The organism is Vibrio sp. B1FIG11 (assembly GCF_905175335.1).
Classification (GTDB): Bacteria; Pseudomonadota; Gammaproteobacteria; order Enterobacterales; family Vibrionaceae; genus Vibrio; species Vibrio campbellii.
Genome location: NZ_HG992751.1, coordinates 1,958,650 through 2,073,992 on the forward strand (window position 1 = coordinate 1,958,650; position 115,343 = coordinate 2,073,992).

At 44.6% G+C, this 115,343-nt stretch carries 87 protein-coding genes and 2 pseudogenes (2 of these 89 only partly in view); 45 read left to right on the top strand and 44 right to left on the bottom strand.

Annotation, left to right across the window (positions count from 1 at the left end; genetic code table 11):
• Nucleotides 1-793, bottom strand: the 5' portion of a protein-coding gene (locus KHO06_RS09315) for a Cof-type HAD-IIB family hydrolase (protein WP_212581413.1). 14 nt of this gene lie to the left of the window's left edge; only the first 793 of its 807 coding nucleotides appear in the window; the start codon lies at nt 791-793; its stop codon lies beyond the left edge, outside the window.
• A 164-nt stretch (nt 794-957) separates the two neighbouring features.
• Between KHO06_RS09315 and queE the strand changes: the two genes are divergently transcribed.
• Both queE and queC read left to right on the top strand, forming a co-directional pair.
• Nucleotides 958-1,608, top strand: a complete 651-nt coding sequence (gene queE, locus KHO06_RS09320; RefSeq protein ID WP_212581414.1) for a 7-carboxy-7-deazaguanine synthase QueE — start codon at nt 958-960, stop codon at nt 1,606-1,608.
• Between the two features lie 14 nt (nt 1,609-1,622).
• Nucleotides 1,623-2,321: a 7-cyano-7-deazaguanine synthase QueC gene (queC, locus tag KHO06_RS09325; RefSeq protein WP_045367251.1), complete on the top strand. Its 699-nt coding sequence runs from the start codon at nt 1,623-1,625 to the stop codon at nt 2,319-2,321.
• Here the strand turns inward: queC and KHO06_RS09330 are convergent.
• The 4 genes from KHO06_RS09330 to KHO06_RS09345 form a co-directional block, all read right to left on the bottom strand.
• Nucleotides 2,278-4,245 carry a GGDEF domain-containing protein gene (locus tag KHO06_RS09330; RefSeq protein WP_212581415.1) on the bottom strand — a complete coding sequence of 656 codons (1,968 nt, stop codon included), beginning with the start codon at nt 4,243-4,245 and terminating at the stop codon, nt 2,278-2,280. The genes queC and KHO06_RS09330 overlap by 44 nt on opposite strands.
• A gap of 189 nt (nt 4,246-4,434) precedes the next feature.
• Nucleotides 4,435-4,788: a DUF2750 domain-containing protein gene (locus KHO06_RS09335; RefSeq protein ID WP_005426565.1), complete on the bottom strand. Its 354-nt coding sequence runs from the start codon at nt 4,786-4,788 to the stop codon at nt 4,435-4,437.
• Nucleotides 4,789-4,900: 112 nt separating this feature from the next.
• Nucleotides 4,901-5,515, bottom strand: a complete 615-nt coding sequence (locus tag KHO06_RS09340) for an OmpA family protein (protein WP_045401571.1) — start codon at nt 5,513-5,515, stop codon at nt 4,901-4,903.
• A 3-nt stretch (nt 5,516-5,518) separates the two neighbouring features.
• Entirely contained in the window at nt 5,519-6,829 is a 1,311-nt protein-coding gene (locus KHO06_RS09345) for a TolC family outer membrane protein (RefSeq protein WP_212581416.1), read from the bottom strand.
• Between the two features lie 401 nt (nt 6,830-7,230).
• On the opposite strand from KHO06_RS09345, the gene KHO06_RS09350 reads away from it, so the two are divergent.
• Nucleotides 7,231-17,793: an Ig-like domain-containing protein gene (locus KHO06_RS09350; protein ID WP_212581417.1), complete on the top strand. Its 10,563-nt coding sequence runs from the start codon at nt 7,231-7,233 to the stop codon at nt 17,791-17,793.
• A 117-nt stretch (nt 17,794-17,910) separates the two neighbouring features.
• Here the strand turns inward: KHO06_RS09350 and KHO06_RS09355 are convergent, their stop codons facing one another.
• Nucleotides 17,911-18,525 (bottom strand): OmpA family protein, encoded by a 615-nt coding sequence (locus KHO06_RS09355; protein ID WP_212581418.1) that lies wholly within the window; start codon nt 18,523-18,525, stop codon nt 17,911-17,913.
• A gap of 1 nt (nt 18,526) precedes the next feature.
• Entirely contained in the window at nt 18,527-19,843 is a 1,317-nt protein-coding gene (locus KHO06_RS09360) for a TolC family outer membrane protein (protein WP_005426598.1), read from the bottom strand.
• A 402-nt stretch (nt 19,844-20,245) separates the two neighbouring features.
• On the opposite strand from KHO06_RS09360, the gene KHO06_RS09365 reads away from it, so the two are divergent.
• Nucleotides 20,246-27,199 (top strand): Calx-beta domain-containing protein, encoded by a 6,954-nt coding sequence (locus KHO06_RS09365; RefSeq protein WP_212581419.1) that lies wholly within the window; start codon nt 20,246-20,248, stop codon nt 27,197-27,199.
• Nucleotides 27,200-27,250: 51 nt separating this feature from the next.
• On the opposite strand, the gene KHO06_RS09370 is transcribed toward KHO06_RS09365, so the two are convergent.
• Both KHO06_RS09370 and KHO06_RS09375 read right to left on the bottom strand, forming a co-directional pair.
• Nucleotides 27,251-28,444, bottom strand: a complete 1,194-nt coding sequence (locus KHO06_RS09370; RefSeq protein ID WP_212581420.1) for a class I SAM-dependent methyltransferase — start codon at nt 28,442-28,444, stop codon at nt 27,251-27,253.
• 219 nt (nt 28,445-28,663) lie between these two features.
• The gene (locus KHO06_RS09375; RefSeq protein ID WP_050910322.1) at nt 28,664-30,067 is read right to left on the bottom strand and encodes a methyl-accepting chemotaxis protein; all 1,404 of its coding nucleotides are present in this window, start codon (nt 30,065-30,067) and stop codon (nt 28,664-28,666) included.
• Nucleotides 30,068-30,157: 90 nt separating this feature from the next.
• Here KHO06_RS09375 and yccX point away from each other — a divergent pair, with 90 nt between their 5' ends.
• Nucleotides 30,158-30,430 (top strand): acylphosphatase, encoded by a 273-nt coding sequence (gene yccX / locus KHO06_RS09380; protein ID WP_134976976.1) that lies wholly within the window; start codon nt 30,158-30,160, stop codon nt 30,428-30,430.
• A gap of 47 nt (nt 30,431-30,477) precedes the next feature.
• On the opposite strand, the gene KHO06_RS09385 is transcribed toward yccX, so the two are convergent.
• The gene (locus KHO06_RS09385; RefSeq protein WP_005446773.1) at nt 30,478-30,807 is read right to left on the bottom strand and encodes a TusE/DsrC/DsvC family sulfur relay protein; all 330 of its coding nucleotides are present in this window, start codon (nt 30,805-30,807) and stop codon (nt 30,478-30,480) included.
• Between the two features lie 409 nt (nt 30,808-31,216).
• Here KHO06_RS09385 and KHO06_RS09390 point away from each other — a divergent pair, with 409 nt between their 5' ends.
• On the top strand, nt 31,217-31,573 hold the full coding sequence (locus tag KHO06_RS09390) for an antibiotic biosynthesis monooxygenase (protein WP_038890279.1): 357 nt from the start codon (nt 31,217-31,219) through the stop codon (nt 31,571-31,573).
• 76 nt (nt 31,574-31,649) lie between these two features.
• On the opposite strand, the gene KHO06_RS09395 is transcribed toward KHO06_RS09390, so the two are convergent.
• The 5 genes from KHO06_RS09395 to KHO06_RS09415 all read right to left on the bottom strand — a co-directional run bounded on the left by KHO06_RS09395 (nt 31,650) and on the right by KHO06_RS09415 (nt 36,865).
• Nucleotides 31,650-32,312 (bottom strand): Bax inhibitor-1/YccA family protein, encoded by a 663-nt coding sequence (locus KHO06_RS09395; protein ID WP_005532392.1) that lies wholly within the window; start codon nt 32,310-32,312, stop codon nt 31,650-31,652.
• Nucleotides 32,313-32,678: 366 nt separating this feature from the next.
• Nucleotides 32,679-33,428, bottom strand: coding sequence for an amino acid ABC transporter ATP-binding protein (locus KHO06_RS09400; protein ID WP_005430960.1), 750 nt, complete (start codon nt 33,426-33,428; stop codon nt 32,679-32,681).
• 23 nt (nt 33,429-33,451) lie between these two features.
• Nucleotides 33,452-34,549, bottom strand: a complete 1,098-nt coding sequence (locus KHO06_RS09405) for an amino acid ABC transporter permease (RefSeq protein ID WP_212581421.1) — start codon at nt 34,547-34,549, stop codon at nt 33,452-33,454.
• Between the two features lies 1 nt (nt 34,550).
• Nucleotides 34,551-35,756, bottom strand: coding sequence for an amino acid ABC transporter permease (locus KHO06_RS09410; RefSeq protein WP_212581422.1), 1,206 nt, complete (start codon nt 35,754-35,756; stop codon nt 34,551-34,553).
• Nucleotides 35,757-35,836: 80 nt separating this feature from the next.
• On the bottom strand, nt 35,837-36,865 hold the full coding sequence (locus KHO06_RS09415) for an amino acid ABC transporter substrate-binding protein (protein ID WP_005430967.1): 1,029 nt from the start codon (nt 36,863-36,865) through the stop codon (nt 35,837-35,839).
• A gap of 460 nt (nt 36,866-37,325) precedes the next feature.
• Between KHO06_RS09415 and KHO06_RS09420 the strand changes: the two genes are divergently transcribed.
• Nucleotides 37,326-38,246, top strand: coding sequence for a bifunctional precorrin-2 dehydrogenase/sirohydrochlorin ferrochelatase (locus KHO06_RS09420; RefSeq protein ID WP_045380553.1), 921 nt, complete (start codon nt 37,326-37,328; stop codon nt 38,244-38,246).
• A gap of 110 nt (nt 38,247-38,356) precedes the next feature.
• Here KHO06_RS09420 and KHO06_RS09425 read toward each other — a convergent pair whose 3' ends face one another.
• Together KHO06_RS09425 and KHO06_RS09430 are read right to left on the bottom strand one after the other, a co-directional pair.
• Nucleotides 38,357-38,839 carry a YajQ family cyclic di-GMP-binding protein gene (locus KHO06_RS09425; RefSeq protein ID WP_005430971.1) on the bottom strand — a complete coding sequence of 161 codons (483 nt, stop codon included), beginning with the start codon at nt 38,837-38,839 and terminating at the stop codon, nt 38,357-38,359.
• A gap of 32 nt (nt 38,840-38,871) precedes the next feature.
• Nucleotides 38,872-39,924 (bottom strand): 3-deoxy-7-phosphoheptulonate synthase, encoded by a 1,053-nt coding sequence (locus KHO06_RS09430; protein ID WP_005430973.1) that lies wholly within the window; start codon nt 39,922-39,924, stop codon nt 38,872-38,874.
• 396 nt (nt 39,925-40,320) lie between these two features.
• Between KHO06_RS09430 and KHO06_RS09435 the strand changes: the two genes are divergently transcribed.
• Complete coding sequence (locus tag KHO06_RS09435; RefSeq protein WP_005430975.1) at nt 40,321-40,812, top strand: DUF4442 domain-containing protein; 492 nt, start codon at nt 40,321-40,323, stop codon at nt 40,810-40,812.
• Between the two features lie 22 nt (nt 40,813-40,834).
• On the opposite strand, the gene KHO06_RS09440 is transcribed toward KHO06_RS09435, so the two are convergent.
• Nucleotides 40,835-42,187 (bottom strand): hypothetical protein, encoded by a 1,353-nt coding sequence (locus KHO06_RS09440; RefSeq protein ID WP_038890275.1) that lies wholly within the window; start codon nt 42,185-42,187, stop codon nt 40,835-40,837.
• A gap of 183 nt (nt 42,188-42,370) precedes the next feature.
• On the opposite strand from KHO06_RS09440, the gene KHO06_RS09445 reads away from it, so the two are divergent.
• Nucleotides 42,371-43,204, top strand: a complete 834-nt coding sequence (locus tag KHO06_RS09445; RefSeq protein WP_005430978.1) for a S1-like domain-containing RNA-binding protein — start codon at nt 42,371-42,373, stop codon at nt 43,202-43,204.
• 348 nt (nt 43,205-43,552) lie between these two features.
• On the opposite strand, the gene rsmF is transcribed toward KHO06_RS09445, so the two are convergent.
• From rsmF to KHO06_RS09465, 4 genes are all read right to left on the bottom strand, one after another.
• Nucleotides 43,553-44,989 carry a 16S rRNA (cytosine(1407)-C(5))-methyltransferase RsmF gene (gene rsmF / locus KHO06_RS09450; protein ID WP_212581423.1) on the bottom strand — a complete coding sequence of 479 codons (1,437 nt, stop codon included), beginning with the start codon at nt 44,987-44,989 and terminating at the stop codon, nt 43,553-43,555.
• Between the two features lie 134 nt (nt 44,990-45,123).
• A complete protein-coding gene (locus tag KHO06_RS09455; RefSeq protein ID WP_212581424.1) occupies nt 45,124-47,778 on the bottom strand; it encodes an MlaD family protein in 2,655 nt (884 codons plus the stop codon).
• Nucleotides 47,771-49,018: a paraquat-inducible protein A gene (locus tag KHO06_RS09460; RefSeq protein ID WP_212581425.1), complete on the bottom strand. Its 1,248-nt coding sequence runs from the start codon at nt 49,016-49,018 to the stop codon at nt 47,771-47,773. The genes KHO06_RS09455 and KHO06_RS09460 overlap by 8 nt, the downstream gene beginning before the upstream one ends.
• 24 nt (nt 49,019-49,042) lie before the next feature.
• A complete protein-coding gene (locus tag KHO06_RS09465; RefSeq protein ID WP_212581426.1) occupies nt 49,043-50,839 on the bottom strand; it encodes an ABC transporter ATP-binding protein in 1,797 nt (598 codons plus the stop codon).
• 92 nt (nt 50,840-50,931) lie between these two features.
• On the opposite strand from KHO06_RS09465, the gene KHO06_RS09470 reads away from it, so the two are divergent.
• The 14 genes from KHO06_RS09470 to rmf all read left to right on the top strand — a co-directional run bounded on the left by KHO06_RS09470 (nt 50,932) and on the right by rmf (nt 72,094).
• Nucleotides 50,932-51,405, top strand: coding sequence for a GAF domain-containing protein (locus tag KHO06_RS09470; RefSeq protein WP_038890269.1), 474 nt, complete (start codon nt 50,932-50,934; stop codon nt 51,403-51,405).
• Nucleotides 51,406-51,503: 98 nt separating this feature from the next.
• Nucleotides 51,504-52,130 (top strand): RNA chaperone ProQ, encoded by a 627-nt coding sequence (gene proQ, locus KHO06_RS09475; protein WP_005446802.1) that lies wholly within the window; start codon nt 51,504-51,506, stop codon nt 52,128-52,130.
• 17 nt (nt 52,131-52,147) lie between these two features.
• Nucleotides 52,148-54,142, top strand: a complete 1,995-nt coding sequence (prc, locus tag KHO06_RS09480; RefSeq protein ID WP_212581427.1) for a carboxy terminal-processing peptidase — start codon at nt 52,148-52,150, stop codon at nt 54,140-54,142.
• Between the two features lie 210 nt (nt 54,143-54,352).
• Nucleotides 54,353-55,018 (top strand): hypothetical protein, encoded by a 666-nt coding sequence (locus KHO06_RS09485; protein WP_005426672.1) that lies wholly within the window; start codon nt 54,353-54,355, stop codon nt 55,016-55,018.
• A 232-nt stretch (nt 55,019-55,250) separates the two neighbouring features.
• Nucleotides 55,251-57,857, top strand: coding sequence for an aminopeptidase N (gene pepN / locus KHO06_RS09490; RefSeq protein WP_212581428.1), 2,607 nt, complete (start codon nt 55,251-55,253; stop codon nt 57,855-57,857).
• Between the two features lie 66 nt (nt 57,858-57,923).
• Nucleotides 57,924-58,142, top strand: coding sequence for a DUF2835 domain-containing protein (locus tag KHO06_RS09495; protein ID WP_005532375.1), 219 nt, complete (start codon nt 57,924-57,926; stop codon nt 58,140-58,142).
• A 199-nt stretch (nt 58,143-58,341) separates the two neighbouring features.
• Nucleotides 58,342-63,183 carry an NAD-glutamate dehydrogenase gene (locus KHO06_RS09500; RefSeq protein ID WP_045380541.1) on the top strand — a complete coding sequence of 1,614 codons (4,842 nt, stop codon included), beginning with the start codon at nt 58,342-58,344 and terminating at the stop codon, nt 63,181-63,183.
• Nucleotides 63,184-63,487: 304 nt separating this feature from the next.
• Nucleotides 63,488-64,498, top strand: coding sequence for a quinone-dependent dihydroorotate dehydrogenase (gene pyrD, locus KHO06_RS09505; protein WP_045452335.1), 1,011 nt, complete (start codon nt 63,488-63,490; stop codon nt 64,496-64,498).
• A gap of 164 nt (nt 64,499-64,662) precedes the next feature.
• Complete coding sequence (locus KHO06_RS09510) at nt 64,663-65,205, top strand: cell division protein ZapC (RefSeq protein WP_005426674.1); 543 nt, start codon at nt 64,663-64,665, stop codon at nt 65,203-65,205.
• Between the two features lie 512 nt (nt 65,206-65,717).
• Nucleotides 65,718-67,841 (top strand): bifunctional 23S rRNA (guanine(2069)-N(7))-methyltransferase RlmK/23S rRNA (guanine(2445)-N(2))-methyltransferase RlmL, encoded by a 2,124-nt coding sequence (gene rlmKL / locus KHO06_RS09515; protein WP_038890262.1) that lies wholly within the window; start codon nt 65,718-65,720, stop codon nt 67,839-67,841.
• A gap of 18 nt (nt 67,842-67,859) precedes the next feature.
• On the top strand, nt 67,860-68,111 hold the full coding sequence (locus tag KHO06_RS09520) for a glutaredoxin family protein (RefSeq protein WP_212581429.1): 252 nt from the start codon (nt 67,860-67,862) through the stop codon (nt 68,109-68,111).
• A complete protein-coding gene (locus KHO06_RS09525) occupies nt 68,089-70,008 on the top strand; it encodes an ABC transporter ATP-binding protein (protein WP_143692478.1) in 1,920 nt (639 codons plus the stop codon). Before KHO06_RS09520 ends, KHO06_RS09525 begins: the two co-directional genes overlap by 23 nt.
• A 7-nt stretch (nt 70,009-70,015) precedes the next feature.
• Nucleotides 70,016-71,749 carry a DUF3466 family protein gene (locus KHO06_RS09530; RefSeq protein WP_212581430.1) on the top strand — a complete coding sequence of 578 codons (1,734 nt, stop codon included), beginning with the start codon at nt 70,016-70,018 and terminating at the stop codon, nt 71,747-71,749.
• Nucleotides 71,750-71,920: 171 nt separating this feature from the next.
• On the top strand, nt 71,921-72,094 hold the full coding sequence (gene rmf / locus KHO06_RS09535) for a ribosome modulation factor (protein ID WP_005532367.1): 174 nt from the start codon (nt 71,921-71,923) through the stop codon (nt 72,092-72,094).
• 394 nt (nt 72,095-72,488) lie between these two features.
• On the opposite strand, the gene fabA is transcribed toward rmf, so the two are convergent.
• Both fabA and KHO06_RS09545 read right to left on the bottom strand, forming a co-directional pair.
• Nucleotides 72,489-73,004, bottom strand: a complete 516-nt coding sequence (fabA, locus tag KHO06_RS09540) for a bifunctional 3-hydroxydecanoyl-ACP dehydratase/trans-2-decenoyl-ACP isomerase (protein ID WP_010647877.1) — start codon at nt 73,002-73,004, stop codon at nt 72,489-72,491.
• A gap of 70 nt (nt 73,005-73,074) precedes the next feature.
• The gene (locus KHO06_RS09545) at nt 73,075-74,715 is read right to left on the bottom strand and encodes a Lon protease family protein (RefSeq protein WP_047479524.1); all 1,641 of its coding nucleotides are present in this window, start codon (nt 74,713-74,715) and stop codon (nt 73,075-73,077) included.
• A gap of 211 nt (nt 74,716-74,926) precedes the next feature.
• Here KHO06_RS09545 and matP point away from each other — a divergent pair, with 211 nt between their 5' ends.
• The 4 genes from matP to KHO06_RS09565 all read left to right on the top strand — a co-directional run bounded on the left by matP (nt 74,927) and on the right by KHO06_RS09565 (nt 77,482).
• Nucleotides 74,927-75,376, top strand: coding sequence for a macrodomain Ter protein MatP (matP, locus tag KHO06_RS09550; protein WP_005429851.1), 450 nt, complete (start codon nt 74,927-74,929; stop codon nt 75,374-75,376).
• A 10-nt stretch (nt 75,377-75,386) separates the two neighbouring features.
• Nucleotides 75,387-75,698: a DUF3634 family protein gene (locus KHO06_RS09555; RefSeq protein WP_005429845.1), complete on the top strand. Its 312-nt coding sequence runs from the start codon at nt 75,387-75,389 to the stop codon at nt 75,696-75,698.
• 116 nt (nt 75,699-75,814) lie between these two features.
• A complete protein-coding gene (locus KHO06_RS09560) occupies nt 75,815-76,138 on the top strand; it encodes a hypothetical protein (RefSeq protein WP_038890259.1) in 324 nt (107 codons plus the stop codon).
• 129 nt (nt 76,139-76,267) lie between these two features.
• Complete coding sequence (locus KHO06_RS09565) at nt 76,268-77,482, top strand: HDOD domain-containing protein (protein WP_212581431.1); 1,215 nt, start codon at nt 76,268-76,270, stop codon at nt 77,480-77,482.
• A 158-nt stretch (nt 77,483-77,640) separates the two neighbouring features.
• Here KHO06_RS09565 and KHO06_RS09570 read toward each other — a convergent pair.
• The 4 genes and pseudogenes from KHO06_RS09570 to KHO06_RS09585 form a co-directional block, all read right to left on the bottom strand.
• Nucleotides 77,641-78,078, bottom strand: a pseudogene (locus KHO06_RS09570) (helix-turn-helix domain-containing protein); the annotation flags it as partial.
• A 288-nt stretch (nt 78,079-78,366) separates the two neighbouring features.
• Nucleotides 78,367-80,112, bottom strand: a complete 1,746-nt coding sequence (locus tag KHO06_RS09575) for a response regulator (RefSeq protein ID WP_212581432.1) — start codon at nt 80,110-80,112, stop codon at nt 78,367-78,369.
• Complete coding sequence (locus KHO06_RS09580) at nt 80,102-81,289, bottom strand: FIST N-terminal domain-containing protein (protein WP_045418781.1); 1,188 nt, start codon at nt 81,287-81,289, stop codon at nt 80,102-80,104. Before KHO06_RS09580 ends, KHO06_RS09575 begins: the two co-directional genes overlap by 11 nt.
• Nucleotides 81,290-81,401: 112 nt before the next feature.
• The gene (locus KHO06_RS09585; RefSeq protein WP_212581433.1) at nt 81,402-81,758 is read right to left on the bottom strand and encodes a hypothetical protein; all 357 of its coding nucleotides are present in this window, start codon (nt 81,756-81,758) and stop codon (nt 81,402-81,404) included.
• A 256-nt stretch (nt 81,759-82,014) separates the two neighbouring features.
• Between KHO06_RS09585 and ccoN the strand changes: the two genes are divergently transcribed.
• From ccoN to uspE, 10 genes are all read left to right on the top strand, one after another.
• Nucleotides 82,015-83,442, top strand: a complete 1,428-nt coding sequence (gene ccoN, locus KHO06_RS09590) for a cytochrome-c oxidase, cbb3-type subunit I (protein ID WP_212581434.1) — start codon at nt 82,015-82,017, stop codon at nt 83,440-83,442.
• Nucleotides 83,443-83,454: 12 nt separating this feature from the next.
• Entirely contained in the window at nt 83,455-84,075 is a 621-nt protein-coding gene (ccoO, locus tag KHO06_RS09595; RefSeq protein ID WP_005429861.1) for a cytochrome-c oxidase, cbb3-type subunit II, read from the top strand.
• A gap of 9 nt (nt 84,076-84,084) precedes the next feature.
• Entirely contained in the window at nt 84,085-84,258 is a 174-nt protein-coding gene (locus KHO06_RS09600) for a CcoQ/FixQ family Cbb3-type cytochrome c oxidase assembly chaperone (protein WP_005429887.1), read from the top strand.
• Nucleotides 84,258-85,232, top strand: a complete 975-nt coding sequence (gene ccoP, locus KHO06_RS09605) for a cytochrome-c oxidase, cbb3-type subunit III (protein WP_005429865.1) — start codon at nt 84,258-84,260, stop codon at nt 85,230-85,232. Before KHO06_RS09600 ends, ccoP begins: the two co-directional genes overlap by 1 nt.
• 89 nt (nt 85,233-85,321) lie before the next feature.
• Nucleotides 85,322-85,798 carry a FixH family protein gene (locus KHO06_RS09610; RefSeq protein WP_045374067.1) on the top strand — a complete coding sequence of 159 codons (477 nt, stop codon included), beginning with the start codon at nt 85,322-85,324 and terminating at the stop codon, nt 85,796-85,798.
• A 4-nt stretch (nt 85,799-85,802) separates the two neighbouring features.
• Nucleotides 85,803-88,166, top strand: coding sequence for a heavy metal translocating P-type ATPase metal-binding domain-containing protein (locus KHO06_RS09615; RefSeq protein WP_050909222.1), 2,364 nt, complete (start codon nt 85,803-85,805; stop codon nt 88,164-88,166).
• A gap of 14 nt (nt 88,167-88,180) precedes the next feature.
• Complete coding sequence (ccoS, locus tag KHO06_RS09620) at nt 88,181-88,345, top strand: cbb3-type cytochrome oxidase assembly protein CcoS (protein WP_005429857.1); 165 nt, start codon at nt 88,181-88,183, stop codon at nt 88,343-88,345.
• Nucleotides 88,346-88,354: 9 nt separating this feature from the next.
• A complete protein-coding gene (locus KHO06_RS09625; protein ID WP_212581435.1) occupies nt 88,355-89,032 on the top strand; it encodes a sulfite exporter TauE/SafE family protein in 678 nt (225 codons plus the stop codon).
• 90 nt (nt 89,033-89,122) lie between these two features.
• Complete coding sequence (locus KHO06_RS09630) at nt 89,123-89,869, top strand: FNR family transcription factor (RefSeq protein ID WP_005429849.1); 747 nt, start codon at nt 89,123-89,125, stop codon at nt 89,867-89,869.
• Nucleotides 89,870-90,050: 181 nt separating this feature from the next.
• Nucleotides 90,051-90,998, top strand: a complete 948-nt coding sequence (uspE, locus tag KHO06_RS09635) for a universal stress protein UspE (RefSeq protein WP_212581436.1) — start codon at nt 90,051-90,053, stop codon at nt 90,996-90,998.
• A 127-nt stretch (nt 90,999-91,125) separates the two neighbouring features.
• Here uspE and ttcA read toward each other — a convergent pair whose 3' ends face one another.
• The 4 genes from ttcA to KHO06_RS09655 all read right to left on the bottom strand — a co-directional run bounded on the left by ttcA (nt 91,126) and on the right by KHO06_RS09655 (nt 94,524).
• On the bottom strand, nt 91,126-92,019 hold the full coding sequence (gene ttcA, locus KHO06_RS09640; RefSeq protein ID WP_005441601.1) for a tRNA 2-thiocytidine(32) synthetase TtcA: 894 nt from the start codon (nt 92,017-92,019) through the stop codon (nt 91,126-91,128).
• Nucleotides 92,020-92,217: 198 nt separating this feature from the next.
• A complete protein-coding gene (locus KHO06_RS09645; protein WP_212581437.1) occupies nt 92,218-92,880 on the bottom strand; it encodes a DUF2987 domain-containing protein in 663 nt (220 codons plus the stop codon).
• A 17-nt stretch (nt 92,881-92,897) separates the two neighbouring features.
• A complete protein-coding gene (locus KHO06_RS09650; RefSeq protein WP_212581438.1) occupies nt 92,898-93,734 on the bottom strand; it encodes a glucosaminidase domain-containing protein in 837 nt (278 codons plus the stop codon).
• Nucleotides 93,727-94,524 (bottom strand): hypothetical protein, encoded by a 798-nt coding sequence (locus tag KHO06_RS09655; RefSeq protein WP_005528450.1) that lies wholly within the window; start codon nt 94,522-94,524, stop codon nt 93,727-93,729. The genes KHO06_RS09650 and KHO06_RS09655 overlap by 8 nt, the downstream gene beginning before the upstream one ends.
• A 323-nt stretch (nt 94,525-94,847) precedes the next feature.
• Here KHO06_RS09655 and potA point away from each other — a divergent pair, with 323 nt between their 5' ends.
• The 5 genes from potA (at nt 94,848) to KHO06_RS09680 (ending at nt 100,069) form a co-directional block, all read left to right on the top strand.
• Nucleotides 94,848-96,041 carry a spermidine/putrescine ABC transporter ATP-binding protein PotA gene (gene potA, locus KHO06_RS09660; RefSeq protein WP_244858404.1) on the top strand — a complete coding sequence of 398 codons (1,194 nt, stop codon included), beginning with the start codon at nt 94,848-94,850 and terminating at the stop codon, nt 96,039-96,041.
• Nucleotides 96,022-96,882: a spermidine/putrescine ABC transporter permease PotB gene (gene potB / locus KHO06_RS09665; protein WP_038890247.1), complete on the top strand. Its 861-nt coding sequence runs from the start codon at nt 96,022-96,024 to the stop codon at nt 96,880-96,882. Before potA ends, potB begins: the two co-directional genes overlap by 20 nt.
• The gene (gene potC / locus KHO06_RS09670) at nt 96,882-97,652 is read left to right on the top strand and encodes a spermidine/putrescine ABC transporter permease PotC (protein ID WP_005389180.1); all 771 of its coding nucleotides are present in this window, start codon (nt 96,882-96,884) and stop codon (nt 97,650-97,652) included. The genes potB and potC overlap by 1 nt, the downstream gene beginning before the upstream one ends.
• Before the next feature lie 102 nt (nt 97,653-97,754).
• Nucleotides 97,755-98,786, top strand: coding sequence for an extracellular solute-binding protein (locus KHO06_RS09675; RefSeq protein WP_009706099.1), 1,032 nt, complete (start codon nt 97,755-97,757; stop codon nt 98,784-98,786).
• A 245-nt stretch (nt 98,787-99,031) separates the two neighbouring features.
• Nucleotides 99,032-100,069, top strand: a complete 1,038-nt coding sequence (locus KHO06_RS09680) for an extracellular solute-binding protein (protein ID WP_038890245.1) — start codon at nt 99,032-99,034, stop codon at nt 100,067-100,069.
• A 196-nt stretch (nt 100,070-100,265) separates the two neighbouring features.
• Here the strand turns inward: KHO06_RS09680 and cobB are convergent, their stop codons facing one another.
• Complete coding sequence (gene cobB / locus KHO06_RS09685) at nt 100,266-100,997, bottom strand: Sir2 family NAD+-dependent deacetylase (protein WP_038890244.1); 732 nt, start codon at nt 100,995-100,997, stop codon at nt 100,266-100,268.
• 120 nt (nt 100,998-101,117) lie between these two features.
• On the opposite strand from cobB, the gene KHO06_RS09690 reads away from it, so the two are divergent.
• Nucleotides 101,118-101,297 (top strand): hypothetical protein, encoded by a 180-nt coding sequence (locus KHO06_RS09690; RefSeq protein WP_045374047.1) that lies wholly within the window; start codon nt 101,118-101,120, stop codon nt 101,295-101,297.
• A 103-nt stretch (nt 101,298-101,400) separates the two neighbouring features.
• Here KHO06_RS09690 and KHO06_RS09695 read toward each other — a convergent pair whose 3' ends face one another.
• From KHO06_RS09695 to KHO06_RS09735, 9 genes and pseudogenes are all read right to left on the bottom strand, one after another.
• Nucleotides 101,401-101,817, bottom strand: coding sequence for a membrane protein (locus tag KHO06_RS09695; RefSeq protein WP_005427687.1), 417 nt, complete (start codon nt 101,815-101,817; stop codon nt 101,401-101,403).
• Nucleotides 101,818-101,878: 61 nt separating this feature from the next.
• Nucleotides 101,879-102,853, bottom strand: a pseudogene (locus tag KHO06_RS09700) (formate dehydrogenase subunit gamma); the annotation flags it as partial.
• A gap of 13 nt (nt 102,854-102,866) precedes the next feature.
• A complete protein-coding gene (gene fdh3B, locus KHO06_RS09705; RefSeq protein WP_005427693.1) occupies nt 102,867-103,475 on the bottom strand; it encodes a formate dehydrogenase FDH3 subunit beta in 609 nt (202 codons plus the stop codon).
• An 11-nt stretch (nt 103,476-103,486) separates the two neighbouring features.
• Nucleotides 103,487-106,342, bottom strand: coding sequence for a formate dehydrogenase subunit alpha (locus KHO06_RS09710; protein ID WP_045452372.1), 2,856 nt, complete (start codon nt 106,340-106,342; stop codon nt 103,487-103,489).
• Nucleotides 106,343-106,352: 10 nt separating this feature from the next.
• Complete coding sequence (locus tag KHO06_RS09715) at nt 106,353-106,553, bottom strand: twin-arginine translocation signal domain-containing protein (protein WP_212582467.1); 201 nt, start codon at nt 106,551-106,553, stop codon at nt 106,353-106,355.
• A 73-nt stretch (nt 106,554-106,626) separates the two neighbouring features.
• Nucleotides 106,627-107,259 carry a molecular chaperone gene (locus tag KHO06_RS09720; protein WP_005441574.1) on the bottom strand — a complete coding sequence of 211 codons (633 nt, stop codon included), beginning with the start codon at nt 107,257-107,259 and terminating at the stop codon, nt 106,627-106,629.
• 9 nt (nt 107,260-107,268) lie between these two features.
• Nucleotides 107,269-108,930 (bottom strand): 4Fe-4S dicluster domain-containing protein, encoded by a 1,662-nt coding sequence (locus KHO06_RS09725; RefSeq protein WP_005427682.1) that lies wholly within the window; start codon nt 108,928-108,930, stop codon nt 107,269-107,271.
• Nucleotides 108,931-109,241: 311 nt separating this feature from the next.
• Nucleotides 109,242-109,865 carry a DUF3306 domain-containing protein gene (locus KHO06_RS09730; RefSeq protein WP_212581439.1) on the bottom strand — a complete coding sequence of 208 codons (624 nt, stop codon included), beginning with the start codon at nt 109,863-109,865 and terminating at the stop codon, nt 109,242-109,244.
• Nucleotides 109,855-110,307, bottom strand: coding sequence for a DUF3305 domain-containing protein (locus tag KHO06_RS09735; protein ID WP_212581440.1), 453 nt, complete (start codon nt 110,305-110,307; stop codon nt 109,855-109,857). The genes KHO06_RS09730 and KHO06_RS09735 overlap by 11 nt, the downstream gene beginning before the upstream one ends.
• Nucleotides 110,308-110,635: 328 nt before the next feature.
• Here KHO06_RS09735 and KHO06_RS09740 point away from each other — a divergent pair, with 328 nt between their 5' ends.
• Nucleotides 110,636-111,460, top strand: coding sequence for a formate dehydrogenase accessory sulfurtransferase FdhD (locus KHO06_RS09740; protein ID WP_212581441.1), 825 nt, complete (start codon nt 110,636-110,638; stop codon nt 111,458-111,460).
• A gap of 387 nt (nt 111,461-111,847) precedes the next feature.
• The gene (locus tag KHO06_RS09745; protein ID WP_212581442.1) at nt 111,848-113,455 is read left to right on the top strand and encodes a methyl-accepting chemotaxis protein; all 1,608 of its coding nucleotides are present in this window, start codon (nt 111,848-111,850) and stop codon (nt 113,453-113,455) included.
• A 42-nt stretch (nt 113,456-113,497) separates the two neighbouring features.
• Here the strand turns inward: KHO06_RS09745 and KHO06_RS09750 are convergent, their stop codons facing one another.
• Nucleotides 113,498-115,111, bottom strand: coding sequence for a sulfatase-like hydrolase/transferase (locus KHO06_RS09750; RefSeq protein WP_212581443.1), 1,614 nt, complete (start codon nt 115,109-115,111; stop codon nt 113,498-113,500).
• Nucleotides 115,108-115,343: the final stretch of a glycerophosphodiester phosphodiesterase family protein gene (locus KHO06_RS09755; RefSeq protein ID WP_212581444.1), read on the bottom strand. The gene runs 565 nt beyond the window's last position; only the last 236 of its 801 coding nucleotides appear in the window; its start codon lies off the right edge, out of view — the gene reads right to left on this strand; the stop codon is at nt 115,108-115,110. The genes KHO06_RS09750 and KHO06_RS09755 overlap by 4 nt, the downstream gene beginning before the upstream one ends.

The following is a 115,343-nucleotide window of genomic DNA, read 5'->3' on the forward strand; positions in this document are numbered from 1 at the left end:
ACCTCTGAATTGATTTAGCGACACCGTGGTCATCATTACTTTCGGCAATATAGTTTGCGATGCGTTTGGTCTCTTCCATCGCATTCGCCATAGCAATACCGAGGCCTGCGTATTCAAGCATATGGTGATCGTTTTCTGCATCACCCATGCAAATCACTTCTTCAGCTTCGATACCCAAGTACTCAACGATCGCAGAAACACCGATACCTTTGTTGCTTGACGGGTTTAAAAATTCTAAGAAGAAAGGCGCGCTTTGCACTACCGTAAACTCTTCTTTTAATTCCGCAGGTAACGCCGCGATAACTTCAGTCAGTTTGCTTGGCTCTGCAACCATCATCGCTTTAATGATCCCGTGATCATCTTCTAGAGCGTCGAAGTTCATTTCGGTAATTTCAAGACCGTTGATTTTCGCTTCAATGTCTGTGTAAGGGTTGTTTTCTTCTGTGATTAGGCCGTGCTCTTGGCTGAATGCGTGAACATAAGCGCCAAGTTCTCGTGCTTTACGAGCGATCTTCTTCGCCGCTTTGCCATCGATGATTTGCTGGTGGATGATTTCGTTCGTACCAATATTCTTCACCATTGAGCCGTTATAGTACAGAACGAAGTCTTTGTCTGAGTCGATGTTCAACTCGTCTAGCTTGTCTTGCATTCCTTCCAGAGGGCGGCCTGAGGCAAGGACTACAGTAACACCCGCTTCGCGAGCTTTAGCAATCGCTTGTTTGTTCTCTTCAGAAATGACTTTCTCGCTATTTAACAGCGTACCGTCCATGTCTAGGGCGATCAGTTTGTACATCTTTACTTACCTTAAAAATTGGGAACCTGCGTATGAAACTACAAAACAACCTATTTTAACAATTTATTTTTGGTTTAAATTGACCTGAGTGCGCCTCTCCATTAAGGTCTTCGCCTCGAAGTATAATGAGTTGAGTGAGTTCTACGTTGTATAAGCTAAATGAGATGTTTGAAACCATCCAAGGGGAAGGGGTTTTCACTGGTGTGCCAGCGGTTTTTGTACGTTTGCAGGAATGTCCGGTTGGGTGCTCTTGGTGCGATACGAAACAGACTTGGTACGCAGAAGAGAAAGACCAGCGCCAAATCGGTGATATCTTGGTGAAAACAGAAGATTCTCCAACCTGGTGTTTCGCCTCGGCGGAAGACATCGTAGCTGAATACAAAAAGCAGGGCTTCAATGCTAAGCATATTGTGATCACTGGTGGTGAACCATGCATTTATGATTTACGTGCGTTGACGGCTGCTTTTGAAGAAATGGGTTGCCAATGCCAAATTGAAACCAGTGGTACTTCAGAGGTAGTGACTTCAGAAAGTACGTGGGTGACAGTGTCACCGAAGGTCGCAATGAAAGGGAAACTGCCAGTACTTAAAAGTGCATTAGAACGCGCAAATGAAATCAAGCACCCAGTTGGCACCCAAAAAGACATCGATCAACTGGATGTGTTATTGGCGTCTGCAGAGATCGGTGAGAAGGCAGTGATCGCACTTCAGCCTATCAGTCAAAAGCCTCGTGCGACCCAACTGTGTATTGATACCTGTGTTGCTCGCAACTGGCGTCTGTCGGTTCAAACTCATAAATACCTAAGTATTGCTTAAGCTCGGAGAGAAAGATGAAAAAAGCAGTGGTTGTTTTCAGTGGTGGACAGGACTCTACAACATGTCTGGTTCAAGCGTTAAAAGAGTTTGACGAAGTACATGCCATTACATTTGACTACGGTCAGCGTCATAAGCTGGAGATTGAAGTGGCAGAGAAAGTCGCAAAAGATCTTGGTGTCGCTGCACATAAAGTGATGGATGTTGGTCTACTGAATGAACTTGCTATCAGCTCTCTGACACGTGATGACATTCCAGTTTCACATGAGCTACAAGAAAACGGTTTACCGAACTCTTTCGTTCCTGGCCGCAACATCTTGTTCCTGACTCTTGCTGGTATCTACGCGTACCAAATTGGCGCAGAAACGGTAATTACGGGTGTTTGTGAAACAGATTTTAGTGGTTACCCAGATTGCCGTGATGACTTTGTAAGAGCGATGAATAGCGCGTTGGTTAAAGGCATGGATCGTCAGTTTGAAATCAAAACGCCATTGATGTGGTTGAACAAAGCAGAAACGTGGGCGTTGGCCGATCAATATGACGCGTTGCAACTTGTCCGCGAAAACACGTTAACTTGTTACAACGGCATCATCGGTGATGGTTGTGGTGATTGTCCGTCTTGCGACCTGCGCAAAGCGGGCTTAGATGATTACTTGAACAACAAAGATGCCGTTATGCAGTCGTTGATTCAAAAACAGAAGTCGGAAGATCAATAGGCTCGTTATAAGCATCAATCACTGCGTTATGCCCGTTTCTTTTTGATTGATACAAAGCTTGGTCTAATATCGAATACAGTTCATCAAAGTTACTCAAAGGCTTTGAGGTGGAAAGATAGGCCAAGCTTGCTGTCACACTCAGTGAATCGCCTTGTTCACTCTTAATATGTTTTTCTGAAATGGTTTTATGCAAACTTTGAATACGGAATGGCACATCAATCTCATCAACATTCTTGAGTAACAAGATAAACTCTTCTCCTCCTAAACGCCCAATATACTCACCTTTGTTTAGTTTAGCTTGAATGGCTTTGCAGACGTGTTTTAACACCAAGTCGCCAGTAGGGTGACCGTGTTGATCGTTAATCAACTTAAAGTGATCCAAATCTATCAATGCCAACACATATCGCATGTCTTCTGGAGCACTGACAGTTTGAGCTCTTATTTTCTCAATAATGGTGCTGCGGTTTAATGAACCAGTTAGGCGGTCTAAACGAGATTTTATCTTTGTTTTACGCAGCACAAACAGTACGACGAGTAACACAGTAAGTAAGCAGAAAATAATGAAGTTGTACGCACGTTGCTGTTCACTAAGCTTTTCAATTTCGAGTAGTTTTAAGTTTCTCTCGTTATCGATCTTAACGAGTTGCAAGTCATATTCGTACTCACTCTTGGTTAAATCCAACGCTTCAATTGCTTTAACATTGCTGTCATCACGGTTCGCCAACTCTAATTTAGCGTACTCTTGGTAATGAGAAAGGGCAGCGGAATTATCATCTAGTTTCTGATATGCCTGAGACAAGAGTAACTGAGCTTTCGCTTGTAGCGCGGTCGTTGCGTTTTTATTCGCGAGTGCCAAAGCAAGTTCGCCATGTTGAAGCGCTTTGTCTAAAACGTTGTGCTTTAAGTAAGCAAAGCCTGCTGCAAGATGACTTTCGGTTTGTAATCTTTCGTTGTCATACTCTTCGCCTAATTCTAGCGCCTTCTTAATATGCGGAACTGCGCTTTTTAGGTCTCCAGAATTTACATAAGCAGACCCGAGACCAAGATAGGTAAGGCCTTTACCATATGGATAATCCATCTCAGCAAGTAAAGTGAGTGCATTTTTGTAATGGCTGATTGCTTTTGCGTAGTCAGAAGAACGACTGTACATTGATGCCAAGCTGTGTTCGACCTGTGCCACTTGTAAAGGTGGAGCATCTAACTGACGAGCTAATAGGGCTTGTATTAGATATTGTTCAGACTGTTCGTATTGGCCTAGCTCACTCAGTAAATTTCCTACATCGTTGTATACACCTGTAGGATCGCTTTGAGGAGGCATTTCCGTTAATAAACGGCGGTATAAACGTAAAGCGACCTCATACTCACCACGAAAATCAAAGTTGTTAGCGATCACGCGTAACGCTAGATCGGCAGGAATGCTCTCTTGATGGTCGTGATTTAGGTGCTTGTTCAATGAAGAGCAAAAGAAGTTCGCCTTGTGGTATTGTCCTTGCTGGTTCAAGGTGTAGCACAGTTGATAGTTCATTAGTGCTTTCGTTTCTTCATCTTTATGTTGCCTTGCGTTTTGCAAAAGTGAGGTAAAGATGTCTACGGAAGTGTCGTAGTCGCCACTTTTTCTTTCTGAAAGCGCAAGGATGTATTTCGACTCTAGCTTGGCAAAGTGATTTTCTAAGATTTGACTGCTGCCGTAGTAGGGCTGGTCGATGTTTGACATGTACTCATAGATCAATCCACTGACGTAAAGCTTTTCGCTATTGGAGTCTGCCGTATGATATCGATCCTGAAGCATACTAAGCGCAGACTTTGAATTCGTTTTCATCGTTGCTTGATAGACAGCATGCCATTGCGTGATATTTTGAGTGTCACTTGCGTTTGCTTGGCTGCCTAGAAATAGGGATGCAAGCAAAGAAAGCAGCGTACGCATAGTGATGTAACCTTATGTTATTTTTATATTCTTTGTTCAGTATGATATACCAATTGGGAGCGAGTCATTGTGACAAAAACCGAAGGGTATAGATATTGGGATGAAGAAAAATATGCGCTCGGTCGAGCTTTACATAGAAAAGGTAAGTAATGAAGAAAGACCTCAGCGCGGTGCTGAGGTCTTGGAGAATTAGCCTACGTACAGTTTCGCTAGGTCTTGAGGTTCAACCTCTTTGCCTTCCAACTGTGCGTTCCAGTTTGTACCAACAAGAACGCCATCTTCAGCAAGAGTTAGAAGCCAATCTTCAACAAAGATATCTAGAGGAATTTCTAGTACTTCGAAATCTGCCCATTCTTCAACGTTATGCGCTTGTGCGTCTTCTTTCGCTGACCAAAAAGGCATGACTTCGCTGTTTTCGAACTCAGTTGAATCGCAAGATAGCCAACCTTCTTCATTGCGTAGACCCCAAACCAGTTGGTTTTCTTTCGTTTCTGCAACGAAAAGGTCAAGGTTTGCTTGGATATCTGTTGTAAGTTTGCTCATTTCAAAACTCTCATTGTTATGACGCGGCTAGATTAACACTAAAGCGCCGATTCCTAAAGCATAATACGGTTTCCAGAGAGTGAAAAAAGAAAAGGAGCCAAAGCTCCTTAAATTAACTTTTTGGTAGGGCGGTGAATATCGTCCATTCTTTCTTTATCTCACCCTTATAACCGATTACAGATGCAGTCACTCGTCGGTTGAGCGCATGGCTCACTTCGTCTGTACCTTGTTCGGCGAGGTGTGTATCACCAAATCCGACAATGCGGACTCTATCTGACTCAATACCATATCCAAGTAGCGCGGCACGAACGTTGTTTGCTCTGCGCTTTGATAAGTCTAAGTTGTGCTCTGCACCACCTACTTTGCTTGCATAGCCTTGCAATTCAATGGATGTGCTAGGGTATTCTTTCAGGAATTCAGACAACTCACGAATTTGACGACGGAATACGGGGTCAATTTCGTCCGAATCATTCGCGAAGAGTACGCGCACTTCCATCTTTTCAGACGACTTTATGTACTCACCACAGCCATCATTGTCGATCTCCGATGTTGCCGGTGTACCTGGGCACAGATCACGAGCGTTGATTACACCGTCATTATCATCATCTTGAAGGTCTGCAATTTGCTCGGCTTTCGGAGTCTCTGTGTACTCGTATTCATCTTCAGCGGTTACATGATGAGTAGTTAACATAACGCCTAATGCTAACAGAATCTTTGTTGCTTTCATGTTCTAGTACTCCACCTTATGATTCCACTCGGTTGGGACATCAACACGTAACGCGTTGAGTAACTGACCTGTCGCGTTCATGACTCGATACTTGGCGTATTGCTCGGCGTATTTTGCATCTAAATAGTCTTTACGAGCTTCAAACAGTTCGTTTTCGGTGTTTAACAAGTCGAGTAGGGTACGCTTGCCGATACGGTATTGTTTTTCATACGCGATAACGGTTTGAGATGCAGAATCAACGTGATCAGACAAGAACTGCTTCTGTTGTTGAGTAAGGTCCAAAGCACTCCAAGATAGTCTCAAACCTTCTTCAACATTGCGATAAGCACGTTCGCGCAGATCTTTCGCTTTATTTAACTGGTAAGCAAAGCTCTCGGCGTTGGCTGCGTCACTGCCACCATTAAATAGGTTGTAGCGCATACGGAGCATGGCTGTCGTTTCATCACCACGACCTTCAATACCTCCAGCATCATCTCGCCACGTTTGTGCAGCTTCAACAGACAGTGTTGGGAAGTAAGTACCTTTCGATTGCTTATATTGGAACTTCGCAGAATCCACATCTGCCATTGAAATTTGAATGACAGGGTGAGTTTGAAATGCCAAGTCGATCGCATCATCTATTGTGTAAGGGATGAAGTTTTGATCTGCACGAGGAAATATCAAGCCTTGGGGTGTTTGACCAACAATGCGAGTAAACATAGTGTGGCTGTCGAACAGGTTATTTTGCGCAGCGGCTAGGTTTCCGTGCGCTTTAGCTAAACGTGCCTCTACTTGCGTTAAGTCTGCTGTTGAGCCAATACCAGAATCAACTCGTTTTTTGATGTCTTGGTAGATTTTTTTATGCACTTTCAGGTTGTTCTCCGAAAGCGTTAGAATTTCGTATGCTTTCACCGCATCTAAATATACTTTAGAAACTTCAAGTGCAGTGTCTTGAGCGTCTGCAAGCAACTGAAATCGCACAGATTCAGCATCTGCAGCCGTTCTATCAATATCGTTTAGTGTCGCAGAGCCATCCCAAATCAACTGAGTGAGCGTAACGGTAGCCTCTTTTCGAGTCAGATCGGTTGACTCTCTACCAGATTCTGCTGGGTCAATACCTTCGTACCCAATTCCGGCATCAAGATCTACCGAAGGGAGGTAAGCGCCGCTCGAGGCTTCATTCACATACTGCTTACTCACGAATTCATTAAACGCACTTTTAATGTCAGGGTTTGTCTTAAGCGCATTTTCTACTGCTTGCTCTAAAGTTTGCCCAAAAACAGGGCTAGTCGCGAGCACACCTAAGCAAAAGGCGTTGGCACGAGTCCACTTCACTGTGATTCTCCTAATTAAGTAATATCAGAGGTGAGAAATTATTCTTATGAATTGATTGACCTCTATAAGCGTCAATAATTTAACGCACAAAGGCATTAACAATCAACTATGTAACTGGTTGCTATTGTGATGCATATGTAAATAGATATGAATTTTAAAGATAATCACCATTGAAAATTTGACTGGATATCACACTTATCAGTCATTTAAATGGTGTTGGGTTCTGTATGGTGGTGATGCGTATTCCAAATGTAATTATCAGTATCTGCATGCATTTTATGTGATGTATAAGTTGTAATTAAGTGTTAATACTCTGTTATTGATCAATATATTAGGGCAAGATATAACAAATAAGTATCATTAGTCAAAATGTTGACGGTAATTTTAGGTCAGGGGTTTATATGGATCGTACATCCTTAGTGTCATTTGGTGGGCAATTAGTCGTAGTAGGTTTGGATGGAAAGCTGCGTACACTTATTGAAAATGAACAACCATTACAAGGTGAAGTGATTGTCGCGCGTAATGATGCCGAGCCAATTGGTTTAAATGTCCAACTCGTAAAAGATAACGGTGTACAAGACGTATCGGATGATGTCGCTCAAATTCTTGGCGCGTTAGAGGCTGGACAAGATCCTACCCAACTTGGCGATGAGTTTGCCTCGGCAGCAGGTCAAAGCGATGGCTCAAGCTTGCAGACGAGTGGGACTGTCGACCGCATTGGCGCCGAATTATTGGCAGACACGGGATTTGAAACCATCGGGCTTGAGTCCTTAGGTTTTTCACAAACGCAAATCCTTTCTTTAAATGAGCTATACCTGAACACTTTACGTGGGAATGAAACATCTCCGGCAGTTGAGCCTGCTGCTCCTGTCGCTGGTGATGATATTGTTCAAACTGATGAAGATAGCGCAATTATTATTGATGTTCTTGCTAACGATGAAGATGCTGACAGTGAGAACTTATTTATTGAATCAGCAACGGTTCCAGAAGAGCAAGGGACCGTTGAAATCGAAGATGGAAAACTGATTTTCACTCCCGCGGAAGATTTTAACGGGGACGCTGACATTACCTACGTCGTGTCCGACGGCGAGTTAGAGGATGAGGCATCAGTTACTGTTACGGTTAATCCTTTAAACGATGCGCCAGTTGCAAATGACGATAGCGCTGCGATCGACGAAGACACGCCTGTCACTATTGATGTACTTCCGAATGACACCGACATTGATGGCGACACGCTGACCATAGTGAATGCATCAGTTCCTGCTGAACAGGGCACGGTCGAAATTGTAGATGGAAAGCTGATATTCACACCGGCTGAAAACTTCAATGGCGAAGCCACCATCAGCTACACGGTTTCTGATGGTGAACTAGAAGACAGTGCGGAAGTCTCGATAACAGTCAATCCGATCAATGACGCGCCTGTTGCTAATGACGATAACACTGTGACTGACGAAGACACGCCAGTCACTATTGATGTCCTGCCGAACGACACCGATGTTGACGGCGACACGCTGACCATTGTGAATGCATCTGTTCCAGCTGATCAGGGCACGGTTGAAATTGTAGATGGAAAACTGGTGTTTACACCGGCTGAAAACTTCAACGGCGAAGCCACCATCAGCTACACGGTTTCTGACGGCGCACTGGAAGACAGTGCTGAAGTCTCGGTAACGGTAAACCCGGTCAATGATGCGCCTGTTGCAAATGACGATAGCGCTGTGACTGACGAAGACACGCCAGTCACTATTGATGTCCTGCCGAACGACACCGATGTTGACGGCGATACGCTGAGCATCGTGAATGCATCTGTTCCAGCTGATCAGGGCACGGTTGAAATTGTAGATGGAAAACTGGTATTTACACTGGCTGACAACTTCAACGGTGAAGCCACCATCAGCTATACAGTTTCCGATGGTGCACAGGAAGACAGCGCGGAAGTCTCGGTAACGGTAAACCCGGTAAATGATGCGCCAGTTGCTAATAACGATAGCGCTGCGACTGACGAAGACACACCAGTCACGATTAATGTCCTGCCGAATGACACCGATGTTGACGGCGACACGCTGAGCATCGTAAATGCATCTGTTCCAGTTGATCAGGGCACGGTTGAAATTGTAGATGGAAAACTGGTATTTACACCGGCTGACAACTTCAATGGCGTAGCTACCATCAGCTACACAGTTTCTGATGGTGAACTGGAAGATGAAGCTCAAGTCTCGGTAACAGTAAATCCAATCAATGATGCGCCAGTTGCTAATAACGATAGCGCTGCGACTGACGAAGACACACCAGTCACGATTAATGTCCTGCCGAATGACACTGATGTGGACGGCGACACGCTGAGCATCGTAAATGCATCTGTTCCAGTTGATCAGGGCACGGTTGAAATTGTAGATGGAAAACTGGTATTTACACCGGCTGACAACTTCAATGGCGTAGCTACCATCAGCTACACAGTTTCTGATGGTGAACTGGAAGATGAAGCTCAAGTCTCGGTAACAGTAAATCCAATCAATGATGCGCCAGTTGCTAATAACGATAGCGCTGCGACTGACGAAGACACACCAGTCACGATTAATGTCCTGCCGAATGACACTGATGTGGACGGCGATACGCTGACCATAGTGAATGCATCTGTTCCAGCTGAGCAGGGCACGGTTGAAATTGTAGATGGAAAACTGGTGTTTACACCGGCTGACAACTTCAATGGTGAAGCTACCATCAGCTACACGGTTTCAGATGGTGAACTGGAAGATGATGCTCAAGTCTCGGTAACGGTAAATCCTTTAAATGACGCGCCTGTTGCAAACGATGATAGCGCTGCGACTGACGAAGACACACCAGTCACGATTAATGTCCTGCCGAATGACACTGATGTGGACGGCGATACGCTGACCATAGTGAATGCATCTGTTCCAGCTGAGCAGGGCACGGTTGAAATTGTAGATGGAAAACTGGTGTTTACACCGGCTGACAACTTCAACGGTGAAGCCAATATCAACTACACGGTTTCTGATGGTGAACTGGAAGATAGTACGGAAGTCACGGTAACAGTAAATCCAATCAATGATGCGCCTGTTGCAAATGACGATAACGTTGTGACTGATGAAGACACACCAGTCACTATTGATGTCTTGCCGAACGATACCGACGTTGACGGCGACACGCTGACCATAGTAAATGCATCTGTTCCAGTTGATCAGGGCACAGTTGAAATTGTAGATGGAAAGGTGATATTCACACCGGCTGACGACTTCAACGGCGAAGCCACTATCAGCTACACGGTTTCTGATGGTGAACTGGAAGACAGCGCGGAAGTCTCGGTAACGGTAAACCCGGTAAATGATGCGCCAGTTGCTAATAACGATAGCGCTGCGACTGACGAAGACACACCAGTCACGATTAATGTCCTGCCGAATGACACTGATGTGGACGGCGATACGCTGACCATAGTGAATGCATCTGTTCCAGCTGATCAGGGCACGGTTGAAATTGTAGATGGAAAACTGGTGTTTACACCGGCTGACAACTTCAATGGTGAAGCTACCATCAGCTACACGGTTTCTGATGGTGAACTGGAAGATGATGCTCAAGTCTCGGTAACGGTAAATCCTTTAAATGACGCGCCTGTTGCAAACGACGATAACGCTGTGACTGACGAAGACACGCCAGTCACTATTGATGTCCTGCCGAACGACACCGATGTGGACGGCGATACGCTGAGCATCGTGAATGCATCAGTTCCTGCGGACCAGGGCACAGTTGAAATTGTAGATGGAAAACTGGTGTTTACTCCGGCTGACGACTTCAACGGCGAAGCCACTATCAGCTACACGGTTTCTGATGGTGCACTGGAAGACAGCGCGGAAGTCTCGGTAACGGTAAACCCGGTAAATGATGCGCCAGTTGCAAATGATGATAGCGCTGTGACTGACGAAGACACACCAGTCACTATTGATGTCTTGCCGAACGATACCGACGTTGACGGCGACACGCTGACCATAGTAAATGCATCTGTTCCAGTTGATCAGGGCGCAGTTGAAATTGTAGATGGGAAACTGGTGTTTACACCGGCTGAAAACTTCAACGGCGAAGCCACCATCAGCTACACAGTTTCTGATGGTGAACTGGAAGATGAAGCTCAAGTCTCGGTAACAGTAAATCCAATCAATGATGCGCCAACCGTAGAAAACACCATTGCGGATCAGTCTCTTGAAGAAGACTTCACGCCTTACACTATCGACTTGAATGATGCATTCAGCGATGTCGATAATGCAGACGGTGAGCTGACATTTAGTGTCTCTGGTAACAGCAATATTCAAGTATCGATTGTGGATGGCATTGCGACGATCACGCCAACAGCAGACTGGAATGGTTCTGAAGAGTTAACGTTTACCGCTGAAGACCCAAGTGGTGAAACAGTAAGTCAAGTTGTCGACTTTACCGTAGCCGCAGTGGCAGATATTGTGTCTGATAGCGCTGATATTGTTGAAGATACGCCAACAAAACTTGATGTGCTGGGTAACGATAACTTCGAAGGTGATGCGCCTGTTGTAACGGTAGAAGCGGGCCATGAGCCAACCAATGGCACAGTAGTTGTGAACGATGACGGCACAATCACTTACACACCGAACCAAGATTACAATGGTCCTGATCTATTCACATATACAGTGAGTTCGGGCGGTGTTACTGAAACCACAACGGTTACCCTAAACGTAACGCCAGTCAACGATAAACCGCTAAACGAAGATTTTGACCATAGTGCAAATGAACTCATTACAAATGTGATCTTTGATACGGATGATAAACCGCTGGATGAAGGGGTGGATAGTGATCATATCTCTGATCTTGAAGATGACTTGAGTGGTGATGAACTTCAGATTCGCATCACAGAGTTGCCGACATCTGGCACTTTGTACTTCAAAGATGAGGATGGAGATCTCCAAGAAATTACATCAGCCGACGGTACATTGTATGACAAAGATAGCATCTACTATGAGGCGGATAATGTAGGTTTCTTACTGGGCATTAAGGACAGACCAGACACTCCTGACGGTGCTGAATCCACCACCGATTTCTACAACTGGGGTTTGAGTGCCGATGGTGGTGAATCGCATTCAAGGACAGAGTACTTGGTCAATGGCGCTTCGATTGATATCTCATCTGACAGCGGTGTACTTGCTCAGTACAATCAAAAGGTTTCGCACATCGGCCATGGTATTGCGGATAATGATGGTCAAGGTATCCAGCCAGGTGAAACGATAAGTATTGATTTGTCTGAGAACCCGGTAGGTAGCGTTAACCTTGGTCTCGATGGTCTAGGAGGGTTGTTCGAGCATGCTAGCAATAACGCGGCCTTAATTACTGTTACTTATCAAGATGCTAACGGAGCAGAACATACGCAGGTTATTGAATTCTTGAAGCCTGAAGGAAATAGCATGCTTTTCCAAGAGACCAGCATCGGTTACGGAAAAGATTATGGATTACCAGAAGGGTCTGTGATTACACAGCTCGATTTCTCGACTAAAACATCTGGGAATTGGGAATTGCGTTATGTGGAAGGCTTTCCGCCAGAGGATAGTTTTGACTACGTGGCTGTTGATTCAGGAAATGCAGAAAGTGACCCTGCAACTGTTACCATTACTAATGAAGTTCTTGATGGTAACGTTTCTGAAGATGGGCCGAGCTTAACCCTTATAGGTAATTCCGTGGTTGAAGGTGAAGACATAACGTTTTCCGTTGCTCTGGACGAAGTAACCGAAACCACAGTCAAATACCCAATTGATATGCTTGCTCAAGGTTCATCTGCTGATAACGCTGATGTAAACCTTTCCAATGTGAGTTTTACTAATGGCGTAACCTTCGCCGGAGGTTTCTTAATTGTTCCAGCTGGTGTGAGTGCTTTTGAAGTCATTGTGCCGTCGATTGATGATCTTGCTTTAGAAAACGCTGAAGACATGGTACTCGAGATTGGTGGTGAGTCTGGGATTGCGACAATACAAGACAATGACAGTACAACTCTTTCAGTAAGTCAGGTTGGTGACGTTAATGAAGGCTCTGATGCTGTATTCACGGTTTCTTTGTCTAATGAGGCTCAAGACCCATTTGTTGTCAATCTTAAACCGACGACCGATGGTAGCTATACCGCTGAAGATGCCGATCTTGGTCAGATGGTCGTAACTTATATTGACAGTCAAGGCAAAACCCAAACATTAAATGTTACACCGGATGGCGACGTTACTATCCCCGCCGGTATTACGTCTATCACCGTTACTATTCCGACAAAGACGGATGGCGTTTATGAAAATACAGAGAGTTTTGGTCTTACTGTTACCGATAACGGTGGAGTAACGAGCAATGGCGCTGCGACAGGTGACGCGAACATTATTGATGCAGAGAGTGCGCCAAAAGTCAGCATTGTTTCAGAACAAGCATCGGTTATAGAAGGTGGTGACGCGAACTTTACCGTTAGTATCGACCAAAAATCCGATGAGGATGTCGTGGTGAGCTTTACCATTGGTGGCGATGTTGATGACAAAGATTACCAAGCGCCGACCATTTACACGGTTACCATTCCAGCAGGGCAAACCTCTGTTGCTCTGGATGTCACAACGTTAGACGATGGTATCTACGAAGGAACTGAAAACTTAACGATCACGTTGACCGATACCACTGGTGCAGATTCAACTCTGGACGCAGATACAAAAGAGGCGACAGTTTCCATTATTGATGCTCAATCAGCACCAGAAGTGAGCATCAGTGCTGACCAGAACAATGTAAACGAAGGTCAAACGGCAGGCTTTACTGTAACGCTTAGCCAAGCCTCAGATGAAACTGTAACAGTTAAGTTCGAGTACACCGGTGTAGCTGAAGACGGTAAAGACTTCACTGGTATCGCAAGTATTGAAATCCCAGCGGGACAATCTTCAGCTGATCTTGATATCGCCACGCTAACGGATGGGACTTATGAAGGAGCTGAATCCTTCACGGTGACCATCAAAGATGTTGAGGGTGCGGATGCAGCCATTGGTGCGAATGACAATGCAAGCGTAGTTATTAACGATGCTCAGCAAGTACCAACAGTCAGCATTGCTGCAGACCAAGCATCGGTTACAGAAGGTGGTGACGCGAACTTTACCGTTAGTATTGACCAAAAATCCGATGAAGATGTTGTGGTGAGCTTCACCATTGGTGGCGATGTCGATGACAAAGATTACCAAGCGCCGACCATTTACACGGTTACCATTCCAGCAGGGCAAACCTCTGTCGCTCTGGACATCACAACATTAGATGATGGTATCTACGAAGGAACTGAAAACTTAACGATCACTTTGACCGATACCACTGGTGCAGATTCAACTCTGGACGCAGATACGAAAGAAGCGACAGTTTCCATTACTGATGCTCAATCAGCACCAGAAGTGAGCATCAGTGCTGACCAGAATAGCGTGAACGAAGGCCAAACGGCAGGCTTTACTGTAACGCTTAGCCAAGTCTCAGATGAAGCTGTAACAGTTCAGTTCGAGTACACCGGTGTAGCTGAAGACGGTAAAGACTTCACTGGTATCGCAAGTATTGAAATCCCAGCGGGACAGTCTTCAGCTGATCTTGATATCGCTACGCTAACGGATGGGACTTATGAAGGAGCTGAATCCTTCAAGGTGACCATCAAAGGTGTTGATGGTGCGGATGCAGCCATTGGTGCGAATGACAATGCAAGCGTAGTTATTAACGATGCTCAGCAAGTACCAACAGTCAGCATTGCTGCAGACCAAGCATCGGTTATAGAAGGTGGTGACGCGAACTTTACCGTTAGTATTGACCAAAAACCTGATGAGGATGTTGTGGTGAGCTTCACCATTGGTGGCGATGTCGATGACAAAGATTATCAAGCGCCGACCATTTACACGGTTACCATTCCAGCAGGGCAAACCTCTGTTGCTCTGGATGTCACAACGTTAGACGATGGTATCTACGAAGGAACTGAAAACTTAACGATCACTTTGACCGATACCACTGGTGCAGATTCAACTCTGGACGCAGATACGAAAGAAGCGACAGTTTCCATTATTGATGCTCAATCAGCACCAGAAGTGAGCATCAGTGCTGACCAGAACAACGTGAACGAAGGTCAAACGGCAGGCTTTACTGTAACGCTTAGCCAAGTCTCAGATGAAACCGTGACAGTTAAGTTCGAGTACACCGGTGTAGCTGAAGACGGTAAAGACTTCACTGGTATCGCAAGTATCGAAATCCCAGCGGGACAATCTTCAGCTGATCTTGATATCGCCACGCTAACGGATGGGGCTTATGAAGGTGCCGAATCCTTCACGGTGACCATCAAAGATGTTGAGGGTGCGGATGCAGCCATTGGTGCGAATGACAATGCAAGCGTGGTTATTAACGATGCTCAGCAAGCGCCAACAGTCAGTATTGTTGCAGACCAAGCATCGGTTACAGAAGGTGGTGACGCGAGCTTTACCGTTAGTATTGACCAAAAATCCGATGAGGATGTCGTGGTGAGCTTCACCATTAGTGGCGATGTCGATGACAAAGATTACCAAGCGCCGACCATCTACACGGTCACCATTCCAGCAGGGCAAACCTCTGTCGCTCTGGACATCACAACGTTAGACGATGGTATCTACGAAGGGACTGAAAACTTAACGATCACGTTGGCCGATACCACCGGTGCAGATTCAACTCTGGACGCAGGTGCGAAAGAGGCGACGGTTTCTATTATTGACGCGCAAAAAGAGGTGCTTTCATTGCAAAATGTTGTTGGCCTCGAGGATCAGTTCATCGAGCTTGGCATTGTTGTAAATGACGGCGATACCTCAGTCCAAACCGTCGAGTTAAATGGAATCCCGCAAGGCTCTATTATTGAAATTGATGGGCAAGCTTCCATCGTTGGCAGTGTTGACGCAATAGTCGTTAGTATTGATGACATTAGCTCTGTAAAAGTCAAAGCACCAGAGCATAGTGACGTTAATTTTGATATCGCAGTTATTGCAAGAGACGATAGTGACACAATCGTTGAGACAGGCAGCATATATGTTGATGTTCATCCTGATGCGGATAAGCCGATATTAAATATTGGTGGTTTTGAACAAGTCGCGGCGATTGACTTTGAAGATGTCACTATTAAGTCAGGTTCGTGGGATAGTGATATTGAAATTAACAAAGTGGAAGGCGCGGGGACGGTAGGACAATGGTTTACCTCAAATCCTGGCCAACACATTGAAGTTGGAACTGAGGGCACATACCTGCCAGGCAATTCAACAAATCAAGTAATGGAGATTGAAGGCGAAGTTGGGGACAAGGTCTTATACACCGATATGGATCTTGTTGCCGGACGTTTTTACAACTTTGAATTTGATATTGCTGCCAGAACGAATAAGGCACACACATCTGATATGTCGGTGACCCTTATTAAAGTGGATGATCACGGTAATCCAATTGATGGCAGTGAAGTTGTGTTGTATGACTTCGACCCGACAACTCATGGTTGGCATAAAGGTGAATCTATTACACTTCCAGTTGAGGAGTCAGGTAAGTATCGCTTGTTATTTGAAGCTGATGAAGCCGACTCTACAGGCGCCATTATGGATAATATTAAGTTCACTGCAGTTGATAATTTGGGCTACGAAGACTCTTTTATTAAGCTCAGTGAAATAGACGCATCACTTCAAGATAGCTTGGACCAATCCGAGAGTTTGACAGTCGAATTAACAGGAATACCTGTCGGCTCGGTACTTAGAGATGGTGAGGGTGATAGTGCAAATACCTACGTAGTTACACAAGAGAACAAAGACGATCGCATAGATGTTACTGATTGGGATTTGTCTAACCTGCAAGTCAAAACTCAAGATGCTGGTATATTTGCGATTACTGTGATTGCGACTTCAACAGAGCGTGATACCAACAAAGACGATGAACACGGCGATCATATTGATGTGGGTGGCAGTTTAACGGCTGAGAGTACAGCTAGTATAAATGTTGAGGTAATTGACAAGCCTACATCTGGTGGTGATAACAATGAACGTCCTGAACCAGACTACACCGCTGGTGAGGACATGATTGACTCTGTAGCTTATCGAACGGGGTTTAACGACTTTAATTGGCAACAGAGTGCAGCTTATGTGAATGCTGGCAATCCAGAGCAAAACGGCTTATACGATTACGACCCGAGCTCCGGTGTGAGTATTGATGTTGGTACTGGTAACGATAAAGTACTAATGGGCGGCGGTGACGATATAATTTACCTAGGCGAAAGCCACGTACAAGTTCAGGACGGAGATATCTCTGATGATAAGTTTAGTTCTGTACTAGCTGACTTTGCTGCAACGGAACTGAACGCCTTAACAGATACCTTTGGCGAACAGGACCAACATTTGAAGATTGAGTCGCAAAGTAAACCCGGTTTGGATATTGGTCATGGGGGGGCTGGAGATGATGTAATCTTTGGTGAAAAAGGCTCTGACATTGTATTTGGAGGAACAGGGCACGACACCTTAGATGGCGGAGATGGATCCGATGCTGTACGAGGCGGATCCGGCAATGACGTTCTTATTGGAGGCTCGGGTGATGATATTCTAATCGGAGATGATGGCGAGGATATCTTCAAGTTTGTTGATGACGGCTCTGGTATTCGTGATGGGGAAGTAGATACGATAAAAGACTTCACGAAAGGTGAAGATAAGATTGATATCTCTGACTTGCTTCATACGGATGACTTTGATTCTGTCGACTCTTTATTGGCTAATAACGAGATTGGTCTTGAAGCCGATGGTGATAACCTGATTCTAACGATTTCTGAATCAGATGGTTCGTCGAGCCAAAAAGTCGTGATTGAGGGGGGCTCTAATCAATACAGTGAGCTCTTAATCGACGGTTCTTTATCTCCAGCAGATGGTTCTGCCATCCTCAACGACCTGCTAAAAATCAATAACGACATCACGTAGTTATTATTCACCAAACGGAAGGCGAGAAAGTACAGCTTCCGATTGCCTTAAATCCAACTAAACAAAAAGGTCTAGCAGAGTGCTAGACCTTTGTCTTTAGCATTTAAACTAACAACACTAACTCTTAGGCAGCGTTGTGAAAATCGTCCACTCTTTCTCAATTTCACCTTTATAACCAACTACGGTAGCGGTTACCCGGCGGTTAAGTGCGTGGCTGGTTTCGTCCGTGCCTTGAGATGCAAGATTGGTCTCTCCAAATCCGACGATACGTAAACGCTCAGGAGAGATACCGTTATTAATTAATTCTTGCCTCACACTTTCGGCTCGTCGTTTTGAAAGTGCAAGGTTATATTCGTCTGTACCAGTGATACTTGTATAACCTTGTAGTTCGATTGATGTAGTAGGGTATTCTTTTAGGAAGTCGGAAAGGTCGCTTATTTGATTTACGAAGACAGGATCAATTGCAGAGGAGTCGTTAGCAAATAAGACGCGGATCTGCATTTGCTGAGATGACTTCGCATATCTACCGCATCCATCATTATCAATTTCTGAGCCTTCCGCAGTGCCCGGACAGAGATCTCGTGCATTGATAACACCATCACTGTCATCATCGATCAAATCGGCGATCTGATCTGCATTGGGAGTCTCTATGTATTCATATTCGTCGCCCGAGTTAGAGCCGCTGCATGCTGAAGTCAAACAAACCATGAACAAAATAGGTATTATCTTCATATTAATACTCCACTTTCTCTAGCCACTCTTGCGGGATGTCGATACGCAATGAGTTAAGCAGTTGTCCAGTTGCGTTCATTACGCGGTATTTTGCGTACTGCTCAGCGTACTTCGCATCTAAATAATCTTTACGTGCTTCGAAGAGCTCGTTTTCCGTGTTGAGTAAGTCTAATAATGTTCGCTTGCCAATACGATATTGTTTCTCGTAGGCAATAACCGTTTTGGCTGCAGAGTCAACATGGTCAGACAAGAACTCTTTTTGTTGTAAAGTTAAGTCCAACGCGCTCCAGGAAAGCCTTAATCCTTCTTCCACATTTTGATAGGCGCCTTCACGTAAGTCTTTTGCTTTATTCAGTTGGTAGGCAAAGTTTTCGGAGTTGGCTGCATCACTGCCGCCATTATATAAGTTGTAACGGAGCCTAAGCATAGCGAGTGTCTCGTCGCTTCTGCCTTTCAATCCATCGGCATCATCACGCCAAGTTTGAGATGCCTCAATTGAAAGTGTAGGGTAGTTGACCCCTTTAGATTGCTTGTACTGGAATTTGGCTGAGTCTACATCAGCAAGCGCCACTTGAATCACAGGATGTACCTCGAAGGCTAAGCCAATAGCATCATCGATTGTGTACGGAAGAAAGTTCTCATCAGCTCTCGGGAATATCAAGCCTTGAGGGCTCTGTCCAACAAGTCGTGTGAACATAGTGTGGGAATCGAAGAGGTTATTTTGTGCAGCGGCTAAATTACCGTGTGCTTTTGCTAAACGCGCTTCCACCTGAGTCAAATCCGCCGTCGAGCCAATCCCTGAATTAACGCGTTTTTGAATGTCTGTATAGATTTTCTTGTGTACTGCTAAATTGTTCTCAGACAGGGTGAGAATTTCATAGGCTTTAACCGCATCTAAATAAACGCTCGTTACTTCAAGTGCAGTATCAGACGCGTCTGCTAAGAGTTGAAACCTTACAGATTCAGCGTCTGCAGCCGTTCGGTCGATATCGTTGAGTGTCGCGCTCCCATCCCAAATTAGCTGGGTCAAAGTCACCGATGCCTCTTTCCTTGTATAATCAGTATCCCCTCGACCGCCTTCATCAGATGGGTCCAAGCCTTCATAGCCAATTCCAGCATCAAGATCGATTGAAGGCAGGTATGCACCGGATGCCGCCTCATTAATATACTTACGACTATTGAATTCGTTAAAAGCGCTTTTTATGTCCGGGTTGTTTTTGAGTGTGAGTGCGACCGCTTGTTCTAAAGTTTGACCGAAAACGGATGGAGATAACATCAAACTACAGCAACAAGCGATTTTTAGTCGATTCCATTTCACGGTGGTTCTCCTAGAAAATTGGTATTGCTTTTTGATATTTCATCTCATTAGTGAGACGAAATGACACAAATATCAGCTATTTGTTGGTTAAATTATCAACGTCCTGCTAACCCTAGGCTTTTATTCAGAAAATCCAGTGACTCGCCTTATAAAACCTTAGCACATATGAGAGATGTTGCTCATTTGTTCGCAGGTTCCTTTTTGAAGAAAAGTCAGAATTCTTAATACCATAGCGTCCTTCTCCGTATTTTGACGTTCATGTCAAGCAAACCCCGCCCCTTGGGTTTCTCTATACTTTGACGCCCTTACGTACAACGGAAAAGAAATGATTTTGACTAAACTATAGTCGTATTTGTTGGGGTGACAAATTTGTGACGATTAGGGAATTTTGGTGAGGTAGCTATGGATCGTGTAGCCTTTAGCTCTTTAATGAGCAATATCGTTGTGATTGGGAATAACGGTGAAATCAAGACACTGGAGCCGGGACAGCTTCCTGCACCAGGGGAACTGGTGATTACCGAAATATCGGACACGTCAGAGCTTGTTTTTGAGCAAATCACACCACAGGGCAGTTCTATTAATGTCACGGATGATATCACCGCTCTGATTGAAGCTATCGCAGCAGGGGAAGACCCAGCGCAAGTAGAAGGGGACTTTGAAACAGCGGCTGGTGAATCTTCGGGTTCCAGTCCTCAAACCACTGGGGCAGTTGATCGTATAGGTGCAGAATCATTAGCGAGCACTGATTTCGAAACAGTGGGCACATCTATCGCATTGTCTGAGACTCAAGAGCTTTCTCTTCTGGATTTTCTTCGAGAGCAAACCATTGTCCAAGAGATATCGAGCCCAACGATAAGTGAAGGACAACAAGCCACGTTCGACGTAACACTTGATCAACCGCTACTAGAAGATACAAATGTTGTTCTTACACTTAATGAGGGGACAGCTGAGGGCGGAACAGACTATGACGATAATATCGTCACTATTGTGTTCGAAGACGGCACTTCAGAGGACGTAAGCGTTGACGAAAATGGCGCGTTTACCGTTACGATTCCCGCTGGAGAGCAGTCTTTTAGTGTCTCCGTAAATACCACTGATGATGATCTATTTGAAGGAAACGAGATCTTTACCCTAAACGGTGGAACTGAGGGGCAATCAGAGCCTGCAACCGGTGTTGCTACGATAATTGACGATGGGTCTGGTCCTGGCCCAACCCCAGATGATGATCGGCCTACTGTCGTATCCATCACTGACACCACTGTAAACGAAGGTGATGCTGCCACCTTGGACGTGACACTCTCAAACCCAAGTTCAATAGATACGACGGTAATCATGAACCTGGTAGACGGTACTGCAGAAGGTGGCATTGATTACACAAACACATCGGTGACAATCACTTTCGAAGATAACAGTTCGCAGGTGATAGCTGTAAACCCTGACGGTAATTTTGAAGTTTCCGTTCCTGCAAATGACACCTCTTACAGCGTGACAATCAATACAACGGACGATGACATTTTCGAGGGGGCAGAGACCTTTGAATTGTCTGGTTCTACACCCAATCAAAACGGAACACAAAGCGGTACTGTTACGATAGTGGATGACGGTACAGGCCCAGGCTCTGACCCGGACGACGACCGTCCAACCGTATCCATCAGTGATGTCGGCACGATTAACGAAGGTGACACGGCGAGCTTCGTTGTATCGCTGACTAATGCCTCCGAAGACGATGTTCAGGTAGAACTTGGTCTTAATCTTGGTGATACAGAATCTGGTGACCTTGGAACCCTTGAATACAACAAAGGCTCAGGTTGGATAGCTGTACCAAACGATGGTGTGGTAACCGTGCCAGCTGGACTGACAGAATTTGATGTCCGTATCGCGTCGATTGACGATGAAGTGTTTGAAGGTCCAGAGAACTTTACAGTAGATGTAACCGGTCTTGGTGTAGTTCAAGGTGCAGACACGGGTACGGCGACTATTGTGGATGACAATACAGGTCCTGGCCCAGATCCAGACGACGACCGTCCAACAGTATCTATCAGTGATGCAGGCACCATTAACGAAGGTGACACGGCGAACTTCGTTGTATCGCTGACTAATGCCTCCGAAGACGATGTTCAGGTGGAACTTGGTCTTAATCTTGGTGATACAGAATCTGGTGACCTTGGCACTCTTGAATACAACACCGGCTCAGGTTGGGTAGCGGTACCAAACGATGGTGTGGTAACCGTGCCAGCTGGACTGACAGAATTTGATGTACGCATTGCATCGATTGCTGATGAAGTCTTTGAAGGTCCAGAGAACTTTACAGTAGATGTAACCGGTCTTGGTGTAGTTCAAGGTGCAGATACGGGTACCACGACTATTGTGGATGACAATACAGGTCCTGGCCCAGATCCAGACGACGACCGTCCAAGCGTATCCATCAGTAATGCTGGCACAATCAACGAAGGTGACACCGCTAACTTTGTTGTCTCGTTGACTAATGCGTCCGAAGACGACGTTCAAGTAGAACTTGGTCTTAATCTTGGTGATACAGAATCTGGTGACCTTGGAACCCTTGAATACAACACAGGCTCAGGTTGGTTAGCTGTACCAAACGATGGTGTGGTAACCGTGCCAGCTGGACTGACAGAATTTGATGTCCGTATCGCGTCGATTGACGATGAAGTCTACGAAGGTCCTGAAAACTTCACCGTAGACGTAACTGGTCTCGGCCTTGTCCAAGGCACTGATACGGGTACCGCAACCATTGTTGATGATGGTACGGGTCCTGATCCCGATCCGGATGACGACAGTCCAACCGTATCTATTAGCGATGCTGGCACAATTAACGAAGGTGACACTGCCAACTTTGTTGTCTCGCTGACCAATGCATCTGAAGCGCCAGTCGAGGTTCAACTCGATCTTAACCTTGGTGACACCGAAGTGGGCGATCTCGGTACTCTTGAGTACAACACCGGCTCAGGTTGGGTAGTTGTACCAAACGATGGTGTGGTAACTGTACCTGCAGGACTAACAGAGTTTGATGTCCGAATTGCATCGATTGATGATGCAGTCTATGAAGGTCCAGAGAACTTCACGGTAGATGTAACGGGTTTAGGACCTGTCCAAGGCTCTGACACTGGTACCGCGACTATTGTGGATGATGGCACCGGTCCAGGCCCAGATCCAGACGATGATCGTCCGATTGTGGCGTCGATTAGCTCAACCACAGTTAACGAAGGTGATCCTGCAACACTTGATGTGACCATGAGTAATGCGAGTACAACTGATACCGTTGTCAGTATGACATTCGCTGATGGTACAGCCGACGGTGGCGTGGATTACACCAATACACAAGTGACGATAACTTATGCGGACAACAGCACCGAAGTTGTAGCAGTAAATCCTGATGGTTCATTCAATGTCACTGTTCCCGCCAATGACACCACATACAGCATTACCGTTAGTACAACGGATGATGACCTATTTGAAGGCCCTGAGACCTTTACGTTGTCCGGTGCAACTGAGGTACAAACTACGCCAGCAAAAGGCACGGGTACGATTGTTGATGATGGCAGTGGCCCAGGTCCTGATCCAGATGATGACCGTCCTACCGTAGCTTCGATTAGCTCAACCACAGTTAACGAGGGTGATCCTGCGACACTTGATGTGACCATGAGTAATACCAGTACAACTGATATCGTTGTAAGCATGACACTCGCTGATGGTACAGCCGACGGTGGCGTGGATTACACCAATACACAAGTGACAGTAACTTATGCAGACAGCAGCACCGAAGTTGTAGCAGTAAATCCTGATGGTTCGTTCGATGTCACTGTTCCTGCCAACGACACCACATACAGCATCACAGTTAGTACAACGAATGATGATTTATTCGAAGGTCCTGAGACCTTTACGTTATCTGGTGCAACTGCGGTACAAACCACGGCAGCAGAAGGTACGGGTACGATTGTTGATGATGGCAGTGGCCCAGGTCCGGATCCAGATGACGACCGTCCGATTGTGGCGTCGATTAGCTCAACCACAGTTAACGAAGGTGATCCTGCAACACTTGATGTGACCATGAGTAATGCGAGTACAACTGATACCGTTGTCAGTATGACATTCGCTGATGGTACAGCCGACGGTGGCGTGGATTACACCGATACACAAGTGACAGTAACTTATGCAGACAGCAGTACCGAAGTTGTTGCAGTAAATCCTGATGGCTCGTTCGCTGTCACCGTGCCTGCCAACGACACCACTTACAGTGTCACTGTTAGCACAACAGATGATGACCTGTTCGAAGGCCCAGAGACCTTCACGTTGTCTGGTGCGACTGCTGTACAGACTGCACCGGCAGAAGGCACGGGTACGATTGTTGATGATGGCAGTGGCCCAGGTCCCGATCCAGATGATGACCGTCCTACCGTAGCATCGATTAGCTCAACCACCGTCGATGAAGGTGAGCCAGCGACACTTGATGTGACCATGAGTAATGCCAGCACAACAGATACTGTTGTCAGCATGACACTCGCCGATGGCACCGCAGACGGAGGTGTGGATTACACCGATACGCAGGTGACGATCACTTATGCGGACAACAGCAGCGAAGTTGTAACGGTAAACCCTGATGGTTCGTTCGATGTCACTGTTCCTGCTAACGACACCACATACAGCATCACCGTTAGCACAACGGATGATGACCTGTTCGAAGGCCCTGAAAACTTTACGTTGTCTGGTACGACTGCCGTACAAACTACGCCAGCAGAAGGCACTGGGACAATTGTTGATGATGGCAGTGGCCCAGGTCCCGATCCAGATGACGACCGCCCAACCGTGGCATCGATTAGCTCTACCACGGTTAACGAAGGTGATCCTGCGACACTCGATGTGACCATGAGTAATGCCAGTACAACAGATACTGTTGTCAGCATGAGACTCGCTGATGGCACCGCAGACGGTGGAGTGGATTATACCGATACACAAGTGGCGATAACTTATGCGGACAGCAGTACCGAAGTTGTAGCGGTAAATCCAGATGGCTCGTTTGATGTCACCGTGCCTGCCAACGACACCACATACAGCATTACTGTTAGTACAACGGATGATGACCTGTTCGAAGGCCCTGAAACCTTTACGTTGTCTGGTGCAACTGCCGTACAAACTACGCCAGCAGAAGGCACGGGTACGATTGTTGATGATGGCAGTGGCCCAGGTCCCGATCCAGATGACGACCGTCCAACCGTGGCGTCGATTAGCTCAACCACGGTCAACGAAGGCGACCCAGCGACACTTGATGTGACCATGAGTAATACCAGTACAACAGATACTGTTGTTAGCATGACACTCACCGATGGCACCGCAGACGGAGGTGTGGATTATACCGATACACAAGTGACGATCACTTATGCGGACAACAGCACCGAACTTGTAGCGGTTAATCCTGATGGTTCGTTTGATGTCACTGTTCCTGCAATGGATACGACATTTAGCGTCACGATGGAAACATTAAATGACGCTATTTATGAAGGCGATGAAACATTCACACTATCGGGTTCGACTTCTGTCCAGACTACGCCTGCGATTGGTACGGTAACGATAGATGATGAAACGGATAGACCAAGCGTTGCGGATATCACAGATATACAAGTCACCGAGGGTGAGGACGCGACCTTCAATGTCACATTAAGCAATGCGAGCACTGTCGCGATCTTAGTAAGCATGTCACTACTTGATGGAACTGCGTTAGCAGGGGATGACTTTAATGCGACATCCGTGACAATTACTTATGCCGACAATACGACCGAAGTGGTCAATGTAGCGCCTGATGGAACGTTTGATGTCTCTGTACCTGCGAACGATACAACATTTAGCGTTATGGTTAATACTCTTGAAGACCAAGTTTATGAGCAATCAGAAAACTTCACGTTTACCGGCGAAATCCAAGGCCAAAATGTCGCAGCTTCAGGTGTTGGTACAATTCTTGACGATGACAACACGCCTCCAACCGTAGATGATTTCAATATCATTATTGATTTGAATGACCCCGGTGAAGATGCGTTGATTGATTTTGGGCCTTATGCGCAAGACTTGGAAGATGACTTCGATCCTTTCGATGATAAAGAAACCAGCATTTGCATCACGACGCTCCCTGAATATGGGTATCTTTACTACTTTGACGACCAGAATAATGAAGTTGTACTCGAAATAGGCGATGTTATCCCTGAATCAACAGAAGTGCGTTATGCGCTTACTGAAGACTTCTTCGACGAACAAAGTTTTGATTCACAAGATTTGTTGAATGAATTTGATAAGGACTTTATTGCGGATTCTGTCGACGTCAATGGTTTAAGCTTCTTCGGTGGAACTATCGATAATAATGGAGACTTTGTCAATAATGCCCAAATCAAAGTGGACTTTGCTAACCAACAAATTGGATTGGTTGTGGTGTCACCGGGAGAAACAGGTCAAGGTGATGAGATCAGTACGAGCGAGTTCATTGCGATTGAGCTAGATGAAGGCCTTGAGGCCGAAGAAGCTCGTCTTAATCTCGCAAGTTTGAATGACCAGTTTAATAATGGAGCGGCATGGATCAATGTCTATTTCTATATGGATGGTGTTTTAGCCGAAACTCAAGTTATTCAAACATCGGATATTGTGTTTACCGGTAATCAAGAAGGTTTTGCCACAGTGGCTATTACTAACGGTAGTTTCGACGAAATTCGCTTGTTCCCAGAGACGAACAGCTCGAGCGACAAAGCGAGTTTTACTCTCGTCGGTACTCAGATTACCAGCTTTAACAATGTGAACGACTCCTTTGATTACAAGGCAATAGATTCAGATGGTCTCACCAGTGCCGATACCGCAACTGTGGATATTGACTTTACCAACGTGTCAGTTGATACGGTAGAAGCGTTTGGCATTCAAGTAGGAGCGCTGCAATTTAACACGGTTGAAGGGACTGACCAAAATGATACCTTGGTCGGAACGGACAGTAATGACATTTTGATTGGTGGGCTTGGAGACGATGTGCTCACTGGTGGTGCAGGCGACGACATCTTTAAATGGCTCGAAATGGATACGGCTACGGATACCGTTACTGACTTTGAAAGTGGCGATTCTTTGGACTTTGTGGACTTATTTGATGATGTCAGCGAGAGTGACATCTCTATTCTACTAGATGATTTGAGTTCTGGTGACTATGCGGGGCAAGTGGACGACATTACAGTCTCTGTAACGGAAGATGGTGGAAACTCAACATTGACCATTAACAAAGATGGCCAGCAACTTGAAGTCAATTTTGACGGCGCTTCAGCGGCGGATATCGCAAACAGTATCATCACCAACCTCGAGCAATTGAGAGAATAAAAAAACGGAGCGATAGCTCCGTTTTCTTTTTGAGTTGATTTTAATCAGCGATTAAAGCACTTTACACGCAAAACCTTTTAGGTAGAAACCTTCTGGGTAAGCCGTATCTGTTGGGTGATCAGCTGCTTGCTCGAAACGCTCTACGAATTTTACTTGGCGATTTGCATCTACTGCTGCATCGGCAATGATTTTTTGGAACAGAACTTGATCCATTAAACCTGAGCAAGAGTAGGTAAGCAGCGTGCCGCCAGGGTTTAGAATTTGCATCGCCAACATGTTGATGTCTTTGTAGCCACGACATGCACCGTTTAGCTGTGCTTTGCTCTCTGCAAACTTCGGTGGATCCATGATCACAACATCGAACTTCGTACCTTGGTCGCGGTATTCGCGTAGCAATTTGAACACGTCTGCGTTTAGGAACACAGCACGCTTTTTCGAGATATCAAACTCGTTCAGTTCTGCATTGAATTTTGCAGTATCTAGAGCTGGTTGTGATACGTCCGCGTTGATAACACGTTTCGCGCCACCTTTTAGTGCGTACAGACCAAAACCGCCGGTGTACGAGAAACAGTTCAGAACTTCTTTGTCTTTCACGTACTTCATCGCTTGTTGGCGGCTGTCACGTTGGTCTAGATAGAAACCCGTTTTATGGCCACCGACGATATCGACACTGATTTTCACGCCGTTTTCTTCGATTACCACAGATTTTGGTGGCTCTTCACCATGCAGAACGCCAGTGGTTTCTTTCAAACCTTCTTTCTTACGTACCGCGACGTCTGAACGCTCGTAAACGTTGCAGTCAGGGAAGCACTCAACCAAAGCATCAACAATCGCTTGCTTGTTGTATTCTGCGCCCGCACTTAGAAGCTGGCACACAAAGAAGTTTTGGTAGCGGTCGATCGTCACACCGGGCATACCGTCTGACTCTGCCGCGATAAGGCGGTAACCGGTAAGACCGTCACGCTCAATAACGTCTTCACGAAGAGGCTGGGCGTTGTTGAAACGCTTAACAAAAAACGCCTTGTTGATCTCTTCTTTTTCAAAACTCCAAATACGAGCACGAATCTGGGAAGCTGGTGAATATGCTGCTTTAGCTAACCATTTTCCGTCGTGAGTGAATACATCAACGGTTTCGCCAAGAGCGGGTTCGCCCTCAACTTTACTGATGCCTCGAGAGAAGATCCAAGGGTGCTTGCGCTTAACCGATTTCTCACGACCTTTAACCAAATAGATAGCAGCTGTCATTTCTTTAGCTCTTGTTGAATTTTGAAAGGGGCGTATTGTCCGGGATGTTGCCCGCAAAAGCAATATCCATCGACAATCCAATCATTTGTAGAAGCTTTAATTATATGCCGAGAACCGGAACAAAGGACCACCTTAAGGTGGTAAGAAACTAGCGGTAGGTACAAAAAAGGGCCACCGAAGTGACCCTGATTTTTCAACTTATAACCAAGCTTTATATAACTAAGCTTTAAGGCCTGTCAGTAGCGACTCCATGGTGTCACTTTGAGCTCGAAGCTGCTCAACGTTTTGCGACGTTGTGCTGATCATCGTACACACATTGTTTGCTTGGATGCGGACTTCTTCAACGCTTGACGCAATATTGTCAGCCACGACGCCTTGCTCTTCTGCAGCGGTTGCAATTTGGATGCTGCTGTCAGAGATAGTTTGGTTCTTATCTGCTAGTGAGCCAATTTCGTGGTTCACTTCGGCCATCAGAGTTTGGCCTTCGTTCGCATTGTGAACCGTTACTTCCATCAGCTTAGTCAGTGATTGGCTGTTACGTTGTAGCGCTTCAATCATAGCTTGAATCTCTACCGTCGCTTGTTGAGTACGGCCCGCAAGAGCACGAACTTCATCAGCAACAACTGCAAAGCCACGACCTTGTTCGCCTGCACGAGCTGCTTCAATCGCAGCGTTCAAGGCGAGTAGGTTAGTTTGCTCAGAGATACCGTTGATGGTCGTTACCACTTCATCAATCTGCGCTGCGTTTGCATCCAGCTCTTCAACCGCTTGAGACGCGGATTGGATCTCAGTAGAAAGATTCGAGATAGAGTGAAGGGTGTTTTCTACTTTCACTTGGCCGGATTGCGCTACGCTGCGTGCATCGTCTGTTTGCGTGCTTGAATCGTGTGCCAGTGTTGCCACCTCTCGAATCGTAGAGGCCATTTGCTCCGTTGCACTTGCCAGAGAGTTTAGATGCTCTTGTTGGGTGTTAGAAATCTCAGAGCTGTTTTGAATCGATAGGTTCAGATCAGAACTGATTTGCTGCATCAGTGCGACAGACTCTTGAATCGACTGAACCATTTTTTGTTCGCGGTCGGCAACTTTGTCTATCGTAATTGCGATTTCACTGAATTCATCACGAACGCGGAAGAAGTTCATACGTGCAGTCAAATCACCATCAGCTAATGTGTTCAGTGCTTTGTTCATCGTAAACATAGCGCCACCGATGAAGGTCATGATGTAGTAAACACCCAGCGCGATGATAAATAGCGTAACAAGGATAATGCTTACTTGCGTCGTAGAAAGCGCCGTCCAAAGTGATTGCTCATGACTTGCAACCAGACTAAACGCGCCATTCATTACCGACACAGAGTCAGGTCCTGTACCGAGAGTAATCGTATCCGAACTCGCGATTAGACTAGCAACTTGAGATTGCGAGAGATTTCCTGCTTCAATCAAGCCTTTCATCAACATCAGCTCTTCTTGGTACAAGTCAGAGATGAGTGAGTTAGCGGCACTGTTCAAAACAAGAGTAAGAATGACTAATGCGAGGAGAGGAAGGAAGAAGAGTAAATAGAACTTTTCTTGAATCTTTAAGTGGATAAGGTATTTATCAATCCAACGGAAAGGAATTTCTTTCATAATTATTATAACCATATAAAAACCCACTATCCTTAGTGGGGTAAATAGACGCAAATAATATATCACTCAAATATAGGGAGCGGTATACGGATGGTACTAAAGTGTGAGAAGTTTCTGATAGTAGGTCATGTACAAGGGGTAGGATTTCGATACCACACATCACATCAAGGATTGAAGCTCGGTCTAACGGGGTATGCGAAGAACTTAAACAACGGAGATGTTGAAGTGATTGCCTGTGGCACAGAAGATCAAATTACAGCGTTTTTGGCGTGGTTAGAGGAAGGGCCGCGGACGGCGACAGTAGACAGTGTCACTCAGGAAAGTGTGTCTTATAAGCCTTTCCGCGGATTTAAGATCTTATAGCTTTACAGCCAATCATTTTGTAAGCGATGTGGCTGGAAACAAGTGTCTTACAAACATTTCGCTGGTTTTGGTAGACCGGCCAGTTTGGTTGCTTGTTTTGCAGGGCCTTTTTTAAACAGTTTGAATAGGTACTTGCTGTTACCTTTTTCCGGGCCGTGTGCCTTTTCCATTGCTTTTACTAGCATTCTTACTGCTGGTGATGTGTTGAACTCTTCATAAAAATCACGCACAAAGTGAACCACTTCTAAGTGCGCTTCTGTTAGTTCAATTTCTTCTTCTTTTGCTAGAAGCTCAATCATGCCTTCTTCCCACTGAGTGTGGTCAAGTAGATAACCTTGAGCATCGGTTTCAATTTCTTTGCCGTTGTAAACGAACATAGCTTTGCTTCCGCTAAGTAACCTTTGATACGTATAGGGTAGCGTAGAGGCTGACGTATTCTCAACAAAAGAATCCTTTGGGCTTTCCGAGCGATGTAAATGTGTGCAGTCAAAAGTAGACTTCGAACATGGGCAAGCGGTTCGGATAAATTAACGGCTATTCACTAAATTGTTGATTTATTCATTTGGTTAGAAAATTCTCGGGGTGAGTATTTTGGTTTTTGCATGAATATTCATTAATGTGATGAGGGTTGCTAACCAAGGTAATTGATAATGTGCTGTGTGACGACGTCGATAGCTTCAAAGGCAACGCTGTGGATCTCTATCGCAAATTATCTGTCCTGAACGTGAAGTTTCAGCGTATTCGGTTACGTTTTAAATTACATTGTTCATCAAAATAGGAAAGCCAATGACAAATCGCGTCTATGTTTTAGCTCAGTTCAAGCCGAAAGAAGGCAAGGAAGCCGAGCTGTTTGAAGTGCTCAAAGCTTTAGAGCCAGATTCATACAGGGAGGAGGGATGTATACAGTACATGCTCACTCGTCAAATTGACCATCCTAGTGCAACTCGAAATGGATACCCAATAGTGTTTAACGAGATTTGGGAAGATGCTGAATCATGGTCTGCACACGGACGCCGAAAGCAGATTCAACAGTTTTTCGAAAAGCAGGTAAAGGCAGACTCTGGGTTAGTAGAAGATGCGATCGTTACCGCATACAGCGATGAGGGATATGACTACGACGCGCCAATTTACGAACCAGAGTAATCATTGGAATAAAGCAGAAAAGAAAAAGCCCGAAGGTGATCTTCGGGCTTTTGCGTTTTGAATTCAATCTGGCGTATTAATCGTCGTTCATGATGCCTAGGATGCTTAGTAGGCTGATGAAGATGTTGTAGATTGAGACGTACAGTGTAATCGTTGCAGAGATGTAGTTTGTTTCACCACCACGGATGATGCCTTGAGTGGTCATCAGGATTGCCATAGTAGAGAAAACAATGAACAAGCTGCTAAGTGCTAGATGTAGGATCGTTGATTGGATGAAGATGCTCGCAATCATACCCACTACTAGGACTACAAATAGTGACAGCATTAGGCCACCCATCATAGATAGGTCGCGTTTTGTCGTTAGAGCGTAAGCCGATGCAGCCATGAATGATAGAGCTGTACCGCCAAGAGCTGTTAGAACAACGTCGCCCATACCAGCGCCGATGTACATGTTTAGGATTGGCCCAATGGTGTAACCCAAGAAGCCTGTGAATAGGAACGTAAACACAAGACCTAGGCTGTTGTTACGGTTCTTTTCTGTTAGGAATAGTAGACCGTAGAAACCGACCAACATTAGGATAATACCCGGGCGTGGAAGGTTAAATGCCATTGATACGCCAGCAACCAGTGCTGACCATAGTAGAGTCATAGAAAGTAGTGCATATGTATTACGCAGTACTTTGTTGGTTTGTAGAGCACTCTCTTGAGTAGTAGTGCGAGAAAACATAGGACTGTTCATAATCTTCCTCTATAAGGGACTGTCTTATCTTTAATATATAGACATATATGGGCCCGATAGTTCAAAAAATCAAGCCCGCCACACGTATATCTAGAACAAAATAATAATAGAAATAATGTGTTATGTATTTGGCAACTTGTAACACAATATTACCGCCTTGCATAGCGAACAAAGGCTTATTATTCAGAGCTATGATGGCCAGTTCACGAACTGTGTTGTAAGTTTGCGCAAATTTACAACGTATTGAATCAACTGGATTTTCGTAACAAGGGTGATATGCACTTGTTGGAGTAAAGAAAAAGCGCTGATTTGAGGTCAGCGCTTTACACTCTTATTTCATTTTTCGTCTGAATGTTTAAATCACAATTAGTGATGAAGGATCTGAGCTAAGAAGTTCTGAGTTCGGTCCGATTGTGGGTTCTCGAAGAAGTCGACAGGGTTGTTTTCTTCGATAATTTCCCCCGCATCCATAAAGATGACTCGGTCGGCAACTTCTTTTGCAAAGCCCATCTCATGCGTTACACACAGCATGGTCATGCCTTCTTCCGCGAGCTCAACCATTACGTCAAGCACTTCACGCACCATTTCTGGGTCGAGTGCAGAAGTGGGTTCATCAAACAGCATTACTTTAGGGTTCATACAAAGAGAACGGGCAATCGCTACACGCTGCTGCTGACCACCAGAAAGCTGACCTGGGTATTTATCCGCTTGATCTGGGATCTTAACGCGCTCTAGGTACTGCATTGCGACAGCTTCAGCTTCTTCTTTCGGCATTTTCTTCACCCAAATAGGGGCAAGCGTACAGTTCTCTAACACTGTTAAATGAGGGAAGAGATTGAAGTGCTGAAAACACATACCTACTTCACGACGAACCGCCTCAATGTTTTTCAGGTCTTCGGTAAGTTCAGTACCAGATACATAGATGCTGCCAGCCTGATGCTCTTCCAAACGGTTGATACAACGAATCATGGTTGACTTACCTGAACCTGAAGGGCCGCAGATAACGATTTTCTCGCCTTTCTTTACCTCTAGATTGATGTTCTTTAGTACGTGAAACTCACCATACCACTTATTCATGTCCTTCAACTGGATCATATAATCTTGTTGTTGCGTCATAATACGTCCTTGATCTTGATGAGTTATCGTTTGTGACCGGTATGCAGTTTGTTTTCAAGCCATATCGAGTAACGTGACATGCCAAAACAAAATACCCAAAACACTAACGCGACAAATACATAACTTTCGGTTGCGAAACCTAACCACTCTGGGTCGGTATTCGCGGCTTGTCCGATGCCCAGTACGTCAAACATACCGATAATAAGCACAAGACTGGTATCTTTAAACAGGCCGATGAACGTGTTCACGATTGAAGGGATAGTGATCTTCAGCGCCTGAGGCAAAATGATCAGTCCCATTTTCTTCCAGTAGCTAAGACCAAGAGCATCCGCCGCTTCATATTGTCCTTTCGGAATCGCTTGCAAGCCACCACGCACTACCTCCGCCATGTAGGCGGCACTGAACATAACCACACCTATTAGCGCACGGATCAGCTTGTCAGTTTCGGAGCCTTCCGCTAAAAACAGCGGTAGCATGACCGATGCCATGAACAGAACAGTAATGAGTGGGACACCGCGCCACACTTCAATGTACACCGTACAGATACTGCGAATAATCGGCATATCTGAACGTCGACCAAGTGCTAACGCCACACCAATTGGTAGAGAAACCACGATACCCACAAGTGCGATGATCAACGTAACTAGTAGACCACCCCATTTGTGTGTCTCAACGACTTCAAGACCAAATACGCCACCGTAAAGCAATGCGGCGATAATGAATGGGTAAATGTTTACGAAGAACAACCAAATCCAAATGCGTTTTGGTGTTTTCTCGTAAGCAAGTAGCACTGTGAAGATCGCTAGCGTGATATAGAACAGGCGAGGGCGCCAGAGTTCAGCTTCTGGATAGAAGCCATACATGAACTGTTCCCAGCGAACGCTGATGAATACCCAACAGGCTCCTTCGCGTGTACAGTCGTCTCTGGTTGCGCCAATCCAATCCGCATTAATAAATGCCCAATCAATAATGTTCCAAAGGACTAAGAACACGATGTAAGCGAGGATAAGCGTGACGATGGAGTTCACCGGCCCATTGAATAGGTTTTTGCGTAGCCAACCTATTACTCCGACAGTGTTCGCCGGTGGTGGAAGATCAGGTTGAATTTGATGTGTGCTCATATTATCTCTCCACCAGTGCAACTTTACGGTTGTACACGTTCATCAGCGCCGAAGTAATCAAACTCAACGTCAAGTAAACCCCCATGGTCATCGCGATGATCTCAATCGCTTGCCCAGTTTGGTTCAAGGTGGTACCAGCGAACACAGATACCAGATCTGGGTAACCAATCGCCATTGCTAGCGAAGAGTTCTTGGTTAGGTTCAAATATTGGCTAGTAAGAGGAGGGATGATAATACGCAGCGCTTGTGGAATGACGACCAACTTTAGTGTCTTCGTTCGAGGCAAACCAAGCGACATTGCCGCTTCTGTTTGACCATGGCTCACCGCGTTAATACCAGAGCGAACAATCTCAGCAATGAACGACGCGGTATAGACACTCAACGCAAGTAGGAGTGCTGCAAGCTCTGGAATGATGCTGATGCCACCACGGAAGTTAAAGCCTTTTAACTCTGGGTATTGCAATGAAATAGGCATTCCCGCTAAGAAGTAAACGACCAAAGGAAGCACAATGACTAAGCCAAACACAATGCGGCCCATCGGCGTTTGTTGACCCGTTAAGCGTTGCTTATTGTTCGCCCAAACGTTGATCAGAATACTTGCGATGATACCGATAATGAGTGCTGCGATAACAACACTGCTTCCTGCTTCCATAACCGGTGCAGGGAAATACAAACCACGTACGTTCAAAAAGATAGCTTCACCAAGGCTCATACTTTGACGTGGTGATGGTAGGGCTTGAAGAACGGCGAAATACCAAAAGAAGATTTGCAGAAGTAGTGGAATATTTCGGAAAGTTTCAATATATACCGCGGCTAATCGACTCACCAACCAGTTGGAGGAGAGACGTGCGATACCCATAACAAAACCAATTACGGTTGCGAGAATAATACCGAGCACAGAAACCAGTGCGGTATTAAGAAGACCAACGACGAAAGTACGCCCATAAGAAAACGTTTCATCGTATTCGATAAGAGTCAGGCCGATCCCAAAGCCTGCTTCTTGATTAAGGAAACCAAAGCCTGTTGCAATACCACGTGCTTCAAGATTGGTCAGCGCATTGTTGATGATTGTGTAGAAGAAAAATACCAGTGCAGCTACGGCAATGATCTGGAAAAGAGCGGAGCGAAAAGCAGGATTGTAAATCAGGCTCTTACTTCCGCTTGGTTTGGACATCGTACTTGGCGATGTATCATTCGTCGGTTTCATACAGCGATAACCTCAAACCCTTATTTATACAGTTACTCACGAAAAAGGGCGGCATAAACCGCCCTGTGATAATCGTTGTATTAGCGGATTGGTGGCGCGTACATGAAGCCGCCTGCATTCCATAGTGCGTTCACACCACGAGAAATTTTCAGCGGTGAACCAGTACCAACCGTACGCTCGAAGCTTTCACCATAGTTACCTACTTGCTTGATAACTTGGTAGCCCCAATCGTCACGGATGCCTAGACCTTTACCTTTCGGACCATCCACACCAAGAATACGTTTGATGTTTGGATCTTTCGATTTCAACATCTCATCAGCATTCTTAGAGCTAATGCCATACTCTTCCGCATTTACCATCGCAAATAGAGTCCACTTGGCAATATTGAACCATTGGTCATCACCTTGACGTACCACTGGGCCTAGAGGCTCTTTAGAGATGATTTCAGGAAGAACGGTTGCAGAAGAAGGGTCTTTAAGGTTTAAACGCAGAGCATACAGACCAGATTGGTCCGTCGTCAGTACGTCACAGCGACCAGCATCAAAACCTTTAGAAGTTTGCGCAGCTGTATCAAAAACGACGGGTTTGTATGCCATACCTTGGTTGCGGAAGTAGTCCGCCAAGTTAAGCTCCGTTGTCGTACCTGACTGTACACACACTGATGCGCCATCAAGCTCTTTCGCACTTGATACACCAAGATCTTTCTTAACCATGAAGCCCTGACCGTCGTAATAGTTAACGCCGACAAAGTTCAAGCCAAGTGCCGTATCACGGTGTAGTGTCCAGGTGGTGTTACGCGAAAGCACATCGATTTCACCCGATTGAAGTGCAGTGAAACGTTCTTTCGCGGTAAGGGGTACATATTTAACTTTCGTTTTATCCCCAAGAACGGCTGCAGCCAGTGCTTGGCAATATTCTACGTCGATACCTTCCCATTCACCTTTTGAGTTAGGGTTTGAGAAACCAGGTAGACCGGTACTTACGCCACAAGTAATAAAACCTTGTTTTGTGACTTTGTCCAGAGTAGTGTCTGCTGCTTGAGCTGAAGTCGCCATCATTGCAGTAGAAGCCGCTACGACGGAAGCAAGAACTGTGAGTTTATTCGCCATTTGTATCCTTCCTGTATGATCCATGTTTAATCAGGAGCGACCTGATACAACGTGTCCAATTCGTTTGTGTTTTCGTCCTACATGATTGATTTTAGAAGAAACGGCCATCGTCAAATCAATCAGTTAAAGCGTAGGAAAGGATTTGCTAATTCTCAAACATATAATTTAAAAAGAGTTTTGGAGAGAAGTCACAAAGCGCCTTGCGATTTAGAATGACGAAATGTTAATTGTTTGTAAATAGTGCAACTAATTGTTGAATTGGTGCATCAGAACAATCGGTAAAAGAAGGAATAAAACAGAAGGATAAAAGTTTGTTATTAAAAGTGTCATTAGTGTAGGGCGGCTATGTCGGCCGAAAATTTGAACAAATATTATTTGTGAAGTCGAAACAAGGTGAAGTGATTGCCCCATTTTTGGTAGCATGAATTTCGACAGTTATTTGAAGTGATCATGGATTGAAATGCGATATTTTCCTCTGTTCTTAGATTTAGTGAATAAACCAGTACTGGTTGTTGGTGGTGGTGAAGTAGCAAGCCGTAAAGTGGAGGCACTGCTTAAAGCTGGTGCGGATGTTACCATTGTCTCCCCAAGCCTTGTTGATTTCCTCGATAAGCTTGCTCAAGAGCAGCAAGTACATTGGATTCAACGCTTTTACTCAAGTGACCTTGTCACAAAGTCTTTTATTCAAGTGTGGGCAACCACAGACAATCCGGAATTGAATCATCAGGTTTATAAAGACGCGAAAGAGTTGGGCATCTTAGTCAACGTCGTTGATGACAAACCTTACTGTGACTTCATCACGCCTTCGATGATTAACCGCGGTCGTATTCAAATTGCCATCTCTAGTGGTGGTGCATCACCAGTACTGATTCGAAACATTCGTGAAAAACTAGAAGCGATCCTGCCACAAAACATGGGATTGATGGCTGAGTTTGCTAATTCGAAACGTAACTCGATCAAAGAAGCACTTCCTAGTGTCGATTTACGTCGCAAGTTTTGGGAAAACTACTTCTCGCATCCTGAAGTGGAAAATGCGCGCGACAATCGAGAGCTTGAAACCATCTATCAAGAAACCATGACCAAGCCGTTGGATGAGGCAGGCAGTTGTACATGGATTCAGGTAGGTAAAGATGTGGAAATGTTACCTATCAAAGCTGTGCGTTATATGCAGCAAGCAGAGCTGGCACTTCACTCAACGAAATGCGAAGCGGATGTAATGGAGCTGGTGAGAAGAGATGCAGAGCGTGAGGCATTCTCTAGTGCAACTGAGCTCTCCGACATGCTGAGAAAAGCCAAAGAGGAGAAGCTTCGTGTATGTGTGTTCATTCCTCACGGAACAAGTGAGTTCTCGCTGCTGCAAGGGCAAGATTTAGTGATCTAATCCTCAAGACCACTAGACATTAAACTTCTACAAAAACGCGACGAGATTATCGCCGGCGTTTTTTTATTCCACTTTTCTTATCCACCTATAAGGCGAATAGGAGAGCGCAATTAATCACGGAAGTTGTTGTACTGAAATGGGATACCCATCTCTGCTTCACGGATCGCTGCAATCGTCGCTTGTAAGTCATCACGCTTCTTACCCGTTACACGCACTTTGTCGCCTTGGATAGACGCTTGAACTTTAAGCTTCGCATCTTTGATTAGCTTAACTAGCTTTTTCGCAGTAGGCGTATCGATACCTTGGCGGAAAGCGATGTTTTGGTGCCAGTTTTTACCCGTCGCTTCTGGATTTTTTGCATCCATAGCGTTCGCATCAATGTTACGCTTTGCCAAGTGGCTACGTAAGATGTCACGCATTTGCTTAAGCTGGAACTCGCCTTCTGCGGACACTTTTACATTTTCTTCTACTAGCTCAAAGCTCGCATTCACATTGCGGAAATCGAAACGAGTCGATAGTTCACGGTTAGCGTTATCAACCGCGTTACGTAGTTCAACGGTATCGATTTCTGAAACAATATCAAACGATGGCATGAAGATTCCTTGATTATCTTGTTATAGGGAAATTACTTACTGGATTTTACTGCTTCTGCCAGCATATCTAGCATAGTTACAGTATCATCCCAACTCAGACATGGGTCAGTGATAGATTGACCATAAGTTAAGTTGTGAATATCAGTCATTGGCTGATTGCCTTCAATGATGAAGCTTTCCGCCATGATACCCGCAATGCGAGTGCTGCCTGATTTAATTTGGTCACAAATGTCTTGTGCAACTTCAATTTGCTTGCGGTGCTGTTTCTGACAGTTCGCATGGCTGAAGTCTACAATCAAACGTTGTGGCAAGTCGAACTCTGCCAGAGCTTCGCACGCTTGTTTAACAGACGCTTCATCAAAGTTAGGGCCTTTCTCACCACCACGAAGAATGATATGACCGTATGGGTTACCACTTGTGCGGTAAACCGTCATGCGACCATTCTTGTCTGGAGAGTAGAAGTAGTGTGATGCTTTTGACGCACGAATCGCGTCGATCGCGATTTTCACATTGCCGTTTGTACCGTTCTTAAAGCCAACTGGGCAAGATAGCGCAGAGGCCATTTCACGGTGGATTTGCGATTCTGTTGTACGAGCACCAATTGCGCCCCACGTGATCAGATCAGCAATGTACTGGCCTGTGATCATATCAAGAAACTCAGTAGCAGTCGCAAGACCAAGCTTGTTGATATCCAGTAGCAGTTTGCGTGCTTTGTGAAGGCCAGCTTCAAGCGCGTATGAACCATCTAGGTTAGGGTCCGTGATTAGGCCTTTCCAACCAACAACGGTACGAGGTTTTTCAAAGTAAGTACGCATTACGATGAACAGCTCATCTTTGTACTTATCTTGAATGTTCGCAAGGCGAGTTGCGTAGTCAATTGCCGCTTCAGTGTCGTGCACCGAACATGGGCCAACGATAGCAAGGATGCGGTCATCCTCACCAGTTAAAATCTTCTCAATTTGACGACGAGATTGAGCGATACGGTCAGCGACGTCATCGGTAATTGGATGTACGCTACCTAGCTCTGCGGGTGTCGGCATCGGACCCAAAGGTTGGGTTCTCAATTCATCTGTTTTAATAGGCATGTTATAGCTTTATTCTCTATTGCGAAGCGGTAAAGATAACGGAATTATAGTTAGGAATAAACCGTTTCACGGGATTCTTATCTAGTAAATACCGAAATGTATGTAATGCTGTGTCTTATCATTAGTGATAGTTATGTATAAATGACAAAAATGTCCTTGGAGATCAATACATAGTCGTTTGAATTTATAACTAGTTTTTCTATTTGCTAACACGCAAACCTTGCAAAATACCTTGTAAAGCGGGCTACGGCGGAAGTTTCATATCCAGCTTTCATTGCTTGGCAAAAGAAACCGTTTGCGATTTTCTATACGGAGATCGATTTATCATTAACATTTCTTTGACATTTTTGTGCTTCGTTGATTAACTGGTCTGACTAGTCTGGTAAGGAGACCAAGATGTTATCTGCTGTTCGACGTGCAAATCTTTACTTAAACCTTTTTGGTTTTTCCAAAGTCCCGCTCATTTGGTTATGTCGCCCAAAAATCTTGGCGATTGACGACCAACATGTAGAAGTCAAAATTCCGCTGAGACGTAGAACGAAGAACCATCTTAATAGTATGTATTTTGGTGCGCTTGCTGTTGGTGCGGATGTCGCGGGTGGCTTTCTTGCCATGAGTAAAGCTCAAGAGCAGGGAGAACGCATTTCTTTGGCTTTTAAAGGCGTGTCGGCTGAATTTTTAAAACGTCCGGAAGGGGATGTACACTTTGTTTGTCATGACGGCCCACTGATTGATGAAATGCTGCGAATGACACTAGAAACAGGCGAGCGTATTAATCGAGATGTTAAGATTACGGCGCTGTGTCCAAGCGTGAATGGTGAAGAACCAATGGCAGAATTTTCTCTAACGCTTTCGATAAAAAAAGCAGCTCAAAAACAAGCTGCTTAATGTCGTTTCCCATTTGATGGGTTTATACCAAGTCGATTTTCTCAATCGAAACAATTTTAGAGCGGTTTAATACCACCTTCCAGCGATAGTAAACGGGCTCATCGGTGTGGTTGTCTTCTTTGACAATCACATTGAGCAAGTGGCGTTTCTCAACGGACTCTTTACTCACTTGTCCTTCATTTAAGCGATAAACACGGTTGGAGCTCTTGTCCATTAAGCGAATAATCGGGCGTAGACTCATATTCAATGTCTCACGAGTTTGCTCGTAACCACTTAAGAACAAAGACGTCGCCATCTCGGTCTTAGCATGGTAGTGAAGAATTTGCTCTTCACGCTGAACGACTCGTTTCTTACGAATGTTTTGAATGCGGTCAGGCAAGCTTGAAAGCGAACGATAATCTAGCCATTCCAACTTGCGGCCAACGACTTTCTTCGTCGTCGGATCCATGTACTTCTTACGCCACTTTGGCTTACCTTTACGAATCCAGCGCCACATCGCGTCACGCAAGTCATCTTTAAAGATTTCACGTAGGGCATAAATAAAGGACATCGCGATAATGAAAGACGCAGAAATCTCGCCTAAGTAGTCTCGCGCAAGAATCACGGTACTCGTCACCACGACCATCACTAAACCTGTCGCGATGCCTTTGATTGCACGCTTAATGTTGTTACCCATCGACATGGTTTTTTCACGTAGGACGATAGGGTGCTCAATCAAGCGCCTTAATAAACGCATCTTGTTTGACAGACGCGTCACGTCATCCACAACGCTTGTCGAGTTGTAGTTATTTAGCTTACGGTGCGCTTGCTCTTTCTCACATAACGTAATCAAGCGATCTTTAATTGTGCTGTAATCGCCTTCGCGAGGAAGGTGAGCCACGAGAGATAGGAACCTCTGCTCGGTGTACCAAGACAGATAGTTATCGATGTTGACGTAGTAACGCTTGAGGTTCTCTTCATAAGGGATCGAACGACGCAGACGTTTTAGGATATCAAGCGTCAGCTCAATCACCTCATCGACTTCTTCAGCCGTGACACTGTCATTCTCGTGTTTATTTAGCGCCGCGACGGCTTTATCAAGTGCTATAACGTATTGATAAGCAAACAAACTCAAACTTACACGATATTGGCGATTGGACAGGCGACCACGTTTGGCGAGACGGCTGTGTACCAAAGGCAGCAGTACTTCCGTACTGTAGTAAGAGCGTTTTTGTGTAATCGAGGTGTAGTAGTACTCAGACTCACTAATGATGTCGGAATTTAACCCCAACTCACCAGGGACAAAAATATAGATATCAAGGTCGAGCGTTTTACTCTTTGCCAATGCGTGGCTGATTTTTAAAGTTACCGAGTCTTGTTTGTCGACAGTGACCAAGGAAGGCTCCTGATTTTGCTAAAGCATCCTATACCCATAAGCGTCCGTTAATTGCATTAACTTAAGTTCGGACTAGGATAAATTGTTGAACGATCAAAGCATAACAGAGAGGTTCGCTTTTCTCTCTGATTTTCTTGTTAGTTTGGGTATAATTCCCTGTAAATTTAAAAAGAGACAAATTCAATGATTAAAATTGGTCAAATTAACAGCTTAGAAGTCATTAAAACGGCTGATTTTGGCGTATTTCTGGATGGTGAAGATTACGGTTCTGTACTGCTGCCTAACAAATATGTTCCAGAAGGCACTGAGCTAGGTGCTCATCTTGACGTATTTCTTTACTTCGATTCAGAAAGCCAGCTAGCTGCGACCATTGATAAGCCTATCGCTCAAGTCGGCGAATGGGGTCTAATGAAAATCGAAGGCATCAACAAAACGGGTGCGTTCGTAAACTGGGGTATTAAAGAAAAAGATCTTCTGATCCCCTTCAGTGAGCAACGTGCACGCTTTACTGCTGGCCAAAACATTCTGGTTTACGTTTACACAGATAAAGCATCTGGCCGTATCGTAGGTACAACGAAGTTCAACAAATGGCTAGATAAAACGCCAGCTAACTACGAAGTGAACGAACAGGTTGATCTAATTATCGCTGAGCGCAGCCAACTTGGTTACAAGGCTATCGTGAACGGTGAACATTGGGGCATGATCTTCCCATCAGACGTATTCGGTAAACTGTTTATCGGTAAGAAACTGAAAGGTTACATTAAGCAAGTTCGTGAAGACGGTAAGATTGACTTAGCACTACAAAAAGTCGGCGTTGCGAAGATGGATGATCTTTCGAGTAAAGTGATTGAACTCCTAGAGAAGAAGGGCGGCTTCTTGCCTCTTAACGATAAATCTTCACCAGAAGCGATCTTTGAAACGTTCCGCACAAGTAAAGGTACTTACAAAAAGACCATCGGCGGTCTATACAAAGCGGGTAAGATCGTTATCGAGAAAGACGGCATTCGTCTGGCTTAATCGCTTATTAAAGCTTAAAGGCAGTCTTGGCTGGTGGTTCGAGGTTAAGTGAATGACATTTTGACTTTACCATTTAGAAAGTGTCAGCCAAAAAAATGGCCCAAACTCGTCCTTATTTTGGGCCTAGGGGAAACGGCTCTTTTAAGAGCCTGCGCTAAACTTTGTGACCAACACATATTGCTGGCTAAACATAGAGAGAAATGCCGTTTCAAAGCGATGCTTTGATACATTCAGTTTAGTACAGGGCACTCGGATCGCTAGTGAACCCAGTTCCAATCATGCTTTAGAACCAAAAAGCCATCGTAAATACGATGGCTTTTCATTTATTTATAGCGTGTCACTTTGCTACTAAAATAAGTTCTTATCACGCACAAGTTCGCGTGGCAGACCGTTTTTAATGCGGTTGCTTACCCATTTCCCAAGACCAATAATCGAACCTTCGTACTTAACGAATACTTCGCCTTTACCTGTCTTCATATCTGCTGGAATGTTTTGTGGGCGAACATCGCGACCCATGTACCACTCGCGTGCTTCTTCAATCGTTAACTCAATAGCATTTTTCTCATCGCCGGTAGCTAGAGCCGTTGCGACTTGATGTTGCCAGCGGTAACCGTTCTTGTGTGCTTCAGCAATTTTGATTCCCATACGAGAGAAACGCAGTTCACCAATCATTGGCTCTAGCGCGTCAGGGAAAAGCCAAACATCTTTCTCGCGAATCCAAACTGTGCTGTCTTCAGGCACTTTGATATCCATCGTATTTTGAAGCTGTTTAGCAATCTCTGCTGACTCTTTGTTTGATGCTTTCGCGAATGGGAATTTACCCATGCGCTTTTTCACTTTTGGCGCTTCGACTGCTGTAAGTTTACGAATGCGAGCAACGAAGAAGCCCTCACAGTCATAAACTTGAGGGAAGATGTGCAAGAAGCCTTCTTCAGTTAGCGCCGCTTCTGCGTTTTCAAACAGATCTTTTAAGCTTTCGAATTCAACCGCGTCACCAAATGTCTCTTTAAGGTGATGGCAAACCTGTTGGTTCTCTTCGGTACTCAACGTACAGGTTGAATAAACCATAACGCCGCCAGGTTTTAGAGCATGGAACGCACTTTCAATCAGATCTTTCTGCGTATCTGCAATCTCGACAACCGACGATTGCGTCCAGTTCTTCATTGCATCTTCGTCTTTACGAACGGTGCCTTCCCCTGAACATGGCGCGTCGAGTAAAACAGCATCAAACTGTTCCGGTAACCAACCGCCAAATACGCGACCATCGAAGTTGCTTAATGCTGCATTACGTACACCACAACGTTCAATGTTAGCGTGTAGCACTTTTACACGACTTGCTGCGTATTCGTTCGCTACCAACACGCCTTCGTTATTCATAAGCGCAGCGATTTGAGTCGTTTTTGAACCGGGCGCAGCTGCGGTATCAAGAACGGCATCGTACGACTCGTCATTCATAAACAAAGCCGATACCGGCATCATTGAGCTGGCTTCTTGAATGTAGAATAGCCCTGACATGTGTTCAGCAGTATTACCAAGTGGCACAATCGACTCATCCGCTTCGATCCAAAAACCCGTATTACACCAAGGTACAGGTGAAAGCTTCCAACCTTTTGCTTCAGCACGTTCGAGAAACGCCTCTACGCTAATCTTAAGCGTATTAACACGAATACTTTTGCGCAGTGGCTTTTGGCATGACGCGATAAAGTCTTCCATGTTGAGGTGAGCAGGGAGGATAGTTTGGATTTTTTCCAGAAAAGCTTCTGGGATGTAAACATTAGGATGCAAAGTGAAATCTCGATTGCAGAATTTGCTGCAAATAATATACGAAAGCGGGTCAGAAACGAATAGCCACATAAGAGTGAGTAATAAAAAAGAGCAGCGTTTGCTGCTCTTTACGTCGTTAGTGTTGTCTTAACGCGCTATGGTTTGGGAATTGCAGTGCGCCATTGAGTCCAACCTTCTTCAGCTTGAGGGTACAAGTAGAAAGATTGACCTTTTTTCGCCGCTGGTGGAATTTGCGATTGTTCTGGTGTCGAGAAAGCAATGCCGCCACGGACTAAGCTGTCAAATGTGCCTGCTTTGATGTTCGCGCCACCTAGGCCAATAGAAACATCGACACCTGAGACGTTCCAGAACACACTGTTTTGACGCACAAGGTAAGCATACTCAGGTTTAATCTCGATCCTCGTAACGACGCGATCAGCAAATTCACCCAAGCTGACTTTAGTTACGCTGCCTACTTCCATTTGTCGGTATAAGATAGGGGTACCAACTTGGACGGAGCCACGCTGTTCACTTTGTAGTGTGAAGGATACTCCTGGTTCCGCTTGCTCGTTCTTAGCTAAATCAAACTTAAATTTCGCGGAACCTTTACCTGGCTGTACGCTGATGGATTTCGATACCAGCGCTCCCAAATTCTTAACTCCGCCTAGGCCAATCTCAGGTTCTGTTAGCCAAAAGTGTGACCCGGTAACGGCGATGCTGTTGACATATTCAGGAAGAATGCGGGCGGTGACTTCAACCATTTCACGCTGAAAATTCGGTACCACCATTGTGACTTCACCGACTTTAACTCCTTGATATTTAATCGGCATACCTTTGGTCACTTCTTGGCTACCATTGGTTTCCAGCGCTATTACACGGCCAAACTTACGAGCTTGATTTTGATCGTTGTAAAGCTTCCAACGTTGGCCAACTTTATTTTCGATGCCAGGGATAGAATCGAAAGCAATGCCGCCCTTAATTAATGTCTTGAGAGGATGCGCTTTAACACTGATGCCAGATAAAGATGCATCTATTTCTACGCCAGAGCGGTTCCAAAATACCGTTTGTGTGGTTAGCAGATGAGCATAACGATTTTCAATGGTTGCTTTGACAACAACACCGCCGTCTACCAAGTTGAAGTCAGAGATGCTGCCAACTGGCAAGTTACGATAGAGCAGTGGGCTACCTTTGGAAATAGGAGGAAGCTCAGTGGCAAACAGGCTCAATGTCTTCGAACCAGTTTGGTTGTATTGGGCCAATTCTGCCAACGAAGCGCTTTGGAATAGTTGGTACTCTTTCTGGATACTCTCTTGCCCTTCGCTAACAAAGCTAATTGAGCCAGTAAGAAGCTGCTTCGCAGGAGGAACCGTAACACTCAAACCTGATTCTGTTAGTTCTGCAGAAGCGCTGCCAGTAACATAAAAACGGTTATTCGATTTGATCAGGTGTTTGTATTCGTTATCAATCAAAACATCCATAAACACTTCATGTTTTGCTGCCTGCGCTTTTGCTTCATCAAGCAGGCCGACTTTAATGATTGAACCTACCACGATGCCTTTATAAAGCACGTTTGCACCGCTATCCAAACCGAAGGAGTTATCAGACACAAGACGAATCGCAATCGACTTCTGTTGTTGCTGGTCAAAGACGTTCTGACGAATAGCAGTAAATCGACGAGCGCGTTCACCTTTACCCGGAACAATGGTCAAGAAATTGCCGCGAACAAGGTTTGCGATATTTTCGACGCCAGATAGAGAAACTTTTGCCTCTTCAAGAACAAAGCGCGTTCCTGAAGTCAGCATATCGCTAAAGGCTGGTTGAATAGCAGCGGATGCCAAAATGACTTCACGACCTTCAGAAAGATTTAAGTCTGTGATTTGTCCGACTTCGATGCCGCGGTACATGATGGGCGCGCCTTCGCCGCTAATTTTGTTGTCATCAGGAAGCGCGATTTTGATTGGGATCCCTCGACCAGCGGTTTTAAGGTCTTTATAAAGGCGGAACTCCGTGTTCTCTTTCACTGGCTCGCCATCGTCAGGCGAGTCTACCGCAATAGCACCGCCCAGTAGGGCACTCATGCTTTCAAGACGAACATCAACACCGTCAAAGCCGATGTTGGCACCAATGCCACTGACATTCCAAAAACGACTGTGACTGTTAATCAGGTGCTGGTATTGCTCTTGGATGTTGGCTTGGATGGTGATGGATTTCGCATCTTCGTTGAGCTGGTAGCTGAATACCTCACCAATTGGGATCTTTTTGTAGACGATTTGCGAACCAATCGAAACGCCACCCAAGTCTCGGCTCTTCAATTTAATGTTCAGGCCTTGTGTCACACGTAGGTCAGTAGGCGCTGATTCAAGTGCGGTGAAGGTCGTTTCAAACTTTTTACCGTCGCCTGGCTGAATAGAAATGTAGTTACCAGATACAAGTGCATCAAGACCAGACACGCCAGTTAAGCTGGCTGTAGGCTTAACCAACCAAAAGCGCGTTTTGTCGTTGAGCAACTTAGCCGCCTCTGGGTAGATGTCTGCATCCACATAAATGCTGCCCAAATCTTCGGATAGGTTGATATCTCGCACCATACCCACTTCTAAACCCTGATAGCGAATGGTCGTTCGTCCTGCGACTAAACCTGCTGCATCGGAGAAATAGATTTGTACACGTTGTCCCGCGTCATGAATCGATTTCATCACGAGCCATCCGGCTAATACCATAGTTAAAATCGGTAATAGCCAAAGGGGAGATATACCTTTACTCCTCTTTACATCTGGCACGTATGACGTTTGAGAACTGTTCTGATCACTCATTAATTGACTCTTTTTCTGATTGTGTTTGGGCTTGGTCCCAAATAAGCCTTGGATCAATGCTCTCCGCCGCGAGCATTGTAAGTACGACCACGACACCGAACGCTACTGCGCCATACCCCGGTGTAAAGTCGAGAATCTGTCCACGATCGACCAATGTCATCATGATAGAAATAACAAACAAATCCATCACGGACCATTTACCGATCCACTTTACTGCAAAATAAACCATCATTCGCTGTCTTCTATACACCGAACGTTTGAACTTGATACATAGCAAGATGTAAGTAAGGCCGAGAATCTTAGCGACAGGCACCACGATACTGGCAACAAAAATGATGATCGCGATTCCGTACATGCCATTTTTAACCAAACCCGCAACGCCTGAGAAAATGGTGTCCTCTAAACGTTTGCCATTGGTGAGCAAAATCGAAATCGGAATCAAATTAGCAGGGAAGATTGCAATGGTCGCGGCGATTAAGTACGCCCACGTCTTTTGGATTGAATTCGGTTTGCGATGATACAGCTCATGGTGGCAGCGATGGCAATTTCTACCCTCAGGCTGCGATAGATGGCATTCATGGCAGTGCACATCTTTGTGTTCAAAGTCATAACTGGTTTCAGGTTGCCAAGCTTCCCAATAACGACGAACGCTAATACGAGAAATTAATAAAACAGTAAAAACTTGCAGTAGCACAAGACCAATCAAGCCAGGCCCAACAAAAATATCGGAGTAATCTTGGAGTTTGAAGCAAGAGATCGCGATGCTTACAAGAAAGACATCCAGCATCACCCAATGCTTAAGATGCTGAATCAACCAAAGTGATACGCGCAAACCTTTAAACCACCGTTTGTGTAGCGACCAATGGGCCGTGACAACAGAACTGCAAACGATGAGTGGGGCGAGTGAGCTACAAAATAGGATAAGAATAGACAGAAGAACAAAGCCTTCTTGAAAAAGCGTGATCATTCCTGAAGGCAATGTTGCTGGAATCATCACACCAAACAGACGAATACTGATAAAATTAAAAAAGTGCGAAGGAATAAAAAGCAGAATACAGGTTACTGCAATAGCAAGATTACCTGACAGGCTAGGGCTGCCGCCGCGGTATAGTTGAGTGCCACAACGTGGGCAGTATGCATTTTTACCGTTAGGCAAATCGACGATATCGACAGGCAGTTCGCAACCTTGGCATAAGCGGACGCTGCTTGGTTGCATGGCGTGTTTAGACAGAGAGGTCACAACGACCTCTCTACAAAGAATGGGTTAAGCGTGGGACTGAATGCCCCCGTACAAGGTTTGATATAAGCCTTCTTGCTCAACGAGCTCACCATGTGTTCCTGTTTGCGTCACTCTTCCGTCTTCAAGCACATAAATCAAATCCGCTTGCTTCACCGCGGATAAACGGTGGGCGACGATAAGCGTGGTTCTTCCACGTAAGAATTCAGTTAACGCCCTGTGCAATGCCGCTTCGGTTGCGGTATCTAATGCCGACGTTGCCTCATCTAGGATAACAAATTGTGGGTTGCTCAGCACCATACGAGCAATCGCCAAGCGCTGACGCTGACCGCCGGATAGGCGAATACCATTGCGACCAATTTGAGTATCCAAACCATGGTTAAGTTGAGAAATGACATCTTGCAGCTGTGCAACTTCGAGTGCTCGCCACAGTGACATTTCATCAAAGTCACCACCAAGGGTGAGATTATGCCTCAAGGTGTCATTAAATAGTATAGGTTGTTGTAAAACAACGGCAATCTTGTCGCGTATCACTTCAAAACTGATGTCTTCCGTCAGTTCATCATTAAAACGGATAGAACCTGCATTCTGACGGTAAACCCCGATCAAGAGCTGGATAAGCGTCGATTTACCACCGCCACTCGCACCCACAAGCGCCACTTTCTTGCCCGCAGGGATATGTAGAGAAAGATCGTCCAGTACTTTGTTTTCATTGTTGTATGAAAAATCAACATGTTCAATTTTTACATCAACTTCTCGATTTTCTTTGAAAGGATTTACTCTCGAGACAGGTCTATGTTCTTCCTCTAACTCGAGTAGGTCATTGATGCGTTTAAGCGCCGCTTTTGCGCTGTACCAAGAGAACTGGATGCCCAAAAGCTCTTGAACAGGAGACAACATAAACCAAAGGTAACCAAACACCGCAAAGATTTGACCAATGGTGAGATCGCTGAACATCACCATTAACATTGCGACAGCGCGAAACAATTCGAAGCCGATTAAGAAAAGGAGAAAAGAAACACGTCCAGCGGCTTCTGATTGCCATGCGTATTTGTCAGCATCGATACGAACTTGATCCGCGCTGCCTTTCAGTTGTTGAAGGAATTCTCTTTCTTTATTAGCTGCACGCAGTTGATAGATGCCGTCAAGCGTTTCGACTAGGCGGTTTTGGAAAATCTCGAACGAGTGGTTTTCTTTACGTTTGAGGTGCTTAACCATACTTCCCAACTTTCGCGAGAAGTAGATGACAATAGGGTTAACCAAGAGGATAAAAAGACCGAGCCTCCAATCGAGCCAAAGTAGCACGATTGCCGTACCAATAACGGTTAGAAAGCTGATAACGAATTTTGCTAATGTAGAACCAATAAATTTATCAATGGTCTCGATGTCAGTGATAAGGTGTGCGTTAATGCCACCGCTGCCTTTGGTTTCGTATTGTCGAATGCTAATACGTCCAAGCTTGTCGATCATCTTACTGCGCATTTCAAAGGTGATGGTCTTTGAAACGAGGGTGAATTGACGACTTTGAAGAATATTCAGGCCTTGGCTAGCGGCTCTCATCAGTACAACCAAGAACAGAGTAAAAAAGATATAACCCGTAGGTGTATGCCACGCTTCTGGTAAAACCGAGTTCATCGCCGCAAGGCCGGATGCCGGTTTGTCCAATAAGACTTCATCTACCATAAGAGGCATAAGAAGAGGGATTGGAACACTAATCAAGGTTGCAAGTACAGCTATCAAGTTCGCTAGAATCAGCTTGGACTTGTGCTTTTTCACTTGTGTTATCAACCAAGAACGGCTAATAGTGTCGTTTTTCGGATTCATTGTAATTGAGAATAAGTCCTATTAAAAAGTAGGGCTGCATTGTAACGCCATACCATAAGAATGGAAGCCTAAATAAAAAGTAGGAAGTTAATATGAACATAGAACAATACCAAAGACTTACCAAGCAAGCAGTTGCGCTTATCGAATCAGAAAAAGACTACATCGCAAACCTTGCTAACATCAGCGCTCTTCTATTTATGGAACTAGAAAACCTAAACTGGGCCGGTTTTTACCTAACAAAAGGGGATGAATTGGTGCTTGGTCCTTTCCAAGGTAAGCCTGCTTGCGTTCGAATCCCAATGGGAAGAGGTGTCTGTGGCACTGCTGCACAAACTAACAGCGTACAAAGAGTATACGACGTGCACGAGTTTGAAGGTCATATTGCTTGTGATGCAGCAAGTAACTCAGAAATTGTTATTCCTTTTACTATCAATGGGGAAGTGGCTGGAGTATTGGATATCGACAGTCCAAATATCGGTCGATTCAATGAAATTGATGAAGAAGGTCTCACTTATTTTATGGCTGAAGTAGAAAAGCTGCTTAATTCGCACGCTAACGACGCATAAATTCGCCTTCGAGTGTGGTTTTTCCTTGGCATGTCACTATAATACGAGAATATTTTTTCTTAATGCTTCGCGGAAATCCGCTCAAACCAGGAACCCTCATGACTGAAAAGTTAAAAAACAGCAAAGAAGTTATCGCATACATTGCTGAATGTTTCCCTAAGTGCTTTACTTTAGAAGGTGAAGCAAAGCCTCTGAAAATTGGTATTTTTCAAGATCTTGCGGAACGTCTAAATGAAGACGAAAAAGTAAGCAAAACTCAGCTTCGTGCAGCGTTAAGACAGTACACTTCATCATGGCGTTACCTACACGGTGTAAAACCAGGTGCAGTACGTGTTGACCTAGATGGCAACCCATGTGGTGAGCTAGAAGAAGAACACGTAGAACACGCTAAAGCGACACTTGCTGAAAGCAAAGCGAAGGTTCAAGCTCGTCGTAAAGAGCAAGCTCAAAAAGCTCGCGAAGAGGGTAAGGCGAAAGCAAAACCTGCGGCTAAGAAGCCACAACAGCCTCGTCGTGCTAACAAACCAAAAGTACAAAAAGAAAGTAAGCCTGTTGAAACACGCGCACTAAACGCTGACGAAATCACAATCGGCAACGCAGTTAACGTGAACATGGGCAAAGGAAACATGGCAGCGACCATTGTTGAAGTCAATAAGGATGATGTACGTGTTCAACTTGCTAACGGCCTACAAATGGTTGTGAAAGCGGAGCACTTGCGCGCATAAGGGAGATACTCCTACGCATGAATTGCCGTTCAAAAGTGACACTGATTGCTGCTAGCTTCTGGCTAGCAGCATCAGCTCAGGCTCTAGAAGCCAAACTAAACAAAGATGATTTGCCGGTTCTTGCACCTGAAGTTCAGCATGAAACAGCCAGCAAACGAGTAACTTCTCGATTTACCCGCTCTCATTATAAGCACTTCAATCTTAACGATGATTTCTCTAAAGCGATCTTTGAACGCTACGTAGAAATGCTTGATTACAATAGAAATATTTTTACTCAAGCCGATATCGACTCTTTCAAAGATTGGTCAATCAGCCTTGATGATCAGCTTAAAGCTGGTAACAACAAGATTGCTTTTGATGTTTATAACCTTTCGATGCAGAAGCGTTTTGACCGTTTTGCTTACGCGTTGACTCTACTCGATAAAGAAATCAAGTTTGATACTGATGAATTTATTGAATTAGATCGTTCCGAGGCTGCATGGCCAAAAGACGAAGCAGAGTTAAACGAATTATGGCGTAAACGCGTTAAGTACGATGCTCTTAATCTTAAAATGACTGGCAAAGAGTGGCCAGAAATCAAAGAGGTTTTAGAGAAGCGTTACAACAACGCGATGAAACGTATCACGCAAACTCGCAACGAAGACGCTTTCCAACTTTACATGAATGCTTTCGCTCGTGAAGTTGATCCGCACACTAGCTACTTATCTCCTCGAAATGCCGAACAATTCCAATCAGAGATGAACCTTTCTCTTGAAGGTATTGGTGCCGTGCTTCAAATGACTGATGACTACACAGTGATCCGTTCTTTGGTCGCGGGTGGCCCTGCATCTAAGAGCAAGCAACTAGGAGAGGGTGACCGCATTATTGGTGTTGGCCAAGATGGCGAAGAAGTTGTTGATGTAATCGGTTGGCGTCTTGATGATGTGGTTCAGCTAATCAAAGGCCCTAAGGGAACGAAAGTTAACCTGCAAGTCTTGCCTGAGGGCAAAGATGCGAAGAGTTACGTTGTCACAATTGTCCGTGACAAAGTTCGCTTAGAAGACCGCGCGGTTAAATCTGAGATCATCGAAAAAGACGGTAAGAAGATTGGTGTACTTGAAGTGCCGAGCTTCTATGTCGGTCTTTCGAAAGATACAGATAAACTGCTGTCTGAACTGAAAACCAAGAACGTTGATGGTGTCATCGTTGATTTACGTAACAACGGTGGTGGTGCCCTAACAGAGGCAACCGCGCTAACGGGTCTCTTCATTAAAGAAGGTCCGGTTGTTCAAGTTCGTGATAGTTACGGTCGTATCAAAGTGAATGCGGATACTGATGGTCAAGTAAGCTACGATGGCCCACTGACGGTATTAATCAATCGCTACAGTGCTTCAGCGTCTGAGATTTTTGCGGCGGCAATGCAGGATTACAACCGTGCGATTATCCTTGGTGAAAACTCTTTCGGTAAGGGTACCGTTCAGCAGCACCGTTCATTGAACCATATCTACGATCTTTTTGATAAAGAGCTTGGCTATGTTCAATACACGATTCAAAAGTTCTACCGCATTGATGGTGGTAGTACGCAAAACCGTGGTGTAGCACCAGACATCGCTTACCCGACTCCGGTTGAACCAAGCGAAACGGGCGAGAGTGTTGAAGACAACGCACTGCCTTGGGATAGTATTGATAAAGCAAAATATCAGACGTTCCCAAACAATGACTCACTTGTTACTAAGCTAACTGAACTTCATAACAAACGTATCGCTGATGAAATGGAATTCCGCTTCATCAATGAAGATATCGAGAAGTACCGTAAAGAGAAAGACGATAACTTGTTGTCTCTTAACGAGAAAGTTCGCGAAGATGAATCAGATAAAGCGGAAGCTCTACGTCTAGAACGCATTAATGAACGTCAATCTTCAATGGATAAAGAACCATTCAAGACACTAGACGATGTGCCGAAAGACTACGAAGCGCCGGATGTTTATCTGGATGAATCAGTAGCGGTTATGGTTGATATGCTGAAGAACTAAAAATTCAGTCAGAACGACTAACAATTCTGTGAATCATGAGCGAGTCATAATGACTCGCTCTTTCTTTTATGTGTTTAAAACGTGTGTTGAATAGTGAACTCGGTCGTTCATACGCTTAATTTGCACCAACAATTTACGTGATGTAGATCAAATATTTCGCGAAAACGAGATCTAGAGCCTAAGCTAAAAGAAAACGATAAGGATACCGTTATGAAATGGTTCATTATTTTGCTTAGCGTTTGCTGCTTTAGCGTTTCTAGTGCGGAAACTAACAAGGAAGACGAACTTAGCCACTTTGACACTCCGTTTTTGATCGGGGATTGGTACCTCATGAATCCCAATCCCGACGATTCTTCTGAGAATTTTCGAGCGATTAAGCTGACCTTGGGCTCAGACTACACGTTCTCTATCGATATACAGAAAAAAGACTACTCAATTGACCATTGGGAAGGGTTGTACAATGCAAATGAAGACACGATTGTCCTAGGGTTAAACACGGACGAACCGCAAATTTATGCATATCGCAACAACCATAACACTCTCGACCTTAACGGCGTGACCTTTACCAAAGGACTTTCGGATGCACTTGCTGGTATTTGGTCCAGTTCTCAGGTTGGCGGCGATGGCATGCTTGCTAACAACATCAATCAGATGGACTTAATCCTCCAGCCAGACTTTGTGTTCATGTTTAGAGTATCGAATGAAAAAGGTGAGGAGTCGGTTAAGCAAGGTGTTTTCTATACCGAAGGCGAGCATTTGGTTCTTTTGTATGAGAATGGTGAACACGGAACACGCTATACATTAAACCAAAATGAACTCACTATTGAAGATTCTAATGGTGATATGTACGCGGTACTCAATCGAGTGACGCCATAAATGATTCATCACCATTATTTCACGCAGGTTTATTAATAGTGAAATATTCTGATGTTGATTAAATGTTAAACAGAAAGCGGAGCTAAGCCACTAAAAGCTCCGTTTTTTTATAGAAAGACTTGTATTCTGATACCACAACCCCTACAAATAGCTTATATCGTGATACCAGTAAGAGGTGTTTGAGCCTCTAGTCCTGGTATTTTTATGGTTCTATATACAAGGATTTATGGACATGTCTCAAGCTCCCCAAGCGAAATATCGCAAAGATTATAAGGCGCCATCTCATCACATTACTGATATTGATTTGACGTTTGATCTTTATGACAACGACACGATCGTTACAGCAGTATCAAAAGTAGTTCAAAAGGGTGAATCAACCACATTGGAACTCGACGGTGAAGGGCTAGAGCTACGCTCCGTAAAAGTAAATGGTGAAGATTGGTCTCATCATGAAATCAAAGAAACTTCTTTAGTTCTTACGGATCTTCCTGCTGAATTTGCATTAGAAATCGTCACTAAGATTGACCCAGAAGCAAATACTGCCCTTGAAGGTTTATACAAATCAGGTGGTGCATTCTGTACACAATGTGAAGCAGAAGGCTTCCGCCGCATCACTTATTACTTAGACCGCCCAGACGTTCTTGCAAAATACACAACAAAAGTAATTGCAGACAAAGCCGTTTACCCATACCTACTAAGTAATGGTAACCGTATCGCTGAAGGCGAAGCAGAAAATGGACGTCATTGGGTGCAATGGCAAGATCCGCACCCAAAACCAGCTTACCTGTTTGCGTTGGTAGCCGGTGATTTTGATGTTCTACGCGATAAATACACGACAAAATCTGGCCGTGAAGTTGACCTAGAAATCTTTGTCGACAAAGGTAACCTCGATCGTGCGGGTCATGCAATGACCTCACTTATCAACTCTATGAAGTGGGATGAAGACCGCTTTGGTCTTGAATACGACCTAGATGTTTACATGATCGTGGCTGTAGATTTCTTCAACATGGGCGCGATGGAGAACAAAGGTCTAAACATCTTCAACTCGAAGTTTGTCCTTGCGAATGAAAAAACCGCGACTGACCGCGAATACCTTGGTATTGAAGCGGTAATCGGTCACGAGTACTTCCACAACTGGACGGGTAACCGTGTGACTTGTCGTGACTGGTTCCAACTGAGTTTAAAAGAAGGCCTAACGGTATTCCGCGATCAAGAATTCTCATCAGATTTAGGCTCGCGTGCAGTAAACCGCATCGACAACGTTCGTACTATTCGTGGTCCTCAGTTCGCGGAAGACGCAAGCCCTATGTCGCATCCAATTCGTCCGGATAAAGTTATTGAGATGAATAACTTCTACACGCTAACTGTGTACGAAAAGGGCAGCGAAATTATCCGTATGTACCACACGCTACTTGGTGAAGAAGGCTTCCAAAAAGGCATGAAGCTTTACTTCGAGCGTCATGATGGCACCGCGGCAACGTGTGAAGATTTCGTTTCTGCGATGGAAGACGCAACGGGCGTTGACCTTAAGCAGTTCCGCTTATGGTACAGCCAGTCTGGTACGCCAACACTTCGTGTAAACAGTGAATACAATGCGGAAGCAAAAACTTACGCACTAACGGTTGAGCAATTTACTGAAGCAACACACGACCAAGCAGAAAAACAAGCGCTACACATTCCATTTGATATTGAGCTATACGCACAAAACGGTGACGTGATTCCCCTGGTTATCAACGGTGAATCGGTACACAACGTCCTGGACGTGAAGCAAGACAAGCAGACTTTCGTATTCGAAAACGTCGCAGAACAACCAGTGCCCTCATTGCTTCGTGAGTTCTCTGCACCAGTTAAATTGGAATACGATTACAGTGATGATGAACTGATTTTCTTGATGAAGCACGCAACGAACGATTTTGCTCGTTGGGACGCTAGCCAAATGCTATTAGCGAAATACATTCGTCAAAACGTCACAAATGTTCAAGCAGGTGGAGAGGTTAAGCTGTCAGAAGACTTGATCGATGCATTCCGCGGTGTCCTGCTTGATGCAAATCTTGAACCTGCGTTTATTGCTCAAGTGCTTTCTCTGCCTTCCATCAACGAAATCACTGGTTGGTACAAGCAGATTGATATTGATGCGGTAGATACGGTACTGAATAGCATTACAGTGTCACTTTCTAAAGAGTTAGAAGATGAGCTGAGTGCTACTTATCATGCATTGAACCAAGCAGAGTACAGCATTGCTCACGATGCAATTGGTAAACGAGCTTTGCGTAACCAATGTCTGCAGTTCCTAGCTCACACTGAAAAGGGTAACGAGCTAGCGAAAGCGCAATACGAGTCATCAAACAATATGACGGACACGATCGCGGCCATGAGTGCAGCAAACAGTGCACAGCTTGAATGTCGTGAAGCTCTAATGGCGGATTACAGCGACAAGTGGAAGCATGATGGTCTGGTTATGGACAAATGGTTTGTTCTTCAGGGCAGCAACCCAGTAGAAAACGCACTTGAGAAAGTGAAAGAAACCATGAGCCACGAAGCATTTAGCTTGAAGAACCCGAACCGTACACGTAGCTTGATTGGTTCTTTCTTAAACGCAAACCCAGTGCAATTCCATGATAAGTCAGGTTCTGGTTACCAGTTTGCTGGTGAGATCCTTCGACAGTTGAACGATACCAACCCACAAGTGGCATCTCGTCTGATCGATCCTCTATTGAAGTTCCGTAAATACGATGAAGGTCGCCAAGCGCTTATTCGTGCTGAGCTTGAAAAGCTTAAAGCGATGGACAACCTAGCGAAAGACCTATTCGAAAAAGTGACTAAAGCACTAGACGAATAATCAACAAAAGAATAGGGTGGTCAGTACGATCACCCTAGTTTTTTGTTCTGACAACAAACCATTCTCATGAACCAGTATTACTTCTCCCTCAACATCCCATATCAAACATTTCTTTCACACTATTCTGGCATAGCAAGCTCTGTACAGGTCATTACTGATAACGGCTTAAGAGTGCAACTAGATGCATCAAAATTTCGACCTTTTCTTACGCAATTAGGCGTTAGAGGTCGTTTTAGACTCACAACTGACCAAAATAATAAGTTTCTAAAGTTAGAAACTCTGTGATGCCCGATATTCCTAGTGAGTTAAACAGGAATCTTAGTCACATAATCAAACATTTCACCTCCTACCACTGCTATTTCTTGTTAAACATTTGTAATTATGCTTTTACAATAAGCGCATGCATTACCTATGCTTAGTTTCGAGGCTCAAACCCGAAGTTAAGTCCCCCTACAAAACAACAATTCTAATGTGGAGTGTGAATATGACCGCGCGTGAAAATGTAGTGCCGGTTCTGCTTGAAAAGGTATACCAACTAATTCAAGACAAACTCGAGCTTTCTCACCAACCGCTTGTAACTAAACTTGCTCAACACTTATTTAGTAACATTGCTGATGATGACTTAATTCAGCGAAACGAATCCGACCTTTATGGTGCTGTTGTTAGCCTGTGGCACCACGTCAATGAAAAGAAACCAGAAGATATTTCTGTCAGGGTATTCAACCCGACTGTCAGCCGCCAAGGTTGGCAATCAACTCACACTATTGTTGAAATTGTTGTACCGGATAGCCCGTTTTTGGTGGATTCCATCAAGATGGCGCTAACGCGACTCGACCTTGTTTCTCACTTGATGCTCAACAACCCAACGCAACTAGAACGCGATAAGAAAGGGCAAGTGACGGACGTAAATGGCGAGGGCGGCGTTCTTCAATCTCTATTCCACATCGAAGTAGACCGTTTAACCAGTAAAGATGAAATGCAAGCGCTGAAAAATGAGTTGCTAACCATCTTATCAGACACGCGCTTAGTCGTTGATGACTGGAAGCAAATGGTTGAAAAACTTAAGATCGTTACCAACGACCTTGAGAAGAATAAAGATCGTGTTTCAATGAAAACAGATCGTTTAGATGAAACGATCGAATACCTACGTTGGTTAGGGGATCATAACTTTACCTTCATGGGCTATAAAGAATATGATCTTGTTAACGTCAACGGTGACACTGAACTCCAGCCGGTGAAAGAGAAAGGCCTTGGCATGTTTGCTGATGACAGTCGTGTTCGCAGCATCAAGCTTTCTGAACTGTCAGACTCTGCGCGCCTTGAAGCGAAAAAACCTTACGCGCTGATCATCACTAAGGGCAATCAGGCCTCTCGTATTCACCGCCCAGCTTACACTGACTACATTGGTGTTAAGAAATTCGACAAGAATGGCAAAGTGATTGGTGAGCACCGTTTCACAGGTCTTTACACTTCTGCTGTATACAACCAAGCCGTACAAAGTATTCCTCTGATCCGCGAGAAAGTGGATCGTATTCTAGAAGCGAGTGGCTACCGTAACGGATCATACTCGTACAAAGCCCTGCACAACATTCTAGAAAACTACCCACGTGACGAGTTGCTTCAAGCTCGTGAAGAAGAGCTATTAGAAGTGGGGATGGGCGTCGTGCAAATGCAAGATCGTGACTTGTTGCGTCTATTTGTTCGTAAAGACCCGTTTGGTCGATTCTTCAGCTGCATGGTTTACGTGACAAAAGATCGTTACAACACCGAGCTTCGCCGCCAAACGCAACGCATTCTTAAGCAGTACTTCGGCTGCGAGCAAGAAGTTGAATTCACAACCTTCTTCTCAGAAAGCCCGCTGGCGAGAACCCATTACATTGTTCGTGTAGACAATAACAACATTGATGTAGACGTGAAAAAGATTGAGCAGAACTTAATGGAAGTATCGACTTCATGGGATGACCGCCTAAAAGAATCCATCATTGCAAACTTTGGTGAGAGTAAAGGTCTTCCACTTTCTAAAGAGTACATGAGCGCATTCCCACGTTCATATAAAGAAGACATGATGCCAGGTTCTGCGGTTGCAGACATCGAACGCCTAGAAGCGTTAAGCGATGATAACAAGCTTGGAATGTTGTTCTACCGTCCACAAGAAGAAGCGGCAGAATCGAAAGCGGTCCGTTTAAAGCTATACCACCGCGACGAGCCGATTCACCTATCTGACGTGATGCCAATGTTGGAAAACCTAGGCTTACGCGTGATCGGCGAATCACCATATGAGATCGAAACTAACAACGGCCAAACGTTTTGGATCTTAGACTTCTCAATGCTGCATAAGAGCGACAAGACCGTTGATCTTCGTGAAGCTCGCGATCGTTTCCAACAAGCATTTGCAGCGATTTGGGCTGGTAACTTAGAAAGTGATGGCTTCAACCGTTTGGTACTAGGCGCTTCACTGTCTGGTCGTGAAATCTCAATCCTTCGTGCATACGCGCGTTACATGCGCCAAGTTGGCTTCCCATTCAGTCAACAATATATCGAAGATACTCTCAGCCATTACCCGGATTTAGCTACGGGTCTCGTTAACCTGTTTGCTAAGCGATTCGATCCAAAACATAAGGGCAGTGAGAAAGGTCAGAACGATCTCATTAAGAAGATTACTGAAGAATTGGATCGTGTGGAAAGCTTGGATGATGATCGTATTATCCGTCGCTACATGGAAATGATCACAGCAACGCTTCGTACTAACTACTACCAGCTGGACGAAGATAAGCAGCCAAAACCTTGGTTATCATTGAAGATGAAGCCAAGCGAAATACCAGATATTCCTCAACCTGTACCTGCATTTGAAATCTTTGTGTACGCACCGGATATCGAAGGTGTGCACCTACGAGGCGGTAAAGTCGCACGTGGTGGTTTGCGTTGGTCAGACCGTCAAGAAGACTTCCGTACGGAGATTCTTGGACTGGTTAAAGCACAGCAAGTTAAGAACACGGTTATTGTCCCTGTGGGTGCAAAAGGTGGCTTCGTATGTAAACGTCAGCACACTCTAACTAACCGTGATGACATCTTTGCTGAAGGTCAGCGTTGTTACAAACGCTTCATTCGCGCGCTTCTTGATGTTTCCGATAACATCATCGAAGGTGAAGTTATTCCGCCGAAGAGTGTCGTACGTCACGATGAAGACGACCCATACTTGGTTGTTGCAGCCGATAAAGGTACAGCTACGTTCTCTGATTTGGCGAACTCAGTGTCGGATGAGTACAACTTCTGGCTAGGTGATGCGTTTGCGTCAGGTGGCTCTAACGGTTACGACCACAAAGCAATGGGTATCACTGCGAAAGGTGGTTGGGAATCGGTGAAACGCCACTTCCGTGAAATGGGCATCAACTGTCAAACCACTGACTTCACGGCAATTGGTGTTGGTGATATGGCAGGTGACGTATTTGGTAACGGTATGCTGCTATCTAAGCATATTCGTCTGCAAGCTGCGTTTAACCACATGCACATCTTCATTGATCCAAATCCAGATTCAGCCACCAGCTGGGAAGAGCGTAATCGCTTATTCAACCTGCCACGATCAAGCTGGGAAGATTACAATGCGGAGTTGATCTCACAGGGCGGTGGTATCTTCTCTCGTCGCTCTAAATCGATCCAACTTACGCCAGAAATCCAAAAAATGTTGGGCACGAAGAAAGCGTCTTTAGCTCCAAATGATCTAATTAAGATGATCCTGCAAATGGAAGTGGATCTACTTTGGAATGGTGGTATCGGTACGTATGTTAAAGCTTCTAGCGAGACACACACCGACGTTGGCGACCGTGCAAACGACGTACTCCGCATCGATGGACGTGATTTAAAAGCGAAAGTCGTTGGTGAAGGCGGTAACTTGGGTATGACTCAGTTGGGTCGTATCGAATACGCAACCACAGGCGGTCGTGTAAATACGGACTTTGTAGATAATGTTGGCGGCGTAGACTGCTCGGACAATGAAGTAAACATCAAGATCTTCTTGAACGGTCTTGTATCGAATGGCGATCTAACGGTTAAACAGCGCAACCAGATTCTGGAATCGATGGAAGACGAAGTGGGTGAGATCGTATTGGACGATGCATACCGACAGTCTGAGTCGATTTCTGTGACTGAACAACAAGGTGTTGGCATCGTTAAAGAGCAAATCCGCTTTATCCATACAATGGAGAAGGCAGGGTACTTGGATCGTGCTCTTGAGTACATTCCAGATGACGAAACGCTCATTGAGCGCGAAAAACAAGGACTTGGCCTCACACGTCCTGAGCTTTCGGTTCTGGTAGCGTACGGTAAGATGGTTCTGAAAGAGCAATTGGTCGCTGACGAAATTGCAAATGACGAATTCCATGGAAAACAATTAGTTGCTTACTTCCCAAGTGAGTTACGCCGTAACTACAAAGATCAAATGGTAAACCATCCACTGCGTGCTGAAATCATCGCAACAGCGCTGGCAAACCAAATGGTTAATGAAATGGGCTGTAACTTCGTGACTCGTCTTCAAGAAGAGACGGGCGCGAGCGTGGTTGATATCGCAAATGCTTATAGTGCAACCCGTGAAATCTTTGAACTGGAAGGTATTCTTAAGCAAACTCGTGCACTAGATAATGTTGCAACCGCAGAAGCTCAATATGAGATTATGTTCTACGTGCGTCGCGCATTACGCCGTATTTCTCGCTGGTTATTACGTAACCGTAGCGGTAAGAGCACAGTAACTGAGCTCGTTGCACTATATAAAGACGATGTTCACACTATTACTGAAACGCTGGACACCATGCTAGTTGCATCAGAAGTCGAAGAGCATAACGAACTTGCTCAGAAATGGATTGAGCGTGGAGTAGAAGAGAAGCTGGCTCATCATGTGGCTCGTCTTTCTAGCCTGCAGTCAGCACTGGATATCTCAGCAGTGGCAAGTGAAACAGGTAAAACCGTTGAGCAAGCTTCGAAGCTTTACTTCAACTTAGGTGACCGTCTATCACTTCACTGGTTCTTGAAACAAATCAATGGTCAAGCGGTAGACAACAACTGGCAAGCTCTTGCTCGTGCGGCGTTCCGTGAAGATCTTGATTGGCAACAACGTCAATTGACAGCTCAAGTACTAACTTGTGGTTGCTCAACAGAAGATCTAGATGTGATGCAAGCGCTAGAAGATTGGATGACAACGAATGAGCTGTCACTCCATCGTTGGGAAAGCATCTTGAACGAGTTCAAAGTCGGCTCAGTTCATGAGTTCGCTAAGTTCTCTGTAGCGCTTCGAGAGTTGGTTCTACTCAACTTAAACTGCTCTTCAAACGAATAGGGTAAGTGACTTTGACAAAGGCCTCGCAATAGCGGGGCTTTTTTATGTTTAAACCATTTCAATCAACCCAAATAAGTGACGCTGTAACTCTGATTTTAAGTTTTCATTACATGAAATCGTTTGCTTTTAATGAAAAAGCTAGCAATTTTGTATAGGAGAACTAGAGCTAATCGACTGTTTTTAAGAATAAAACTAAAATAAGAGGCCCAATTTTGCTGAATTCATTCATTTTCATTGAATTGCATTGGAAAACAGTAAATAATATTGACCCGTTTACACGGGGCTTTTTTCTTTCGGAGGCACAATGCTTTACCGTCTAGCCAGAACTGGCTTTTTCCAACTTGATGCCGAAAAGGCACATGATCTTGCAATCAAAAACTTCCAACGCTTTAACGGCACTCCTCTCGATCTTTTCTATCGTCAACAATTACCAAATCGTCCAGTAGAATGCATGGGACTTACATTCCGTAACCCAGTCGGTCTTGCTGCAGGTTTGGACAAAAACGGCGAATGTATCGAAGCGTTTGACGCTATGGGCTTTGGTTTTGTCGAAGTTGGTACTGTTACACCTCGTCCACAGGCTGGTAACGACAAGCCTCGCTTGTTTCGCCTAGTTGAAGCGGAAGGTATCATCAACCGTATGGGCTTTAACAACCTAGGTGTGGATCATCTGGTTGAGAATGTGAAAAAGGCAAAATACAACTGCGTTCTTGGTATCAATATTGGTAAGAATAAAGACACACCAATTGAGAACGGGGCAGAGGACTACCTGATTTGTATGGAAAAAGTGTACGAGTACGCCGGTTACATCGCCGTGAACATTTCGTCACCAAATACACCAGGACTTCGTTCCCTTCAGTACGGTGAAGCGCTAGATGAACTGCTATCTGAACTCAAAGCGAAACAAGCTGAACTTGCAGAGAAACACGGTAAGTACGTACCACTTGCGCTAAAAATTGCACCGGATTTGAGCGATGACGAAATCAGCCAGATTTGTGAGTCTCTAATTAAGAACAATATCGACGGCGTAATTGCGACAAACACAACGTTGGATCGTACAGTCGTTGAAGGTATGAAACATGCAAATGAAGCGGGTGGTCTAAGTGGACGTCCGGTTCAATCTCGTTCAACAGAGGTTGTTCGTAAACTTCACCAAGAACTTGGCGATAAGCTTCCGATCATTGGTGTCGGTGGTGTTGACTCTTACGTTGCTGCGAAAGAGAAAATGATGGCTGGCGCTCAACTTGTTCAAGTTTATACAGGTTTCATCTACCACGGCCCAGGTCTCGTACGCGATATTGTTAAAAATCTATAAGAACAATCGCTAAATCGTTGAGAAATCGACGCTTGTTACTAAAAAAAGAGGAATTCGTTTCCTCTTTTTTTTGTCCGTTCGTTTGTAAAATTTAAAAATCATGAGTAGGTAATTAAGCGTCTTACCTCTTATTACTGTTTAACTAGTCACAAGAGAACGGAATAATGCTTAAACCCAGCGACAAATGGAATTGGTATTTTGACGAGCAGAAAGCTTGCCTAATGCTGGATTTAGGGGAGGAGATGATTTTCCAAACCAATCTATGCCGTAAGCTGTTGGTCAATTGTGCCTTCTCAGACAATGAATTCACCGTTGATGACGCAAGCGCGTTCCAAACGTACAACGAACGAATCCGTTGTCTCGACATCAACGAATACCGTCAAGCCGAACTTACGCTTTATTGCGTAGCCGCGAAACGCTTTCACAAGCCAGTCCAGCCTAAGAGCTGGTTCTTCGATGCCCAATGTGATGGACATGAGCCAGAAGAAGGGGACATGGTCTTCCTAACAAACCGATATTCAGAAGGTGTGTTCGTCGTCCTAGAGCCTGGTGAAACATCAAGCCTGTGTGCTTATGTTGGACAGGAAGAATTCCTGCTAGACGGCAACAAAACGCTCCAGTTTGGACAACCGATTAAAGTAATGCATGATCGCATGGTGTGTGCTAATCACTTATTCATGATGGCACCGATGGCGATGGTGGGTTAGTTTCCTTTTGATTTTTTCTTTATTTTCGTTCCTTTGTTTGCATTAATCGACCGCATTAGGTCGATTTTTTTTGCCTAAAATTTTTCCAAATCTCTCCTAGTACAAACCCCAAACTCACTCTTAGGTGAGGGGATTTCATATCTCATATATGAAGCAGCTCACTTTTATTCCAATTTTTTCACTTTAGCTTTTCCTTAAATTAGGCAACAAGACGATTAATATTTCATCCTTTATTCCCCTATATGTAGTTTTTGTAAGTTAATTACACACCTAAAACCACTTTGGTATATACCAATTTAATGGTGAATAAGTATTTACTTTCACCACAGGCCGCATTTTTACGATAAGGTGATAAGGAGACGTATTCTGTTTATGAAGGTGATGTGATCTGACTTTCAGTTGGTGAGATTGGTGACTGTTTGCGCTAATAAAGCGAAAAAGCCTTTAAAAACGAGGCATTGATCGTAAAGTCAGGTATAATCAAAGCCATTTTTTATCGACGAAAGAACACTATGAATCAATATCTCGCGGTAACTTCAAACGGCATGGAAAACTTGCTTGCAGAAGAGCTGACTAAACTAGGCATTGAAAACGCCAAGCCAGTACAGGCAGGCGTTAAATTTAAGGCGACGAATGAACAAATTTACCGTTGCTGTTTGTGGAGCCGTTTGGCGTCTCGATTTGTACGTGTTTTATCGGAGTTTACCTGTAACGACGACATGGACCTTTACCTGTCAACGTCTGCAATCAACTGGGTAAACCAATTCCATAGCTCAAAGCGCTTTGTGGTTGACTTTAACGGTACTAACCGCGAAATCCGCAACAGCCAATATGGTGCAATGAAAGTAAAAGATGGCATCGTAGACTGCTTTGAGAAGAAGGGACTTCCTCGTCCAAACATCAGCAAAGAACGTCCCGATATCCGTGTTCACGTTCGTCTACACAAAGACAAAGCGATTCTTGGTGTGGACATGGTGGGTAGTGGTCTTCATCAACGTGGCTACCGTCCAGAATCAGGTCGAGCTCCGCTGCGTGAAACACTAGCTGCAGCTATCGTAATGCGTTGTGGCTGGGATGGTTCACAACCACTTCTAGACCCAATGTGTGGTTCTGGTACGTTGTTGATTGAAGCGGCAATGATGGCAGCGAACATGGCTCCTGGCGTTAAACGCAAACAGTGGGGCTTTGAAGCACTAGAAGACTTTGAACCAGAACTTTGGGCTGAGATTAAATCAGAAGCAAATGTACAGGCTCGACGCGGCGTCAAAAAAGTTGACGCTAAGTTTTTCGGCTTCGATAACGACCCGAAAGTACTGAAGGTTGCTCAAGACAATGCTCGTAGAGCTGGTGTTGAAGAGTTGATTACTTTTGCACAAGGTGACGCGGCAACCATCACTCGTCCGGCTGGCTTCGAAGCAGGCGTTATCGTTTCTAACCCTCCTTATGGTGAGCGTCTTGGTACTGAGCCTGGTTTGATTGCGCTATACACTGCATTTGGTGGCCAGCTAAAAGCTGAGTTTGGCGGTTGTAAAGCGTCTATCTTCTCTAGTTCAGACGAGCTACTAAGCTGTCTTCGTATGCGTGCAGACAAACAGTTCAAATTGAATAACGGTGCGTTACCGTGTCACCAAAAGAACTACAGCATTGCAGAGCGCAGCGCTGATGAAGTGAAAGGCGCGGACACTAATGTTCAGATCGCACCTGACTTTTCAAACCGTTTGAAGAAAAATATCGGCAAGATTGGCAAGTGGGCGCGTAAAGAGAAGCTAGACTGTTACCGTATCTACGATGCGGACCTTCCAGAATACAACGTGGCTATCGACGTTTATGGCGATCAAATCGTGATTCAGGAATACGCGGCACCTAAGAATATTCCTGAAGAAAAAGCTAAGCGTCGTTTGACGGACATTATCCGTGCAACGATTCAGGTAACGGGCGTAGAAGCGAACAAAGTTGTACTTAAAGTTCGTGAGAAGCAGAAAGGCCGTAGTCAGTACCAAAAACTAGGTCAAGTTTCAGAGACGCTTGAAGTGAACGAGTATGGCGTGAAACTGATCGTAAACCTGCATGACTACCTAGACACGGGCTTGTTCTTGGATCATAAGATCACTCGTCGTCGCCTTGGTGAAATGGCTCAGGGAAAAGATTTCCTTAACTTGTTTGCTTACACTGGTAGTGCGACAGTGCACGCTGCAGTTGGTGGTGCGCGTTCTACAACCACGGTAGACATGTCTAACACTTACCTGAACTGGGCGAAAGACAACATGCAGCTAAATGGCTGCGTGGGTCGCCAGCATCGTTTTGAGCAAGCTGACTGTCTACAGTGGCTTGAGAACGCAAAAGGTGAATACGATCTTATCTTTATTGATCCACCGACATTCTCTAACTCTAAGCGAATGGAAACGTCGTTCGACGTGCAACGCGACCACATTAAGCTAATGACAAACCTTAAGCGCCTGTTGCGTGCCGGCGGTACGATTGTTTTCTCGAACAACAAACGTCACTTCAAGATGGACGAAGCAGGGCTTGCAGAACTGGGCTTAAAAGCGCAGAACATTTCTTCTCAAACTCTGCCATTGGATTTCTCTCGTAACAAACAGATTCACAACTGCTGGCTGGTTACGCACGCAGAATAGAGACGGAACAGTAAAAGGATGTTGAACGTGCTAACACTTTACAGCACAGAAGGATGCCATCTCTGTGAGGTGGCGTTTGACCTCGTTGGTCAGATTGGTCTCGCCGAACAAACTCACATCGTCGACATAGCGTTCGACGATGTTCTCTTTTCTCGTTACGGCGTCACGATTCCCGTATTAAAATATCAAGACTCTGAGTTGAACTGGCCGTTTGACTTAGAACAACTCACACATTGGTTGGATAATAATGGCATTACTTACCATTCATAACGCGCAACTTGCATTTGGTGATCACCCATTGCTAGATAAAGCGGAGTTCGCTCTTCAAGAAAACGAACGCGTTTGTTTAGTTGGTCGTAACGGTGCAGGTAAGTCCACGTTAATGAAAGTGCTTGCCGGCGACATTTTGTTGGACGATGGCAAGATTCAAATCACTCAAGACGTAGTTGTTTCCCGACTAGAACAAGATCCACCGCGCAATCAAGAGGGTACGGTTTACGAATACGTATCCGGTGGTTTGGCTGAAATCGGTGAACAGCTAAAGATCTACCACGATCTTCTCGATCTTGTCGCTCAGGACCCAAGTGAAAAGAACATCAATCGACTTGCTAAGATTCAAGAACAGCTGGATCACCTTAATGCTTGGCGCTTTGATGACCGTGTTAAGAACGTACTTGGGGCGCTAAAGCTAAGCCCGGAAACCAAACTGACGGACTTATCGGGTGGTTGGCAACGCAAAGCCGCTTTGGCTCGTGCTCTTGTCTGTGACCCTGATGTATTGCTTCTTGATGAGCCTACTAACCACCTCGATGTGACCACCATCGAATGGTTAGAGAACTTCCTAAAAGATTTCAAAGGTTCCATCATCTTTATTTCTCACGATCGTGCGTTCATCAAGTCGATGGCAACACGTATCGTTGACTTAGATCGCGGTCAATTGGCTTCTTTCCCTGGTAACTATGACCAATACTTGAATGACAAAGAAGAGATGCTTCGTGTTGAAGAGATGCAAAATGCAGAGTTCGACAAAAAGCTAGCTCAGGAAGAAGTATGGATTCGTCAGGGTATTAAAGCGCGTCGTACACGTAACGAAGGTCGCGTTCGTGCTCTTAAAAAGCTTCGCGAAGAACGTCGTGACCGCCGTGAAGTTCAAGGTAAAGTTAATCTTAATATCGATGATGCATCGCGTTCAGGCAAGATCGTCTTTGAAGCTGAGAACGTCTCTTTTGCTTTTGAAGGCAAAAAGATCGTGGATGACTTCAGCTTCAACATCATGCGCGGTGATCGAATCGCTCTGATTGGCCCTAACGGCTGTGGTAAAAGTACGGTTCTCAAGTTGCTACTAGGCCAGTTAGAGACACAAGGTGGTCGTCTACATTGCGGTACAAAACTTGAAGTGGCTTACTTCGACCAGTACCGTGAAATCCTCGATCCTGAAAAAACGGTTATCGATAACCTAGCGGATGGTAAGCAAGAAGTGATGGTTGGCGGTCGTCAGCGTCATGCATTGAGCTACCTGCAAGATTTCTTGTTCGCACCAAAACGTGCTCGTACGCCAGTAAAAGCGTTATCAGGCGGTGAAAAAAACCGTTTGTTGTTGGCTCGTATCTTGTTGAAACCTAACAACTTGCTTATTCTGGACGAACCAACCAACGATTTGGACATCGAAACGTTGGAACTTTTAGAAGAAATGCTTGCCAATTATCAGGGTACGTTACTGTTAGTGAGCCACGACCGTGAGTTTGTAGATAACACAGTAACGACCAGTTGGATTTTTGAAGGTAACGGCGTAATTGAAGAGTTCGTTGGTGGTTATCACGATGCAAAACAGCAGCGTGATCAAGTTCTTGCTTCGCGTGGTCAGGTTGAAAAAGCAGCGAAGAAAGAGAAAGTGGTTGAGGAAACTCCCAAAACTACGCAACCTAAGAACAATTCGAAGAAGTTATCGTATAAGCTGCAAAGAGAATTAGAGGCTCTTCCAGCTAAACTAGAACAATTAGAGTCGGATATTGAGACTCTGCAAGAACAAGTGAATGACCCAGAGTTCTTCACTAAATCTGTAGAACAGACTCAACCGGTATTGGAACAGCTCGCTGCTGTAGAGCAGGAGTTGGAAATCGCGTTCGAGAGATGGGAAGAACTCGAAGCAATGCAACAGGACAGTTAAGAATTCCATGAATTGTAGTAATAAATTCAAACTAACCGCCGTCGCGATGATGGTTGGTACAGCAATGAATGCCAATGCAGCATTGTATCAGGTGGTTGAAGTAGAGCCAGAATCAAATGGTGACATCGTTAATTACGAAACTGCCTACGGCGTTGCTATCCAGCAAGGTGATGTTCAGGATGTAAGCACTGGTTCACCGTTTGTCCATGGTTGTTTTGATTCAGCAGCAGGATGTACAACGGAACAATTCAAATTGGCACTGGAAACTCGTACAACACCAATTTCAGCAGGCGAAGCTGTAGATGGTGTGAGTTACCGTGAAGAAGTGCCTTTTGCAATGGACTCCGGTTTTTATTATGTGCAAGAGTACGACGATTTTGAGCGCTACTGTTACAACGAGCGTCGTTACTCAACATGTGAATCTTGGGCGTCTATTCATTGGCAACCTTGGGGTAAAGAGCTAGGTAAAGACTTTACAACAAACGCACTCGCATTTGTCGAGAATGACCCAAGTGCTTATGAAAACAAGTACAATAATATTATCAATAGCCTAACCGAAGACGGCCAACCAGTTGGTAATCAAAGTGTCGTAAGCGATACAGATTCTGCTGAATTAGAAACAAGAAATACGGTTGTTGCTCCAGTGCCTCCAACGATTGTTCCAAGCAGCGAAGAGGCGGTTGTTGTCGGGAGCCGAGCATGGCGCACCGATGGGACATTTACAGTAGGCAGTATTTCTGAACAAGCATCAAACGATAACGGCACACACCACACTTCAAAAGCTGCGATTTGGGATGCAACTGGCACGGTAAGTCAGGTTGATTGGCAGAGCGGCGCGGCAAAAGATGGTGAACGTTTAGCTCAAGGTAGCATGCGTGGTGTCGTTGAAGATGGGACAACCGTCTATGGTGTTGGTTACAACACCTATAAAGATGACAATTACATGAATGCGACAGTTTTTGTTGGCAGCTTGAAGACGGAAGGTTCAGTCGCAGGAGTTACTTGGGAAAATAAACAAGTTAATGGCGCACAACAACGCATCGATGGCGACACTGTTCATAGTAACTCTCGTTTAACGGATGTGAACTCTAACTTTGTTGCAATCGGTGAAGCGAAGCGTTCTGGCGCTTACCTAATGCCAACAGGTTCTGCGCCAAACCGTTTGTTTATCGTAGACGATGTCACTGCAGATTCTGTTAGTGCGTTCTACCCAACAACCGACATCTTCTTTAGTGGTGCAGGCGGTCATATGGGCGCTATCAACTCTTACAATGAGATTGTTGGTCAACTAGATGCCGAGACTACCCGTGAAGAAGAAGGTAAGCCTCGTCGCAAACGCGGCTTTATTTACCCTTATACTAAAACAGGTGAAGAGGTGAGCCAGCGTGCGACAGACTTGTTTGAAGGTAAACCATGGTTCTTGGATAACCTAACGAACGGTGGTGATTATTCAGCGGACAACAACGCATTCCGTATCATCAATGCTACAGACATCAATGATGCTGGCGTTATCTCGGCAACCGCGATGAAGTGTGAAGGCGGCTATAAGAGCACACAACATAACGCGTCGTGTGATGGGACAGAGAAAATCGTTGCAGTCAAGCTTATGCCTATCGCTGGTGCGACTTCTGCAGATATTCAGCAGCGAAGCGTTGAAGAGGAATCTGCCGAACGTCAAGGTGCCGGTCTTGGTTGGTTGGCTTTGACCATGCTGGGCTTCTTCGGGTTCCGTAGAAAATAGTCAGTAATTTTTAAATCAAGCAGAGGCTCACAGAAATGAGCCTCTGCTTTTTTTATGCCTTGAGAAAATGCGTAATTTGATCGATTCTTGTAAGTGGAGTCATAAAAACTCCACTAAAGTTTCACAAAAACAGTAGTACGTTTGTAAATGGACCTGTATGAGGAATTAACTATGAAGAGACAAAAGCGTGATCGCCTAGAACGAGCTCAATCTCAAGGCTACAAAGCTGGGTTGAATGGAAGGTCTCAAGAGGCCTGTCCGTATCAACAGATTGACGCTCGGTCGTATTGGTTAGGTGGTTGGCGTGATGCCAGAGATGAAAAACAATCTGGTCTCTACAAATAAACTCTCCACATACAAACAGAAGGATTTGAAAAGGCTCGTTAAGAGCCTTTTCTGCATTTGTAAGTAGCTATACCCAAGTGACTTCAAGATGCAGGATTCAGAGCGTTGTCATTGATTCGAGGTCAAGGAAAACAACGCAGCGTAATAGCCAGCTCTTTCCAAGTTGTTTGACGCAGAAGTCGAGTCAATGACACGCTCCCAAAGGGCGAGCTGTCTTGGCTTGTATACTTTGTTGTCGATTCTTGATTTAGACCCACTAGATCTTTAAATCGCCGCCGCGTCTACAAACCAAGTCATTCTCGCTGAACCTAGCATCTCGAGGTTACTTGGGTATATACAAAACTAAAAAAGGCCCCTTTGAAAGGAGCCTTCTTGAATACTTCAGAGTAGGAGATTAGAAGCTTGAGGTGTCTTGGAACAAGCCTACTTTTAGATCTTTTGCTACGTAGATTTCTTTGCCGTCGACACATACACGGCCATCAGCTAGACCCATTACCAATTTACGGTTAACAACACGCTTCATGTGGATCTCGTAAGTCACTTTTTTAGCTGTTGGTAGGATTTGACCCGTAAACTTCACTTCGCCAACACCTAGAGCGCGTCCTTTGCCTTTACCGCCAACCCAGCCTAGGAAGAAGCCAACAAGTTGCCACATTGCATCAAGGCCAAGACAGCCAGGCATTACTGGGTCACCAGGGAAGTGACAATCAAAGAACCAAAGATCTGGAGTAATGTCCAATTCTGCTAGGATCAAACCTTTACCGAAATCACCTTCAGTCTCAGACATTTTTGTGATGCGGTCCATCATCAACATGTTTGGTGCTGGTAGCTGAGGGCCTTGTGGCCATAGTTCGCCTTGGCTAGAAGCTAGAAGATCTTCACGGGTGTATGAATCACGTTTGTTTTGCATTATCAATTACTCCAATTTTTGATAGCTGCATCTTAGTGAACACGTGTACGCTAAACAACTCCGATCAGTACTAGACAAACCAGTTTTTGATGCGCTCCACAATTCCTTCTGGATGCTCGTGTCTTTCAAAGTTTTCAATACGTTCGGCTATCTTACCGATAATGCTGTCGTCTTCACCTCGGAATGGTTTGGACATCAGAAGAGGAATCGCTTCATCAACAGTAGAAACAGACCAAATGTGGAACTCACCATTCTTAATGCTTTCTATGACATCTTTATGTAATGCAAGGTGCTTTAGGTTAGTTTTCGGCATAATCACGCCTTGCTCACCTGTGAAACCTTGATGCTTACACACTTGGTAAAAACCTTCGATCTTTTCATTCAAGCCACCGACGGCTTGCACACGACCAAATTGGTCTACAGCGCCTGTCACTGCGATCTGCTGATTAACGGGAGATTCAGACAGGGCACTTACCAAACAGCAAAGCTCCGCTAAAGAGGCGCTATCTCCATCTACTTCACTGTATGATTGCTCAAAAACAATTGACGCAGAGTAAGGTAGAGGCTCATCCAGGTTCAGAGCAGAGCTTACAAACGCTTGCATGATCATCATACCTTTAGCGTGCAGGTTGCCACCAAGCTCCGCTTTACGCTCAACATCTGAGATATCACCATCACCGAAGTGAATAACACAAGAAATACGCGCAGGTTCACCATAAGAGACCGGATGTCCAGCCATGTCAATAACAGTAAGACCGTTAATTTGGCCTACTTGTTCGCCAGTCGTTTCAATGATCACTTGTCCATCAAGAATGTCATCAACTGCACGCTGTGGTAGGTACGACTCGCGGTAATATTTATCATCAATAGCCTGATCAATATCGTCGAATTCGATAACCGATGAGTTTGAATATTGGCTAGCAAGGCCTAATAGCTGGTTGTGCCACATGACACCGAGCGGTAGATAGTGTTGATCTTCTGTGTAACGCATCCCTGCAAGAATTAATCTTCTGAACGCTTCATTGCTCAATGCAGGATGCTGGTACTCCTGGCAAATCCAGTTTACCAAACTAATGTAATTCCTCAGGTTTTCTTGAGATAGGTGGATATCTTCTTCAACCTCTGTATACATCGTCAGACCTGCAGAGAAGTCTTCATCGACATACTCGATTTCAGCCAACTGGTTTCGGTCACCGGTAATGATCAGTTTTACATTGTATTCTTGCGGCGCAAAAGGCGATGAAGCAATTCGATTTGGAGTAAGATTAATTGGAGCAAAGCTTCCACCTTGAACCGCAGCTTTGATGTTTGGCCAGCGCGCAGCATTCGCAAGCACCAAGTTCGCAGGAATAACAAGATAGCCGCCATGTGCTTTGGAAAGTAAGCCAGATTCAAACGTCGCTTGACCATCTTGGTTCACACTGTAGCGATCAAACAGCTCTTTAGCATCGAGTGACTCTGTTGCAACAACAGGTGCTGAGGTTTTAGCCTCCAACACTTCGCTAATGAAACCTCGGTAAATCGCATTATCAGTGCAATTCACTAATAAAATGCGAGTTAATCCTTGTACACGCGTAAATCGCTCAGTGGTTGCTTCAAGCCTCGGCTGAAGGTCAATGAAAGGCTTTGCTGGGAGAGAAGTGGCGTTGCGTAAAATCTCTTCGTACTGTTCAAAAGAAGGGGTGACATCTTGCCAGTTAACTTGGTTCATTCAAATTCATCTTAATTTAGTCTTAGGGGCATTATAGCGAAACGGCGATCAACACCCTAGCGACAATTTGACCAATCCAAAAATTCTGCAAATTCAGTTGATTAAACCTTCGACAAATGAGTGATCAACATCGATACTTTTAGGAGTTTTAATTGCCGAACCTGCACAGTTGGGTTACGCTGTCACCATACGTGCATTGAGGGTCAGAAGGATGAAATATCAGCAGCTTGAAAATTTAGAATGTGGTTGGAAATGGAAGTATCTCATTAAAAAGTGGAAAGATGGTGAAGCCGTTACTCGATACATCGATACAAGCGAAGCCGATGCTGCGATTGCTGAACTTCGTAAACTCGAGCATGAACCTACTCAAGTTCTTGCTTGGATTGAGAACCACATGTCAGAAGAGCTTGATAACAAGCTGAAACAAGCGATCCGTGCAAAGCGTAAACGTCACTTCAATGCGGAGCAAGTCCACACAAAGAAAAAATCCATAGATCTTGACTATCGAGTGTGGGAAAAGCTTTCTAACAGAGCAAACGAGCTAGGTTGCACACTATCCGATGCCATTGAGTATTTGCTGTCAGAAGCATCTCGAAGCGAGAAAGCGAGCATGAAGGTATCATCGTTGAAAGAAGACTTGAGTAAATTGTTGTCCAGCTAAGGAGAATCATATGCTTTACGTAATATTGATTGCTGCTGTTGTCATTTTTTGGCTTATCGCTGTAGATAGACCGGTCCTAAAAGTTAAGTTCGAAAAAGGGCACATATCGAAAGTGAAAGGTCATATACCACCTTCTTTTAAACACAACCTGCAAGACATCGCCGAGCATGCTCCTTTCGATGGTGAGATGAAAGTCTACAATCAACGTACTGGGATGCGTTTAGCTTTCTCCAAAGAAGTGCCGAAAAAAGTTCAACAACGCATTAGGAACGTTTTTCCTCATCAAGGTTTTAAGTCAACCAAAGGCAAAAAACGCGCTTAAGCAAACTATCAATTACTTATTCGTGTTAGACGGGACGCATTAATTGCGTCCCGTTTTTATTTCAATAAAGTCAGTGTTTTAGAGTTTCACTTTTACGAAATCGAAAGGGAACTTCATTGCGATACACTGTCACGTTTTTGTATTTATTATTTGGGATTTCTGTTGCTACAGCTGATGATTCTGAGACGAATCCCGTGGCGAAAAAAATTAAAGCGGAGTTACAGAAGAAAACTGATAGAGAATTTGATGGTTACCATGGGTATTGTGACCTGATGATTGAAATGGAACACAAAGGTAAAAGTGCAAAGATCAAGAGGGTAAAAAGCAGTGGTGATAAACGCGTATGCCAGTTCACCAAATCAAATGTGAAAATTGGCAAACGTTATCGCTATAAATTCTCTGAAAAGTACATACGACTACACATAACAACGGGCAACTAGTATTCACTAATCATATTTCGATAATTTGAATATATTTATAAGTGGAATTAATATCACATTCCATTTACTGCTTTGGTGTTTATAGATACACTGCTGACGGAAAAGTAAAATAACGTTAGGAATATCAGTTTGTTGCTCACGCAAAAAAAATATACACAAGAAGCAATGGACATCGCAGCCAAAGTATCGAAAGAAGTCGAACTTAGACATGCAAAATGGCTAGCTAGTATGAACCACCAAGTGGATCAGTCGCAAGTGGATAAACTCCTCAGTTTACAGGGGCGTTACTGTGACGACGTGATCTTTAGTGAAGAAGACAGAATCACGCGCAACCAAAGAATACTTCTCATATGTGAACAAGAGCGAGTAAAAGAAAAACGCCAAATCGTGGAAGACAAACAGAAAACACTTCAAAAAGTCATCAGCGATGTATCGAAAGTCGCCGATCGAATGTTAATGAAGAAGCTTGAAACACTTCCAATTGATAGATTATCGAGCAATATACCCCCGTTTGAACTGTTCGCATCGTTTGCTTATTCTCCATCACTCAGCTTTTCAAAACTGACAGGCTTGGCCGGCGATAGCCACCAACTAAGCTCAACGATTATTGATCTGATTGAAAACACTAGACTGCGTGAGCGAGGAAGTGCAGCTAGAACCAGCTCAGATGTAAGAGTTGCGATTAGTCGTCTTGGAATTGAAAATTGCCGCAAGCTATTCCCAGTCTTAATGGCACGACCAATAATGAGGTGGTCAGACAGTAATACTAAGATCCTGACTCCCAAGTTTTGGCAACAACTGGTTTTGAGTGCCAACGTTACCAAAATGCGATTGGAATCGGCAGGTGTAAAAGATTCTGATTGTGGTGTTCTAATTGGAACACTTCGTAGCCTAGGAAGCATCGTGCTGATTAATCATTTCACAGACACTTTCGAAGATGCTCTTATTGAAGTCATGCTGAACTATAGAAAGATGAACAGAAAAGATGAGTATTATGCTTGTGCCGACGTTCGACCTAATTCAGCGTTCTTACCTAAAGTTATTGTTGATATGGAAGCTGCGGTCACTAAACGACTTATGGAAAGCTTTAACTGGCCGAAAAGTGCAGAGCATATTAAAGTTGCCATTCTAGAAGACTTAGAAAACAAACCGATCTTAGAACGCAGCATCTATGGAGCAGCATTAGCACAGGCTAGGGCGTATGCAATATACGACAGCTTATCGAGAAGCGAAGTGTTCGCAGAAAAACACAAACCATTTTGGTTTGCTAACGTTCAGATCTCAGGAGAAGCGCTATCATCCATTAGAATGAGCGCTCCAGGCAAGATGACTCTTATGATATAGAAGAGTTACGATGTCACAAAACTTCAAGCGACCAAGTCTGGTCGCTTTTTTTATTGCTCTGGAAAAAGGTTAAATCGTCAGTTCGGAAACTAGTAATAGTTTCTGTTATGAACATCTAGAGCTATAGTGACAGCGTAACATTGAAGTTATGAGGCAGTATGGTGAGAGCCATCAATTTGAATGAGTTCGCCTAAACAATCACGTCGGTAGCGAGGTTGGTAAACTCGGGGCTTGCGTTTAGAGTGTGGGACCCAAAGTCCGTCGGCGATCATCCATTGACGTAGAGTCTCTTTAGATACAGCGATGTTGTGTTGCTCTGAGAGTTTTTCTAGAGCGAGCGTTGGTGAGAAATCAGAATAATACTTGTGAATGATCTTAAGTATTTCAACTTTAAAATCTTCAGAGTAACGTCGGTTACTTGGACGACCACGAGCTGCGTGCGCGAGGCTTTGAGCTCCTAAAGTGGAGAGTCGATTGAGTAAACGCCGGATATGACGAACAGACACATTTAAAATAACTGCAGCATCAACTTGACGTAATCGCTTTTCACGGACGTCAGACAGAACCTTAAATCGATAAATATCTTTTTCACTCATCGTAATCAACATCGGTTAAAGCCTCAAAAGCAAACAATGTTGTTAATCTTAGGAGGACATTTTAAAGTGGCTAAAACCGGACATTACTAAATTGCTCTAACACCCTTAGTGCGCATTATATGTGTTATGTTAAATGGTATGTCGACGTACGCCAAATCTTCTTTAGATTGGTCTCCTATCCCTCTCAGATTTTAAAATACGGCGCTTTTTGACAGTATCATTAAACATAATGGTGATTTACCATAAAATACTTAATATAGATCTTAATAATCTTACGATTGTTAAGATCTATATTAACGCGCTACGCGGTTTTTCAACTAACGATTGAATTGCTTCGTAGATCTCTTGTCGTCGAACTGGTTTTGAAACAAAACCGTCCATGCCGGCTTTCATGCATGTAGTCTTGTCACTTTCCAGTGCGTGAGCTGTTAACGCGATGATTGGAATATTAATGCCTTTCTGTCTGATTAGCCTCGTCGCTGTTATCCCATCCATAATTGGCATTGAGACGTCCATCAAAATGATGTCGATGTTTTGCCTTTGCTCTTCAAGAAATGCTATTGCTTCTGCGCCGTGGCTAGCAATAAAAACATTATGTCCTAACTTGTTTAAGATTAGTTTAATTACAAGTTGATTAGATTCGGTATCTTCTACAACAAGAAGGTTCACTGCTTTTGATGGATGATTGGGCTCTATCTTTACCGGTCTATCTTGATTATTTCTCGTTAACACAGGTATCTTAATTTCAAAGTGTGAGCCAACATTCTCTTCACTTTTAACGCTGATTGTTCCTCGCATCATTTCAACCAAATGTTTGGTGATAGCAAGTCCAAGGCCTGTACCTCCAAATCTTCGCGTAATCGAGCTATCTCCTTGATGGAAAGCAGTAAAAAGATGTCCGATTTTTGATTTAGGGATTCCAATTCCGGTATCCACCACTGAGATGACAAGCTCACCGTCACGCTCAATAACCGAGACATTGATGCCACCAAAATCAGTGAATTTGCTGGCGTTCCCAATTAAATTGAAAAGTACTTGAGACAATCGAGTCGAATCGATCCAATATTGCTTGTTATTATCCAAGTTACATTGGTATTCAAAACTCAGATTTTTACTTGTAGCTACCTGTTTTTGTTGGGAAATGACCAAAGTTACCGCGTCACGTAAGTTTGTCCATTGTTCGCTTAGACGAAAGCTTCCCGACTCTATTTTGGACAAATCGAGGATATCGCTAATTATCGCTAATAACAGATCTGCTGAGCACTCCATTTGATTCAAAACTTCAGATTGGCTTTCTGTTAACGTCGACTGTCTTAATATGTCGAGCATACCCAAAACCGAGTTTAAAGGGGTTCGAATCTCATGACTCATCATAGCGAGAAATTCAGATTTTGATTGGTTAGCGCGTTCTGCTTCTTCTCTTGCTTTAGCAAGTTGCGAAGTACGCACCTCTACGATACGTTGTAACTTTTCTTTCGTTTCAATATCGATTACCGCTCTTTCTATCAAAGGTCGAAACCGCCTGAGGGTTTCTTTGTTTTCGATACTAAAGTGCCCTTTTTGTGCGCCAACAAGTATGATGATAGTTTGCGTAACTTCAGAGCGAATACCAGTTAAAAGCATGGAACTTACCTGACTTTTAATAAAGGAGTTAAGCCCCTCAAACTCCTTTAACCGCATTGGTTCAAATAGCAAAATACATTCACCATTGAGCGCCCTCTCCGATGCGTTACCCGGTAACCAACTAGCTCTATCAAAGACGCTATTTGTCGATAGAAGTGTTTTGAAGTTTTGTTGATTGCAGTCACGTGTAATGACGATGAAGTCATCAAAGTCGATGTATTTCTTTAGAACGCTGTTGAGGCCGGAAAAAATTTCGTGGCGATTACGAGCCTCACTTATAGCAGAAATAGCTGATAAGATTGCTTTGTTTTCGTCAGCTAAGAGCTTCTCTCGCTGCCTTGCCTCTTTTAGTTCGACAAGTGCCTCTTGTAACGCTTCTTGTTGGTAAATCTCTAAATATTTATCTTTCATAAGGTTTATGGAAAATTGCCGATGAAATCATCAAGTTTCCATGTCCATTTTCGCCACCTATAAATCTTCCTTGCTCACCAAAAGTAAACGGGCAAATAAAAGGTAGGTTCTCTAATTCCTGGTTAATTTGTTCACAAACACTGTTTATGTCCTGCTTTAAGTGCAGCATAGGACCAGCACAAAAGATATTGATTACCCCTATTTTTCGAGACTCTTCTAACTTTTGATTAAATGCTGCGTTCACTACTCTTGCAGCTCTTGCGACAAGATGCTGCCGACTTCCCTGCATCAACGTCAACGATTCACCTTCTTGGATACTTGTAAAGAGCTCGATACCACCTTGTTTGGTCTCTCTTATTGGATGTGAGAGTTTGTAGTAAGGTCTCTCGTAAAGATGCCCCGCGATTCTCCCCAATGGATAAGCACTGGAGTTGGTAAATAGAAAGCTTTCTTTGTCGGATTGTGTCTCTTGGTGATTAGTCCACTCACGGTAGACATCGAGAGCGGGTTTATTATCTATCTCGAGTAAGATGCGATCTTTCGTTTTCGTCGCAATACCTGTTATCCCCGTTGGTGAATGCCCAGCACTAAAAGCGATATCAACGGGCTGTGATGAGTAAAATAGCGTCAGGCTAACACCGTTTTGCTGAGCATCTTGAGAAGTAATAATCGACCAGTTACCTTCGATGTTATTATCCGCAGCCGACCCTCCAATGATAGGGACTAGCGTCCCAAACCTTTCATCAATACATTCAATGATGGTTTCTTCATGGCCAGGGGTTGCGTGTAAAAGGATGAGATTCGGCACCTCTCCTATTCTATCTGCATGCACCAATGCCATGTTTAATGCAGCATCTACACTCGCTTCAACATTTGCTCCAAAAGTTGAGATACCCGTACCATATGCGTGCTGGCCCGAATCATAAATCGCGAGTATCGCAATCACCGGCCCTTGGTGATAACCATGATTTGTCATTATCGCTTGGCAGGAGCTAGCACCGTGAACGGTTGTCTCGGGAAACAGCTCAACAAAAGCGCTTTGGATTACTCTGAAATCGTACTCTTCGGTGTAATAACAGACGATATGCGACAGGTTATCCTCTGTCAGCTCAGAGCGAAATCGTTTGATAGCTAAATATTCGTCGGTAATATGAGTAAATAATGATTGGCACTGCATACGATTTTATTATTGGTTATCACTTTACTGTTATACCACTGCGACAATTTAGTGCTAAGCATGACGGTATTAATTGCATAAGAAGATGTAATTATCTCGTGTCAGATCTGATTTATAAATGAACTTGGACAATGTTTTCGTTTAATTTGAAATTAATTGTCTTCTTCTGAGAAATACTATTCCAATCGATGTCACGAAATTCATCATCGATATTAATAAAATCACCCGTTTGATTTAGATCAATTTTCAGACTGTCTGTTTTTGAGCTTTCGATCGAAAACCCTTTCGAAGTCTTATTTATGATTATTTTCTCAGCACCAATTGTTACATCACATCGTTGTTTTTGTGAACAATCTACCTCTCTGTTCGTCTCGTAAGTAAAGGTGCGCCAGAAAAAGGCACCAATTAAAAGACTGAGCATGATTAAGATTTGTGCAAGTCGTGCCTTTGTTAACTTTTGTGCGGCCATAATTCCTAATATCCTTGTTACAAACTTCAAACTTTTTAAATAAAAAATGATTTCCAGAGGCCTTGTAAGGTTACTACTCTGTCATTGAATTGTTAATTCAAGTATAGTGTCACGCTGAAAATGCCACTTTTTATTAAAGTCAGCAATGGAAATAAAGTGATGATAACACTTGAATTCTAGAGTTTACTTGGGTGGTGTTACGACGCAAGTCGTGTTGGAAGTAAAGTGTAGTTAATTAGAAATTGGAAGCATGCAAATGAGCCAAGTAAAGCAGCTTGAACAAAACTACAACTATACAGTCGTTCGCCAATTTACCCTTGTGACCATTTTATGGGGCATAGTTGGTATGGCTGTTGGTGTTTTGATTGCCGCTCAGTTAGTTTGGCCACAGCTAAACTTTGATACGCCGTGGTTGACGTACAGTCGTTTACGTCCATTGCATACTAATGCGGTAATTTTTGCGTTTGGTACCAGTGCTCTGTTCGCAACATCCTATTATGTTGTTCAGCGCACCTGTCAAACTCGTCTTTTTGGTGGCCCACTCGTTGCCTTCACCTTTTGGGGTTGGCAAGCAATTATACTAGCCGCAGCAATCACCCTACCATTAGGTTTTACCTCTGGTAAGGAGTACGCTGAGTTAGAATGGCCTATTGATATCGCTATCGCGATTGTATGGGTATCATACGCGGTCGTGTTCTTTGGAACATTGGTCAAACGTAATACCTCTCACATCTATGTGGCTAACTGGTTCTTCGGTGCCTTTATCCTCACAGTAGCAGTACTTCACATCGTGAACAGCATGGCTATCCCTGTGTCACTTGGTAAATCTTACTCGATTTACTCAGGCGCGGTGGATGCGATGGTTCAATGGTGGTATGGACACAACGCGGTAGGTTTCCTACTGACCGCTGGTTTCCTAGGTATGATGTACTACTTCGTCCCTAAACAAGCTGAACGTCCTGTTTATTCTTACCGTTTATCTATCGTTCACTTCTGGGCACTTATCTCTCTATATATCTGGGCTGGCCCTCACCACCTGCATTACACAGCACTGCCTGACTGGACTCAGTCTCTTGGTATGGTGATGTCTTTGGTTCTATTTGCTCCATCTTGGGGTGGTATGATCAACGGTATTATGACGCTGTCTGGCGCATGGCATAAGCTTCGCTACGACCCTATCCTACGTTTCCTAATCGTTTCATTGTCTTTCTACGGTATGTCTACTTTCGAAGGTCCAATGATGTCTATTAAGACAGTAAACGCGCTATCGCACTACACAGACTGGACCATTGGTCACGTTCACTCTGGTGCATTAGGTTGGGTTGCAATGGTTTCCATTGGTTCTGTATACCACCTTGTCCCTCGACTGTTCGGTCAAGAGCGTATGTACTCAGTTCGCCTAATCAATGTTCACTTCTGGTTGGCAACTATCGGTACCGTTCTTTACATCGTAGCGATGTGGATCTCAGGTGTAATGCAAGGCCTAATGTGGCGTGCAGTTAACTCTGACGGCACACTGACTTACAGCTTTGTTGAATCTGTAGAAGCATCATATCCGTTCTACTTCGTACGTTTCTTAGGTGGTTTCATCTTCCTATCAGGTATGTTCCTAATGGCATACAACACGTACAAGACGGTAACTGCACCTAAAGAAAGCTTAAAAGCTATCCCTCAACCGGCATAAGGAGATTAAAGAATGAGTAATAATTCGAATAATCGCCACGAAATCCTAGAACGTAATGTCGGTTTGTTGGCTATTTTCATCGTCTTTGCAATCAGCTGGGGTGCGCTTGTAGAAATCACTCCTCTGATTTTCCAGAAGCAAACGACTGAGCCTGTAGAGAATCTACGTGCTTACACTCCTCTGGAAATGGAAGGTCGTGACATCTACATCCGTGAAGGTTGTAACGTTTGTCACAGCCAGATGATTCGTCCTTTCCGCTCTGAAACAGAGCGCTACGGTCACTACTCTGTTGCTGGTGAAAGTGTTTGGGAGCACCCATTCCTATGGGGTTCTAAGCGTACTGGCCCAGATTTGGCACGCGTAGGCGGACGTTACTCTGACGAATGGCATCGCGTTCACCTTATTGACCCGCGTGAGCTAGTACCAGAATCAAACATGCCTGGTTTCCCTTGGCTTGAAGAGAACGTGCTAGACGGCAAGCTGACACAGAAGAAACTAGAAATCTTCCGTGACCAGTTCGGTGTCCCTTATGAGGATGAAGAAATCGCGAATGCGGCTAAAGAAGTAGAAGGTAAAACAGAGATGGATGCAATCATCGCTTACCTTCAGTCTCTTGGTCATGCAATGAAGTAAGGGGGTCATATGGATTTCGGTACAATTCATAGTATTTATACCGTTGTACTCTTCGCTAGTTTTATTGGCATCGTATGGTGGGCATTTGGTAAGAAGCGTAAAGCTCGCTTTGAAGAAGATGCTAACTTGGTGTTTGCTGACGAAGAACAAACGACCCCAAATAACCAAGGAGTGAAGAAGTAATGACTACATTCTGGAGTCTCTGGATTATCGTGATTACTGTCGGTACGCTAGTAGGCTGTGCGATCCTCCTGACTTGGTGCGCTAAAGACAAAATGGGCGTCGAGGAAGGGGAAGACATGGGCCACGAGTACGATGGTATTCGCGAGCTTAACAACCCTCTACCGAAATGGTGGACATACTTATTTGTGAGCACATTTGTGTTTGCAGCTGTATATCTGACTCTGTTTCCAGGACTAGGCAGCTTTAAAGGTGTCCTAAACTGGCAAAGTTCAGATCAAACTGTGCGTACGTTGGAAGAATCAAAAGAAGCCATCGCACGAGCACAGGAAAACAAACAGCTTAACCAATACGCTAAAGAGCTAGATGACGCAGACGCTTACTTCGGTGAAGCATTCCGTGCACTTGCTCATAACGCAGATGGTCTACGCCCTATCCCTGAGATTGCGCAAGATCCTGAAGCAATCAAAGTCGGTCAACGTTTGTTCCTGCAGAACTGTTCGCAATGTCACGGTTCTGATGCTCGCGGTCAGAAAGGCTTCCCTAACCTAACTGACGATGCATGGCTATACGGCGGTGAGCCAGCAGCTATCGTTACAACTATTATGCAAGGTCGTATCGGCCAGATGCCTGCGTGGAAAGATGCACTTGGCGAACAAGGCGTTCAAGAAGTCGTAAGCTACACACTAAGCCTATCTGGTCGTAAAGTGAACGCACGTGAAGCAGAGGCTGGTAAAGCTCGCTTTGTCGTGTGTGCAGCTTGTCACGGCACTGACGGTAAAGGTAACCCTGCTGTAGGCGCACCTGACCTAACTGACCAAGACTGGTTATTCGGCGATTCACGCGCTGCAGTAACAGAAACAGTTATGAACGGTCGCTCTGGTGTGATGCCAGCTTGGAAGGACATTCTGGGCGAAGACAAAGTTCAACTTGTCGCGGCATACGTCTGGAGTTTAAGCAACTCTGACAATAAGTAACATTTCAATAACAGCCCCTTTCATAGGGGCTGTCTTTCCTTTAAATTTAAAGCCTTACATTTTTTCATTTAGCTGTTGAGAACTTTTTTATGGTAAAGCCTTGGTATAAACAATTTTGGCCGTGGTTCCTGATCATCCTGCCTCTAACTGTTGTGGTATGGACAATCGTTACAGTGGTCGTATTCGCCAACAACTCTGTTTCTTTGGTCGCCGAGGATTACTATAAAAAAGGCAAAGGTATCAACATCGACATCAGTAAAATGAATGTCGCTCGAGACCTTGGTCTTAACGCTACCGTTTCGTCAGATGACAACACCGTTGTTATCGCTTTCAATAAAGGCGAATTACCGCACTTCCCTGCACTAACTGCGACGTTCACGCACCGTACGTTGCCAGACCGTGATTTCACAAAGCTTCTTACCGCTGATGCAAAAGGTAACTATCGCTTAACGCCTGAAGACTCGATTCAAGGACCATGGTTCGTTGAGCTTGAGCCACACAACAAAGAATGGATGATTCAAGGTCGAGTTGAATTCCCTGCGCAACCAACAACATTAATGAAGTAAGTCTATGTGTAAATCCTGTTATCACTGTGGTGAAGATGTACCAGCCAACACGGATTTCAAAGTAGAAATATTGGGTGAAATTCGCGACATGTGTTGTCCGGGCTGTGAAACCGTGGCTCAAACGATTGTCGATAGTGGTCTTGTCTCCTATTACCAATACCGAACTGCGCCAGCAGAAAAAGCAGACCTAGTTCCAGAGCAACTCCAAGCCCTCATTCATTATGATAACGAGGACGTTCAGTCAGAGTTTGTTCGTAACCATGAGAACACTTCTGAAGTCACGCTCTCATTGGAGGGCGTCTCGTGTGCCGCTTGTGCGTGGTTAATTGAGAAACAAGTCTCTGGTGTCAAAGGTTTGATCTCCATTCGTGTCAATACCACCACGAACCGAGCTTTACTTGCGTGGGATAAAACACAAGTGCGTTTGAGTGAATTACTTTCAGTGATTCACAAACTTGGATACAAAGCCGCACCTTTTGAAGCTGACAAGCAAGAAGCCGCCTACCACCATACAATGAAACAATACCTGTATCGTTTGGGTATCGCGGGGCTTGCAACCATGCAAGTAATGATGCTTGCAGTAGCATTGTATTTAGAAGTCTTTGGCGATTTAGAGCCAGAGTTTAAAAACTACTTCCGCTGGGTGAGCTTAATTTTTGCAACCCCTGTGCTCCTATATTCTGCGCTCCCTTTCTATCTCAATGCATGGCGGAGCATTAAAGGGCGTACCCTTGGGATGGACGTTCCTGTATCCATTGCACTCATATTTGCTTATGTGGCGAGCTTAGTTGCAACGGTGACTGAACAAGGCGAAGTGTTCTTCGAATCGATCTCGATGTTTACCTTCTTCTTGTTAGTCGGTCGATTCTTAGAGATGCGTGCTCGCCGCAAAGCAGCAGCAGCTAGTGGCAACCTTCTCAAGTTAATCCCAGCGATTGCGACGACGCTAGACGGTGAACAAATCCCGGTAAGAACCTTAAAGGTTGGTGATCGCATTCGTGTCCTTCCTGGTGAACATATACCGGCAGATGGCAAAGTGATTTCCGGTCGTATCCATATCGATGAATCTATGCTGACCGGCGAGTCCGTGCACGTGGTTAAGAAAGCCGGAGATGCCGTTTACGCAGGTACATTAAATGGTGAGGAGTCTTTCGAGCTAGAAGTAACGAACTCGAAAGCAGACTCGATGATTTCGAATATAGTCCGTCTTCAAGATGAAGCACAGCACTCCAAACCAAAAATTGCTGAGATTGCAGACGTAGTCGCGCGCTATTTCGTTGGTGCGATTCTAATTATTTCTGCAGGAACTTGGTTTTACTGGCATCAAACTAAACCTGATGATGCGTTCTGGATTATGTTGTCTGTTCTAGTCGCAACCTGCCCATGTGCTCTATCCTTGGCAACCCCAACCGCGCTAACTTGTGCTACTTCTCGTATGGGCAACTTTGGTATTTTGCTGCGTAAAGGTCATGTATTCGAAACGCTATGTAAGATTAATCATCTTGTCGTGGATAAGACAGGCACCCTGACTAAAGGCGACATAGAAATTAGTCAAACCCAGACCTTCGCTGACTTCAATGAAACTGAAGTACTTGCGATTGCATCGGCACTTGAAGCACACGCAAACCACCCGATTGCTCGCGCATTCTCAGGGTTTGGTCAAGAAGACGTTACCGTCAGTGATGTTCAAAATATCATTGGCTCCGGTATCCAAGGTATTTGGAATACCAAGACAGTAAAAATCGGTAGTGCAAGCTTCGTTGTTGGTGAAAATCGCGATGAAGGTAACGCCGTATACCTTTCTGTCGATAATGAACATGTCGCAACCTTCTACTATCGCGATCCAATTCGTAAAGAAAGTAAAGCATTTATTCAACGCTTTGCAGACGCTGGTATCAAAACAACCTTGTTGACAGGCGATTCACTGCGAAATGCACAGCCTGTTGCGGATGAAATGGGTATAGACCATGTGATCGCATCGGCAAAACCAGAAGACAAACTCGCGTATCTTAAAGGGCTAGATCAAGACGACATCACTATGATGGTTGGTGATGGTATCAACGATGCACCAACGCTGGCTGGGGCACACCTGTCTGTCGCGATGGGCGGTGGTACGGATGTTGCGAAAGCATCAGCAGATATGACGCTTCTAGGCGATAATTTAGAGAAATTATTAGAGGCAAGATTGCTTGCAATACGTACAAGAAAGATAATCCGAGAAAACTTGGCTTGGTCTTTGGGCTACAACCTGTTAATTTTGCCGCTGGCAGTTACAGGCTTAGTCGCACCATATGTTGCAGTAGTGGGTATGTCGGCAAGTTCTATCATCGTTGTATCCAACTCGTTGCGACTGCTTAAAGAGAAGTAAGTGAGAGATCAAACATGGAAAGTCTATACATATTAATCCCTATCGCCATTGTATTGGTCTGTGTTGCCGTTGCTATCTTCCTTTGGGCTGTTCGTAGTGATCAGTTTGAAGATCTAGAGCGACAAGGACACAACATTCTTCTTGATGAAGACGAAAAACCAAATAACAAAAAACAATAGCGTTTCTTTATGAGCCCAGACTTTATTGGTGCATTTATGATCGGCCTCGTTGGGGCTGGTCATTGCATGGGAATGTGTGGCGGCATCGCCTCTCTCCTTTCCATGGGCGCACCGAACAACAAACCTTCTTCCTCTATTCCTCTTTTCTATAACTTTGGCAGACTGGCAAGCTACGCTTTAATTGGCGCAATGGTTGGAGGTGCGGTATCAGGCCTTTCAGAGTTAAGCGGTCTTACCCAGTCTCTTGCGTGGCTTCGATTTGTCGCTGCACTTTTCATGATCTTAGTTGCACTCTACATTGCTAAATGGTGGCAAGGACTGCTCATTGTTGAAAAAGCGGGCCAGTATATCTGGAAGTTTATTTCCCCAGCAGGACAACGCCTACTTCCCTTGAAGCACCCCTCCCATGCATTCCCATTTGGTTTTGTTTGGGGTTGGCTGCCATGCGGATTGGTCTACTCAGCGCTCACTTGGTCTGCTGTTTCGGGCAGTGCATTGAATGGCGGATTAATCATGCTAGCATTTGGGCTGGGAACTCTACCTTCGATGCTCGCGATTGGGTATGGCGCAAGGCATTTTCAGAACCTGCAAAAATCGTTAATATTTAGAAACATCTCAGCATTAATTCTAATAAGCTATGGCATGTATACTGCCGCCGGAGCAATGAAAATGCTCGGTTTCATATAGTATGAAAGTCGATATCAGTCATTTTTTTACTACCCTTTAGAAGTAACCAGTGATAAAATATTGATGTATATCAAATAGTGAAAGGTTGTTATGATTTCTGAAAAACCTGCAACAAAGCGTATCCAATCAGGCGGTTGCGCGATTCATTGCCAAGATTGTAGCATTAGCCAACTGTGTATTCCGTTCACTCTAAATGAGTCTGAACTGGACCAGTTGGATCAAATCATCGAGCGTAAAAAGCCAATCCAAAAAGGCCAAGAGCTTTTTAAAGCAGGTGATGAGCTAAAATCTCTGTACGCTATCCGCTCTGGCACGATCAAGAGCTACACAATTACAGAACAAGGCGATGAGCAAATCACTGCGTTTCATTTAGCAGGTGACCTTGTAGGTTTCGACGCGATTACGGGTGACCTACACCCAAGTTTCGCTCAGGCACTTGAAACATCAATGGTTTGTGAGATCCCTTACGAAATCCTTGATGACCTGTCAGGAAAAATGCCTAAACTTCGTCAACAGATCATGCGTCTGATGAGTAACGAAATTAAAGGCGACCAAGAAATGATCCTTCTGCTTTCTAAAAAGAACGCAGAAGAACGTTTAGCTGCTTTCCTTTACAACCTATCAACGCGTTTCTCGCAACGTGGTTTTAGCCCTCGTGAGTTCCGTTTAACCATGACTCGTGGTGACATCGGTAACTACCTTGGCCTGACTGTTGAAACCATCAGTCGCCTACTTGGTCGCTTCCAGAAATCTGAGATTCTGAGTGTAAAAGGTAAGTACATCACCATCTTAGATCACGATGCATTGATGGAACTTGCTGGCGTTAGCAAAGACTAATTTGCCCTATCAATTGATGTAGCTCGAAAATGAGCTACATCATATTTCTTCTAAAATCCCTTCGAAAGTCCTCAAATTCTTCCTCAAACTGAGCTACAGTAAAAATGTACCTTGTGTACTCCAATATACTGATTTACCTTATATTCGGTATTTGGTTTTACAATAATAAGTGGGCTTAGATATGAGTATATACAGTAAGATCCTTGTTGTTGCTGACATCAATAACGATGAGCAGCCAGCACTTGCAAGAGCGGTTCAACTCGCTCGAAAAAGTGTATCCAGAAGCCGAATCACTTTCTTTCTGTCAATCTACGATTTTTCGTATGACATGACCTCAATGCTGTCGGTCGATGAAAGAGATGCTATGCGTCGCGGTGTTATCCACCAACGTGAACAATGGATGCGTAAGATAGCCCAACCGTATTTAGACGATAGCTTCGACTTTGATGTTTGTGTTGTTTGGCATAATCGCCCTTATGAAGCGATCATTGCTGAAGTCTTTGCTGGCGGCCACGACATCATTATTAAAGGAACGCGTAAGCACGATGTTCTAGAATCCGTCATCTTCACTCCTACAGATTGGCATTTGTTGCGTAAGTGCCCTATCCCTGTACTTCTAATTAAAAACGCTGATTGGCCTGAACATGCGAAGATTCTTGCGTCTGTTCATGTTGGTTCGGAAAATCCAACCCATATTGATTTGAACGATTCGATGGTAGAACGCCTTAAAGAAATCACCAATCGTCTCGATGCAGAACCTTATCTCGTCAATGCTTACCCAGTTACACCGGCGAATATCACGATTGAGTTGCCTGAGTTTGACCCAACGACGTACACAGACGCCGTTCGTGGCCATCACTTAACAGCAATGAAGGCACTTCGCCAAAAACACGGCTTGAATGAAGAGCAAACTATCGTTGAACAAGGCCTACCAGAAGACATCATTCCAGCAACGGCTGAAAAGCTGAATGCAGCAATGGTTATTCTTGGTACGACAGGTCGTACGGGGCTTTCTGCGGTGTTTATTGGTAACACAGCGGAGCATGTGATTGATAAAATCAATTGCGACGTACTGGCATTAAAACCAAACGGTTACATCAGTCCGCTCGATCCAAATACAGCGACATAACAGCGCTTGTTTTTGAAATAATATAGAAATGAAAATCCCCCAATTGTTGGGGGATTTTTTTATTCTGTTTACTGCCCTGGAGGCACGCAAATTAAAAAGGAGGCTCATTTAGCCTCCTTTTTTCGAATTAGATGTTGGTCACATCGATAAACATTGATTCATCAATGTTCGTCGAAGATACCACAGCTTCACTGAATTCGTATTCTTCGCGATTTCCTTCACGGTCCAGTGGAAGGTTTTCAAAGTCGAACAATTCACGGTCAGCAAGCTGGCTTGGGCTTACGTTCTGGATTGACTTGAAGATAGCTTCTACGCGACCAGGTGTTTTCTTGTCCCAATCGATAAGCATTGCTTTAATCGATTGACGTTGAAGGTTCTCTTGAGAGCCACACAGGTTACAAGGAATGATTGGGAACTCTTTGTGCTCAGCGTACTTGATTAAGTCTTTCTCACGACAGTATGTCAGTGGACGAATCACAACGTTACGGCCATCATCTGAACGAAGCTTTGGAGGCATCGCTTTAAGACGAGAACCATGGAACATGTTCAAGAACATAGTCTCAACAATATCATCCATGTGGTGACCAAGTGCTAGTTTCGTCGCACCGATCTTCTCTGCGAATGAGTAAAGCGTACCACGACGAAGACGTGAACATAGACCACACGTTGTTTTGCCTTCTGGCACTTTCTCTTTAACCACTGAGTAAGTGTCCTTGTCTACGATGTAGTAAGGAATGTTCAGCGTTTCAAAGTAATCTGGGAGAATGTGCTCAGGGAAACCAGGCTGTTTCTGGTCGAGGTTAACTGCAACCACTTCAAACTTGATCGGTGCTGCCTTTTGTAGATTCAACAGGATATCAAGCATCGCAAATGAATCTTTACCACCACTAATACATGCCATTACAACATCGCCTTCTTCGATCATGTTGTAATCAGTAATGGCATTTCCAACATTTCTTCTTAGGCGTTTCTGAAGCTTGTTGAATTCTAGGGTTTCTTTTCTTGTATCTACTTGGTTCATTGCGGGCTCTCACATCGCCGATAAATCGACTAGGGCTTCCTAACATGGGTTTCTATGGGGCGTGGATTATACGAGCTTTTTGCGCAGGATTAAATGTTTGTGTGACCGAGTCGTCAATAAATGCACTCTAAAACAGCGCGATGGGCAATAAAAACAAAAAAGAGCCGCCAAGGCAGCTCTTTCAAAATCAAATCACGATTACTTTTTCGCGTTGGGTAGATAAGGCAGAACGCGAGTCGTTGGTTGAGGAAGCGTCATATGTCCGCCTTCACCAATATCACTCAGTGCGACTTGAACTTGACCATTCACTATGGCTTTTTCTGTGCCATTGGAGAATGTAATGGTGTCATTCAACTCGTCAGCAAATTCCATCGTCACGCCTTGAACCTCTGGAGTGAACCAACTTGCAAACATGCCGCCTAGGTCTTCAAGCAGAGCCTGCATTTGAGGCATCAACGGCATAAGCTGCTCGTAGGTTACGTTACCCTGTAGCGCTTCTTTAGTCATCACGACTAAAGAGTAATCACAGCGCGTGTCTTTTGGTGTTTGAACGAAGACAAGAGGGTTTGCTGACTTTAAGTTCTTGTCGATCGGAATTGGAAGCTCTTTAGAAGCCGGAATCACAAACTCTTCGTAGTGTTCTTCTTTTTCCATCCATGCTTTTTCTATCTCACACAATTTCTTAGTGTCTGCGTCGACAAAGAACACACCAACTTTAACGTCGTCATGCCCTTCTTTCGCATTGTTCTTCAATTGTGTGTAGAGCTTAGAATACGTAAACATGTATTCTTGCGCGTGAGTTGCAGGCGATGCTAAGACCAGTACCGCACTGCCTAGTAAACTTAGGCTTAACTTCTTCATCCGATCCGTTATTTCTTCTATTGTGTCCAGTAAGCGTTATTGTGACGAATCATCGCACGTAAGTCATTAACGTAAGCGATGCCACGTTCGGAATACGCGAGCAAACCATGAGTTAGCTCCGATGCCGTCGCCACAGATAACAAATCCTTGTGTTTCTCTGCTAAGTTAGCACGAATGTCGCGTAAATCAGCGTAAGCACGGTTGCGATTCACATTCATAAAGTAGCCGTGCACCGACTCTTGTACTGTGTCGAATTTTTCTACTTCATGCGTTTTTCCTGCCCCACGATGTGCCGGGACAATTCCGCAGCCCTTCTTATAACACCATTGACCAAACAAGTTGTTTGCTTGAGTGGCAAAACGAGAGGTTCCCCACGCAGATTCATTGGCGGCTTGGGTTAAAACCAACGCTTCAGGTAACACGTTGACACGCTTGAGCATTTCATCCAACCAAGCTTGTGTGACTGTATCGTCCTTCAATGGATAGGAATAAAGTGCAGCCAAACGTTCAGCGTAAGAGGTCTGCTCAGAGCCAACTTCTCCAATTTTCAGAGACGTTAAGAATGCGCGCTCTTTCTCGATACGTTGATTCTCTAACGCAATTTTCGGGCGCAGAAAGTCGAAGAAGGCGGTCTTCTTATCTTTCGTGTCCTTAATCGAGTTGAAATCAGGAATATCACCAATATAAGGAAGGTTCGACAAATCCAAGTGATTAACAGGACCATGCACCGCTTGGGAATCAGCAGTATTGCGATATACGCGGTCGTAGTGCAAATATGGTCCAACAGAAACAAAAGTGGCGGCTATTGTGATAGCCGCCACTCGTAAACTCATTGACTTTAAAGAATTAGGCATCAAACACCTGAGAGTTACCATCGTGATCGTTATCATTTTGCTGTGTTGCTACGATCTTCAACTTAATCCCAAACATTTCGCGGTACAGAATCCCCTTCAAATGGAAGAAGAACGGCAGCACGAAGATCAAGCCAATTCCGTAGAACATTGCAGCAACAATAAACATCAACATCACGCCTAAGTAAAGCCCTGCGACGACAAAAAGCTTCTTGTTGATGGCACGAAGTGACAAAAGAAGTGACTGCATAGGTGGCACTCTTTTCTCACAAATCAATAAGATAGAATGGCTAAATGCTAGAGAAAGGTACAGAGATAACAACGGGAAAATCATTCCTGCTACGCCCTGCATCATCAAGCTAAACAACGTAGCTAGAATCACTGGAACGGTAAACTGAAGACCTTTGCCCACATGGCGCACTTTCGTCTTAAGACCTGCTACGTGACTCATCGCCATTAGACTAATGCCAGCGTAAATAGGTGCACTGATCACTTCGTAACTGAAGTTAGCCACATAAATAGCGGATACGATGTCAGCAGTAAAAGACTCTGGAGTTTGGATTGCATCAAGAATGACTGCGGGATCACCCAATTGAAGCTGCAAAGCAATATAGAAAATGCCCAACTGAACGAAGAGCAATAGAATGATCGCTGGTGAGAAGGACAGAAACTGTTGAATGGTAGTGCGCCAAGCTTCACTAAAAACAGCACCTGCCTTCAGTTCATACTTGCCAGAAAGAGCTCGCTCTACACTCCCTCCAAGGTTGAAATCTTTCTCAAAATCGTTGTTCATATTTTATCCAAGGCTAACTTGTAAAATTTTTTCTGGAAAACCAGTTAATTAATAAGGGCGTCATTATAAAGAAATCTTGCCAAGTCTAAAATCAGATCTCGGCTTCAATACTTGCAATCTTTGCTATTTGGTCGATAATTAACCACTCGCAAATCCATGAAATTGAAAACATTTGCACAAGAAATCAATACCTCACCTATATATAGCGGAAATGCAAATACCCCTATAAAAACAGTATGGTAAGGAATGTTTACTTTTGCCTGCAAAATTTTTTCTGTTTCAAGATAAGAAAATGCTTTGATTTCACAATTTTGGTGATTATGATGCGCGCCTCAAAAGTGAATGACTTATGTCACATCAATTGGATACACCCCAATTTGAACGTGGGAGAAATACAGACGTTGAACGCTAAACAGCAAGCAGGAAAGCCAGTAGTTCGTCTATCTGGTATTAGCAAAAGTTTCGATGGTAAGGAAATCATCGGTAATTTAAATCTGGATGTTAATCATGGTGAGTTTCTGACGATTCTTGGTCCTTCTGGTTGTGGTAAAACAACGGTTTTACGCATGATCGCGGGCTTTGAGACGGCAGATAACGGTCAAATCGTACTAGATGACCAAGATGTAACACAGGTTCCTGCAGAGCAAAGGCACGTCAACACGGTATTTCAGAGTTACGCACTCTTCCCTCATATGACCGTATTTGAAAACGTTGCTTTTGGTCTTCGCATGCAGAAAACACCTGCTGCAGAGATCGAGCCACGAGTTATGGATGCGCTACGCATGGTTCGCCTAGAAAAAATGGCACAGCGTAAGCCTCACCAACTTTCAGGTGGTCAGCAACAACGTATCGCAATTGCGCGTGCGGTTGTTAACAAACCAAAAGTACTGCTGCTAGATGAATCTCTATCTGCGCTTGATTACAAACTACGTAAGCAAATGCAAATCGAGCTTAAACAGCTTCAGCGTCAACTTGGTATTACCTTTATCTTCGTTACGCACGATCAGGAAGAAGCTCTATCGATGTCTGACCGCATTATTGTTATGCGTGACGGTGTTATCGAACAAGACGGCTCTCCACGTGAGATTTACGAAGAGCCTAAGAGCCTATTTGTTGCTCGCTTTATCGGTGAGATCAACGTATTCAATGCAACCATGCTAGAGCGTATCGACGAGAAACGTATCCGTGCAGAAATCGAAGGCGTTGAATCCGTTGTTTACTACGATCAAGAAGCACAAGCCGGTGACAAACTACAAGTACTACTTCGCCCAGAAGACTTACGCATCGAAGAGATCAAAGAGTCTGAAGAAAAAGGCATCGTAGGTCACGTAACAGAGCGTACCTATAAAGGTATGACGCTTGATTCAGTTATCCAGTTGGATTCAGGCATGCGCGTGATGGTAAGCGAATTCTTTAACGAAGATGATCCAGATGTGGACCACTCACTCGGCCAGAAAGTCGCTATTACTTGGGTTGAGAGCTGGGAGGTAGTACTAAATGATAAGCAAGAAGCTTAATCTTCAGAACGCGATCATTACCCTAATCGTTGGCTGGCTAACACTGTTTGTGTTAATACCAAACCTAATGATTATCGGTACGAGTTTCTTGACGCGTGATGAAGCGAACCTAATTGAATTAACGTTTACTTTCGACAACTACCTTCGCCTACTCGATCCTCTGTATGCAAAAGTGCTGATGCACTCTTTCTACATGGCGATCATCGCAACTTTGTTGTGTTTGGTGATTGGTTATCCATTTGCTTACATCGTAGCGAAAATGCCTGAAAAATGGCGTCCGTTCATGTTGTTCTTGGTGATTGTACCGTTTTGGACTAACTCTCTGATCCGTACTTATGGTCTTAAGATTGTTCTAGGTACTCAGGGCATTTTGAACAAATCTTTGATGGCAATGGAAATCATCGATAAGCCGATGCGTTTAATGTATACCGAAACAGCAGTAATGATCGGTCTTGTGTACATCTTGCTTCCATTTATGATTTTGCCGCTTTACTCGGCAATCGAGAAGTTAGACAACACATACATCGAGGCCGCAAAAGACCTTGGTGCGAACAAGTTCCAAACCATTACTAAAGTGATTCTACCTCTGACAATGCCTGGCATTATCGGTGGTTGTTTGTTGGTTCTGCTACCTGCACTAGGTATGTTCTACATCTCTGACCTTCTTGGCGGCGCGAAGAACCTACTGATCGGTAACGTTATTAAGAGCCAGGTATTGAACGCTCGTGACTGGCCATTTGGTGCTGCGACCAGTATCGCCCTCACCTTCGCAATGGCTGTGATGCTTTACGCTTACTACAGAGCAGGCAAACTATTGAATAAGAAAGTGGAGCTAGACTAATGGGACGCACAGTTAGATTTAGCTTTATGGCGCTGGTATATGCATTTTTGTATCTGCCAATCATCGTCTTAATTGTTAACTCATTTAATGCCAACAAATTTGGTATGAAATGGGGTGGTTTTACCACCAAGTGGTACGAAACCTTAGTTAATAACGACAGCCTAATGCAGGCTGCATGGCATTCATTGAACGTCGCGGTATTTTCTGCAACAGCTGCTACTATTATTGGTAGTTTGACAGCAGTTGCCCTATTCCGTTACTCGTTCAAAGGTAAAGGAGCGGTAAACGGCATGCTGTTTGTCGTAATGATGTCTCCAGATATTGTAATGGCGATTTCATTGCTTGCTCTGTTCCTAGTATTAGGCGCACAGCTTGGCTTCTTTACTCTATTGATTGCTCACATCACCTTCTGTCTGCCGTTTGTTGTGGTAACAGTGTACAGCCGCTTAAATGGCTTTGATGTGAAGATGTTGGAAGCAGCAAAAGACCTTGGCGCAAGCGAATGGGTAATCTTGAAGCAGATCATCCTTCCTCTTGCTAAGCCAGCGGTTGCTGCGGGTTGGCTACTGAGCTTTACCCTGTCTCTGGACGATGTAATTATTAGCTCGTTCGTAACAGGCCCAACATACGAAATCCTACCATTGAAGATTTACTCAATGGTTAAGGTGGGTATTTCACCGGAAGTGAACGCCCTTGCAACGGTGATGTTGATTGTTTCTTTGGTCTTGGTAGTGATTTCTCAGTTGCTAGCAAGAGAAAAAGTGAAGTAGAATCCGCACCCGTTAAAATCACGAAACAGAATGGTTACATGCCATTCTGTTTTTCTATCTATCGTCCAAAATTGGACAACGTTTGGTTTGGAGCTAACGTCAATGAAAAAATGGGCTACTCTATTAGCTGGTAGTGCATGTGCGCTTTCTCTGTTCTCTGGTACAGCGGCAGCGGATGATAAAGAATTAGTATTTATGAACTGGGGTCCTTACATCAACAGTAATATCCTAGAGCAATTTACTAAAGAAACTGGCATCAAAGTGATCTACTCGACTTACGAGTCGAACGAGACTTTGTATGCAAAGCTAAAAACTCATAACCAAGGTTATGACCTAGTAGTACCTTCAACGTACTTCGTAGCGAAGATGCGTGATGAAGGCATGCTACAAAAGATCGATAAGACTAAGCTGAAGAACTTCGGCAACCTAGACAAGAACTACCTAGACAAGCCTTACGATCCAAATAACGACTACTCTATTCCTCACGTTGTGGCGATTACAGGTCTAGCGGTGAACGCTGACATGTACGATCCAAATGACTTCCAAAGCTGGGCTGACCTATGGAAACCTGAGCTTGAAGGTCAAGTAATGCTAATGGATGACACTCGTGAAGTGTTCCACATTGCGCTACGCAAACTAGGTTACTCTGGTAACTCTACGGATCCAAAGCAAATCGATGAAGCGTACGCTGAGCTACAAAAGCTAATGCCTAACGTTCTAGTATTTAACTCTGACAACCCAGGTGCACCATACATGTCTGGCGAAGTTGGCGTTGGTATGCTTTGGAACGGTAGCGCAGCAGCAGCTCAAAACGAAGGTATGAACCTGAAGCTTGTATTCCCTAAAGAAGGGGGTATCGGCTGGGTTGATAACTTCGCAATCTCTTCTGGTGCGAAGAACGTAGAAGCAGCTCACAAGATGATCGACTTCCTACTACGTCCAGAAATCGCAGAGCAAATCTCGGCTGATACGGGTTACCTAACAGCAGTTGCAGAATCTAACGCTAAGTTCAAAGACGTTGCGCCACTGTTCCCTTCTCAAGAAGATCTTGACCGCGTTGAATGGCAAGATTCTGTTGGCGACATGACAGTGAAGTACGAAGATTACTTCCTAAAGCTTAAAGCGGGTCAATAATCGCTTAATAAGCCATCTAGTAAATGAAAATAGGCAGCAATACGCTGCCTATTTTTGTAATTGACTGATATAATTACACGTTGCTAGGTTTATTTGCTACGGCTATGAACATTATCGTCTCTCGAAGTCATAACGCTCATCATTCGTACTCCAAATAAACGGGATTGTGCTTATCGCAACTTGGCTCAAATCGATTTCTGTTACTAGTATTGATTTGTCCTATTGCTGAACAAAACGGAAATAAAATGAAAAGTAAATTCTACGCAAGCGCACTGTGTGCGGCGACGCTAATCGCTACCCCTGCAATGGCTGCTGATCAAGAACTGTATTTCTACAACTGGTCGGAATACATTCCAAACGAAGTTCTTGAAGACTTTACAAAAGAAACTGGCATCAAAGTTATCTACTCTACGTACGAGTCTAACGAAAGCATGTACGCGAAGTTGAAAACTCAAGGTTCTGGTTACGACTTGGTAGTACCGTCTACCTATTTCGTATCTAAAATGCGTAAAGAAGGCATGCTGCAAAAGATCGACAAAGAGAAACTGTCTCACTTTGCTGATCTAGACACCAACTTCCTGAACAAACCGTTCGACCCGAACAACAACTACTCTATCCCATACATTTGGGGTGCGACTGGTATTGGTATCAATGCTGACATGCTAGACAAATCGTCTGTTTCTAAATGGGATGATTTCTGGGATAGCAAGTGGGAAGGTCAACTAATGCTGATGGATGATTCTCGTGAAGTATTCCACATTGCATTGACTAAGCTTGGTTACTCACCAAACACGACTAACCCAGACGAAATCAAAGCGGCTTACGAAGAGCTGAAAAAACTGATGCCAAACGTATTGGTATTTAACTCAGACTTCCCAGCAAACCCATACCTAGCAGGTGAAGTATCGCTTGGTATGCTTTGGAATGGCTCAGCTTACATGGCTCGTCAAGAAGGCGCGAACATCGATATCATCTGGCCAGAAAAAGGCACTATCTTCTGGATGGACAGCCTAGCAATCCCAGCTGGCGCGAAGAACGTTGATGCTGCTCATAAGATGATCGACTTCCTACTACGTCCTGAGAACGCAGCTAAGATCGCACTAGAGATTGGTTACCCTACTCCTGTGAAAACAGCGCACGCTCTACTACCGAAAGAATTTGCTAACGATCCAAGCATCTTCCCACCACAAGAAGTGATGGACAGCGGTACATGGCAAGACGAAGTTGGTGAAGCAAGCGTGCTTTACGATGAGTACTTCCAAAAGCTAAAAGTAGACAACTAATAATTCTGTCGAAATAGTTTAGAAAAGCGGCTTCGGTCGCTTTTCTTGTATCTGAAACTTACTATTTGTATCTCCAGCTACCCTGCTCAAATTACCAAGCTCCAGAATACAAAGTTTCAAAATACAAAGCACCAAAATACAAAAAAGCATCGAATCACTTCGATGCCTTTCTTATATGGGTACTCTACCAACTTGTTTAAGCGTTAGTTTCGTTTTCCAGAGCAAGAATCTCGTCAACCAGTTTTGGCACTTCGATGCTTGCTTTACCGTAACGCTTCTCTTCAAACTCACTCTCGACGGCACTTGGTTCTAAGTTGATTTCAATGGTATGCGCACCGTGCATCTTTGCGTCATGTACAAAGCCTGCGGCTGGATAGACGACACCAGATGTACCGATAGATATAAATAGATCTGCTTCTTCCAATGCCGCGTAGATCTCTCCCATGCGCAGTGGCATTTCACCAAACCAAACAATGTGTGGGCGCATTTGCGAAGGAATTTGGCAGCAATGGCATAACTCGCCAGTTTCAATGTCTTCTGAATGCTCGATAACTTGATTGGATTCACTACAACGCGCTTTAAGCAATTCACCATGCATGTGAATAATATTGGCACTGCCGCCTCTCTCGTGCAGATTGTCGATGTTTTGAGTGATGATAGTCACATTGCCTTCCAACTGCTCCTCTAAGCGCCCTAGTGCGATATGAGCAGCATTAGGCTTAATATCCTCGCCCTGCAGTTTTTTGCGACGTTGATTATAGAATGATTGAACAAGATCGGGATCGCGTGCAAACCCTTCTGGTGTCGCAACGTCCTCAATGCGGTGATTCTCCCAAAGACCATCTTGAGCTCGAAATGTTTGAATACCAGACTCAGCTGAGATGCCTGCGCCAGTAAGTACTACAATATTTCTATAAGGGAAATTCATAACCTATCCTTGTTGTTCTTTTTCATTAGCTTAACACTGAACGAATAACAACAGTAGTAATATGGATTAGACCATGGTCGTAGTGGTCTTAATTAGAATGATAAAATGAGAGGAAAAACAATGAGACGTGTATCTCTTGTCCTTATGTTATTAGGTACTTTAGCAGGGTGTCAGCTTACAAATGTTGAGGGTGAGTTCGATGATGTAAAAGTCAAAGTAAGCACCAATGATGATAATAAGCATCCAGGTCATGGCGGAGATTTCTGCCCACCAGGTCAAGCAAAGAAAGGAAACTGTTAACTCGACTTTGCTTGTTTGAACGATATAAAAAACCCTCGATCAATGTCGAGGGTTTTGCATTTTTACGGACCGTTTTTTTGACTTCTCTGCAACGCTATAAGATTTACAGGTTTGGACCTGTAGACGGTCTGTGCGGCATGTTATTGCGCAGTTGGTTCATACCCTGGTACATGCGTAAGAACCACACAAGAATTGCCAACGCAGCAAACAGCATACCAATCCAAGGGATAAAGTACGCAACAGAATCTAACAACGTACTGTGCATCCAGTAGTCGCTCACACCAATCAAAACACCATTTGATGTTGCTACCGTAACGATAAGTACAACAAAGAACGTTAGGTATAGGAAGAAAGTACGAATCAAGCCGTAGTAATGTGAGTTCACTACGTCGCTGTCTTCGCCTTTATCCAAGCGGTAGCCCGCGTAAATGATTGCGACAACGCCTGAGATCAAAAACGTAAACGGGGTCAAACAACTCAGGATGTACGCAACCCAAATCCCGTTATGAGGTTTGTTCATTCGCTTTCGCTCCTTTTGGTTCCGTGTTTGCCGTACCTGTTTCGCCCATCGCTTCTTTGGATTTCACTTCTTCGTACCAAAGATCGTGGTGTTCTTTCGCCCATGTCTCGTCAACTTCACCGGTAACCATACCTTCTAACGCACCTTCCATACCGAATAGACCGATGTAGATGTGGAAGATAAAGCCACAGATTAGAATCAGTGCCGAAATCGCGTGAACAAGGTTAGACAATTCCATATCGCGACGAGTTTGGCCGAAAATTGGGAAATCCAGAATTAAGCCACTCACCGCAGCGATAGCACCAAAGAAGATCAACAACCAGTAGATCGCCTTTTCACCACCGTTCGAGAAACCAGCTGATGGGTGCGTACCTTTATGTTTACCAACCATGCCGCCCATTTTCATGAACCAACGGATGTCTGTCATGTTAGGGATAGATTTGCGCCACCATTTCAGTAGAACAAACATCAGCAAGATGAAGAACAGCGGACCCATGTAGTTATGGTACTGCTTCGCCAACATGACGATGAAGCCCCAGAACTCAGTGGGTACGTACGGCTTCAAGAAGTGCTTACCGTAAACCAGCATCAAACCACTGAATGCCAGCGTTAAGAAGGTAAACGCCATGCTCCAGTGTAGTGCACGGTCTAGTCGAGACCAGCGTTTCATCTTCTTGCCAGTACGTGGCTTGCTTAGCATCAGAGGACCAACGAACACGTAAGCCATGATAACCATTGCGATACTGCCGAAAATCGCGACAGCGCCCGCAGGAGACATCCATTTCTCTTTAAGAATGTACCAAGTCTCACCCGGAGTACTGATCAGCACACCGTGTTCCGCTGATTTCGACGTGGTATAGCCTTCTTGCCCCTCTTTGACCTGACGCCAGAAGTCTGCACCTGCAAGTTGTGTCATCTCCTGTTGTACTACTGGAGATGTGTCTTCTTGCGCAGACGCTGGCATCGCAAAGGTCAGCAGTAATGCTGTCATCATCGACAGCATTACAAGAGACGCACGTTTAAGAGTATTTAACATGTGTCTCTCCTACTTAGCTTTTGGTTGCGTCGTAAGAAAGATCGTTACCGTCTGTCCAACCTGCGTTTTTCGCACCGCGCTCAACCACACGTTGACGGAAGATATCAGAAACTTTCTCTGCATCACCCGCTAGCAGTGCTTTTGTTGAACATAGTGACGCACACATAGGTAGCTTACCTTCAGCAATACGGTTCGCGCCGTACTTCTCACGCTCTTCTAGAGAACCTGGTTCTGTGTTTGGACCACCTGCACAGAAAGTACATTTGTCCATTTTGCCACGCTCACCGAACGACGCTTGTTTCGGGAACTGAGGCGCACCGAATGGACAAGCGAACAGACAGTAACCACAACCGATACAAAGATCTTTGTTATGAAGAACGATGCCGTCTTCTGTGTGCTCGAAACAGTCAGCCGGACAAACTGCCATACAAGGCGCATCGGTACAGTGCATACAAGCAACAGAGATTGAGTTTTCACCTGGTTCACCGTCGTTCAGTGTTACCACGCGACGACGTTGAATGCCCCACTCAAGCGCATCATCGTTTTCGTTCTTACATGCAGTAACACAGCCGTTACACTCGATACAGCGTTTGGTGTCACATAGGAATTTCATTCGTGCCATTGTCAGACTCCTTACGCTTTACGAATGTTACATAGGGTTACTTTAGTTTCCTGCATCAAAGTAACAGGGTCGTAACCGTAAGTGGTTGCCGTGTTGGCTGCTTCACCAACAACATAAGGATCCGTACCTTCTGGGTACTTAGGACGTAGGTCTTCACCTTCGAACTTACCGCCGAAGTGGAACGGAATGAACGCCAGACCCGGTTTAACACGACGAGTGACCATCGCTTTCACCTTGATGCGGCCTTTCTCTGCACCTTCAACCCAAACGTCATCGCCATCTTTGAAGCCAAGATCGTTTGCGTCTTTCGGGTTCACTTCAACGAACATTTCTTGTTGAAGTTCAGCAAGCCATGGGTTTGAACGTGTTTCTTCACCACCACCTTCGTACTCAACCAAGCGACCAGAAGTCAGGATGATTGGGTATTCGCCAGACTTGTCTTCTTTCTGGATAGACTTGTAAAGCGTTGGCACGCGGAAGATTGCTTCTTTGTCGTCCCAAGTTGGGTAATCCGTTACAAGGTCACGACGTGGCGTGTATAGCGGCTCACGGTGTAGCGGTACGCGGTCTGGGAATGTCCAAACAATCGCACGCGCTTTCGCGTTACCAAACGGGATACAACCGTGCTTGATTGCTACGCGTTGAATACCGCCAGACAGGTCAGTTTTCCAGTTTTTACCTTCCGCTGCTGCTTTTTCTTCAGCCGTTAGGTCGTCCCACCAACCAAGCTGTTTGATTAGCTTGTCAGAGAACTCTGGGTAACCGTCTTTGATTTCACAGCCTTTTGAGTAGCTGTCTTCAGCAAGTAGGCTTTGACCTTCGAATTCAACACCGAAACGCGTACGGAAGTTACCGCCACCTTCTGCAACCGTCTTTGACGTATCGTACAGAATGTGTGTACCTGGGTGCTTCATCTCTGGTGTGCCCCAACATGGCCAAGGTAGACCGTAAGTCTCACCATTCACAGGGCCGCCTTCTGCTTCTAGAGACGTCTTGTGGAATGTGTGCCAGTTTTGTTGGTGCGCTTTTAGACGCTCTGGGCTTTGACCTGTGTAACCGATCGTCCACATGCCTTTGTTGAATTCGCGAGTGATGTCTTCAATCACTGGCTGGTTGTTCTCAACACGGATATTTTTGAACAGCAGATCTTCATAACCGAGCTTCTTAGTTAGCAGGTACATGATTTCGTGGTCAGGTTTAGATTCGAACAATGGCTCGATAACCTGATCACGCCACTGAAGTGAGCGGTTAGATGCTGTCACACTGCCGTGTGTTTCGAACTGAGTTGTTGCAGGAAGTAGGTAAACGCCGTCAGTACGATCGTTCATTACCGCTGCGACTGTTGGGTATGGGTCAACAATAACCATCATATCCAGCTTCTGCATCGCTTTCTTCATCTCAGGACCACGAGTCTGAGAGTTTACTGCGTGACCCCAGTAGAACATTGCACGGATGTTTTCACGTTGACGAATGTTGTCTTTGTTTTCAAGAACGCCATCCACCCAACGAGATACAGGGATACCTGCACTGTTCATTGGTTTTTGACCGCCGTAAGCGTTGTCATCGAAACGACCTTTGATCCATTCGTAATCGATTTCCCACACTTTCGACCAGTGACGCCAAGAACCTTCAGATAGACCGTAGTAGCCCGGTAGCGTGTCAGATAGTACGCCAAGGTCAGTTGCGCCCTGTACGTTGTCGTGGCCACGGAAGATGTTTGCACCGCCACCTGATTTACCGATGTTACCTAGCGCAAGCTCAAGTACACAGTAAGCACGAGTGTTGTTGTTACCAGTCGTATGCTGAGTACCACCCATACACCAAACGATACAACCCGGACGGTTTTCAGAAAGCAGTTTCGCTGTTTGGTAAACTTCAGACTCAGGAACGCCAGTTACGCGCTCAACTTCTGCTGGTGTCCATTTCGCTACTTCTGCACGGATTTCATCCATACCAAATACACGTTGACGAATGAACTCTTTGTCTTCCCAGTTATTCGCAAAGACATGCCACAGCACGCCCCAAATAAACGCAACGTCAGAACCCGGACGTAGAGACACGTAGTGATCCGATTTTGCAGCGGTACGAGTACGACGAGGATCCGCAACAACGATCTTACAGTTGTTCTTCTCTTTCGCGATCAGGATGTGCTGCATCGCAACAGGGTGCGCTTCTGCAGGGTTTGAACCAATGAACAGCATCGACTTACAGTTGTGCATGTCATTGAAAGAGTTGGTCATCGCACCGTAACCCCAGGTGTTTGCTACACCTGCTACGGTTGTTGAGTGACAGATACGCGCTTGGTGGTCAACGTTGTTGGTACCCCAAAGTGACGCCATCTTACGGAACATGTACGCTTGTTCGTTGTTGTGCTTCGCACTACCCAACCAGTAAACTGAATCTGGCCCCGACTCTTTGCGGATGTCCATCACCTTGTTACCGATTTCTTCGATCGCTTGATCCCAAGAAAGCTTTTTCCACTTACCGTTTTCAAGCTTCATTGGGTATTTCAGACGACGCTCACCGTGACCGTGTTCGCGCAGCGCTGCGCCTTTTGCACAGTGTCCACCAGCGTTGAATGGGTGGTCGAATGCAGGCTCTTGGCCTGTCCACACGCCGTTTTGAACTTCAGCGTAGATACCACAACCTACAGAACAGTGAGAACAGATGGTACGTTTTACCTCTGTTTTCGCTTCTGGATCCACCGATTTAGCTTGTGCTTTTTTCATCATGCCCGGTGCAAAAAGACTTGCACCTACAACCGCACCACCAGCAGCAAGCGAGGTGTTTTTCATGAATGCACGGCGAGAAACGCCAAGCTGATTGGTTTCTTTGCTCACACTGTCGGAGCGTTTGACAAGTTTCATCCGTTATCTCCTAAAGTGTGTCGTAGTAATCGCGAATGTGTTGAGTTTCACGATACCCTGTCTTCTTCACGTCTTTTTCAGAAGGCTCAACCGTTTCTGAAGCGCTTGCCACTTTTGTTGTTCCAGCGACAACCGCACCAGCTACGGCTGCAGTCGTTAAGCCTTTCAGGAGATCCCTACGGCTTGTGTTTATTTCTATATTATCTTTCATCATTGCTTCCTTACCTTACGGTAGATCTTTGGAGGCTATTGCCCCTCTATCGATATGACCAAGTACTGCTCGATTACTCGTAATCAGTGACGTTTTTCACATCAATTTTTAATTTGTGCTTACTGCTTTTGGTGTTCACGCTAAAGCGCACTTGTTCCAGTGTTAAGAACGCCTCACACAGTTGAGCAGCTGGCTTATAAAAGTTCGCGCTCTCTGCGTTTTCTAGTTGCTGAGTGAAAGAGTTAAACCAAGGTGCGATGTGTTTGTTAAACACCGCTTGTTGAAGGTCTTCTTCTTCACCCGTTAGCATCGACATCACTTCACAAAGTGCTGCGATGTGGTCTTCCGGCTCTTTCACATTTTCATCGCGCTCGAAACCAAGCAGTTCCAAATCGTGACGAATTTCAGCCAGTGGTTTTTCCATCATTGCACCCGTCATGTGCCATGAGCCAAATGGCATCACTTCACCACGACCGATACCAATGAAAAGATCTTGGTATTCATCTTCTAGCGCTTCACGGTTGGAATCTTTTGCCGCTTGCTGAAGTGCAATCCACGCTTTTTGCATTGCGCTTTCTGATGGTTCAACTTCTAGAGAAGTCAGGAACTCGATCATCTCTTCACTTGGTGCGCTACGGAAAAGCGCAGACAAAACCAAGTAGATCTCTGTTCTCAGTGTTTGTTCTTGTTCTCGTTGTGTATCCACTGCGAGCTCCTAGTATTTCAATTGTTTCATTGGGTCTTCTGCCATCGACTCAAACATGTCGATCACACGGCAGTCTTCACACATCGCGATACGATTGATCGCCGCTTCATCGGAGAAATGAGAGTGACCGCGTAACTTGTTTTGTAGCATGTCGATCATAGACTGAGGTGCGAATGGCTTATGACAGCGAATACATTCCGCGGCTTTCTCTTCGTGAATCACAACCGCTTTTTGGCGCTCTTCTTTCACCCAGTTCATGCGTGGTGTTAGAGTCAGAACTTTCTCTGGACATGCCTTTTCACACAAACCACATTGAATACAATCTTGTTCAACGAATTTAAGTGATGGAGATTCACCATCGGTATGAAGTGCACGTGTTGGACAAACCGCCACACAGCTCATACACAACGTACAATCTTTGCTTTCACAAGAAACATTGCCGTAAGGCGCGTTCGCAGGCAGTTCAACAATGTTCTCAACCGGAATACGAGAAGAAGACATCGCATCAAGCGCAGTAAACAAACGTTGACGCTTGTTACCTTGAAGATCGCCAAGGGCAAGGTCGAATGAATCTGTACATAGTGTTGGAGGACCTTCACGAAGCGATTCCAAGTAAAGGATATCGATGGTCTCTTTTGCGATACCAAGTTGGTCCAATAGCTCTTGCGCAATACCCACTTCGTTGTTCAAAACACGAATAATGGTTTGTGGCATAAAGCGAGAAGCTGCAAATAGCACTTGCGTCGCGCCATTAACTAGAGCGGCGAACCATGTATCGATACCGATAGAAGGCAGCTCTTCAACCACAATTGGAATCACGTTATCTGGTAGCGCTTTCAGTGCCATCACATTGTAAGTCTCGTGACGAGAGCTACAGATAAGAACGATAGGATCGAGACCGCCCGCTTGCTCGTAGTTCGCTAGCGTGCGTTCAATGAATTTTTGCGTATCTTCAGGATTAGGTAGCGCGTAATGAATCGCTTCTGTCGGACAAGCCGTTGCACAAGTACCCACTCCCTGACATAGGTATGGGTTAATCTCGATGCGATGACCGGTTTTATCGCTGCCTTCACTTGATAATGCGCCAGCAGGACAAGCATCTACACAACGCTCACAACCTTTTACGCCACGAGAACTGTGCGCACATAGGTCAGTATCCAGACGGAAGAATTTTGGCTTATCAAACGTACCCATTAATGTTGGGATCTCTTCTAGCGCTTCAGCCAGTTTTGGATAACCGCGTCCCACTGGGTAGTAACCCGGAACCGGAACCTCTTCTGACATACAGCTGCTTAGACAAAGATCGAGAACAACATCGAAACAATCACTATTGATAGCGACTTTTGCTAGGTTGCTTGTTAGACCGTTATTTTCGATAAGTACTTCAAACGTACCTAGGAAACCAGAAACCTGAACTGAGTTTGCAAAGTACAGTTCTGGATTGGTGCCTTTCTCTCCGTCTGTAGAAAGAAGTGTCAGGCTGTTCATTTGAGATAGCTGCGCGGCTGCACTCTCAATGATGGCAGTCGGTCCAACAATCAGTGTATTACCGCCACTCTCGTAGCTCACCGTTGGTGGAATAAGATTGGTCAACTCTACGGTATTCTCAAACGCATACAGACGCGCCTTACCGTTATTGGAAGTTGCTTGTTCTAATAGTTGTTTCAACATTGCTCAGTTCCATTTATACGCATGGATAGTTTCTTCCATCTTTCATTGTAGTTAGCGCAGGCGATTCTGCTGATTAACTCGTCAGTAACTACCCCTTTTAGGTAGTCCAATACTTGTTATCGCTGCCTGTTAGGCAAATGATCTAACTTCAACAAGAATGGTAATGATCAACAGATAGCAAATGTCGTGCCAATTAAATATCAGCTAATTTTCAATAGGTTAGGTATTTATCTTAGAAATAGTAGGGATAAAAAAAACCGACTGGGACATTTTGTCTCAGCCGGTTCATTGAGCGTTTAGTCAAAATGTACCTATTCTTTGTGTGGTATATTTTGTCCCACCTCTTCTGAGGCTAATTTTGTCTCTAGAATATCACTTTTATTAGATACTGTGTTTATATCCAGCTCTTTTTGTTCTTCGGGAATTTCGGCACCTTCAGCAAGTTCTACATCAGCCGATTCAATATCACTTTCTTCACGAGATTCCGTTGATTGTGTCGTTTCTTCTGCTGGTTCTTCTTCCGTTTTCTCTTTTACCCAATCACGAAGTGTTTCAGCCACCCCTTCAGAAAGCGACTTGAGGTTACTGTAGTCATCGTCGTAATCATCCAAACCATCGCGAACGTTAAACTCTTCTGACAAGAACATCTTACGCAGTGCGGCTTTCTTAACGCTCTCTGAAGCCTCAGACACCAATAACTGCGCTACAGACATCTCTTCAGGAGCAGTAGTTTCACTGGATGTCTCTTGAGATTCAGTCTCTATGGCAGAAGCTTCGGTAGCCAATGTTTGCGCTTCAGTGCTTAATTCTTCATGAGCTTGCGCGGTTTCTGGTTCAGTAGATTCAACAGAGCCCACAACCTTCGCGTCTGTAGGCTCGGTTGTCGTTTCTTCTAACTTACGTTTCGACCAACGGCTAAAAAAACTAGTTGCCATTTGCTCTGCCCGCTCCTTTGCGTTTCTTACGTCTTACTTCTAACAACTCACCGTGACGCCCAATAAAGGCTTCCATCCAAGCTTGAACGGCTAACGGCATATCATTTGATAATACTAGGTTATCGCCATCCATATATTGCGCAGCGACGGTTTGAGACGCCGTAAGCAATTGAATCGTCGGCGTATCACTAGAATCAAGATTGTCCATTACCAAGAAAAGCTTTGGCTGTTGCGAGCTCAGGTTAAAGCGGTAATCGGTGCGCTCGTCTTTGTGCAGCTGCAACAAGCACACGTGTTGAGTGTTTTCGGTTGGGTTAATTTCAAATCCCGTCAGTTGCCATTGGGTTGTAACCCAAATACCAGTACTGATCTCATGTTGTACAAGATCCACGCCTATTGGCCATAAATCTTCATTTTTCTCGAACTGTTTCTTATCCGACATAACTCACCCAATTTGTTCTATGTTGGCTTTAAGACAGAAAAGGACATTTTGTACTTTGCTTTCAACCATTTTCGCGGTACAAAGCAATAAACGCGCCAAATTGAGCCTAATCTTCACCAAGCTCTTAAGTTCAAAACTAGTAGAAATTCAAATTTGCACCTGTGTCATTGATGCGATATCGCAGAATTAACCCAGAATCAAATCAATGCCTCGCAATTTCCAACATAACAGCTATTTTGGAATGAGAATTGCTTTGTAAGCAGCGTTAAGACGAATAGACCCATTAATGAGAGCGTGCATTGGCTCTCTCATTCATTAGGACATGACTGTGGTAAAACCAAACATTATTAAAACCAGTGAAAATCCCCTACAGACCATCGAAGTAGAAGTGTTTGACGAATACGGTGAAAAGCTGACTAAACAGATCGCCTGTGAGCGTCCTCTTACAGTGATGTTGAACTGGAAGGAAGTCGTTACGCTAATGACGCTTGGCTCTCGCCCTGAAGCGCTTGTGTTGGGTTATTTGAAGAACCAGAGCTTCTTGTCTGATCCTGAAGCTATTGAATCAGTCATTATTGATTGGGAAACCCACTCAGCTGCGGTTATCACCAAAGAAAATACTGAGCACCTAGAAGGCGCGTTGAAGAAGAAGACGGTTACCTCAGGTTGTGGTCAAGGCACTATGTACGGCAACGTGATGAAGCAGCTTGAAGATTACCAAGTGCCACAAGTACCTTTGAAGCAATCTGAAATCTACGCGGCGCTTGAAGCATTGACGCATTACAACGATACCTACAAAAAAGCAGGTGCGGTGCATGGCTGTGCGGTATGTAAAGGCAATGAAGTGCTGTCTTTTGTGGAAGATGTTGGTCGTCACAACGCAGTTGATACGCTAGCGGGTGAAATGTGGCTTAATCAAGAGACAGGTGAAGATAAAATTTTCTACACAACGGGGCGCCTTACATCAGAGATGGTGATTAAAGTGGCGCAGATGGGCATTCCAGTTTTGCTGTCTCGCTCTGGCGTTACGCAAATGGGCTTAGATCTAGCCAAGAAGTTTGGCATTACCACTATCGCTCGTGCTAAAGGCTTACGCTTCCAAGTCTTTACTGGAGCAGAGAAGGTTGAGTTTGACATAAAGGGTAACTCGTAACGGCTCTATCACTCAGACTTGCAATACACCTCCAATATACTATTAGTTTTATATGTGACATCTCATTATGAATTGCGGTGCACAAATTAAACGTCAATAGCTAGGGAGGTGTCCATGCCAGGGTCACCAATACTTGAACGACTTACCAATCTATCCATCCGAGCAAAACTTACATCCATTATTGTCATTCTTCTCATAGGAATTTCTGGATACGCCTATATTGAGCAAGCGAGCTTTGAAAGACTTGATTCCCTGAGGCACGCAATCGAGGTTAATCAGCTCAGCGAAATAGAACTCCTCACCCTACGCAGGCATGAAAAAGACTTTCTTGCTCGTCATGATCCCAAATACCTTTCAAGATTTAGTAAAACCTTTCAAGAGCTCGAGGTGTCTCTGGATGAACTGAATACGTTTATCACACAAAATGCACCGCAATACAATTCAACTATCCAAGAAGCTCAAAGCCGTATTTTTGAGTATCAACGACAATTCAAAGAGCTGAGTAACGAAGTAACAAAACTCTACACACCAAACGGCTTTTATGCACAGTTGGCAAAAGCACGCGAAGAGCTAAAGAGAGCGACAATAGACACACACAGCGCACAAGCAAAAATCGCCTACTTAGAGTTAGTTGAGTTGGATTATCAATATCTTTCCCAGCCTTCTATGAACCTTGGCCAGCGTCTCATTTCAAAAGCCTCAGATTTAGTTAATATAGAAGCCGTGACTTTCCCTTCTCTTGAACACTCTTCACGCCTGTATTTATCTTCCCTAACATCTTTAGTCTCAAGTTTTGAGCGTATTGGCTATACCCCTAGTTTAGGCTTCAGTGGGGCATTAAGAAGTAATGTCCACCTCTTAGAGCAACAGCTATTTGATCTACAAAAGAACATTGAAGTAATGGCCAAAAATGCACAACAAGAAGTTCAGTTCCAACTTCATATGATTGGAGCGTTCATCGCACTGTTCGTATCGACATTGCTTATCTTACTATCTGTGACCATATCGAGACGCTTGAATGCAATCACACATATGATGAACAACATTTCATCAGGTGATGGTGATTTGACCGTAAGAATGGAAGCGAGAGGCAAAGATGAGTTGGGACAATTGGCTCAGTCCTTTGACTTCTTCATAGAAAAAATACACAACAATATGATTGAGCTCGCTGCAGTGCTGGAGATTCTTAAAGTAAGTGCTTCAACGTGTAAGCACAGCGCAAACAAGAGCATGAATAATAGCCAATTGCAAAAGGTCGAAGCGGAGTCTGTCGCAACTGCGGTCAATGAGTTGGTGATGACGAGTAATGAGATCAACAACAATATCGATGCTGCGGCGCAAACAGCAAGCGAAGTTCGTCGTAGTGCAATAGAAACTCTTTCTTTAACTGAGCAATCGAAACAGAGCACAACAACCCTAATGGAGCATATCCATGCCTCCAAATCTACTGTTGAAGATTTGGAAGGCCAAAGCCAAGAGATCAACCATATCGTCTCCTCTATTCAGCGTATTGCAGAACAAACAAACTTACTCGCACTTAATGCGGCTATTGAAGCAGCGCGAGCTGGTGATAGTGGACGAGGATTCGCAGTCGTGGCCGATGAAGTAAGACAATTGGCAATACTTACCAATGATTCGACCCATCAAATTGAAACCACGATTGGTCAGCTTGGCATGGGTGTGCAACAAGCCGTAAACATGATGCAAACCAGTTTCGAGCAAGCCGAAGAAACCAATTCGATCAGTTTAAAAGCTCAAGGCTCAATAGAGTCAATCACTACGCAAGTGGATACCTTATTCGATATGAATTCCCAAATATCCGCTGCATCCGAAGAACAAAGCACAGTGTCTAGTGAGATTGACCGTAATATTACCCAAATCGCGGTACTAGCCAGTGAGACCCATCAACTCGTTGCCCAATCTTCTACATCGAGTAACGAGGTTGAGAGCGTAAGTTCAAGATTACAAACGCTACTTGGTCAATTTAAGTATTGATGGAAAAAGCATAGCTACGGGGAAGTTCAGCGCTTCCCCGTTCTATTTACTTAACGCCAGTTGACTACTGTTCAGTTCAGTTTTCCTTTGCTTACGCACTGCCATATTAGAATCCAAATACACGATAAAATCGTTGTTAACACTCTTCCCACAATATTCTTCTGATAGCTCTTCCGTGGTAATCCCTGACCAACTAGAGAAGAAACACTCAAAGTAAAACAGAGAAAGTGGTCGATGATTAATATCAGGAATATTTCGCTTTCCCGTGAAGAAAAATGGTACGTATAGAGACTCGATATCCGGTGGAGTTCTGACGTCGTGTTTAAGCGGTAAATCTCCGTGAGGAGAACCAAGCCCGTGATCGGAGAAAAAGACATATTCTCCGCCCGCTTTTTTCACCATCTCAATGATCTCAGCCTGCAAAAAGTCAGTGTATAAAACGCTGTTATCGTATTGGTCGAGTCTCTTGTCTCCCGAGCTAAAAGAATCAAAATCCGCAGGGTAGCGATCGGAGAAGTTCATATGAGAGCCATAGAAATGTAGGATGATTAATTTACGTTGAGAGCGCTGTTCAAGTGCTGCGGATAATTGCTCAATTAAGACATCATCATACAGAGCCCCTCCTTCTTCCTTTGATGCAAAGTATTGGGTGTCCGCTTGCTGAGCGAGTGTTGAGATTGAAAAGTCCCACTGACCGAACTGCGCTTGATTCGACAACCAGAAAGTTTGATAACCTGCCGCCTTTGCAAGAAGAATAATTGATTGTGAGAAGTTAGGCATATTGCCAGTTTTCGTTAGCATCGCTGGTATCGCCCCCCAAGTATTACTCCCTGCCGCATACGGTTGATTTACGACCGTCAACTGGCTCTTGATGGCATCGAGTTTTGGAGTCGTCTTTCTCTCATAACCATACAAACTCATGTTACCGGCTCGAAGAGACTCTCCTATGCCAATAACAAGAACCTTTGGCGCCTCCGTTGATACTTCCACATTCGTCCAAGTTGCCGCATTATCGGTTTGCAGTGTCATCAGACTTACAGAGTCTTTAATAGCAATCACGCTTTGAAAGGTCGGAAAACGTAAAGACAATTTATGGATGGTGTATTCAGCTGCTGTGTAAGAATACGAGTACCCGCGCGCTGTACCTTTGTTGATATAGTCTGCAAATTCATTACCACTGTATACCTTGGGGATCTGAACAAGAAAAGGTAACAACAGATATATCGAACCGGCATAGAGAGAGCGTCGCCACCATTTGCTTGCCGTTATCGCCGAGCTAAGTAACCCAAGTGCGATAACCCAAAGTACAGTACTCAGTATTTCCCAGCCATGCTCAGCGACAAAGCTCGCAGACTCTTCAGTAGGTGCATTGAACACGCTGAAGATCGTACTAATCGAAAGTGGTGCTTGGTAGGCCAAGTGTGTAAAAAACACGATACCTAGGAAAAGCACAACCAACCATTTTAATGGCTTAAAGACGTTTAATGTCACCACTAAACCAAAGAGCAATATGGATTGAAATAGTACGTGTATCAGTGCCTTTACAATCGAGACGTGAAACTTATCGATATTCGTTACGTAGGCGAAAGTGATGCACGCAACCATGACGACAACGCATACAAGGGACTGCGAGCGAACCAAACGAGATGGACTCATGACTCACCTCCTTGTTGGTGACAATAAGAAAACTGCGAATATATGGGGATATCGGTTAGAACAACCTTGATGTTGGGGTGCTCTATTTTCCTTATCGCCATTGGCTGATTCACAGTAAACAGTAAAGTAGGAATGTCGAAAAAAGCAATGCGAAATCGGTCTGTGTAATAGGAGATGTCGGTTGAGACCGCCGTAAACCAACCTAACCAATACTTAATATGCGTTTTGACCC

Excerpts from the sequence above, each read along its gene's own strand:
- queE (WP_212581414.1), top strand. The coding sequence starts at position 958 with ATGTTTGAAACCATCCAAGGGGAAGGGGTTTTCACTGGTGTGCCAGCG.
- queC (WP_045367251.1), top strand. The coding sequence starts at position 1,623 with ATGAAAAAAGCAGTGGTTGTTTTCAGTGGTGGACAGGACTCTACAACA.
- KHO06_RS09330 (WP_212581415.1), bottom strand. The coding sequence starts at position 4,245 with ATGCGTACGCTGCTTTCTTTGCTTGCATCCCTATTTCTAGGCAGCCAA.
- KHO06_RS09335 (WP_005426565.1), bottom strand. The coding sequence starts at position 4,788 with ATGAGCAAACTTACAACAGATATCCAAGCAAACCTTGACCTTTTCGTT.
- KHO06_RS09340 (WP_045401571.1), bottom strand. The coding sequence starts at position 5,515 with ATGAAAGCAACAAAGATTCTGTTAGCATTAGGCGTTATGTTAACTACT.
- KHO06_RS09350 (WP_212581417.1), top strand. The coding sequence starts at position 7,231 with ATGGATCGTACATCCTTAGTGTCATTTGGTGGGCAATTAGTCGTAGTA.
- KHO06_RS09355 (WP_212581418.1), bottom strand. The coding sequence starts at position 18,525 with ATGAAGATAATACCTATTTTGTTCATGGTTTGTTTGACTTCAGCATGC.
- KHO06_RS09365 (WP_212581419.1), top strand. The coding sequence starts at position 20,246 with ATGGATCGTGTAGCCTTTAGCTCTTTAATGAGCAATATCGTTGTGATT.
- KHO06_RS09370 (WP_212581420.1), bottom strand. The coding sequence starts at position 28,444 with ATGACAGCTGCTATCTATTTGGTTAAAGGTCGTGAGAAATCGGTTAAG.
- KHO06_RS09375 (WP_050910322.1), bottom strand. The coding sequence starts at position 30,067 with ATGAAAGAAATTCCTTTCCGTTGGATTGATAAATACCTTATCCACTTA.
- yccX (WP_134976976.1), top strand. The coding sequence starts at position 30,158 with ATGGTACTAAAGTGTGAGAAGTTTCTGATAGTAGGTCATGTACAAGGG.
- KHO06_RS09385 (WP_005446773.1), bottom strand. The coding sequence starts at position 30,807 with ATGTTCGTTTACAACGGCAAAGAAATTGAAACCGATGCTCAAGGTTAT.
- KHO06_RS09390 (WP_038890279.1), top strand. The coding sequence starts at position 31,217 with ATGACAAATCGCGTCTATGTTTTAGCTCAGTTCAAGCCGAAAGAAGGC.
- KHO06_RS09395 (WP_005532392.1), bottom strand. The coding sequence starts at position 32,312 with ATGAACAGTCCTATGTTTTCTCGCACTACTACTCAAGAGAGTGCTCTA.
- KHO06_RS09400 (WP_005430960.1), bottom strand. The coding sequence starts at position 33,428 with ATGACGCAACAACAAGATTATATGATCCAGTTGAAGGACATGAATAAG.
- KHO06_RS09405 (WP_212581421.1), bottom strand. The coding sequence starts at position 34,549 with ATGAGCACACATCAAATTCAACCTGATCTTCCACCACCGGCGAACACT.
- KHO06_RS09410 (WP_212581422.1), bottom strand. The coding sequence starts at position 35,756 with ATGAAACCGACGAATGATACATCGCCAAGTACGATGTCCAAACCAAGC.
- KHO06_RS09415 (WP_005430967.1), bottom strand. The coding sequence starts at position 36,865 with ATGGCGAATAAACTCACAGTTCTTGCTTCCGTCGTAGCGGCTTCTACT.
- KHO06_RS09420 (WP_045380553.1), top strand. The coding sequence starts at position 37,326 with ATGCGATATTTTCCTCTGTTCTTAGATTTAGTGAATAAACCAGTACTG.
- KHO06_RS09425 (WP_005430971.1), bottom strand. The coding sequence starts at position 38,839 with ATGCCATCGTTTGATATTGTTTCAGAAATCGATACCGTTGAACTACGT.
- KHO06_RS09430 (WP_005430973.1), bottom strand. The coding sequence starts at position 39,924 with ATGCCTATTAAAACAGATGAATTGAGAACCCAACCTTTGGGTCCGATG.
- KHO06_RS09435 (WP_005430975.1), top strand. The coding sequence starts at position 40,321 with ATGTTATCTGCTGTTCGACGTGCAAATCTTTACTTAAACCTTTTTGGT.
- KHO06_RS09445 (WP_005430978.1), top strand. The coding sequence starts at position 42,371 with ATGATTAAAATTGGTCAAATTAACAGCTTAGAAGTCATTAAAACGGCT.
- KHO06_RS09455 (WP_212581424.1), bottom strand. The coding sequence starts at position 47,778 with ATGAGTGATCAGAACAGTTCTCAAACGTCATACGTGCCAGATGTAAAG.
- KHO06_RS09465 (WP_212581426.1), bottom strand. The coding sequence starts at position 50,839 with ATGAATCCGAAAAACGACACTATTAGCCGTTCTTGGTTGATAACACAA.
- KHO06_RS09470 (WP_038890269.1), top strand. The coding sequence starts at position 50,932 with ATGAACATAGAACAATACCAAAGACTTACCAAGCAAGCAGTTGCGCTT.
- proQ (WP_005446802.1), top strand. The coding sequence starts at position 51,504 with ATGACTGAAAAGTTAAAAAACAGCAAAGAAGTTATCGCATACATTGCT.
- prc (WP_212581427.1), top strand. The coding sequence starts at position 52,148 with ATGAATTGCCGTTCAAAAGTGACACTGATTGCTGCTAGCTTCTGGCTA.
- KHO06_RS09485 (WP_005426672.1), top strand. The coding sequence starts at position 54,353 with ATGAAATGGTTCATTATTTTGCTTAGCGTTTGCTGCTTTAGCGTTTCT.
- pepN (WP_212581428.1), top strand. The coding sequence starts at position 55,251 with ATGTCTCAAGCTCCCCAAGCGAAATATCGCAAAGATTATAAGGCGCCA.
- KHO06_RS09495 (WP_005532375.1), top strand. The coding sequence starts at position 57,924 with ATGAACCAGTATTACTTCTCCCTCAACATCCCATATCAAACATTTCTT.
- KHO06_RS09500 (WP_045380541.1), top strand. The coding sequence starts at position 58,342 with ATGACCGCGCGTGAAAATGTAGTGCCGGTTCTGCTTGAAAAGGTATAC.
- pyrD (WP_045452335.1), top strand. The coding sequence starts at position 63,488 with ATGCTTTACCGTCTAGCCAGAACTGGCTTTTTCCAACTTGATGCCGAA.
- KHO06_RS09510 (WP_005426674.1), top strand. The coding sequence starts at position 64,663 with ATGCTTAAACCCAGCGACAAATGGAATTGGTATTTTGACGAGCAGAAA.
- rlmKL (WP_038890262.1), top strand. The coding sequence starts at position 65,718 with ATGAATCAATATCTCGCGGTAACTTCAAACGGCATGGAAAACTTGCTT.
- KHO06_RS09520 (WP_212581429.1), top strand. The coding sequence starts at position 67,860 with ATGTTGAACGTGCTAACACTTTACAGCACAGAAGGATGCCATCTCTGT.
- KHO06_RS09525 (WP_143692478.1), top strand. The coding sequence starts at position 68,089 with ATGGCATTACTTACCATTCATAACGCGCAACTTGCATTTGGTGATCAC.
- KHO06_RS09530 (WP_212581430.1), top strand. The coding sequence starts at position 70,016 with ATGAATTGTAGTAATAAATTCAAACTAACCGCCGTCGCGATGATGGTT.
- rmf (WP_005532367.1), top strand. The coding sequence starts at position 71,921 with ATGAAGAGACAAAAGCGTGATCGCCTAGAACGAGCTCAATCTCAAGGC.
- fabA (WP_010647877.1), bottom strand. The coding sequence starts at position 73,004 with ATGCAAAACAAACGTGATTCATACACCCGTGAAGATCTTCTAGCTTCT.
- KHO06_RS09545 (WP_047479524.1), bottom strand. The coding sequence starts at position 74,715 with ATGAACCAAGTTAACTGGCAAGATGTCACCCCTTCTTTTGAACAGTAC.
- matP (WP_005429851.1), top strand. The coding sequence starts at position 74,927 with ATGAAATATCAGCAGCTTGAAAATTTAGAATGTGGTTGGAAATGGAAG.
- KHO06_RS09555 (WP_005429845.1), top strand. The coding sequence starts at position 75,387 with ATGCTTTACGTAATATTGATTGCTGCTGTTGTCATTTTTTGGCTTATC.
- KHO06_RS09575 (WP_212581432.1), bottom strand. The coding sequence starts at position 80,112 with ATGAAAGATAAATATTTAGAGATTTACCAACAAGAAGCGTTACAAGAG.
- KHO06_RS09580 (WP_045418781.1), bottom strand. The coding sequence starts at position 81,289 with ATGCAGTGCCAATCATTATTTACTCATATTACCGACGAATATTTAGCT.
- KHO06_RS09585 (WP_212581433.1), bottom strand. The coding sequence starts at position 81,758 with ATGGCCGCACAAAAGTTAACAAAGGCACGACTTGCACAAATCTTAATC.
- ccoN (WP_212581434.1), top strand. The coding sequence starts at position 82,015 with ATGAGCCAAGTAAAGCAGCTTGAACAAAACTACAACTATACAGTCGTT.
- ccoO (WP_005429861.1), top strand. The coding sequence starts at position 83,455 with ATGAGTAATAATTCGAATAATCGCCACGAAATCCTAGAACGTAATGTC.
- KHO06_RS09600 (WP_005429887.1), top strand. The coding sequence starts at position 84,085 with ATGGATTTCGGTACAATTCATAGTATTTATACCGTTGTACTCTTCGCT.
- ccoP (WP_005429865.1), top strand. The coding sequence starts at position 84,258 with ATGACTACATTCTGGAGTCTCTGGATTATCGTGATTACTGTCGGTACG.
- KHO06_RS09610 (WP_045374067.1), top strand. The coding sequence starts at position 85,322 with ATGGTAAAGCCTTGGTATAAACAATTTTGGCCGTGGTTCCTGATCATC.
- KHO06_RS09615 (WP_050909222.1), top strand. The coding sequence starts at position 85,803 with ATGTGTAAATCCTGTTATCACTGTGGTGAAGATGTACCAGCCAACACG.
- ccoS (WP_005429857.1), top strand. The coding sequence starts at position 88,181 with ATGGAAAGTCTATACATATTAATCCCTATCGCCATTGTATTGGTCTGT.
- KHO06_RS09625 (WP_212581435.1), top strand. The coding sequence starts at position 88,355 with ATGAGCCCAGACTTTATTGGTGCATTTATGATCGGCCTCGTTGGGGCT.
- KHO06_RS09630 (WP_005429849.1), top strand. The coding sequence starts at position 89,123 with ATGATTTCTGAAAAACCTGCAACAAAGCGTATCCAATCAGGCGGTTGC.
- uspE (WP_212581436.1), top strand. The coding sequence starts at position 90,051 with ATGAGTATATACAGTAAGATCCTTGTTGTTGCTGACATCAATAACGAT.
- ttcA (WP_005441601.1), bottom strand. The coding sequence starts at position 92,019 with ATGAACCAAGTAGATACAAGAAAAGAAACCCTAGAATTCAACAAGCTT.
- KHO06_RS09645 (WP_212581437.1), bottom strand. The coding sequence starts at position 92,880 with ATGAAGAAGTTAAGCCTAAGTTTACTAGGCAGTGCGGTACTGGTCTTA.
- KHO06_RS09650 (WP_212581438.1), bottom strand. The coding sequence starts at position 93,734 with ATGCCTAATTCTTTAAAGTCAATGAGTTTACGAGTGGCGGCTATCACA.
- KHO06_RS09655 (WP_005528450.1), bottom strand. The coding sequence starts at position 94,524 with ATGAACAACGATTTTGAGAAAGATTTCAACCTTGGAGGGAGTGTAGAG.
- potA (WP_244858404.1), top strand. The coding sequence starts at position 94,848 with ATGCGCGCCTCAAAAGTGAATGACTTATGTCACATCAATTGGATACAC.
- potB (WP_038890247.1), top strand. The coding sequence starts at position 96,022 with ATGATAAGCAAGAAGCTTAATCTTCAGAACGCGATCATTACCCTAATC.
- potC (WP_005389180.1), top strand. The coding sequence starts at position 96,882 with ATGGGACGCACAGTTAGATTTAGCTTTATGGCGCTGGTATATGCATTT.
- KHO06_RS09675 (WP_009706099.1), top strand. The coding sequence starts at position 97,755 with ATGAAAAAATGGGCTACTCTATTAGCTGGTAGTGCATGTGCGCTTTCT.
- KHO06_RS09680 (WP_038890245.1), top strand. The coding sequence starts at position 99,032 with ATGAAAAGTAAATTCTACGCAAGCGCACTGTGTGCGGCGACGCTAATC.
- cobB (WP_038890244.1), bottom strand. The coding sequence starts at position 100,997 with ATGAATTTCCCTTATAGAAATATTGTAGTACTTACTGGCGCAGGCATC.
- KHO06_RS09690 (WP_045374047.1), top strand. The coding sequence starts at position 101,118 with ATGAGACGTGTATCTCTTGTCCTTATGTTATTAGGTACTTTAGCAGGG.
- KHO06_RS09695 (WP_005427687.1), bottom strand. The coding sequence starts at position 101,817 with ATGAACAAACCTCATAACGGGATTTGGGTTGCGTACATCCTGAGTTGT.
- fdh3B (WP_005427693.1), bottom strand. The coding sequence starts at position 103,475 with ATGGCACGAATGAAATTCCTATGTGACACCAAACGCTGTATCGAGTGT.
- KHO06_RS09710 (WP_045452372.1), bottom strand. The coding sequence starts at position 106,342 with ATGAAACTTGTCAAACGCTCCGACAGTGTGAGCAAAGAAACCAATCAG.
- KHO06_RS09715 (WP_212582467.1), bottom strand. The coding sequence starts at position 106,553 with ATGAAAGATAATATAGAAATAAACACAAGCCGTAGGGATCTCCTGAAA.
- KHO06_RS09725 (WP_005427682.1), bottom strand. The coding sequence starts at position 108,930 with ATGTTGAAACAACTATTAGAACAAGCAACTTCCAATAACGGTAAGGCG.
- KHO06_RS09730 (WP_212581439.1), bottom strand. The coding sequence starts at position 109,865 with ATGGCAACTAGTTTTTTTAGCCGTTGGTCGAAACGTAAGTTAGAAGAA.
- KHO06_RS09735 (WP_212581440.1), bottom strand. The coding sequence starts at position 110,307 with ATGTCGGATAAGAAACAGTTCGAGAAAAATGAAGATTTATGGCCAATA.
- KHO06_RS09750 (WP_212581443.1), bottom strand. The coding sequence starts at position 115,111 with ATGAGTCCATCTCGTTTGGTTCGCTCGCAGTCCCTTGTATGCGTTGTC.